The organism is Streptomyces sp. NPDC048270, from assembly GCF_040652335.1.
Classification (GTDB): Bacteria; Actinomycetota; Actinomycetes; order Streptomycetales; family Streptomycetaceae; genus Streptomyces.
The window spans coordinates 1-112140 of the sequence record NZ_JBEZLV010000025.1 but is presented as its reverse complement, the minus strand read 5'-3'; the positions used below and the strand labels follow the sequence as shown (position 1 = coordinate 112140).

Annotated in this window: 102 protein-coding genes and 2 pseudogenes (1 of these 104 only partly in view); 48 read left to right on the top strand and 56 right to left on the bottom strand. The window is 73.8% G+C overall.

Features of this window, described 5'->3' with window-relative positions; all coding sequences use genetic code 11:
• The 3 genes from AB0D66_RS22770 to AB0D66_RS22760 all read right to left on the bottom strand — a co-directional run.
• Positions 1–54, bottom strand: partial view of a putative leader peptide gene (locus AB0D66_RS22770; RefSeq protein ID WP_362306379.1) — the 5' portion only. 18 nt of this gene lie to the left of the window's left edge; only the first 54 of its 72 coding nucleotides appear in the window; the start codon lies at positions 52–54; the stop codon falls past the left edge of the window.
• A 167-nt stretch (positions 55–221) separates the two neighbouring features.
• On the bottom strand, positions 222–680 hold the full coding sequence (locus AB0D66_RS22765) for an Rrf2 family transcriptional regulator (protein WP_362306359.1): 459 nt from the start codon (positions 678–680) through the stop codon (positions 222–224).
• 141 nt (positions 681–821) lie between these two features.
• Entirely contained in the window at positions 822–2024 is a 1203-nt protein-coding gene (locus AB0D66_RS22760; RefSeq protein WP_362306356.1) for an acyl-CoA dehydrogenase, read from the bottom strand.
• Positions 2025–2652: 628 nt separating this feature from the next.
• Here AB0D66_RS22760 and AB0D66_RS22755 point away from each other — a divergent pair.
• Both AB0D66_RS22755 and AB0D66_RS22750 read left to right on the top strand, forming a co-directional pair.
• Positions 2653–2736 (top strand): putative leader peptide, encoded by an 84-nt coding sequence (locus tag AB0D66_RS22755; protein WP_347878459.1) that lies wholly within the window; start codon positions 2653–2655, stop codon positions 2734–2736.
• 225 nt (positions 2737–2961) lie between these two features.
• Positions 2962–3510 carry a winged helix-turn-helix domain-containing protein gene (locus AB0D66_RS22750; RefSeq protein WP_362306353.1) on the top strand — a complete coding sequence of 183 codons (549 nt, stop codon included), beginning with the start codon at positions 2962–2964 and terminating at the stop codon, positions 3508–3510.
• Positions 3511–3535: 25 nt separating this feature from the next.
• Here the strand turns inward: AB0D66_RS22750 and AB0D66_RS22745 are convergent, their stop codons facing one another.
• Positions 3536–4075, bottom strand: coding sequence for a rhodanese-like domain-containing protein (locus tag AB0D66_RS22745; protein WP_362306350.1), 540 nt, complete (start codon positions 4073–4075; stop codon positions 3536–3538).
• 157 nt (positions 4076–4232) lie between these two features.
• Entirely contained in the window at positions 4233–4802 is a 570-nt protein-coding gene (locus AB0D66_RS22740) for an XRE family transcriptional regulator (RefSeq protein ID WP_362306347.1), read from the bottom strand.
• A gap of 143 nt (positions 4803–4945) precedes the next feature.
• Here AB0D66_RS22740 and AB0D66_RS22735 point away from each other — a divergent pair, with 143 nt between their 5' ends.
• Together AB0D66_RS22735 and AB0D66_RS22730 are read left to right on the top strand one after the other, a co-directional pair.
• Positions 4946–5725: an ABC transporter permease subunit gene (locus AB0D66_RS22735; protein ID WP_362306344.1), complete on the top strand. Its 780-nt coding sequence runs from the start codon at positions 4946–4948 to the stop codon at positions 5723–5725.
• Positions 5722–6438: an ABC transporter ATP-binding protein gene (locus AB0D66_RS22730; RefSeq protein WP_362306341.1), complete on the top strand. Its 717-nt coding sequence runs from the start codon at positions 5722–5724 to the stop codon at positions 6436–6438. Before AB0D66_RS22735 ends, AB0D66_RS22730 begins: the two co-directional genes overlap by 4 nt.
• A gap of 479 nt (positions 6439–6917) precedes the next feature.
• Here AB0D66_RS22730 and AB0D66_RS22725 read toward each other — a convergent pair.
• Positions 6918–7667: pseudogene (locus tag AB0D66_RS22725) on the bottom strand (condensation domain-containing protein); the annotation flags it as partial.
• A gap of 224 nt (positions 7668–7891) precedes the next feature.
• On the opposite strand from AB0D66_RS22725, the gene AB0D66_RS22720 reads away from it, so the two are divergent.
• Both AB0D66_RS22720 and AB0D66_RS22715 read left to right on the top strand, forming a co-directional pair.
• Positions 7892–9484 carry an AMP-binding protein gene (locus AB0D66_RS22720; protein WP_362306338.1) on the top strand — a complete coding sequence of 531 codons (1593 nt, stop codon included), beginning with the start codon at positions 7892–7894 and terminating at the stop codon, positions 9482–9484.
• 180 nt (positions 9485–9664) lie between these two features.
• Positions 9665–9907 (top strand): DUF6059 family protein, encoded by a 243-nt coding sequence (locus AB0D66_RS22715; protein ID WP_362306335.1) that lies wholly within the window; start codon positions 9665–9667, stop codon positions 9905–9907.
• Between the two features lie 31 nt (positions 9908–9938).
• Here the strand turns inward: AB0D66_RS22715 and AB0D66_RS22710 are convergent, their stop codons facing one another.
• From AB0D66_RS22710 to AB0D66_RS22700, 3 genes are all read right to left on the bottom strand, one after another.
• The gene (locus AB0D66_RS22710) at positions 9939–10658 is read right to left on the bottom strand and encodes a DinB family protein (protein ID WP_362306332.1); all 720 of its coding nucleotides are present in this window, start codon (positions 10656–10658) and stop codon (positions 9939–9941) included.
• Between the two features lie 222 nt (positions 10659–10880).
• Entirely contained in the window at positions 10881–11087 is a 207-nt protein-coding gene (locus tag AB0D66_RS22705; RefSeq protein ID WP_362306329.1) for a hypothetical protein, read from the bottom strand.
• 67 nt (positions 11088–11154) lie between these two features.
• Positions 11155–12321, bottom strand: coding sequence for a hypothetical protein (locus AB0D66_RS22700; protein WP_362306326.1), 1167 nt, complete (start codon positions 12319–12321; stop codon positions 11155–11157).
• Between the two features lie 358 nt (positions 12322–12679).
• Here AB0D66_RS22700 and AB0D66_RS22695 point away from each other — a divergent pair, with 358 nt between their 5' ends.
• On the top strand, positions 12680–12919 hold the full coding sequence (locus tag AB0D66_RS22695) for a chaplin (RefSeq protein WP_362306323.1): 240 nt from the start codon (positions 12680–12682) through the stop codon (positions 12917–12919).
• Here AB0D66_RS22695 and AB0D66_RS22690 read toward each other — a convergent pair.
• Positions 12909–13328, bottom strand: coding sequence for a hypothetical protein (locus tag AB0D66_RS22690; RefSeq protein ID WP_362306382.1), 420 nt, complete (start codon positions 13326–13328; stop codon positions 12909–12911). The genes AB0D66_RS22695 and AB0D66_RS22690 overlap by 11 nt on opposite strands.
• On the opposite strand from AB0D66_RS22690, the pseudogene AB0D66_RS22685 reads away from it, so the two are divergent.
• Positions 13240–13539: pseudogene (locus AB0D66_RS22685) on the top strand (hypothetical protein); the annotation flags it as partial. The gene AB0D66_RS22690 and the pseudogene AB0D66_RS22685 sit on opposite strands and share 89 nt — an antisense overlap.
• A gap of 196 nt (positions 13540–13735) precedes the next feature.
• On the opposite strand, the gene AB0D66_RS22680 reads toward AB0D66_RS22685, so the two are convergent.
• Complete coding sequence (locus tag AB0D66_RS22680; RefSeq protein ID WP_362306320.1) at positions 13736–14815, bottom strand: right-handed parallel beta-helix repeat-containing protein; 1080 nt, start codon at positions 14813–14815, stop codon at positions 13736–13738.
• On the opposite strand from AB0D66_RS22680, the gene AB0D66_RS22675 reads away from it, so the two are divergent.
• Entirely contained in the window at positions 14814–16466 is a 1653-nt protein-coding gene (locus AB0D66_RS22675; protein WP_362306316.1) for a cellulase family glycosylhydrolase, read from the top strand. The two genes, AB0D66_RS22680 and AB0D66_RS22675, sit on opposite strands and share 2 nt — an antisense overlap.
• Before the next feature lie 146 nt (positions 16467–16612).
• Positions 16613–17125, top strand: a complete 513-nt coding sequence (locus AB0D66_RS22670) for a pyridoxamine 5'-phosphate oxidase family protein (RefSeq protein WP_362306313.1) — start codon at positions 16613–16615, stop codon at positions 17123–17125.
• Here AB0D66_RS22670 and AB0D66_RS22665 read toward each other — a convergent pair.
• Entirely contained in the window at positions 17101–18321 is a 1221-nt protein-coding gene (locus tag AB0D66_RS22665) for an MFS transporter (protein ID WP_362306310.1), read from the bottom strand. The genes AB0D66_RS22670 and AB0D66_RS22665 overlap by 25 nt on opposite strands.
• A 202-nt stretch (positions 18322–18523) precedes the next feature.
• On the opposite strand from AB0D66_RS22665, the gene AB0D66_RS22660 reads away from it, so the two are divergent.
• Positions 18524–18754: a DUF6296 family protein gene (locus AB0D66_RS22660; RefSeq protein WP_362306307.1), complete on the top strand. Its 231-nt coding sequence runs from the start codon at positions 18524–18526 to the stop codon at positions 18752–18754.
• A gap of 25 nt (positions 18755–18779) precedes the next feature.
• Complete coding sequence (locus tag AB0D66_RS22655) at positions 18780–19400, top strand: L-threonylcarbamoyladenylate synthase (protein ID WP_362306304.1); 621 nt, start codon at positions 18780–18782, stop codon at positions 19398–19400.
• A gap of 10 nt (positions 19401–19410) precedes the next feature.
• On the opposite strand, the gene AB0D66_RS22650 is transcribed toward AB0D66_RS22655, so the two are convergent.
• From AB0D66_RS22650 to AB0D66_RS22615, 8 genes are all read right to left on the bottom strand, one after another.
• Positions 19411–20895 (bottom strand): UDP-N-acetylmuramoyl-L-alanyl-D-glutamate--2,6-diaminopimelate ligase, encoded by a 1485-nt coding sequence (locus AB0D66_RS22650; RefSeq protein ID WP_362306301.1) that lies wholly within the window; start codon positions 20893–20895, stop codon positions 19411–19413.
• Positions 20896–21129: 234 nt separating this feature from the next.
• Positions 21130–21294 carry a hypothetical protein gene (locus AB0D66_RS22645; protein WP_362306298.1) on the bottom strand — a complete coding sequence of 55 codons (165 nt, stop codon included), beginning with the start codon at positions 21292–21294 and terminating at the stop codon, positions 21130–21132.
• 89 nt (positions 21295–21383) lie between these two features.
• Complete coding sequence (locus AB0D66_RS22640) at positions 21384–22556, bottom strand: hypothetical protein (protein WP_362306295.1); 1173 nt, start codon at positions 22554–22556, stop codon at positions 21384–21386.
• 90 nt (positions 22557–22646) lie between these two features.
• The gene (locus AB0D66_RS22635; protein WP_362306292.1) at positions 22647–23018 is read right to left on the bottom strand and encodes a hypothetical protein; all 372 of its coding nucleotides are present in this window, start codon (positions 23016–23018) and stop codon (positions 22647–22649) included.
• Between the two features lie 98 nt (positions 23019–23116).
• The gene (locus AB0D66_RS22630; RefSeq protein WP_362306289.1) at positions 23117–25084 is read right to left on the bottom strand and encodes a GAF domain-containing protein; all 1968 of its coding nucleotides are present in this window, start codon (positions 25082–25084) and stop codon (positions 23117–23119) included.
• A gap of 72 nt (positions 25085–25156) precedes the next feature.
• A complete protein-coding gene (locus tag AB0D66_RS22625; protein WP_362306286.1) occupies positions 25157–26581 on the bottom strand; it encodes an MFS transporter in 1425 nt (474 codons plus the stop codon).
• A gap of 66 nt (positions 26582–26647) precedes the next feature.
• Entirely contained in the window at positions 26648–27433 is a 786-nt protein-coding gene (locus tag AB0D66_RS22620; RefSeq protein WP_362306283.1) for a 3-hydroxybutyrate dehydrogenase, read from the bottom strand.
• Between the two features lie 228 nt (positions 27434–27661).
• On the bottom strand, positions 27662–32503 hold the full coding sequence (locus AB0D66_RS22615; protein ID WP_362306280.1) for a hypothetical protein: 4842 nt from the start codon (positions 32501–32503) through the stop codon (positions 27662–27664).
• Positions 32504–32656: 153 nt separating this feature from the next.
• Here AB0D66_RS22615 and AB0D66_RS22610 point away from each other — a divergent pair, with 153 nt between their 5' ends.
• Positions 32657–32836, top strand: a complete 180-nt coding sequence (locus AB0D66_RS22610) for a hypothetical protein (RefSeq protein WP_361758929.1) — start codon at positions 32657–32659, stop codon at positions 32834–32836.
• 15 nt (positions 32837–32851) lie between these two features.
• Here the strand turns inward: AB0D66_RS22610 and AB0D66_RS22605 are convergent, their stop codons facing one another.
• Complete coding sequence (locus AB0D66_RS22605; protein WP_362306272.1) at positions 32852–33280, bottom strand: nuclear transport factor 2 family protein; 429 nt, start codon at positions 33278–33280, stop codon at positions 32852–32854.
• 87 nt (positions 33281–33367) lie between these two features.
• Here AB0D66_RS22605 and AB0D66_RS22600 point away from each other — a divergent pair, with 87 nt between their 5' ends.
• Both AB0D66_RS22600 and AB0D66_RS22595 read left to right on the top strand, forming a co-directional pair.
• Complete coding sequence (locus tag AB0D66_RS22600; protein WP_362306269.1) at positions 33368–33943, top strand: PadR family transcriptional regulator; 576 nt, start codon at positions 33368–33370, stop codon at positions 33941–33943.
• Entirely contained in the window at positions 33940–34713 is a 774-nt protein-coding gene (locus AB0D66_RS22595) for an SGNH/GDSL hydrolase family protein (RefSeq protein ID WP_362306266.1), read from the top strand. Before AB0D66_RS22600 ends, AB0D66_RS22595 begins: the two co-directional genes overlap by 4 nt.
• Here AB0D66_RS22595 and AB0D66_RS22590 read toward each other — a convergent pair.
• On the bottom strand, positions 34710–37994 hold the full coding sequence (locus AB0D66_RS22590) for an amidohydrolase family protein (RefSeq protein WP_362306263.1): 3285 nt from the start codon (positions 37992–37994) through the stop codon (positions 34710–34712). The genes AB0D66_RS22595 and AB0D66_RS22590 overlap by 4 nt on opposite strands.
• Before the next feature lie 566 nt (positions 37995–38560).
• Here AB0D66_RS22590 and AB0D66_RS22585 point away from each other — a divergent pair.
• Together AB0D66_RS22585 and AB0D66_RS22580 are read left to right on the top strand one after the other, a co-directional pair.
• Complete coding sequence (locus AB0D66_RS22585) at positions 38561–40213, top strand: hypothetical protein (RefSeq protein WP_362306276.1); 1653 nt, start codon at positions 38561–38563, stop codon at positions 40211–40213.
• Between the two features lie 62 nt (positions 40214–40275).
• Positions 40276–40455 carry a hypothetical protein gene (locus AB0D66_RS22580; protein ID WP_361758929.1) on the top strand — a complete coding sequence of 60 codons (180 nt, stop codon included), beginning with the start codon at positions 40276–40278 and terminating at the stop codon, positions 40453–40455.
• 15 nt (positions 40456–40470) lie between these two features.
• Here AB0D66_RS22580 and AB0D66_RS22575 read toward each other — a convergent pair whose 3' ends face one another.
• On the bottom strand, positions 40471–40899 hold the full coding sequence (locus AB0D66_RS22575; protein ID WP_362306272.1) for a nuclear transport factor 2 family protein: 429 nt from the start codon (positions 40897–40899) through the stop codon (positions 40471–40473).
• 87 nt (positions 40900–40986) lie between these two features.
• Here AB0D66_RS22575 and AB0D66_RS22570 point away from each other — a divergent pair, with 87 nt between their 5' ends.
• Positions 40987–41562, top strand: coding sequence for a PadR family transcriptional regulator (locus AB0D66_RS22570; protein WP_362306269.1), 576 nt, complete (start codon positions 40987–40989; stop codon positions 41560–41562).
• Entirely contained in the window at positions 41559–42332 is a 774-nt protein-coding gene (locus AB0D66_RS22565) for an SGNH/GDSL hydrolase family protein (protein WP_362306266.1), read from the top strand. The genes AB0D66_RS22570 and AB0D66_RS22565 overlap by 4 nt, the downstream gene beginning before the upstream one ends.
• On the opposite strand, the gene AB0D66_RS22560 is transcribed toward AB0D66_RS22565, so the two are convergent.
• Positions 42329–45613 carry an amidohydrolase family protein gene (locus AB0D66_RS22560; RefSeq protein WP_362306263.1) on the bottom strand — a complete coding sequence of 1095 codons (3285 nt, stop codon included), beginning with the start codon at positions 45611–45613 and terminating at the stop codon, positions 42329–42331. The two genes, AB0D66_RS22565 and AB0D66_RS22560, sit on opposite strands and share 4 nt — an antisense overlap.
• Before the next feature lie 566 nt (positions 45614–46179).
• Between AB0D66_RS22560 and AB0D66_RS22555 the strand changes: the two genes are divergently transcribed.
• From AB0D66_RS22555 to AB0D66_RS22545, 3 genes are all read left to right on the top strand, one after another.
• Entirely contained in the window at positions 46180–48189 is a 2010-nt protein-coding gene (locus AB0D66_RS22555) for an RICIN domain-containing protein (RefSeq protein ID WP_362306260.1), read from the top strand.
• A gap of 134 nt (positions 48190–48323) precedes the next feature.
• Positions 48324–48983: a hypothetical protein gene (locus tag AB0D66_RS22550; protein ID WP_362306257.1), complete on the top strand. Its 660-nt coding sequence runs from the start codon at positions 48324–48326 to the stop codon at positions 48981–48983.
• A 91-nt stretch (positions 48984–49074) separates the two neighbouring features.
• The gene (locus AB0D66_RS22545) at positions 49075–50058 is read left to right on the top strand and encodes an endonuclease/exonuclease/phosphatase family protein (protein ID WP_362306254.1); all 984 of its coding nucleotides are present in this window, start codon (positions 49075–49077) and stop codon (positions 50056–50058) included.
• Between the two features lie 39 nt (positions 50059–50097).
• Here AB0D66_RS22545 and AB0D66_RS22540 read toward each other — a convergent pair whose 3' ends face one another.
• Complete coding sequence (locus AB0D66_RS22540) at positions 50098–52137, bottom strand: prolyl oligopeptidase family serine peptidase (RefSeq protein ID WP_362306251.1); 2040 nt, start codon at positions 52135–52137, stop codon at positions 50098–50100.
• A gap of 30 nt (positions 52138–52167) precedes the next feature.
• On the bottom strand, positions 52168–53223 hold the full coding sequence (locus AB0D66_RS22535) for an AI-2E family transporter (RefSeq protein WP_362306248.1): 1056 nt from the start codon (positions 53221–53223) through the stop codon (positions 52168–52170).
• A 114-nt stretch (positions 53224–53337) separates the two neighbouring features.
• On the opposite strand from AB0D66_RS22535, the gene AB0D66_RS22530 reads away from it, so the two are divergent.
• On the top strand, positions 53338–54642 hold the full coding sequence (locus tag AB0D66_RS22530) for an MFS transporter (protein WP_362306245.1): 1305 nt from the start codon (positions 53338–53340) through the stop codon (positions 54640–54642).
• Between the two features lie 348 nt (positions 54643–54990).
• Positions 54991–56517, top strand: a complete 1527-nt coding sequence (locus tag AB0D66_RS22525; RefSeq protein ID WP_362306242.1) for a nucleobase:cation symporter-2 family protein — start codon at positions 54991–54993, stop codon at positions 56515–56517.
• Between the two features lie 58 nt (positions 56518–56575).
• On the opposite strand, the gene AB0D66_RS22520 is transcribed toward AB0D66_RS22525, so the two are convergent.
• From AB0D66_RS22520 to AB0D66_RS22510, 3 genes are all read right to left on the bottom strand, one after another.
• Entirely contained in the window at positions 56576–57298 is a 723-nt protein-coding gene (locus tag AB0D66_RS22520) for a helix-turn-helix transcriptional regulator (protein ID WP_362306239.1), read from the bottom strand.
• Positions 57299–57466: 168 nt separating this feature from the next.
• Entirely contained in the window at positions 57467–58276 is an 810-nt protein-coding gene (locus AB0D66_RS22515) for an MBL fold metallo-hydrolase (protein WP_362306236.1), read from the bottom strand.
• 97 nt (positions 58277–58373) lie between these two features.
• Positions 58374–59336, bottom strand: coding sequence for an aldo/keto reductase (locus tag AB0D66_RS22510; RefSeq protein ID WP_362306230.1), 963 nt, complete (start codon positions 59334–59336; stop codon positions 58374–58376).
• Between the two features lie 127 nt (positions 59337–59463).
• Between AB0D66_RS22510 and AB0D66_RS22505 the strand changes: the two genes are divergently transcribed.
• The gene (locus AB0D66_RS22505) at positions 59464–60402 is read left to right on the top strand and encodes an endonuclease/exonuclease/phosphatase family protein (protein WP_362306227.1); all 939 of its coding nucleotides are present in this window, start codon (positions 59464–59466) and stop codon (positions 60400–60402) included.
• On the opposite strand, the gene AB0D66_RS22500 is transcribed toward AB0D66_RS22505, so the two are convergent.
• The 4 genes from AB0D66_RS22500 to AB0D66_RS22485 all read right to left on the bottom strand — a co-directional run bounded on the left by AB0D66_RS22500 (position 60389) and on the right by AB0D66_RS22485 (position 68679).
• Positions 60389–61894 (bottom strand): hypothetical protein, encoded by a 1506-nt coding sequence (locus tag AB0D66_RS22500; protein WP_362306224.1) that lies wholly within the window; start codon positions 61892–61894, stop codon positions 60389–60391. The two genes, AB0D66_RS22505 and AB0D66_RS22500, sit on opposite strands and share 14 nt — an antisense overlap.
• A 49-nt stretch (positions 61895–61943) precedes the next feature.
• Positions 61944–63425: a hypothetical protein gene (locus AB0D66_RS22495; protein ID WP_362306221.1), complete on the bottom strand. Its 1482-nt coding sequence runs from the start codon at positions 63423–63425 to the stop codon at positions 61944–61946.
• Complete coding sequence (locus tag AB0D66_RS22490) at positions 63418–67173, bottom strand: bifunctional glycosyltransferase family 2 protein/CDP-glycerol:glycerophosphate glycerophosphotransferase (RefSeq protein ID WP_362306218.1); 3756 nt, start codon at positions 67171–67173, stop codon at positions 63418–63420. Before AB0D66_RS22490 ends, AB0D66_RS22495 begins: the two co-directional genes overlap by 8 nt.
• A gap of 348 nt (positions 67174–67521) precedes the next feature.
• Complete coding sequence (locus AB0D66_RS22485) at positions 67522–68679, bottom strand: hypothetical protein (protein ID WP_362306215.1); 1158 nt, start codon at positions 68677–68679, stop codon at positions 67522–67524.
• Positions 68680–69048: 369 nt separating this feature from the next.
• Here AB0D66_RS22485 and AB0D66_RS22480 point away from each other — a divergent pair, with 369 nt between their 5' ends.
• From AB0D66_RS22480 to AB0D66_RS22470, 3 genes are all read left to right on the top strand, one after another.
• Positions 69049–70254 (top strand): sensor histidine kinase, encoded by a 1206-nt coding sequence (locus AB0D66_RS22480; protein WP_362306212.1) that lies wholly within the window; start codon positions 69049–69051, stop codon positions 70252–70254.
• On the top strand, positions 70251–70916 hold the full coding sequence (locus AB0D66_RS22475; protein WP_362306207.1) for a response regulator transcription factor: 666 nt from the start codon (positions 70251–70253) through the stop codon (positions 70914–70916). Before AB0D66_RS22480 ends, AB0D66_RS22475 begins: the two co-directional genes overlap by 4 nt.
• Before the next feature lie 192 nt (positions 70917–71108).
• Positions 71109–71399: an SHOCT domain-containing protein gene (locus tag AB0D66_RS22470; RefSeq protein WP_362306203.1), complete on the top strand. Its 291-nt coding sequence runs from the start codon at positions 71109–71111 to the stop codon at positions 71397–71399.
• A 6-nt stretch (positions 71400–71405) separates the two neighbouring features.
• Here the strand turns inward: AB0D66_RS22470 and AB0D66_RS22465 are convergent, their stop codons facing one another.
• The 12 genes from AB0D66_RS22465 to AB0D66_RS22410 form a co-directional block, all read right to left on the bottom strand.
• A complete protein-coding gene (locus AB0D66_RS22465; RefSeq protein WP_362306200.1) occupies positions 71406–71981 on the bottom strand; it encodes an SRPBCC family protein in 576 nt (191 codons plus the stop codon).
• 132 nt (positions 71982–72113) lie between these two features.
• Complete coding sequence (locus AB0D66_RS22460; RefSeq protein WP_361758993.1) at positions 72114–72362, bottom strand: hypothetical protein; 249 nt, start codon at positions 72360–72362, stop codon at positions 72114–72116.
• Between the two features lie 50 nt (positions 72363–72412).
• A complete protein-coding gene (locus AB0D66_RS22455) occupies positions 72413–72904 on the bottom strand; it encodes a hypothetical protein (RefSeq protein WP_362306197.1) in 492 nt (163 codons plus the stop codon).
• Between the two features lie 120 nt (positions 72905–73024).
• Positions 73025–73411, bottom strand: coding sequence for a hypothetical protein (locus tag AB0D66_RS22450; protein WP_069918761.1), 387 nt, complete (start codon positions 73409–73411; stop codon positions 73025–73027).
• A 319-nt stretch (positions 73412–73730) separates the two neighbouring features.
• Positions 73731–74648: a MurR/RpiR family transcriptional regulator gene (locus AB0D66_RS22445; protein ID WP_362306194.1), complete on the bottom strand. Its 918-nt coding sequence runs from the start codon at positions 74646–74648 to the stop codon at positions 73731–73733.
• Between the two features lie 142 nt (positions 74649–74790).
• Positions 74791–75132: a TcmI family type II polyketide cyclase gene (locus tag AB0D66_RS22440; RefSeq protein ID WP_362306191.1), complete on the bottom strand. Its 342-nt coding sequence runs from the start codon at positions 75130–75132 to the stop codon at positions 74791–74793.
• A 22-nt stretch (positions 75133–75154) separates the two neighbouring features.
• Complete coding sequence (locus AB0D66_RS22435) at positions 75155–75634, bottom strand: SRPBCC family protein (protein ID WP_362306188.1); 480 nt, start codon at positions 75632–75634, stop codon at positions 75155–75157.
• Between the two features lies 1 nt (position 75635).
• Entirely contained in the window at positions 75636–75890 is a 255-nt protein-coding gene (locus AB0D66_RS22430; protein ID WP_362306185.1) for a phosphopantetheine-binding protein, read from the bottom strand.
• Between the two features lie 73 nt (positions 75891–75963).
• Positions 75964–77199, bottom strand: a complete 1236-nt coding sequence (locus tag AB0D66_RS22425) for a beta-ketoacyl synthase N-terminal-like domain-containing protein (protein ID WP_362306182.1) — start codon at positions 77197–77199, stop codon at positions 75964–75966.
• Positions 77196–78467 (bottom strand): beta-ketoacyl-[acyl-carrier-protein] synthase family protein, encoded by a 1272-nt coding sequence (locus tag AB0D66_RS22420; RefSeq protein ID WP_362306179.1) that lies wholly within the window; start codon positions 78465–78467, stop codon positions 77196–77198. Before AB0D66_RS22420 ends, AB0D66_RS22425 begins: the two co-directional genes overlap by 4 nt.
• Complete coding sequence (locus AB0D66_RS22415; RefSeq protein ID WP_069918768.1) at positions 78464–78907, bottom strand: cupin domain-containing protein; 444 nt, start codon at positions 78905–78907, stop codon at positions 78464–78466. Before AB0D66_RS22415 ends, AB0D66_RS22420 begins: the two co-directional genes overlap by 4 nt.
• Before the next feature lie 61 nt (positions 78908–78968).
• Complete coding sequence (locus AB0D66_RS22410) at positions 78969–80066, bottom strand: SchA/CurD-like domain-containing protein (protein WP_362306175.1); 1098 nt, start codon at positions 80064–80066, stop codon at positions 78969–78971.
• A gap of 274 nt (positions 80067–80340) precedes the next feature.
• Between AB0D66_RS22410 and AB0D66_RS22405 the strand changes: the two genes are divergently transcribed.
• On the top strand, positions 80341–81975 hold the full coding sequence (locus tag AB0D66_RS22405) for an FAD-dependent monooxygenase (protein WP_362306172.1): 1635 nt from the start codon (positions 80341–80343) through the stop codon (positions 81973–81975).
• 50 nt (positions 81976–82025) lie between these two features.
• Here the strand turns inward: AB0D66_RS22405 and AB0D66_RS22400 are convergent, their stop codons facing one another.
• Positions 82026–82253 carry an acyl-CoA carboxylase subunit epsilon gene (locus AB0D66_RS22400; protein ID WP_362306169.1) on the bottom strand — a complete coding sequence of 76 codons (228 nt, stop codon included), beginning with the start codon at positions 82251–82253 and terminating at the stop codon, positions 82026–82028.
• 296 nt (positions 82254–82549) lie between these two features.
• Between AB0D66_RS22400 and AB0D66_RS22395 the strand changes: the two genes are divergently transcribed.
• The 4 genes from AB0D66_RS22395 (at position 82550) to AB0D66_RS22380 (ending at position 87259) form a co-directional block, all read left to right on the top strand.
• Positions 82550–82783 (top strand): hypothetical protein, encoded by a 234-nt coding sequence (locus AB0D66_RS22395; protein ID WP_362306166.1) that lies wholly within the window; start codon positions 82550–82552, stop codon positions 82781–82783.
• 380 nt (positions 82784–83163) lie between these two features.
• Complete coding sequence (locus tag AB0D66_RS22390) at positions 83164–84543, top strand: glycoside hydrolase family 16 protein (RefSeq protein WP_362306163.1); 1380 nt, start codon at positions 83164–83166, stop codon at positions 84541–84543.
• A gap of 25 nt (positions 84544–84568) precedes the next feature.
• A complete protein-coding gene (locus tag AB0D66_RS22385) occupies positions 84569–86101 on the top strand; it encodes a glycoside hydrolase family 64 protein (RefSeq protein WP_362306160.1) in 1533 nt (510 codons plus the stop codon).
• A gap of 99 nt (positions 86102–86200) precedes the next feature.
• Positions 86201–87259 (top strand): LacI family DNA-binding transcriptional regulator, encoded by a 1059-nt coding sequence (locus tag AB0D66_RS22380; RefSeq protein WP_362306157.1) that lies wholly within the window; start codon positions 86201–86203, stop codon positions 87257–87259.
• 74 nt (positions 87260–87333) lie between these two features.
• Here the strand turns inward: AB0D66_RS22380 and AB0D66_RS22375 are convergent, their stop codons facing one another.
• Positions 87334–88002, bottom strand: a complete 669-nt coding sequence (locus AB0D66_RS22375) for a DUF4360 domain-containing protein (RefSeq protein ID WP_362306155.1) — start codon at positions 88000–88002, stop codon at positions 87334–87336.
• A gap of 202 nt (positions 88003–88204) precedes the next feature.
• Here AB0D66_RS22375 and AB0D66_RS22370 point away from each other — a divergent pair, with 202 nt between their 5' ends.
• On the top strand, positions 88205–90055 hold the full coding sequence (locus AB0D66_RS22370; protein ID WP_362306152.1) for a galactose oxidase-like domain-containing protein: 1851 nt from the start codon (positions 88205–88207) through the stop codon (positions 90053–90055).
• A 3-nt stretch (positions 90056–90058) separates the two neighbouring features.
• On the opposite strand, the gene AB0D66_RS22365 is transcribed toward AB0D66_RS22370, so the two are convergent.
• Positions 90059–90565: a MarR family transcriptional regulator gene (locus AB0D66_RS22365; RefSeq protein WP_362306149.1), complete on the bottom strand. Its 507-nt coding sequence runs from the start codon at positions 90563–90565 to the stop codon at positions 90059–90061.
• Between the two features lie 19 nt (positions 90566–90584).
• Here AB0D66_RS22365 and AB0D66_RS22360 point away from each other — a divergent pair, with 19 nt between their 5' ends.
• Positions 90585–91487 carry an EamA family transporter gene (locus AB0D66_RS22360; RefSeq protein ID WP_362306147.1) on the top strand — a complete coding sequence of 301 codons (903 nt, stop codon included), beginning with the start codon at positions 90585–90587 and terminating at the stop codon, positions 91485–91487.
• A gap of 16 nt (positions 91488–91503) precedes the next feature.
• On the opposite strand, the gene AB0D66_RS22355 is transcribed toward AB0D66_RS22360, so the two are convergent.
• Genes AB0D66_RS22355 through AB0D66_RS22345 form a run of 3 tightly spaced genes read right to left on the bottom strand, consistent with a single transcriptional unit; the run spans position 91504 to position 92917 of the window.
• Positions 91504–92082 carry a HutD family protein gene (locus AB0D66_RS22355; protein WP_362306145.1) on the bottom strand — a complete coding sequence of 193 codons (579 nt, stop codon included), beginning with the start codon at positions 92080–92082 and terminating at the stop codon, positions 91504–91506.
• Entirely contained in the window at positions 92079–92450 is a 372-nt protein-coding gene (locus tag AB0D66_RS22350; RefSeq protein ID WP_362306143.1) for a DUF4180 domain-containing protein, read from the bottom strand. Before AB0D66_RS22350 ends, AB0D66_RS22355 begins: the two co-directional genes overlap by 4 nt.
• A 14-nt stretch (positions 92451–92464) precedes the next feature.
• A complete protein-coding gene (locus tag AB0D66_RS22345) occupies positions 92465–92917 on the bottom strand; it encodes a MarR family transcriptional regulator (RefSeq protein ID WP_362306141.1) in 453 nt (150 codons plus the stop codon).
• Between the two features lie 145 nt (positions 92918–93062).
• On the opposite strand from AB0D66_RS22345, the gene AB0D66_RS22340 reads away from it, so the two are divergent.
• The 3 genes from AB0D66_RS22340 to AB0D66_RS22330 all read left to right on the top strand — a co-directional run bounded on the left by AB0D66_RS22340 (position 93063) and on the right by AB0D66_RS22330 (position 95487).
• Positions 93063–94610, top strand: coding sequence for an MFS transporter (locus AB0D66_RS22340; protein ID WP_362306139.1), 1548 nt, complete (start codon positions 93063–93065; stop codon positions 94608–94610).
• A gap of 51 nt (positions 94611–94661) precedes the next feature.
• Positions 94662–95171: a DinB family protein gene (locus tag AB0D66_RS22335; protein WP_362306137.1), complete on the top strand. Its 510-nt coding sequence runs from the start codon at positions 94662–94664 to the stop codon at positions 95169–95171.
• A 109-nt stretch (positions 95172–95280) separates the two neighbouring features.
• Positions 95281–95487 (top strand): cold shock domain-containing protein, encoded by a 207-nt coding sequence (locus tag AB0D66_RS22330; protein ID WP_069918782.1) that lies wholly within the window; start codon positions 95281–95283, stop codon positions 95485–95487.
• Between the two features lie 32 nt (positions 95488–95519).
• Here the strand turns inward: AB0D66_RS22330 and AB0D66_RS22325 are convergent, their stop codons facing one another.
• Both AB0D66_RS22325 and AB0D66_RS22320 read right to left on the bottom strand, forming a co-directional pair.
• The gene (locus tag AB0D66_RS22325; protein ID WP_362306135.1) at positions 95520–96182 is read right to left on the bottom strand and encodes an NAD(P)-binding domain-containing protein; all 663 of its coding nucleotides are present in this window, start codon (positions 96180–96182) and stop codon (positions 95520–95522) included.
• 246 nt (positions 96183–96428) lie between these two features.
• Positions 96429–97790: an FAD-dependent oxidoreductase gene (locus AB0D66_RS22320; protein WP_362306132.1), complete on the bottom strand. Its 1362-nt coding sequence runs from the start codon at positions 97788–97790 to the stop codon at positions 96429–96431.
• A 241-nt stretch (positions 97791–98031) separates the two neighbouring features.
• On the opposite strand from AB0D66_RS22320, the gene AB0D66_RS22315 reads away from it, so the two are divergent.
• The 3 genes from AB0D66_RS22315 (at position 98032) to AB0D66_RS22305 (ending at position 99874) form a co-directional block, all read left to right on the top strand.
• Positions 98032–98223: a DUF5302 domain-containing protein gene (locus tag AB0D66_RS22315; RefSeq protein ID WP_362306128.1), complete on the top strand. Its 192-nt coding sequence runs from the start codon at positions 98032–98034 to the stop codon at positions 98221–98223.
• A 172-nt stretch (positions 98224–98395) separates the two neighbouring features.
• The gene (locus AB0D66_RS22310) at positions 98396–98806 is read left to right on the top strand and encodes a rodlin (RefSeq protein WP_362306125.1); all 411 of its coding nucleotides are present in this window, start codon (positions 98396–98398) and stop codon (positions 98804–98806) included.
• Positions 98807–98983: 177 nt separating this feature from the next.
• Positions 98984–99874 (top strand): glycoside hydrolase family 19 protein, encoded by an 891-nt coding sequence (locus AB0D66_RS22305; protein WP_362306374.1) that lies wholly within the window; start codon positions 98984–98986, stop codon positions 99872–99874.
• A 59-nt stretch (positions 99875–99933) separates the two neighbouring features.
• On the opposite strand, the gene AB0D66_RS22300 is transcribed toward AB0D66_RS22305, so the two are convergent.
• The 3 genes from AB0D66_RS22300 to AB0D66_RS22290 all read right to left on the bottom strand — a co-directional run bounded on the left by AB0D66_RS22300 (position 99934) and on the right by AB0D66_RS22290 (position 105846).
• On the bottom strand, positions 99934–102711 hold the full coding sequence (locus tag AB0D66_RS22300; protein ID WP_362306122.1) for a LuxR family transcriptional regulator: 2778 nt from the start codon (positions 102709–102711) through the stop codon (positions 99934–99936).
• Between the two features lie 224 nt (positions 102712–102935).
• Entirely contained in the window at positions 102936–104690 is a 1755-nt protein-coding gene (locus tag AB0D66_RS22295; protein WP_362306371.1) for a S8 family serine peptidase, read from the bottom strand.
• Positions 104691–105075: 385 nt separating this feature from the next.
• Positions 105076–105846, bottom strand: coding sequence for a DUF1838 family protein (locus tag AB0D66_RS22290; RefSeq protein WP_362306367.1), 771 nt, complete (start codon positions 105844–105846; stop codon positions 105076–105078).
• 146 nt (positions 105847–105992) lie between these two features.
• On the opposite strand from AB0D66_RS22290, the gene AB0D66_RS22285 reads away from it, so the two are divergent.
• From AB0D66_RS22285 to AB0D66_RS22255, 7 genes are all read left to right on the top strand, one after another.
• Positions 105993–106991, top strand: coding sequence for a DUF1996 domain-containing protein (locus AB0D66_RS22285; RefSeq protein WP_362306119.1), 999 nt, complete (start codon positions 105993–105995; stop codon positions 106989–106991).
• Positions 106992–107150: 159 nt separating this feature from the next.
• Positions 107151–107771 (top strand): sigma-70 family RNA polymerase sigma factor, encoded by a 621-nt coding sequence (locus tag AB0D66_RS22280; protein WP_362306116.1) that lies wholly within the window; start codon positions 107151–107153, stop codon positions 107769–107771.
• Positions 107768–108490, top strand: coding sequence for a zf-HC2 domain-containing protein (locus AB0D66_RS22275; protein WP_362306113.1), 723 nt, complete (start codon positions 107768–107770; stop codon positions 108488–108490). The genes AB0D66_RS22280 and AB0D66_RS22275 overlap by 4 nt, the downstream gene beginning before the upstream one ends.
• A 221-nt stretch (positions 108491–108711) precedes the next feature.
• Positions 108712–109617 (top strand): hypothetical protein, encoded by a 906-nt coding sequence (locus AB0D66_RS22270; protein WP_362306110.1) that lies wholly within the window; start codon positions 108712–108714, stop codon positions 109615–109617.
• Positions 109614–110624 carry an alpha-L-glutamate ligase gene (locus tag AB0D66_RS22265; RefSeq protein WP_362306107.1) on the top strand — a complete coding sequence of 337 codons (1011 nt, stop codon included), beginning with the start codon at positions 109614–109616 and terminating at the stop codon, positions 110622–110624. The genes AB0D66_RS22270 and AB0D66_RS22265 overlap by 4 nt, the downstream gene beginning before the upstream one ends.
• Before the next feature lie 29 nt (positions 110625–110653).
• A complete protein-coding gene (locus AB0D66_RS22260) occupies positions 110654–111514 on the top strand; it encodes a DMT family transporter (protein ID WP_362306104.1) in 861 nt (286 codons plus the stop codon).
• A gap of 29 nt (positions 111515–111543) precedes the next feature.
• Positions 111544–112140: alcohol dehydrogenase catalytic domain-containing protein (locus AB0D66_RS22255; protein WP_362306101.1), on the top strand; the 597-nt coding region annotated here is incomplete at its 3' end.

Sequence of the window (112140 nt, the reverse complement as noted above, 5' to 3'; positions counted from 1 at the left end):
GGCGCTGGACGTACGGACCAGGTCGATGTGCCGGCGGGAGGTCAGGGGCAGCATCCGGCCTGTGTGGTGCAGTGTGCGCACGGTCCCGCCCCTCCCCGGATTCCTAGTTTTCCTACCTGGTTGGTAGGCATATTGGCAGAGGCTGAGACTCGCCCCAAGAGGCTTTCCATATAGTGGACGCGATCATCTCGAAATATGAGAAGTCGCAGGTGGAGCAGGGGTCAGGGGTTGGTCCAGGCGCCGGGGGTTTCGGCCAGCGCGGATACGCCGTCGGGCAGGTCGGATGCTGCGACGTCGGCGAGGGACACCCCGTCGAGGATCTCGCGCACATTGGCCCGCAGTGCGATCCACAGGGGGAGCAGCGACTCGGCGGGGCCGGTGTAGGACAGGTCCGGCGGGCGGACCCCGCGCACCGAGACGAGCGGTCCGTCCACGACGCGGATGACGTCCGCGATGCTGATGGACCGGGCCGGCTTGGCCAGCCGGTAGCCGCCGTTGCCGCCGCGCTGGCTGAGGACGAGACCGCCCCGGCGCATGTCGTTGAGGATGCCCTCGAGGAACTTGTGCGGAATGTCCTGCGCGTCGGCGATGGCTTCGGCCTTCACCGGCCCGTCGTCCTGAGACGCGGCAAGCTGCAGCGCGGCACGTACCGCATAGTCCGCCCTGGCTGAGATCCGCATACGGCCATTATCCCGTACGGCTCCGTCCGGCGTCCGCCGCGGGGTGCCCGGTGTGCCGCCGGACAGGTGGCCCTGTCCGGCGGCCGAAGGGCCCGGATCGCGAGGGAGCACGCGTCCCGTGCGGCGCCCCGGGCTCCCGCGTCAGTGGAAGGCCGCCGCCACCGCGCGGTGGGAGCCGTTGAGGTAGTGCTCGCCGATGGAGCGCAGGCGGTGCGCGGCGGGGCGGTGGGCCGTCAGTACGCGGGCGTTGCGCCAGAACCGGTCCAGGCCGGGGGCGTCGGCGAGTTCCAGCACCCGGGCGGTGATGTGCAAGGCGGCCTTCGAGGTCACCGTCTCGGCCGTGGCCACCAGGGCGGCGACGCCCGCGGGCTCCTCGGGATCGAGGTGCGCACCCGTGGCGAGGGCCTGCGCCATCACCTCAGTCGCCCGGTCGACCACGGCGGTGGCCGTCTGCGCGGCGGAGGCGAGTTCCCCGTACGTCAGCAGCAGGTCCGGGTCCCCGCCGGGCGCCCGGTGGGCGCGGCCGCCCCTGCTGAGGTCGCGCGCTTCGGTGAGGGCGCTCTCTGCGATGCCGAGACCGACGTGGCACAGGGCGAGCCGGAGCGCCGGCTCGGCGAGCGCGGTGAAGGGGGCGGTCGCCTCCTCGTCGTGCGGCCGGCGGCCCAGCAGCTGCTCGGGCGCGACCGCCACCCGGTCGAAGACGACCTCGCCCGCGCCGGCGACGCGCTGCCCGAGGCGGTCGAGGGCGGGCTCGATGGCCACGCCCCGCGCGCCGGGCGGGATCCGTACGACCAGGACGTCACCGGTCGCGGCGCACACGGCGTCGACCGCGATCTGGTCGGCCACGGCCGCCGCCGTGTCCACGGACCGGCACCCGTCCAGTACGTAGCCGGTGCTGCGGCGCCTCAGGATGAGGTCGGACCCCTCGGTTTCGTCGTGGGGTGCGGGAGCGCGGACCGCGCCGGTCCACAGCCACTGCTCGCGCACCGACTGCTCTTCGAGGGCGGTCGCCTGGTGGTGCGTCGCGTAGAAGCGTCCGCTCCACGCGTGGACGTAGTGGCGGGCGAGCACGTCGCCGACGGAGCTGTCCGCGGCGGCGACCTCCCGTATGACGGCGCATCCGGTCCGCCAGTCGGTCCCGCGGTCCACCCCGGGCGGGGTGAGGGCGGCCAGCAGGCCGGCCTCGCGCAACCGGGCCGTCTCGTCGGTGGGCGGCCTGCCGGCCTGGTCGCGGGCGATGGCGTCCGCGGCGAGGTCCTCCGCCACGTCGCGCGCCGTACGCAGGAGCGCGCGGCGGCGCACTTCGGCGGACCGCGGGGCGGTCGCGGTCGGTGTCGTCGGCACGGGCGTCACCGACAGGTCCGGGTGCCGCCGCGCGGCGGGCGGGCTGGGCGGACGGCGCTGCCAGGAGGGTGGGCGGTGGTCATGTCGGCTACTCCGGAACGTTGTTGGAGGGCGTCGGCCGGTTGCTGGGAGCGCGCGAGCGGTGGGAGGAGGGGAGGCGGAGCGGGCGCCGGCCGGGGCCGGGGGCGGACCGGTGCGGCGCCGCGCCCTGGTCCCGGTGGGCCGCTCGGGTGCTCGGGGGAGCGGCTCTGCGGGGACGGTTCGCGGCGGTGTCCGTTGCGGAGCCCTGCCGGGGGGAGAGGTTGCCGGTCGTGTCCGCGGACGCGACCACTCGCCGGGCGCCAGGCCCGGCGCGCGCCTAGGGCATCAGCGGTGCGGCAGACCGCAGTTCACGGGATCCCCACCTTTCCCATCGGATTGATAGGGATACTCGCCCCAAGCGACCTTCTCGGCAAGGGTATGACCGCATGGTGGACAGGCCGGTCTTGAAATGAAAGACGATGCCGTCGGAGGCGGGCAGGCGGGACGGTCGGCCCGACCCGGCGGCCGGGCCACTGGTCTCGGCCATTCCCTATGTAATCAGTAGGGAAGTATTGACGCCTGACCGCGGGCACCTCACGATGTGACCATGTCCCCGTCGCAGCCGTTGCTCGTACGCCGCAGGCACGTTGACTTCCGTCGCGTCGCCAGCGCCGTCTGCCGACCCCTCTAGGGCTTTTTCCGACAGGGCATTTCCCCGACGCGCGCCGGCGTTCCGGCCGCCGCTCCTCGCTGTAGGCCGCGCCTACCCGTGAGCCCGGGCCCTCCGCGCCGCCAGGGTCCGCCCGGTGTGCGGCGCGCCGGCCCTCCCGGTCGGAGCCGTCACGGAGACCCCCGCCCAGTCACGGCCGGTATCCCGGCGTCCGTACCTCACTCCGAGCAGCCGAAGGGGCTCATCGTGACCACCGCAGTTCCCGCACCCGCCGCCCGCCGTTCCCCGGCCCCCCGCCTCCAGCTGGTGGGCGACCGCCCGCCGGCCGTCCCCGCCGACGGCGCCAACGGCCGTATCGGCTACCTCGTGTTCCTGCCGGCGAACGTCGACCCGGTCGCCCTGATGGAGGCGCACGGCGTACGCCCGGAGATCCATCCCGTCGCGCCCGGCATCCTTCCGGCTCCCGAACCGGAACCGGGACCCCACCCCGGTCCCGGCCGGCCCGACGACGCCGTACACGTCGACCGCGCGCGTCGGATGGTCGAGGTCGACGGGCGTGAACTGGACCTCACGTACCTGGAGTTCGACTTGCTGGCCCATCTCGTGGCGCACCCGTACACGGTCCACACGCGTGATGCCCTCATCACGGAGATCTGGGGTTACGGACACATCGGCGACGGCCGCACGGTCGACGTGCACGTGGCCCGGCTGCGCCGCAAGCTCGGCCCCGCCCACCGCGGCCGGATCTCCACCGTGCGCCGCGTGGGCTACAAGTACGTGCCCGAGCAGGGGTAGCCGCCGGAGCCGGCCCGCGCCGCCCTCACGCCCCCCGCCGGTTGAACGGCAGCCGGCCGAGGACGACCGCCATGCCGCAGGTGTTGGTGAGGGCCGAGAACGCCAGGCCGGCCGCGATCCCGGCGGACAGCAGCTGGAACGCCGGATGGACGAACAGGCCCAGGGCCAGGCCCAGCAGCACGATGCCGCCCGCGGTGAAGCGGACCTGGCGCTCCATGGCCCAGACGGCCCGCGGCCGGCCGGCCGGGTAGTGGAGCCCGTGGCCCCCGGCGGCCCAGGCCGTGGTGCCGCCGGTCAGACTCGCGGCGGGAATGCCGTGGGTGGCCAGGGTGGCGACGGCGTTGTCCGACCGGGTGCCCGACGCGCACACCAGGAGGAGCTGGCCCCGTCCGGCGGCCCGGCGCAGCTCGGCCAGCTCCCTTCCGATGCGGTCGAGCGGCACGTTGACGGCGTCCGGCAGGTGGCCGGACGCGAACTCGGCGGGCGTACGGACATCGACGACGGTCAGCTCGTGGAGGCGGGAACGCGCCTCGCCCACGCTCAGCGGGGCGACGGAGTCGCTCATGCGGATCAGATCCTTCGCGGTGGGGGAGTGGGTGCACGGGGCGGCACACCCGCCGGACCCGCCGCTGACGGCCGGAGGGGGCGGCCGGGGCGGGGTGGGGAGGCGGGAGACGGCTTCGACGGCAACGGCGGCGACGAAGTCGCCGGGTGCCGGCGGGCTAGGCGTTCGTGATGACCAGCAGGGTGCGGGCCGCGGTCGGGCCCGTCAGGCGACATCGGTGCCGTACCTCGCCCCGGTGGTGTGCGCTCTGGCCGGCGCGCAGGGTCAGCGGTTCCTCCCCCTCGACCTCGAGGACGATCTCGCCCTCCAGTACGTAGAGGAAGTCCTCGCCCGGGTGCTCGAACCAGCCGCGCTCGCCCTGGCCGGGCTCGAAGTGGTGCTCGTAGGCCTCCATCAGCGCGCTGCGCCCGCCCGGGATGAGCACCTGGGCGGTCTGCCCGGTGGCCTCGTTCACGCGGATCACCTGAGGGTCGCTCTCGTGGCTGACCGCGCCCGGTCGCGCGGGCGGTCGCAGGAAGGTGCCCGGGGTGACGTCCAGTGCTTCCGCGATCCGGTAGATCGAGCTGAGGCTGGGGGTGGCGAGGCCGCGTTCGAGCTGGCTGAGGAAGGGCTGGGAGAGGCCGGAGCGGGTGGCGAGGACGGCCATGGAGACGCCGCGCTGTTTGCGGCAGCTCCGGATCACCCGTCCGACCTCGATCGCCTCGGGCGTGGGTTCGGGTCGAGTCACGCAGGCGAACGTACCGCATCACCGATCAAGGGCCGGGGGGCTCCGGCGAGGTTTCGCACTGCCGCAACACTCCCGTCATAAGCGTGGTCAATTATTGACCTCACTTATCGACGACCGAGGACCCCCCCCCGAGGAGCCGCCCCGTGCACGCCACCCACTCACCGCCCGGCCGGGCCCTCAGCCGGCTCGGCCCGGCCCTGGGCGCCGCAGGTGCCGTGTTCGCGCTGTGGTACCTGACCGCCTGGTCCGGGGCGGTGGCCCCCGGGTTGCTGCCCACGCCCGGCGAGACCGCGGCCGCGCTCGCGGACAGCGCCGGCAGCGGCATGCTGGCCGCCGACCTCGGAGCCAGCCTGGCCCGCGCCGGACAGGGCTTCGCGCTGGGCGCCGTCGTCGGCAGCGCGCTGGGATTCGCCACCGGCTACCTGCCGGGGCTGTCCGCCGCCGTTACCCCGGTCGTCTCCTTCCTGCGCCCGATACCGGCCATCGCGCTGGTGCCGCTCGCGACCGCCTGGTTCGGCATCGGGGAGACCGCGAAGCGCCTGCTCATCGCCTACGCCGTGCTGCTCGCCGTCTGGCTGTACGTCCACGACGGCGTCTCCCGGGTGCCGGTGTCCCACCTGCGGGCGGCCCGCTCGCTGGGGGCTCCGCTGCACCGCCGGTTCACCGAGGTGCTGCTGCCCGCCGCCGCACCCGCGCTCCTCGCCGCACTGCGGTACGGGGCCTCGGTCGCGCTGCTCGCCCTGGTGGCGGCGGAACTCGGCGGCGCCGACAGCGGGTTGGCCTACCGGCTCCAGGTCGACGGCCAGTTCCTGCGCGTGGACCGGATGTTCGCCGGGCTGCTCGTGCTCGGACTGCTCGGCGTGGCCGTCGACCTCGTACTCGCCGCGGTCGGACGCCGGTTCGTGCACTGGAGCGCCTCGTGAGCCTGGGCGTACGACTCGAGGGGCTGTCGGTCCGCTACGGGGCCGCCCCGGTGCTGGAGCGCACCGATCTGGAGCTCCCCGCCGGCTCGTTCACGGCGCTGCTGGGGCCCAGCGGCTGCGGCAAGTCCACGGTCCTCAACCTGGTGGCCGGCTTCGTACGGCCCACCGAAGGGCACGTGACGGCAGGTTCCGCTCCGGTGCGCGGGCCCGGCCCGGAGCGCGGCGTGGTCTTCCAGCACTACGCGCTCTTCCCCTGGCGCACCGCCCGCGGCAACGTCGAGTTCGCCCTCAAGCGGCTCGGCCTGTCCCGCCCCGAACGCCGCCGGCGCGCCCTCGCCGCCCTGGCCGAGGTGGGGCTCGCGGACGGCGCCGATAAGTACCCGGCGCAGCTGTCCGGCGGCATGCAGCAACGCGTGGCGCTGGCCCGCGCGCTGGCCGCCGAACCCGAAGTGCTGCTCATGGACGAGCCGTTCGGAGCGCTGGACGCACTGACGCGGACCCGGATGCAGACCCTGCTGCGGCAGCTGTGGCAGCGCCGCGGCACCACCGTCCTGTTCGTCACGCACGACATCGACGAGGCCCTGGCCCTCGCCCAGCGGGTCGTCGTCCTCGGCGGCACCCCCGGGCGGGTGCTGGCCGACCACCCCGTGCCCGCCGGACCGCCCGACCCGGACCTGCGCTCCCTGATCGCACGCCACCTCGGCTCCGACTGAAGCCCACCGACCTCGCGGACGGTGAGCCGGACGGACAGCACGCCGTCGATGTCGTCGGCGCGGGCGTAGCAGCGCGGTCCGATGGTGGTGAACGGGGTCTCCCAGCGCAGGGCGGGGCTCTGGTCGCCCGGCTCGGGCGCGGCGTCGGTGTCCGCGGCACGGGCGCCGTCGGGGAGGGCTACGAAGTTGTAGGCGCAGGTGGGTTCGGGGGCGGCGGCCCGGTCACGGAGCCGGGCCACGGCGGTGACGTCGTGCATGCCGTGCCGGAAGGCCGTGAGGCTGCTCCAGTGGGCGTCGCGGGCGAGGCCGACGAGGCTGGTGGCGGGCGGCAGCGGAAGCAGGGCGGGCGCCCACTGGTTCATGGAGGTGACCAGGCCCTTCCAGCGGGGCGTGAACCGGTTGGCGCTCATCAACTGGACGGTCAGGGACTGCGGTTCGTCCTGGCCGTCGGCGCACAGCCGGGCCACGGAGCGGGCGTAGGCGGCGAGCACCACGCAGGCCACGGAGACCCCGGCGCGGTCGGCGAGTACGCGGGCGGCGGACAGGGCGGGGCCGGAGCGGAGGGTGGCCTGCAGGGCGGTGCCCCGGTCGGCGGGCCGGTGCGGGAGGGCGGTGCGCGGCGTCTCGGTGTGCAGCCGCTCCCAGTGCCGCAGGGCCGCGGCCTGCCGGCCCAGCCCGGCCTCGGAGAACTGCTCGGCGGCGAGCTCGGCCGGGCCGGGCGCCGGGGCCGCGGCGGCGGCAGCGGGGGCGGTGCGGGCGAGGGCCTGGGACAGCTGGACGCGGAGCAGTTCCTGCGCCCAGGCGTCGGCGACGATGTGGTGCTTGACGAAGACCAGGGCGCGGGCGGTGTCACCATGGGTCAACACGCGTGCCCGCCAGCCGTGTTCGGAGCCGAGGTCGAAGGGGAGGGCGGCGAGTTCGGCGGCGACGGCGTCGGCCCGGCCCGGGTCGCCCGGGTCGGCCTCGGCCTGGTCGAGCACGGCGGTGGCGGTCTCGTCGGCCGGCAGCTGGCGCGGCGCGTCGGGGTCGGTCAGGTCGTAGCGGGTGCGCAGCGAGGGGTGCCGGCGGGCCAGCGCGCCGAGGGCGCCGCGCACCTCGCGCACGCCGGCGCCGGCGGGGAGGTCCCACACGGCGGCGTTGTTGGGCTCATGGCGTCTGGCCGGGGGCAGATCCCGGATGTCGTGCCAGACCGACAGCTGGCCCAGCGAAAGCGGAATGGCCTGAAACATTTGGGGACCGACCTCCAGTTCCGGTGTTATTCGAATGGTTTTCCAGCGCTTCTCTAGCCGACCTCCAGCGGAATTCGACCGAAACTCCGGGAATCCTCGAAAGAGCATCGATAATTCTGCATTGCGGAAACTTTTTTCCGCCACTGGAGAGACGATTACACAACCTGTTGAAGCATGTCCAGTGCGGCAATTGACGCACTGTGAGGACGAATGGGAGACCCGACATGGACCACGGCGACCAGCTGTCCCCGCTGTACGGCGCTTCACCTGCGGAATTCCTGCACGAATTCCTTCTCGCGGCCGCCGCGACATTCCCCGACCGGCCGGCCGTCATCGAGCCGGCCGATAGCGGCACACGGGAGACCACCTACCGGGAACTGGCCACGGCGGCGGACGCCCTCGGCGACGGGCTCTCCGCCCTGGGGGTCGGCGTCGGCGACCGCGTCGTCCTGGAGGCGGACTCCTCCGCCGCCGCGCTGGCCGCGCTGCTCGCCTGCTCCGCGCTGGGCGCGGCCTTCATCCCGGTCAGCCCGCAGACCCCCCGGGAGCGGCTGCTGTCGATCGTCGCCGCGACGGATCCGGTGCTGCACCTGCGCGATGCCGGGATCCCCGGCACCGAACTCCCCGCGGGCACGGGCACGGCCACCTTCACCTCGGCCGGAGTGGAGGCCGAGCGGGTGCCCGCGCCCCGGCCCCGGCAGCGCACCGAGCGGTCGGTGACCGACCCGGCGTACATCATCTTCACCTCGGGCACCACGGGTCGGCCCAAGGGCGTGGTGATGAGCCACCGGGCCGTCGTGGCGTTCTACCGCGGCATGCGGGCCGCACGGCTGGTCACCGAGCACGACCGGGTGGCCTCCACCTCGCCCCTGCAGTTCGACTTCTCGCTGCTGAACTTCGGCATGGCCCTGGGCGCCGGCGCCGCCGTGGTACCCCTCAAGCCCGAGGTGGTCCGCTGGCCCCGGCGCTTCCTGTCCGCACTGCGCGGAGCTGGCGTCACCCAGGTCAACGGCGTGCCGTCGCTGTGGACTTCCGTACTGCGCCGCGACGCCGACCGGCTCGCGGCGCTCGGCTCGCTGCGCACGATCCTGTTCTGCGGCGAGAAGTTCCCCCTGCCGCAGCTGCGCCGCCTCCAGGAGCTCCGGCCCGACCTGCGGATCGTCAACTGCTACGGCAGCACCGAGTCCATGGCCGCCTCCTTCGAGGAGGTGCCCCGGCCGCTGCCCGCGGACGAGACGGACCTGTCCATCGGCGTCGCGCACCCCGGCGCGGAGATGCTGCTGGTCGACGCGGACGGCCGGGTCGTCGACGAGCCGTACGTCACCGGGGAGATCCTGCTGCGGACCCCCGCGCTGTTCTCGGGGTACTGGGGCGACCCGGAGGCCACCGGCGCGGCGCTGGCGCCCGATCCGCTGGAGCCGCGCTCCGGGCAGCGGCTCCTGCGCACCGGGGACCTCGCCTACCGCGACCCGGCCGGCGCCTTCCGGCTGAAGGGGCGGACCGACTCGCAGGTGCAGATCCGCGGCAACCGCGTGGAGCTCGGGGAGGTCGAACGCCGGCTGCTGGAGCTGCCCGGGGCGGCCGCGGCGGCGGTGTTCGCCGAGGAGCGGGGCACCGAGGGAGCGGTGCTGTGCGCCTTCGTCGTGCCCGAGCCGGGTACGGCCGCCGCCGACGCCCCGGACGCCGCTCGGGTGCGCGCCTTCTGTGCCGACGCGCTGCCCGCCTACATGGTGCCGCAGGAGGTCAGGTCGGTCCCCGCCCTGCCCGTCACCGCCAACGGCAAGACCGACCGGACGGCGCTGCTGGCCCTGCTGTGAGGACTGCGCGGGCCGTGCGGGCCGGGCGGGCCACAGCGGGCCGGGCGGGCAGCCGAGCCGACAACGGGCGGCTCCGGCCGGACCCGAGCTCGTCCCGAGCCGATGTCGAGCGGGGGCCCAGCGCCGGCCGGAAGCATCTCCCGGAGCATGATCGTTCCGACGGATGAGGTGACAGTGGACATGCGACCCGGCAGGCGGCCTTCCTTCACGCGGCGGTGGGCGGGCGTGGTGTGGGACAGCCTGGTCTCCTTCGGCACCCTCCACCTGAACGGGGAGATCGCCCGCGCCGAGCACCAGCCCGGCCCGGTCCGGCTCGACTGCCCGCCACCGGGCCACCCCGAACGCCTGCGCCCCGACGTCCCCTTCACCCCGGTCGAACGCGCCCTGCTCCGCGACCTCCAGTCCGGCGGCCCCGTCCGCTGACCCCGGGCGCCTTCACGGAGCGTCCGGGGGCCTACCCGACGGAGGCGCGGCGGGCCCGCCACAGGTCGCGGAGCACCCCGATCTCGGCCATGTGGTGGATGAACTCGACGTTGGCCCCCGCCAGCACGGTGATGAACGGGTCGTCGGGGTCGGAGCCGTACGGGTACTGCGAAAGGCCGACCGTGTCGAGCTGCTCCTCGGTGAGTGCGGCGACGCTGCCGCGCCAGCGGTCCATCAGCTCCCAGAACCGCTCGAGGGCCAGGGCCGCCGACGGGGTGAAGTCCACCAGCAGGTTCGGCTCCCGGCGCCGTTCGCCGAAGGTCCACTCCCACTGGCCGGCCAGGCAGGAGTGCAGGTGTCCCAGGCGCCACGCGATGGTGGTGAGGTGCGTGTCGTCGGGCTCCGGCTCACCGGTGTGGGCGAGGACCTCCTCGACCCGCTCGGTGCTCACGCTCCAGTCCTCGGCGATCTTGGCGACGGTCATGCCGCCGGCGGCCTGCCGGGCGACCTCCGCGTACTCGCTCGCCGGGATGTCCGGGGCCCCCTTGTCGATCACCCACGCGCCCGGTCCGTACGCCCTGGGCGTCGACGCCTCCCCACGGGGCCGTATCGACCAGCAGCCGTCCACCGGCTCCCAGAGGTACTCCTCGTCGCCCAGGCCCGCCAGCCGCACCCGGGCCATGTCCCTGGCCATGTCGAACTGGTCGAGCAGCAGGCCCAGCCGGTCGGTCCGCACGCCCTGTGTCTCCATGCCCGGTTCCCCCTCGTCGTCGCGCGGCGTGCCTCGCCACGCTGGACGGAAGGTATCGGCGCAGGTCGCGGGACGCGACCCGGTTTCCCGGCGGGTACCCGCCCCGGACGGGCAGACGCCCGCCCCGCCGGTGCCGCACTCGGCGGGCCCGGGCCCGGCCTGCGGCGCCCGCCGAGTACGCCGCCACGACTGCCACGACTGCCACGACTGCCACGACACTTCCTACGGCCGCTGGGGCCGCAAGGGCGCGCCCGCACCGCCGGCGGAGGCGGAGTCGTGGTCGGGGTGCAGGCCGAGCATGTCGAGGAGGACCTCCAGCTCTTCGGCGTTCGCGGCATGGGCGGCCGCCGTGCGGCGGGCCGCCCGGCGCTCGGCGAGACCGGCCGGTGCCGATACGGCCAGGACGTCAATGGCGTACGGATCGTTCATGCACCGATCCGACCACTTCCGCTCACCCGTGGCAGCTCCATGTGCTCCACCTGCCGAGACGTGCCTGTCAGGAGCAGCCCGGGACCGTTCCGGCGCAGTTCGTGGGAAGGTTCCTGACGATCTCGCTCCGGCTGAGGGTCACGACCGCGCCGGCCCCGTTGTTGATGCCGCCGCCCACCCCGGCCGCACGGTTCCCCGAGACGGTCGTCCGTTCGAGCGTCAGCTGCGCGGTGTCGGCCCCCGCCGCCTGCTCGTTGTTCAGGCCCCCGCCGTCGCGGCCCGACGAGTTGCGCTCGACCCTGCTGTCCCTCAGCCGCGCGGTGCCCTCGTTGTGCACGGCGCCGCCGTCGTTGCCCGCCTTGTTGCCGGTGAAGGACGTGTTCTGCGCCTCCAGCGTCGCGTCCTCGCCGTTGTGGACGCCGGCGCCGTCGAAACCGGCCCAGTTCTCGACGATCCTGCTCTGCTTGACCGTCGCGGTACCGAGGTTGTCGACGCCTCCGCCGTTGCCGTCACGTGCCTCGTTGTTCGCGATGTAGGCGCGGTCGACGGTCAGCGTGCCGAGGTTGCGGATGCCGCCGCCGTCCTCGTCGGCCGTGTTTCCGGCGACGGTGGTCCGCCTGACCGTGAGGGTGCCGGTCGCGTCGTTGTCGATGCCGCCGCCGTAGCCCGGCTCGCCCGCCGACGAGGTGGCCACGTTGGTCAGGACCGTGCTGTCGACCAGTGTGACGTCGCCGCCCGCGTTGGCGATGCCCCCGCCGGTCCCGCCCGCCTGGTTGCCCACGACCTTGCTGTCCTCCAGCCGCAGGGTTCCCGCGTTGGCGATGCCCGCTCCGTCGCCCTCCGTGCGGCCGCCGGTCACGCCGACCCCCTTCAGTGCCAGCCGGCCGCCCTCGCCGACGGTGAGGATGCGGAAGAACGGGAGGCCGTCGCGCACCGAGCGGATCAGGGTCGAGTTGTCTCCGACAATGCCGACCCTCCCGGTGATGGCCGGCAGGGCGGTGCCCGAGTCCTCGAAGTCGTCCTGGAGGCGGTAGGCGCAGTCCTTGGCCAGAGTGATCGTGCCGCCGTCGGGATGTGTGTTCGCCTGCCCGACGGCGGCGACGAGTCCGGCGACGTCACCGCAGCCGACGCTGAGGCTCAGGGGGGCCTGCGCGGCCATGGCGGGCACGGCCGCGGTGCACAGGCCGGCACTTGCCACGACCGCGGCTCCGGCGAGTACGAGTCGATTCCTCATGCGCTTCCCTCTCCTCGGGTCAGAGGCACCAGAGGTATCCCCGGATTCCGGCGGGCCCCCGCACCCGCTTTCGGACCCTCCGCAAATCCACGCGAACGGCCGTCAGCTGCGCGCTCGCTCCGGAAAGGCGAGTGACCCGCCGCACCGGCGTCCGGCCCTCGGATGGCGGGTCGGCCCCGAGCGCACGGGGCGGCGGTTCGCGGTGCCGCCGAATGCAGCCGCCCGGCGCACTCCTTAGGGGGAATCCGACGGGCAGGGACGGGCTCCCGGGGCGATGGCTGCCGAAGCAAGGATGCGGACCCCGTCCGGGGCCCCGCGCAGCCTGGCTGCGCTTGCCGTCTGTACAAGGAGATTTCACATGTCGCGTGTCCTGAAGAGTGCCGGCCTGGCCCTCGCCGTCGGCTTCGCGCTCCTCGGTGGTGCCTCGGCCGCGTCCGCCGACGCCGAAGCCTCGGGTATTGCGGCCGGCTCCCCCGGTGTCCTGTCGGGCAACCTGATCCAGATCCCCGTCCACATCCCGATCAACGTGTGCGGCAACTCCATCAACATCATCGGGGCGCTCAACCCGGCCGCCGGCAACACCTGCGTCAACGTCTGACACGCCTTGACCCCCGGGTGGTGCCGTGTTGGGGCACGGCACCACCCCGCCGGGCGGCTGGCCGGTCGGCGTGCTCGGACCTCCGGGCCAGCCGGCGCCGTGCGGGTCCGCCGTACTTGTCGGCGTAGAGGGAGGCCAGGTTCTCCCCGAAGGCCTTGGACAGGCCGTAGTACGTGTCGGGGAGCGGCGTGACCTCGCTGCCGACGGGGGCGCCGCCGGAGTGGACGACGGCGTCCGTACCGCGCACCGCCGCGCGGACCGCGTCGGCGTCACGCGGGGCGCGTACGCGGGCGGGCAGCCGCTCGGGGTGGGTCTGCCCGGTGGGCGAGCCCGGGGGCTTGCGGACCCGGACGGTGAGCGGCGCCCGGTCGGAGAGGTCGCCGAGGACCTGCGCCAGGAGACCGGCCACACCGTGCCCTTCGCCCGCCGCGACGACGCCTGCGTGCTCTTCCTCGCCGGCCGCGCAGCGCGGCACAACGTCCGCGCCCTCTCCCGGGTGGGACGCCGGCTGCCCGCATCTGACCGCCCTCGGACAGGCGCTGCTCTCCGACCTCACCACCGAGGAGGTGGAGGCCGTCCTCCCGGCGCGGCTGAAGGCGTTCACCCCCAGCACCGTCGCCGACCGGACGGAGCTGCACGCCGAACTGGCCCTGGTCCGAGGCCGGGATCAGCTGCTCGATGCCGGTGGAGGCCGCGGCCGAAGAGGGGACGCAGCGCGTCGCGGGGGCGGTGGTGGTGCACGCCACCGCCCTCGCGTACACGCTGCGCCGTCACGGCATCAGGTGACGCGCCCGCCGCGGACCGCCCGTCGCCCCGTCACGGGGTGACGGGCACGTTGGTCAGGCCGCTCGTCGCCCGTCTGACGGTGTTGGAGGAATGGACCACGTGGGGCCGGCCGGAGCACTTGGACACCGAGGTGATCTTGATGGCGTACGCGCCGGCCCCGCCGAGGTCCGAGGCGTTGTCGCGCCACACCGTGCCGCAGCCGTTGGCGAAGGACGGTGTGGTGGCGGGGTTGTGCGTCTCATAGCCGTTGGCGAAGGTGCCGGGCGGGGCGAAGGTGCCCTTGTTGCCCTCGATCAGGTAGTCGACGCCCTTGACGTCGACCCACGAGTCGGCGGAGTTCTGCCCGGTGATCCCGCGGCCGTCGAAGGTGTTGCCGCGGATGATCCCGCCGAAGGTGCCCTCCTTCACGTCGACGGCCTCGGCGGCCACGTGGGGGCCGATGCGGTTGTTCTCCACCAGCACCCGGTCGGAGCGGTCCGCGCCGCCCGCGTTGCCGTGGCAGCCCCAGTTCGAGCCGGCGGAGCCGAGGTACACGCCCTCCCCGTAGCCGGGCTGGACCAGACCGGTGTGCTCGATGACGGAGTTGCGGATCACGCCGTCGGCGGAGGACCTGCGGAAGTGCACGCCCTCCTCGTCCACGTGGTGGACGTGCAGCCCGTCCGCCTTCACGTGGCGGGAGTCGTCGATGACCACCCCCTTCTTGGAGTCCTTGACGGTGAAGCCCGTCAGGTTCCAGTACGGCGCTCCGTAGAGCCACAGCCCGTAGCCGGAGTCCCAGCCGGCGGTGGGCGCGGGGCAGGACGGGCCGGCGCCGGAGGGGCCGTCGTTGACGAGGACCGCGGTACGCGGCCCGGCCAGGGTGATCGGCTGGGCCGCGGTGCCCGCCCTCCGGGCGACGAAGGCACCCCGGTACTCGCCGGCGGCCATCCGGATGGTCTGGCCGGGGGCGGCCGAGGCCAGTGCGCCGCGGAGCTCGGCCGAGGTGTCCACCTCGATCACCGGGCCGGCCGGGCGGACGGGGGGAGCCGCGGGCGCCGCGGCCGCGGCGGGCAGGGCCGCCAGCCCCGCCGCGACCAGGCCCGCGAGGGCTCCGGGTATCGCTAGGCGCATGTCTCTCCTCCTTCTACCGCCGGACGGCGGTCAGGTCGGTGGGCAGTGCGGACGACGGGGTACCTCCTGGCAGTTCCTCCACATACACGGATTGCGTGCGCGAGGTCTTGTGCCGCCCGGCCGGACGCTGCTATTCCATGCCATTAGGAAAGTTTCCTTACGATCGCCGGATCGTCAACAGGCTGGAGACACCTTGAGACCCCCACGTGTTCGGCTGCGCTCCCTCGCCGGAGCCGGAACTCTCGTCAGCGCCCTGCTCATCGCCCTCACCGCCGCCCCAGGAGCCTCGGGCGCGCCGACCGCCCCCGTCACCCACGAGGCGGAGAGCGCCGCCATGTCCCGGGGCGCGGCGGAGTCCAACCACGCAGGCTTCACCGGCAGCGGGTTCGTCAACTACGACAACATCAGCGGCAGTTATGTCGAGTGGACGGTCAACGCCGCCCAGGCCGGCACCGCCGCGCTGGGCCTGCGCTACGCCAATGGCACCACCTCCAACCGGCCGATGACCATCACGGTCAACGGCACCGCCGTCGCGTCGAACAAGGCGTTCAACGGCACCGGATCCTGGACCTCCTGGTCCACCACCAGCCTGAGCGCCGCCCTCAGGGCCGGCGCCAACACCATCCGGGCCACCGCCACGACCGCGGGCGGCGGCCCCAACGTCGACCACCTCACGGTCGACGCCGGAACCACCCCGCCCGTGCCGGGCACCACCCCGGTCGGCATCAACGGCCGGCTCACCGTCTGCGGCACCAAGCTCTGCAACCAGTACGGCAAGCCCGTCCAGTTGCGCGGCATGAGCACCCATGGCACGCAGTGGTACGCGCAGTGCCTCACCGGCGGTTCGCTCGACGCCCTCGCGAAGGACTGGAACGCCGACGTGCTGCGCGTCTCCACGTACGTCCAGGAGGACGGCTACGAGTCCGACCCGCAGAAGTTCACCGACCTCGCCCACTCGCTGATCGAGCAGGCCACGGCCCGGGGCATGTACGTGATCGTCGACTGGCACATGCTCGACCCGGGCGACCCGAACTACAACCTGGCCCGCGCCAAGACCTTCTTCAGCGCGATCGCGGCGCGCCACAAGGCCAAGGACAACATCTTCTACGAGATCGCCAACGAGCCGAGCGGCGTGAGCTGGGCCCAGGTCAAGAGCTACGCCGAGCAGATCATCCCGGTGATCCGGAACACAGACCCCGACGCTCCGGTTCTCGTCGGCACCCGCGCCTGGTCCTCCTTCGGCGTCTCCGAGGGCGCCGACGAGAGCGAGGTCGTCGACCACCAGGTGAACGCCTCCAACATCATGTACACCTTCCACTTCTACGCGTACTCGCACCGGGAGGAGTACCTCGACACCCTCTCCCGCGCCGCCGACCGGATCCCCGTGTTCGTCACCGAGTTCGGCACGCAGAACTACGCGGGTGAGGGCGCCAACGACTTCGCCATGACGCAGAAGTACCTCGACCTGATGGCCGCCAAGAAGATCAGCTGGACCAACTGGAACTTCTCCGACGACAACCGCAGCGGCGCCGTCTTCAAGCCGGGCACCTGCGCCGGCAACGGCCCGTGGGCCGGCACCGGTTCGCTCAAGCCGGCCGGCGTCTGGATCCGCGACCGCATCCGCACCGCGGACGCCTTCCCCACCGGCTGACGCCCCCGGCAGCCCCCCGCGTCCATGTGGCCCCGCCCGGTGCGTGCTGCCGGGCGGGGCCGGGCCCGATGTGTGAACCTGGGGCCCATGGCGGCGCGGCGCGGGCCGCGCCCGCCCCGCGACCGGCCAGGTCAGGAGGACGTCCCGTGCCAGACGAGGAACCGCGCACCGAGCTGGACGAGCGCTACAGCGACGAGCAGGCGACCGCGGTGCCGTGGCCGCAGGCCGTCACCCGGCTGGCGGAGGCGGAGCTCTACTGGCTGACGACCGTGCGTCCGGACGCGCGGCCGCACGTCACCCCGCTGATCGGCGTCTGGGCGGACGGCGCGCTGCACTTCTGCACCGGCCCGGAGGAACGCAAGGCCAAGAACCTCCGGCGCAACGCCCACGTCGTCCTCACCACCGGGACCAACACCCTCCACGAGGGCTTCGACCTGGTGGTCGAGGGTGAGGCGGCCCGCGTGACCGACCCGGTCCGGCTGCGCGCCCTGGCCGCCGCCTGGGAGGCGAAGTACGGCGCCGAATGGCACTTCGACGTGGGCGACGGCGTGTTCGTCAGTCCGGAGGCGGGCGAGGCCCTGGTCTTCGAGGTGGCCCCGCGCACCGCGTTCGGCTTCGGCAAGGGCGGCTACAGTCAGACGCGCTGGCTCTTCGCCTGACGCGTGCCGGCGCCCGCGGAGGCGAGCGTGACCGCCACCGAGACGGCCGCCACGGCGGTGATCGCGATGCCGGGCCCCAGGTACTGGGCGGCGCCGCCCGCGATCGCGGCGCCGATGCCCTGCCAGGTCATCCGGCCCGCCGCCTCCACGCCCTGGACCTGGCCCCGGACCGGGCCCGGGGTCAGTTCGAGCAGCCGTTCCTGCAGGGGCAGGGTGGCCGCGAACCCGGCGCCGGCGACGAACACCGCGACCACCCCGAGCAGGACCGGCGGCTCCAGCGCGAAGAGCAGGTACGGAACGGCGAGCAGCAGCCGCAGGGCGAAGGCGCAGCGGCGCCGGCGCTCGGCGCCGAGCAGGCGGCCGACGGTCAGGTCGCCAAGGAGCATGCCCGCCGCGCCGGCGGCGAGGAAGGTCCCGGCATGGCCGGGGTCGTAGGAGATGAACAGTGCCTCGCAGCCGACGACCAGGCCGTTGGGGACCCACAGGTTGAGCAGCAGCAGGCGTCGGCCGGGATCGGCGAACAGGGCGGCGTTGGTGGTCCAGGTCTGCCGCATTCCGGGGCGGCGGGTGAGGCGGATCGAGTGCTCCCGCACGGTGGCCGCCACCACGGCCAGCGCGAGCGCGGTCAAGGCGGCGGCCACCACGAAGACCCCCTGCGGGGTCAGGAACCGCAGGAGTACGGCGCCGGACGCGTAGCCGAGGATCGCCGTGCCTCCCGCGGTGATGTTCATCAGGGAGCGGGCCAGTGCGTAGGCGGAGTCGGGTACCACCTCGGCGAGCAGCCCCATCCGGGTGCCGGTGCCCAGGGACTGGAAGAAGCCGAGCACCAGCAGGGCGGCGAACCGGAAGGCGAGCGGCAGGCCGGGCACGGCCTGGACCGCCACACCCGCCAGCGACAGCAGCTGGAGCACGACCAGGGTGCGCCGCGGGCGTTTCCCGTCCGCGACGGACATCAGGGTCAGGGCGCCGAGCACCGTCGCGAAAGTGGCGCCGTACATGCTGACGGCCGTCAGGAACGGCGAACGGGTCTGCTCGTTGACGATGGTGCCGAGCGCGAAGCCCGCGAGGGTGGTCGCGGCGGCCGTCAGGGTGAAGCCGGCGAACAGTCCGGCGAACTCGCCGCTGCGCAGCAGGTCGCGGTATCCGGTGGTGGCACTGGCGCGCGCCACGGCGGGCGCGGAGGTGGGAGTGGGCATGAAAAAAGCCTTCGGACGTATGCGCGGGGCGCGCATTCCGAAGGCCAACGGTGTGCATTCTAGCATGGCTTCGCCCCTCCGGCACCGCCATCACCCTCCGTAGTCCGCGCGGCGATGCGGTTCCGGCGCCCGGACCGCATGATGAGACGGCGGACGGCCTGCCGTCCCAACCTGCCAGAACGGACCGGCCGGAGGGAACGAGATGCATGCGGAGCGGTACGAACTGGTGTTTCCCGACGGCGCGGAGGACGGCGAGGACGTGGTCGTCGTCAGCCGTACGGACCGCACCGGCCCCGGCGGACACCCCGTCTACAGCGATGTCACCGGGATCGTGCAGGCGGAGATCAGCGACCAGGCCGAGGTCCGCATGCTTCCGTCGAGCGGCCAGCAGGCGCCCGCCCACGGGGTCCGGGCCCGGCCGCTGCCCGGGTGACCCGGGTGCCGGGTAGGCTCGGCGGATGGCCAAGTACTTCGATGTGCACCCCGAGAACCCCCAGCCGCGCACGATCGGCAGCGTGGCGGACAGCATCCGCTCCGGCGCGCTCGTCGCGTACCCCACGGACTCGTGCTTCGCACTGGGCTGCCAGCTGGGCAACCGCGAGGGCATGGCCCGGATCCGGTCGATCCGGAACCTGGACGAGCGGCACCACTTCACCCTCGTCTGCCAGAACTTCGCGCAGCTGGGTCAGTTCGTCCACATCGACAACGACGTGTTCCGCGCGATCAAGGCGTCGACTCCGGGCCCGTACACCTTCATCCTCCGGGCGACGAACGAGGTGCCGCGCCAGCTGATGCACCCGAAGAAGAAGACGGTCGGGGTACGGATCCCCGACCACGCCGTCACCCAGGCGCTGCTCGCCGAGCTCGGCGAGCCCCTGCTCTCCAGCACCCTGCTGCTGCCCGACGAGGACGAGCCCATGACGCAGGGGTGGGAGATCAAGGAACGCCTCGAGCACCTGGTGGACGCCGTCCTCGACTCGGGTGACTGCGGGACCAGGCCCACCACCGTCATCGACTACTCCAGCGGCGAGGCCGAGATCGTCCGCGCCGGGGCGGGCGACACCGACCGCTTCGAGTAGCCGCGCGGCCTCACCCGGCGTGGGCCAGTTCGCGCACGGTGGCCATGTCGCTGAAGGGGATCAGCTCCCCGCCGACGATCTGGTGCGGCTCGCTCCCCTTGCCGGCGACCAGCACCGTGTCGCCGGGGCCCGCCGCGGACAGGGCGAACGCGATCGCCTCCCGGCGGTCGGCGAACCGCTCGAACGGCGTGCCGGTCGCCGCGAGGCCCGGGGTGATCTGGTCCAAGATGGCCTCGGGGTCCTCGTGGCGGGGGTTGTCCGAGGTGAGGACGCACAGGTCGGAGTGGGTGCCGGCGATGCTCCCCATCTCGGCGCGCTTGGTCGTGTCCCGGTCCCCGCCGCAGCCGAAGACGGTGATGACCCGACCGCGCGCGAACCCCCGGATCGTGGTGAGGACCTTGTCCAGGGAGTCCGGCGAGTGCGCGTAGTCGACGACCACCGAGGTGCCGTGCGGGGTCCGGAAGCGCTCGAACCGGCCGGGGACGGGCGGCATCCGGTCCAGGGCGGCGACCAGGGGGCCCATGTCGTGGCCCAGCAGGTGGCAGGCCGCGAGGGTGCCCAGGGCGTTGGACACCGAGAACCGGCCGGGGACGGGGATCGAGGCCGGGTAGGCGCGCCCGTCGTGGTGCAGGGTGAACCGGGTGCCGGAGTCGCTCACGACGAGGTCGGTGGCCCGGTAGTCCGCGGGGGCGTCCAGGGCGTACGTGGTCACGGCGCCCGGCATCATCGCCGGGATCCGGGCGCCGACGGGGTCGTCCACGTTCACCACCGCGCGCCGGCACAGCCCCTGGAACAGGCGCAGCTTGGCATCGCGGTAGTTCGCCATCGTTCCGTGATCGTCCAGATGGTCCTGCGTCAGGTTGGTGAAGACGCCGACGTCGATGAAGGTCCGGTCCACGCGGTGGGTCTGCAGGGCCATCGAGGTGGCCTCGAGCACGACGCTCCCCGTCCCGCGGTCGCGCATGTATCCGAGGAGGTACTGGAGGTCCGGTGATTCCGGCGTGGTCAGCACGGACCGCGGCATCGGGATGAGCTCGTCGCCGATCCGGCTGCCGGCCGTCCCGATCACCCCGACCTTCGCGCCCTCCGCGATGCGCAGGACGGATTCGACCATGTACGACATCGAGGTCTTGCCGTTGGTGCCGGTGATCGCCACCATGTCCATCTGCCGTCCCGGTTCGCCGAAGTAGCGGGAGGCCACGACGGCGGCGGCCTTCCGGGTGTCCGGCACCCGTACGGCGCAGGCGCCCGGGGGCCACGTCGGTTCGGGGTGGTCGACCGCCCCGCCGTCGACGAGCACCGCGGCGGCGCCCCTCGCGAGGGCGGCCGGCACCGAGACGGGGCCGCCCTCCTCGTGGCCGGGTACCGCGACGAAGACCGACCCCGGCAGCACCCGCTCCACGTCGAAGGTGATTCCGGCGGTGACGCGCGTCTTGTCCGGGTCACCCCGGAGGACGTGGTGCTCCTGCCCGGCCAGCAAATCGCTCAGCTTCACAAAGATCCCTTCGAGGCGGCTCGGCCCCGGTCGTGCGGGCCGCTGCCGGGCGACGGTCTGCGACGGCACGCCGGAGACCGCGGTGGTGGCTTCGTCCGTCCGTCCTCCCGGTACCGGAGCCGGCGGGGCCGACGGACGTGGCAGTCGTCCCGGCGGGGGAAGGGAAGGCGCGGCGGACGTACGCGAAGAGCGGCGCACCGGCCACGGGGGCCGGCGCGGGGCCGCGGAAGATCGCTAGCCGTGGCCGTGCAGAGCGGTACGGCGCGTCTCGGGCACCTCGACCACGGCATCGGCCGCGGTGTCCGGGCCGACGGCGGCGGCCGACTGCGCGGCGGCCGGGCACAACGCGGAGGCGGCCCGCGGCGGCGGGCACTCCCTCGTCAAACGTGTGCGACCCATGGGCCGAGTGTACGGCCGGCCGGGCGGTCCGCGATCCACCGTGCGCCCGTGCGGGGGCGGCGCGGGGCTCGAAGGGGCGGCGCCGGTCCTCAGCCCTCGTAGTTGGTCAGGACGCAGCCCTCGACCTGGGACTTCTCCAGCCGGTAGCCCGCCGGGGCGCTGAATCCCGGCGCGCAGTTCAAGGTCAGGAACTGGAGCTGGTAGAGGCCGTGCCGGATCGAGGCGCTGTTGGTCTCCACGGCGATGTTCTCGCCGACCAGCAGCCGGCTGGCGGTGGCCTTCAGGCGGCCGTCGTCCTTCAGGTCGGCCTGCTGGGCGGCCTTCGCCTTGGTCTGCAGCAGTTTCATGTCGCGCACGAGGTCGAGCCAGTTCAGGTCGTGGGCCCGCCGGTCCCCCGCCAGGTCCCCGCAGATCGCGCGTTCCTTGATCCCCCACGCCAGCTGGTCCCCCGCCACGACCGGCGTGTAGTCGATGGACTCGACGGCGACCGCGTCGGGAGCGGTGGACATGTTCGTGCAGTCGACGGTGTGCGGGTGCACGAGCTTCTTCAGCTCGCCGAGGTTCTCGGCCCGGGGCAGGCCGAGGCTGCCCTGCGCCGGCTGCCCCGGCTTGGCCGGCGCCCCGCCCGCGGCCGGATCCTCCTGCGGGGTCTCGAAGTTCGGGCTGCCGCTGCCGTCCGTGCTCCCGACGAAGTCGCTGAGCACGCAGCCCTCGACCAGCGCCTTCTCCTTCTTGTACCCCTCGGGCACGGCGAAGGTCGGGTTGCAGGTGAGGATGCGCAGGTCCGACGTGGCCAGGGCCAGGGCCGTCTTGGTCTCGGTCGGCGTGACGGCGAAGTGCCGGCCCACGAACACCCGGCTGTTCAGGCCGTACGTCCCGTTGCCCCCGGCGATCTTGTCCATGACGCGCTGCTTGTAGCCCGCCTGGAACTCCTTCATGTCCGAGGCCGTGTAGAAGACGATCTCGCCGCGCTCGGTGCGGTCGGTGCACACCCCGCGCTCGGTCACCGACCACGTGCCGACCGTCGCGAGGTCGGTCAGCGGCAGCCTGCTGTCGCCGGTCTCGGTGCCCATCTCCTCGCACGACGCGTACCGCTGGACGTACTTCTGCGCCTCGGCCAGCGAGGAGGGCGCCGGCGCCGACGGGCCTGCGACGCCCGGCGGCACCGTCGCCGACCGGCCGGGCTGGGCGTCCTCGCAGGCCGCGAGGGTGGTGAGGGAGGCGAGGAGAACGGCTGCGGTGAGGGTCCGCTTGATGCGCATGGGGTGCTTTCGTCGGGCTGGGCACGCGAGATTCGTGTGGCGTGCACATGCTAGGCAGCAACACCGCTGTCGATCAAAGCCGTTCCCCGCTCAGCGGCGCAGCGCCGCGGCCGCTCCCACGATGACGGTACCGACCGAGCAGGTGAGCATGACGGCCCGCAGCCTGCTCGCGTTCCCGCTGGTGATGGCGGTCTGGAGCCGGTCCAGCAGCCGCCCTTCCTCGCCGTCCTGGCCGCCACCCCCGCCACCCCCGTCGTCGCCGTCGCCCCCGTCGTCGCCGTCGCCCCCGTCGTCGCCGTCCCGGCCGGACGCCTCGTCGTGCCCCGGCTCCTCCGGGGCAGCGGGCGCGGGGCTCCGGCGCAGGAGCGCGCAGTGGACGCAGGCGGCGCGGTCACCGTCGGTGGCGTCGAGCCAGTACGCGCCGTCGAGCACCGCGTACGTCTCTGGGGTGGTGGCTTCCATGTCTCTGCAACTGCCGCACGAGCGGGTCGGGTACGAGCCGGATGGCGGTCGCAACCGAATCGGTATCAGCGGGTTCGCGCACGTCCGCGGGCCGCGGCCTACGGCGGGGCCTGCCCCGGGAGCCGGGGCGGCGGTCCCGCCGGGATGCCGTCCGGCGCTCCGCCGGGCGCCGACACCTGGTGGATGCGCAGGGCCAGTTGGAGTTCCAGTGCCCGCTCCGGAAGGTGCCAGTCACGGCCCAGGAGCCGACCGATGCGGTCCAGGCGCTGCACCACCGTGTTGACGTGGACGTGGAGCGCCGCCCGGGTCTTGGCCTGGCTCATGCCGAGCGCGAAGTAGGTCCGCAGGGTGTGGGTGAGGTCGGTGCCGCGCTTCTCGTCGTAGTCCAGCAGCGGGCCCAGGGTCTGCCGTACGTAGCCGCCCAGGTCCGTCTGCTCGCCCAGCAGGAGGCCGACGAAGCCCAGGTCCGCGAGGGCGGCCCCGGTCCCCCGGCGGCCCAGGGCGTGCAGGGCCGCCAGGCAGCGGCGCGCCTGCGCGTACGCCTCGGCGAATTCCGGCGGGCCGGTCACCGGACGTCCCGCCGCCCCGACGGTGACCGGGGCGGCCGCCGCCTGGCCCAGTTCGGCCGCGAGGGCGGCGGCGCGGGCACTGGGGTCGTCGGAGGGGCAGATGAGGACCACGTCGTCGTGGTGCTGACCGGCCAGCCCCTTGCGCGCCCGCGCGGTGCGTGCCGCCGCGGCCAGCAGCCGCGGGCGGGGAACGGTGTCGGCGTGCAGGACGAACACCGCGTGCGGCTGGCCCAGGTTCACGCCGAGGCGGCGGGCCCGGGCCGACAGGCCGGCCGGGTCGGCGGCCCGGGTGAGCAGGTCGCCCAGCAGTTCGCCCCGTACGCGGTCCTCGGTCTCGGCGACCGAGCGGCGCAGGAGCAGCAGCAGGGCGGTGACGACGCTGGCCCGTTCGAAGAGCCTGCGGTCGGCGTCGTCGAGGTCGGGGCGGCCGGTCAGGGCGATGCTGCCGAGGAGTTCGTGTCCGGCCAGGACCGCGCACACCCAGGTGCCCTGGACCGGGACCGCGCGGCCGCCCGCCCGGGAGGCGGCCACGGCCTGCGGCGGCGGGGGCTGCGGGTCCGCGCCCGCCCGGGCGAGTTCGGTTCCGTCGGCGTCGTGGATGAGCGTGCCGCCCTGCAGGACGGTGCCGATGGCGGTGGCCACCTCCGTGATGCCCGCCCCGCGCAGCACCAGGTCGGTCAGCCGGTCGTGGGCGTCCTCGGCGCGCCGCATGGCCCGGCTGTGGGCCTCGATCGTCTGGGAGGCCGCGTTGAGGTCGACCAGTGCGGTACGGGTCTCCTCGAGGAGCCGGGCGCTGTCGATGGCGATGGCGGCGTGGTCGGCGAGCGAGGCCAGCAGGGCGACCTCGTCCGGTGTGAAGGCCCGGGCGGTGCGGTCGGCGGCGTACAGGACCCCGATCACGCGGGTGCCCAGGCGCAGCGGCACCCCGAGGATGGCCCGCAGGCCCTCTTCCGCGACGGCGCTGTCGATGGTGGCGGTGTGCTTGAACCGCGGGTCGTCGCGGTAGTCGCCGGTGGTGTAGGGGCGGGCCGTCTCGGCGACCAGGCCGCCCAGGCCCTCCCCCATGCCCAGGCGCACCTGCTGGAAGGCGGCGGAGACGGAGCCGTCGGTCACCCGCATGTAGGTGTCGCCGGCCTCGTCGTCGTTGAGGGACAGGTAGGTGACGTCCGTACCGAGGAGGAGTTTGGCCCGGTGGACGATGGCCCGCAGGACGGCGTCGGGGTCGCGCAGCGCCGCGAGGTCTCCGGCGGTGTCGAAGAGGGCGGCCAGTTCGGCCTCGCGGCGGCGGTGCTGGCTGAGCGTGCGGCGGATGGCGAGTGCGACCTGGGTGGCCTCGGCCATCTCCTGTGCCCGCGCCGGGGAGAGGCCCGTCTGCCGGGCGGCCTCGGCCGGCTCCGCGAAGCGTTCGGCGGGCGCGCCCTCGGCGAGCAGGTCCAGCAGCCGGCGCAGGACGGTCCACGCCTGGCCGTCGCCGGGGCTCTTCGCGGTGGTGGGCATGTGGGCTCTCCGTGGTACGGGGCCGGCCGCCGCCGCTGACGACGGGGCGGCGGCCGGCGGTGCGGTGCCTTGCTAGGTGCCGGGGGACGTCAGCTCGGCGTCGGCCCCGGCCCGGCGGCCGCCGGGGACCGGGGCCGGGGCCCCGCCGTACGGCCCGGCCAGGTTACGCCCGCGCGTCTCCCGGGCGGCGAGGACGGTCGCGCTCGTGATGAGCGCGGCCGCCGCGAGGTAGATCGAGATCGGGAGCGAGGAGCCGTAGTCGTCGAGCAGGGCCACCGCGATGATCGGGGCGAGGGCGCCGCCGATGATGGAGGCGAGCTGGGATCCCATCGAGGCGCCGGAGTAGCGGACCTTGGTGTCGAACATCTCGGAGATGAAGGCCGCCTGGGGTCCGTACATCGCGCCGTGGAAGAGCAGCCCGATCGTGACGGCGGCGGCGATGGCCGGGAAGGACTTGGAGTCGAGCATCGCGAAGAAGGCGAAGGCCCAGCCAGTCATGCCGAGCGAGCCGATGAGCGTGACCGGGCGGCGGCCGATGCGGTCGGACAGCGCGCCCCACAGCGGGATGGTGACGAAGTGGACGGCCGAGCCGATCAGCACGGCGTTCAGGCCGTCGCTCTTGGACAGGCCCAGGTGGGTGGTCACGTAGACGAGCAGGAAGGCCGTGATGACGTAGTACGAGATGTTCTCGCCGAGGCGGGTGCCGATCGCGGTGAGGACACCCCGCCAGTTCGTGCGGAACACCTCCACGACGGGCGGCTTCTGCGCGCCCGCGGTGCCCGCGGCGGCCTGTGCGGCGGCCTTGGCCTGCGCTTCGAGGAAGAGCGGGGTCTCGGAGACCGACACCCTGATCCACAGGCCGATCACCACGAGCACGCCGGAGAGCAGGAAGGGTATCCGCCAGCCCCAGGCGAGGAAGGCCTCGTCGGACTGGACGGCGGCCAGCAGGGCGAGGACGCCGGTGGCGAGCAGGTTGCCGCCGGGGGCGCCGGCCTGGGGCCAGGAGGCCCAGAAGCCGCGGTTCTTGTCGTCGCCGTGCTCGGAGACCAGCAGGACCGCGCCGCCCCACTCGCCGCCGAGGGCGAAGCCCTGGATCAGGCGCAGTACGGTCAGCAGGATCGGTGCGCCGACGCCGATGCTCGCGTGGGTGGGCAGCAGGCCCATGGCGAAGGTGGCGCCGCCCATCATGAGGAGGCTGAGCACGAGGAGCTTCTTGCGGCCGATCTTGTCCCCGTAGTGGCCGAAGACCAGGCCGCCGAGCGGGCGGGCCGCGAACCCGATCGCGTAGGTGAGGAACGCCAGGAGGGTGCCGACGAGCGGTTCGCTGCTGGGGAAGAACAGCTTGTTGAAGACGAGCGCGGCGGCGGAGCCGTAGAGGAAGAAGTCGTACCACTCGATGGTGGTGCCGATGAGGCTGGCGCTGATGACGCGGCCGATGCCGCCGGCCGGCCGGGACGTCGGGGATGCCGGTGATGTCGGAGATGTCTGGGATGGCATGGCGGGGATACCCACTTCTCGGCTGGGGACGGGAGGGGAACGGGAGGGCAGGGGTGCGGGGCGGGTTCAGGCGGCGGTCCAGCCGCCGTCCAGGGGGATCGAGGCGCCGGTGACGTAGCCGGTGTGGGGTCCGCAGAGCCATACGGCGACGGCGGCGACCTCCTCCGGCTCGATCAGCCGCTTGACGGCGGAGCGGGCGAGCATCACCTCGCCGACGACCTGGTCGGCGTCGATGCCGTGAGCGGCGGCCTGGGCCGCGATCTGCCGCTCCACCAGGGGCGTGCGCACATAGCCAGGGTTGACGCAGTTGCTGGTGATGCCGTGCGGGGCGCCTTCGAGGGCGGCGACCTTGCTCAGCCCCTCCAGGGCGTGCTTCGCCGTCACGTACCCGGCCTTGAACGCGCTGGCCCGCAGGCCGTGGACGCTGGAGATGTTGACGACCCGGCCCCAGCCCCGCTCCCGCATGTGCGGCAGGGTCTGGCGGAGCAGCAGGAACGGGGCGTGGACCATCACCTTCTGGATGAGTTCGAAGCGGTCCGGGGGGAACTCGGTCAGCGGCGCCACGTGCTGGAGGCCCGCGTTGTTGACCAGGATGTCGATGTCGGCCGGCAGCCCCTGCACGAGCTCGCCGCGGGCCAGGTCCACGACGTGCGGGGTGCCTCCGGTCTGCCGGGCGACGGAAGTGGCCGCCTCGGCGTCGATGTCCACGACGTGGACGTGGGCCCCGGCGGCGGCGAGGGCCGTGGCGCAGGCGCGCCCGATACCGCTGCCGGCCCCGGTCACCATGGCGGTGCGGCCCGCGAGGGCGGCCCCGGCTGTCCCGTCGAACGCGGGAGTGATTCCGCTTGTCATGGCCGGAATCATCCGCGACGGCCCCGGGCCGCTCCCATGTGTGGGCCCGCCACACTCCGGCCGGGGGATGTGTGGCACACCGCCAGTGGCCAAGCGGGCGGCCCGGCTGCGGGTGGCCGGATCCGCTGCGCGTGCATCTGCCGCGTGTGCCGTGGGCGCCGGCCCCGGCCGGAGGACGGCACCTGACGGCGCACGTGCTGCGCGTACGCCGCCGGGCCCGGCCCCGGGTCAGCCTCCGCCGGCCCGCGCCCAGGCCGACGCGAACAGTTCGTGCGCCGGGACCGGCGGCAGGAGGCGGATGAACGGGCCCTGGAACTCCGAGGTGTCGGCGGACACCCCGTGGGCGGGGAGCTTGGCGGCCTCCAGGGGCGGGTGGGGGGCCTTGAACTCCGCCCACGGGCCCGGCGCGAAGGCCGTCCGCCCCGCGCGGGCCCGCTTGCCGGTGTGGACCGCGCCCGCCGCCGCCAGTTCCGCCTGGGCCGCCTTGTGGCGGGCTGGGGTCCAGCCGTTCCACCGGCGGACGCCCCGGTCCGTGGGCCGGGCCAGGGCCAGGAGCTGGAGGTGGAGGGCGGCGGCGTCCGCGCCGACCCCGAGGGTGCGCGCGACCTCGGCGACCAGCTCCGGGACGCTCGAGGCCGGGTTCAGCTCGTAGCCGCCCGGCGGCACGGGCGTCGAGGCGGCGCGGGCGACCATCCGGGCCAGTCCCCCGCCGCACACGGCCTCGATCCGCCGGACGGCCTCCAGCACCCCGGGCAGGCCCAGTTCGCCGCAGAGCCGCACGGCGCGCTCCACCCGCTGCGGATCGGCCAGGGCGGCCGGGCGCAGGTACACCTCACGGCCCGGCGACGCGACCACGAACAGCCCGTCGTCATAGGCCGCGGACGGCTCGGTGCCCTCCCGGTAGGGCGGCTCCGGGCAGGGCAGCACGCTGCCCGCGTACGGGAGGAAGGCCGGGTCGTGGACCGCGGCGCGCCCCAGCGCGGCGTTCCAGCACAGCGGGATCAGCGTCCGCGGGTCGTCCAGCCGCGCCCGCAGGGTGCCGTACAGGGCGGCGGCGGCCCGCGTCGCCGGATCGCCGACCGGACGCTCCGTCAGCGCCCAGGCCACGACGGACGCGGGCTCGGCGGGGAAGGGCCCGGCGGGGCCCACCCGCCGGCCGGCGCTGCCGTCCGGCCCGGCGTGGTGCAGGTCGAGTCCGCCGCTCCGGTTGCCCACCAGGACGTACCCGGCGCCGTCGGGGGTCCCGGCGGCCGCGGCTCCTTCCCGGTCCTCGGCGCCCCCGGCCGCGGCGCCCCCGTCCTCGGCGACCCCGGCCTCGGCGCCCCCGGCCGCGAGCACGCGGGCCCAGCCGTCCCCCAGGCCCAGATCGGCCTCCAGCGCGCTCGCGAGCTCCTCGTCCACGTACGGGGTGGTGCCGAGCCGCTCCGCCCAGGCCGCGGCCATCCGTTCGGCCGCCGCGCTCACCGCGCCCTCCTCCCACAGCCCGGCCGGGTCCTCGGGCATGCCCGCCGCGAGCACCGCGCGCCGCCCGGCGTCGCCCAGGCGGTGGCAGAAGTCGTCGTACTGGCGGGCCATGGCCTGGTCGGCCCGGTACGGGGCCGCGCGCAGCAGCTTCAGGTGCTCGTCGTGGTCCGCCCGCCGGGGCAGCCCGCCGAGCACCAGGGCGGCGATGGCGCGCCGGACCCCCGTACGCCGCGAGAACAGGTCCAGCGCCTCGGCGGGCGGCGCGAGCGGTCCCCGCTCGGCCACCAGCCGCAGCAGCCGCGGCAGCCGCGCCGCGTCGTCCCGCGCGATGACGACGACCTCGAAGCCGGCCTCCCCGGCCCCGGCTGACGGGGCGGCACCAGCCGCCAAGGCGGTCCCCGGCGGCGCATCGGAACCGGACACCGGCCCGGCTCCGGACCCCGGCCCGGCCCCCCTCGTCCGGCCAGGCCGGGGCGACGGCCCGGCGCCAGGCGCCCGGCCGGCTCCGGACGCCGGCTCGGCCTGCGGCGACGCGCCGGCCGCGGGCTGTACGAAGCGGGCCAGGCCGCCGCGTTCGGGGCCGGAGGCCACCGGGCTCCCCGCCGCCCGGCAGCGCGCCAGCGCGGCCTCGGGCGACCGGCCGGTGCGCCACCGGCTGTCGGGCTCCGCGTACGGCTGGCCGCTCCAGGTCTCCAGCAGCGCGGCCAGGGCCGCACGGTCCGCCTCGGCGGTGGTGGCGACGGCGGCCCGCCAGGCCACCGCGTCGATCCCGCCCAGGAGCGCGGCCCATTCGGCCGGGGCGGCGGGCGGTGCCAGCCGGCGCGTCTCGTCGTCGATCTCGCCCCGCAGGTGGCGGCCGTCCGCGGCGAGCGCCGTCAGGGTGGCGGGATGCGGCCCGGGCACGTACGCGGAGTACGGCCGGACCTCGGGCAGCAGGCCGCCGAGCGCGGGGGCCAAGGCGGTGTCCGCGACGGCGGCGGCGAGCCGCACCACCGGTCCGGACCGCATGATGCCGACGCGGCGGGACAGTTCCTCGCGCCGCCGCCGCACATCGGCGGCGAGCAGCGCGGCGCGGACGACGCCGGCGACCACCCGCGGCTCGGTCACCTCGGGCAGCGCCCGGGCGATCACGGCGCGCACGCCCGCTTCGCCCCCCGCGTCGAGGAGGGCCCGCACGGCCCCGTCGCCGATCGCGCGCAGCGCCTTGGAGGACGGCTCGTCGCGGGTGGCGAGGAAGTGCCAGTAGGCGGGCGGCGGGACCGGGCCCGCGCTGTGGGAGGAGGGCCGGTCGCGGGAGGAGCGGTCGGGGCCGTGGAGGCCGTGCACCTCCCACAGCAGGGAGCCGTCCTCGGCGGCGTGGCAGCGGATGGCCGCCTCGCCCGCGAGCACGGCGTCCTCGCCGCCCTGGGGCATCCGCACGATGCCCCAGGGGCGGCGGCCCGGGCGTCTGCTGCGGTAGCGGGCGCGGCGGCCGTCGATCCCCTCCAGCAGGAAATCGGTCGGCGAGGGCCCCGCGTACGGCGTGCGGTACAGCACCCGGCAGCCCGTCAGCCGCCCGTCCTGGCCCAGCGGCGAGGCGGGTGCGCCCTCCGGCAGGGCCGCCAGGGTCAACTGGTCCCGGAACAGCGCCGTTCCGGGCGGCACCTCGGCCGTGCGGTGCCACTCGGGCAGCGTGGGCCCCGCCGCGCGGACTCCGGTGACGGGGTCGACGCGGGCCCAGTCGTCCCCCGAGGCGAAGACCTCGGAGCTCCAGATGCCGGCGCCGTCGCCCATCTGCTGGTCGTGGTGCCGGATGCCTTCGCGGCCGCCGGGCCGCAGGACCCCCTCGCCGTCGTGCCTGCCCCGGCCGTCCGCACTCTCGAACTGGTAACCCAGCCCGCCCTGGATGCTGTTGAGGTACGGACGCAGCCCCCGCGCGTGCTCCGGCCGGAACACCTCGTCGGGGCTGCCGGTCCAGTGGGCGTGGGTGGCGAAGGGGCTCTCGGGGTCCGTGGTCCAGCCCACCAGAAACTGGCCGCCCGCGAAGTGGACCGTGTGGTGCGCGGACTCCTCGGGCAGCCGCAACCCGTGGGCCGCGCGCACGCCCGAGGGGTCGACGGCTACGGCGTGCCCCCGGCCGTAGAGGGTCAGGACGGGCCAGGTGCAGGTGACGCCCGCGAGCTCGCCGGGCGCGAAGCCGGCCAGAGCCGCGTCCAGGGCCGGCCAGCCCAGCTCCTCGGGCAGTCCGGCGCGCAGGGTGCGCGCGAGCGGGCCCGTCAGGTCGAGGGCGGCCAGCACCTCCTCGATGCCGTCCAGGGCCGTGGCCGTCGGCCGGTCCAGCAGGTCGCGCAGTTCGCCGACGGCCTCGTCCGCCGCGGCCAGTCCGCCGCCCGCGAGCGCGCCGGCCAGGCTCTCGATCCTGGTGTGCACCTCGGCGGCGATGCCCGGGTTCGCCGGGAGCCGGGTGATCGCCGTGCCCGCGCCGCGCAGTCCGGCGTGCACGGTGCCCTCCAGGCGCGGCCCGAACACCGGGTCCGCCGCGAGGGCCTTGAGGTCGCGCCGCGACCGCGCGCCCCAGAAATGGAGCCGGACCGTCTCGCCCGGGTCCTCCACCGCGATCCGTTCGGCGAGGCAGAGGTCCAGCAGGTCCGCGTCCAGGCCGGGCCGGTGGTAGCGGTCCTCGTGCAGCCGGACCGGCTGTCCGGCCGCGCGCAGCAGGGGCGCGAACCGGGCCGCGAGGTCGAGCAGTTCGGGGGGCGTCGGCTGCCGGGACACGCCCCCGTACGGCTCCTTGCGGTGGGAGTAGGCGCGGGTGTAGCGCCCCAGCCAGGCGGCGGGGCCGCCCTCCGGAGTGATCCGCCCGGCGGCCGCCGCGTCGGCCGCGCCCGAGCGCAGCAGGAGGCGCAGCCAGGCAGCCGCGTCGTTCCGCGACTCCGGGAACACCTCCAGCAGCCGGGCGTTCGCCCCGTCGTCCTGCGGGTGGTCGGCCAGCAGCGCGGCGGCCGCGTCGAGCAGGGTGTCCGGTACGGCCTTCCCGCGCGCCGCGCCGATCAGGGCGGCCAGCACCCGCGCCTCCTCGGCCGGGCCGAGCCCGGCGGCGCGCGCCGAAGCGCGCACCCTGCGGGCCAGGTCGGCGGGCGGCTCCCCGGGCGAGGCCGCCCAGGCGGTGAGGACCCGTACGTACTCCGCGTGCGCGTCGGCGGGGTCCAGCTCCGCGGCCAGCCATGCCTGATGGCCGCGGAGCTCCTTGGCGGGCAGGGCGCCGGAGCGGGCGAGCAGCAGCACGTTCCCCCGGCGCCAGGCGGGGTCCACGGGCAGGGTGTGCTCCCGCTCGGCGGCGCGGGCCAGGGTGTACGCGCGGCCGGCGGCCTTCGGGGCCCAGGAGGCGAGCCGGTGGGCCATCGTGTCCCAGAACCAGGGCAGATGGGCCGGCGGCAGCCCTCGGGAGAGGTGCGCCATCCCGTCCAGGGCGCGGCCCGCCTTCGGGTACGCGCGCGACACGCGCTCGCGCACGTCGGCGAGCAGGCCGGCCGCGGCGGCTCCCGCGCCCGGGTCGTGGGCGCGCACCCAGTCGGCGTACGCCTCCGACCTGTGGGGTTCCGACGGAAGGGGGACGGGAAGGTTCACGCCTCCGATCCTGCCAGGCGGCGCCGACAGCGCCGCCACGGATTCCCACGAGAACGGTTTGTGCGTACTCGTGGGTATCGCGACCCGATAGCGCCGGGATTTGATACTTCTGGACCAGTCCGTGCGCACACTGCCCGCGGGAAGGACGTGACCATGCTCGATTTTCTGCGCCCCAAGACCGTTGTCTGCCCGTACTGCCGGGCCACCGACAAGGAAGGGGTCGCACGGACCCTGAGCGCCGTGGCGGGCTCGCTGTCGGTGACCTGGCACACGGCGGCCTGCCCGCACTACGCCGCCGACCTCATCCTCGCCGACGGCGAGAAGAGGCCTTAGGGGCCGGCCCGGGGGTCAGGCGGCGGGGTCGGGGACCAGCCCGTCGGCCACCAGGCCGGCCAGGACCGCCTGCCCCAGGGCCTGCACGGCGGACTGCGGGCGGACCATCACGGTGAACTCCTTGACCCGGCCCGACTCGTCGAATTGGAGCAGGTCGATCCCGTGGATCTGCCTGCCGTCGACCACGGCCCGGAAGGGCAGGATCGCCGAGGGGGCCTCCGTGCCGTCGGCGCCGGTCTCGGCCGTGCCCTCCAGGGAGCCGACGTAGCGGAGGTCCTCGAACACGCGCAGCAGGACGCCGAAGAGTCCCAGCACCATCGGCTTCCCCTCGAACGGGGTGAACTTCACCGGGCTGTACAACCGGATGTCCTCGGTGAACAGGTCGTCCAGCGCGGTGAGATCGCGCTTCTCCACGGCTGCGCGGAAGCGTTCGGCAGTCTCCATGCCCACTCCTCATACTCAAGAATGTGACTAGTCACTTTCTTGAGTATGATGCACCGGACGGACGAGGCGAGGGAAGGGGCTGCCGCGATGGCCTTGCGACATGCCGTGCTGGCGGCGCTGCTCGAAGGCGAGTTCAGCGGCTACCAGCTGGCCAAGGTGTTCGACGTCAGCGTCGCGAACTTCTGGCACGCGCTCCCCCAGCAGCTGTACGCGGAGCTGGCCAAGCTGGAGAAGGAGGGCCTGGTGGCGGGCCGGCAGGTGGTCCAGGAGACCCGGCCCAACAAGCGCCTCTTCCACGTCACCGACGCCGGACGCGCCGTGCTGGAGGAGTTCGCGGCGGCCGCGGCCAAGCCCTCGGTCATCCGCGACGACCTGCTCGTCAAGGTGCAGACCGCCGACCTGATCGGCACCCGGCCGGTGATCGAACAGCTCGAAGCCCGGGCACTCGCCGCCGAGGCCAAGATCGAGCTGCTCGACTCCCTGCTGCGGCGGATGCGCGGCGACGCGGACGAGGCGGAGTTCCTGCGGAGCGGCGAGCGGATCGGCGGCTACCTGACGTGCCTGCGCGGGGTGGCGTTCGAACAGGGGCACCGCGACTGGTGCCTGCGGACCGCGGCCGTCCTGAGGGCACGGCTGACCGGAGGAAAGGACGGCGACTCATGACGAACGGCGCGTACCTGCGCTACGTCGCCCTGGGCGACAGCCAGACCGAGGGCATAGGCGACGGCGACGACACCACCGGACTGCGGGGCTTCGCCGACCGGTTCGCCGAACACCTCGCGGCCGCCGGCCCCGGGCTCACCTACGCGAACCTCGCCGTGCGCGGGCGCCTGGCCGGCCAGGTCCGCGCCGAGCAGCTGGCGCCCGCCCTGGCCCTCGGCCCCGACCTGGCGACCGTCGTCGCCGGGGTCAACGACCTGCTCCGGCCCCGGTTCGACGCCGACGAGGTGGCCGGGCACCTCGAGGAGATGTTCGCCGCGCTCACGGCGGCCGGGGCCCACGTGGTGACCGTGACCGTCCCCGACCTGGGGGAGATCGCGCCGCTGGCCCGGCCGCTCGCCCCGCGCGTGGCCGCCCTCAACGACCGGGTCCGCGCCGCGGCCGCCCGGCAGGGGGTCACGGTCGCCGAGATAGCCGCGCAGCCCGTCGCCACCGACCCGCGGCTGTGGACCGCCGACCGCCTCCACGTCAGCGCCCTCGGCCACGCGCGGATCGCCGCGGCCCTCGCCGAGGCCGTCCGCCTCCCCGGCAGCGACGACTCCTGGACCCTCCCCCTGCCGCCCCGGGCCATGCCCGGCCGCCTGCGGGCCGCCGGCGCCGAACTGCGCTGGGTGGCCGGGTTCCTCGGCCCGTGGATCGGCCGCCGCCTGAGCGGCCGCTCCTCCGGCGACGGCCGCACCGCCAAGCGCCCCGTACTCCTGCCGCTCGGCTAGCCGGCGTCCGTACAGCAGCCGTCGCGGAGCATCTGGCGCAGGACGGTGCTCCAGTCCGTCGGGGGCCGCGCGGGGGCGCGCAGCGCACCGGGGGCGTCGGGCCCGGTGAAGGCCCGTTCCAGCACACCGCGTTCGCCCACGATCCCGCCGCGCACGGTCGCCCGTACCCGGACCAGGTCGGCGAAATCGGTGAAGGGGTCGCCGTCCACGACGGTGAGGTCGGCGATCCGGCCGGCCTCGACCGTGCCGAGGTGGTCGGCCACGCCGAAGACGCGGGCCGGGGTGCGGGTGACGGTGGTCAGCGCCTGCGCCGGGGACAGGCCGTACCGGTGCAGGGCGCGCAGGGCCAGGTGGAGGTGCAGGCCGACCGGGGTGAGCGGGGCGTCGGTGCCGAGCGCCAGGCGGCCGCCGCCCGCCAGGAGCCGCCGGTAGGTGGCGACTTCCCGTTCCAGGGCCTCGCTCTGCTCCGCGGTCGGCGGCTGGGCGGCGGCGGCCCGGACGGCCTCCACGTCCCAGGGCGGCATCAGCGCGGTGACCCGGGGGTCGGCGGCGAGCGCCGGATCGGCGCCGATCAGGGGCAGGGCGGTGAAGGGCGTGGCGATGAGGTCGAAGCCGCCGCGGGTGTAGACCTCCAGGGTGTCCTGGTGGGTGTGGCCCGCCGGGGTGGCGCCGTGGCCGTACTCGGCGCGCTCGGTCGCCACCAGGTGCGTGGTCAGGTCCTGCCCGGCCTGCACGCCGGGGGCGCACAGGTGCGAACCGGCGAGTACCCCGAGCCGTTCGTGGGCGAACCGGGCCGCCTCCTCCATCAGCGCGTACGGGGCCCGGACATAGGTCTTGACGAAGTCCCAGTCCAGCGCCTCCCCCCGGGCCAGCGAGCGGGCGAACCCCGCACGGGTGCGGTGGGCGCGGCCCATGCTGTAGGCGACCCGGGAGCCGTCGAGGAGCTCGCCGCCGGCCAGCAGCCGGGGCCCGGTGAGCCGGCCGGCCCGGATGTCCTCGCGCAGCCGGGCCTGTTCGTGGGCGGAGCCGCCGAGGGAGACAGCGGTGGTGACCCCGTACGCGAGGTGCAGCAGGCCCTGGCGGGCTCCGTAGGTGTAGGGGTACGGGTGGACGTGCGCGTCCCACAGGCCCGGCAGGACCGTGCCGGTGGAGGCGTCGACGCGGCGCGCGGCGCGCCGGCCCGGCCGGTGGGGCTCAACGGCGGTGATCCGGCCGCCGCTGATCAGGATGTCGGCGTCGGCGCGGGGCGGTGAGCCGGTGGCGTCCCACAGCAGTCCGGCGTGCACGACGGTGTCGACGGGGGTGGGTCGGCGGTGGTCCAGGGAGAGCGGCACGGTCCGGGGGCCGGCGGCGGGTGCGCCGGCGCCGTCCAGGGTGAGCAGGCGCAGCCGCGCGCCGCACTGGTAGAGGAGGGTGCGGGAGTCGGCGGACCACGAGGGGTGGTCGGCGGGCTCCTCGGTGAGCGGGCGGGCCGGGCCGGCGGGGCTGCCGTCGGGGGCGACGGGCAGCAGCCACAGGGCCGACTCGCTGACGCAGGCCAGGAACCGGCCGTCGGGCGACCAGACGGGGCCGGAGGCATAGCGGTCCGAGAGCGAGGCGTGCGGGGCGAGCGCGTGGAGGCGGGCGGAACCGGTGGCGGTGTCGACGATCCGGATGAGGTTGTAGCCCTCGCGGAAGCGGCGGCTGAGGCGGTTGCGGTCGCACAGGGCGAGGTACCGCCCGTCCGGCGACCAGCTGGGCGGGCCGGGCAGGCCGCCGCCCCCGAGGGCGGCGGCCAGCGGGGTCTCCGTGCCGGTCGCGAGTTCGCGGACGAGGAGCCGCCCGGCGAGGTCCAGGCACGCGAGCCGCCGGCCGTCCGGCGAGAGGGCCCCGTAGACGCGGCCGCCCGCGGCGAGGACGCTCTCGCGGCCGTCGTCGAGTTCCCTGCGGCGTACGGTGTTCAGCCCCTCGCGGTCGTCCGTGTAGACCAGGGCGCGGCCGTCCGGGGTCCACACCGGCCCCTGGACGTACGCCGTGGCGGGGGCCTGGACGATCCTGCGCGGCGCGCCGCCGGCGACGGGCGCGACCCACAGCGCGTTGAGCGCGGCGAAGGCCACGCTGCGGCCGTCGGGGGACAGGCACGGCAGGTGGATGCCGCGTACCGGGCGGCTGCGCTCGGCCTCCAGGACGTACTCCTTGAACCGGCGCCGGGGGCGGGGCACTTCGAGGGTGGCGTCGAGGGGGACCACCCGGCCGGCGGTGTCCCGGTCGGGGTCGATCACCCGGAACCGGCCGTCGAGGGTGAGCAGCAGGCGGTCGTCGCCGATCCAGCGCGGGGGTGCGGGGGCGAGGTCGCCGTCGAGGGCGACCCGGCGGCCGTCCACGTACAGGCTGAGGTGCTCGGCCCGGCGGGGGCCCGGGGCGGCGGACAGCCAGGCGGTGCGCCCGGCCGGGGAGAGCGCCGGAGTGCGCAGGCTGCCTTCGCCGGCGGTGTGCTCGGTCCGTACGGGGCCGCGGCCGTCGGCGGCTACGGAGGCGAGGGTGCGGGCGGTCAGGGTTTCGCCGGTGAGCGTGCCCCGGACGAACAGCACGCGCGATCCGTCCGGCGACCAGGCGGGGTCGAAGTCCTCCCATTCGCCCTCCCGGCCCTCCCCGCCCTCCCGGCCCTCCCCGCCGTCCCGGCCCTCCCCGCCGTCCTGCCCGGGTCCGGACTGACCCGGCAGGCCCGTCAGGCGGCGCAGTCGGCCGTCGGCGACCTCGACGGTCCAGATCCGGTACGGAGCGCCCGCCACCGGATCGCCGCCGCGTTCGGAGCAGAAGGCGAGGATGCGGCCGTCGGGGGACCAGGCGGGGGCGCGGTGGTCGAACGGGCCGTCGGTGAGCGGGCGCAGGCCCGAGCCGTCGGCGCGCATCACCCAGATGTGGAAGGTGCCGCCGCGGTAGGCGCTCATCGCCACCTGGCGGCCGTCCGGGGAGAAGACGGGCCGGCCGGGCTCCAGGTCGGGCGGGGTGAGCGGGGTCGCCGGGGATCCGTCCGCGGGGAGGGACCACAGGATGTTCTGCACTTCGGCGATGACCCGGTCCCCGGTGGCGGTCGCGGTCGCCGCGCCGTTGGTGGCGCGGGTGAAGCGCAGCCGGACCAGCTCGCCGGCCGGGGATCCGGGGGCGGCGGCGCGTTGTGCCGCCGCGGCCGAGGGGGCGGCGGGGCCCTGTTCCGCCGCGGCCGCCGGGGGGCGGCCCGCCAGCGCCGCCAGGGCGCCGGCCGAAGCCGCCTGCAGAACCGTCCTGCGCGCAATCCGCATGCCGCCCACTCGCCTCACGTATCGGTCGATGGCCGCCCGCCACCCGTCAGCCCCTCAAACGATCACGGCCCCGCCGCGGCAACGGGCCGCCGCCGTCCGCCATCGGCTGGCCAGGGCGGCCATGCCCCGTGATGACGACGCCGCAGACATCACGGCCTGGGCCGCGTCCCCGAACTCCTCCCCGGTCTTGAGCACCAGGGGGTTGCGGGCGGTTCCTCACGGGTCGTAACGGAGGCAATTCGACAGGTAGTTATTGGGTGAATACCTGACTGAATTCCCGTCAACAAGACTCCGGTTTATATCTCGATTTGATAACGACTCCCCCTCGAAGGCCTGGACCAATCATCTGCAACGCGCGTAACTGCCCTTGTTTTATTGATTATTGATGGTTCGTCAAATTCAACCGACAGGTAACGGAACGATTTCTCGGACCGCACCCCTCTTTGTCCGAATTCTCCGGCGTATTCGTCTGGCAGGCTTCCGCGCACCCAGTGTTCCGATCTCGATTTGAGGTGCCCATGCCAGGACGACGCAGACGGCCCGAACACCGCCGCAAACCGCGGCGGTTGATACTCCTCACCGCCGCCATGGCCACGGCGGCGGTGATCGCCGGAGGCATCGCGTACTCCGGCAGCGGCGACGGGGCCCAGGCCGCGGCCCCCGCCGAGGCCGCCGCGGCGGAAGCCGCGGCGCCGGCGGCCGCACCCGCCCGCGACCAGGATCCGGAGCCCATCGCGAGCGCGCCCGCCAACGAGAGCGCCCGCGGCATGGTCTACGACGGCCTCGAGGCCGCGCCGAAGGGCGACAAGTGCGTCGGCGTCTACCGCACCGGCGCCGGCCACTGCACCCACGGCCCCGACGCCCCGCCCAAGGGCGTCGACATCACCAAGGACATCGCGCCCGCCGTCAAGGCCTCGGCCCCCGCGGCCGATCCCGCCAAGCCCGCGACCGACGACCCGGCGAGCACGGAAGGCGGCGGGCGTCCTCAGGACGCGCCCGCCGCCGACGCCGCCGCGGCCTCCGCGAAGGCGCCCGCCCCCGCCGCGCCGGCCGCCGGCGGCCAGGCCGTCGCCGCCGGCCCCGCGGGCCAGACCGTCCAGTGCGACGGCGACGGCAGCACCGGCAACCGCGTCCAGGTGGTCTACGTCCACGCTCCCGGCCGCGACCGCTACTCCGAGTACGTCGCCTCGTTCCGCAAATGGGCGGCCGACGCCGACCTCATCTACGCGGCGAGCGCCAAGGAGACCGGCGGAGTCCGGCACATCCGCTACGTGACGGCCGCCGACTGCACCCCCACGGTGCTCAACATCGAGCTCCCGGCCTCGGCGCTGTCCGAGTTCAGCGCGACCAACGCCGCGCTCGCCGCCAAGGGGCTCGACCGCCGCGACCGCAAGTACATGATCTTCGCCGACAGCCAGGTCTACTGCGGCATCGGCACCTTCAACGGCGACGAGCGTCCCGGCCAGGCCAACCTGAGCAACTTCGGCCCCTCCTACGGCCGTACGGACTCCGGCTGCTGGGGCGGGCACACCGCCGCGCACGAACTCGGCCACAACCTGGGCGCGGTCAACAACAGCGCCCCGAACACCAGCCGCGGCGCGCACTGCACCGACGAGTTCGACGTCATGTGCTACTCGGACACGCCGTACTACCCGCAGATGCGCAACATCTGCACCAACCAGGCCTCCGAGAACATCCTGGACTGCAACCACGACGACTACTTCCACACCAGCCCGAAGGCGGGCAGCTACCTCGCCACGCACTGGAACATCGCCGACAACCAGTTCCTGATGCGCGCCAAGGGGGGGTCCACGGGCAGGGTGTGCTCCCGCTCGGCGGCGCGGGCCAGGGTGTACGCGCGGCCGGCGGCCTTCGGGGCCCAGGAGGCGAGCCGGTGGGCCATCGTGTCCCAGAACCAGGGCAGATGGGCCGGCGGCAGCCCTCGGGAGAGGTGCGCCATCCCGTCCAGGGCGCGGCCCGCCTTCGGGTACGCGCGCGACACGCGCTCGCGCACGTCGGCGAGCAGGCCGGCCGCGGCGGCTCCCGCGCCCGGGTCGTGGGCGCGCACCCAGTCGGCGTACGCCTCCGACCTGTGGGGTTCCGACGGAAGGGGGACGGGAAGGTTCACGCCACCGATCCTGCCAGGCGGCCCCGACAGCGCCGCCACGGATTCCCACGAGAACGGTTTGTGCGTACTCGTGGGTATCGCGACCCGATAGCGCCGGGATTTGATACTTCTGGACCAGTCCGTGCGCACACTGCCCGCGGGAAGGACGTGACCATGCTCGATTTTCTGCGCCCCAAGACCGTTGTCTGCCCGTACTGCCGGGCCACCGACAAGGAAGGGGTCGCACGGACCCTGAGCGCCGTGGCGGGCTCGCTGTCGGTGACCTGGCACACGGCGGCCTGCCCGCACTACGCCGCCGACCTCATCCTCGCCGACGGCGAGAAGAGGCCTTAGGGGCCGGCCCGGGGGTCAGGCGGCGGGGTCGGGGACCAGCCCGTCGGCCACCAGGCCGGCCAGGACCGCCTGCCCCAGGGCCTGCACGGCGGACTGCGGGCGGACCATCACGGTGAACTCCTTGACCCGGCCCGACTCGTCGAATTGGAGCAGGTCGATCCCGTGGATCTGCCTGCCGTCGACCACGGCCCGGAAGGGCAGGATCGCCGAGGGGGCCTCCGTGCCGTCGGCGCCGGTCTCGGCCGTGCCCTCCAGGGAGCCGACGTAGCGGAGGTCCTCGAACACGCGCAGCAGGACGCCGAAGAGTCCCAGCACCATCGGCTTCCCCTCGAACGGGGTGAACTTCACCGGGCTGTACAACCGGATGTCCTCGGTGAACAGGTCGTCCAGCGCGGTGAGATCGCGCTTCTCCACGGCTGCGCGGAAGCGTTCGGCAGTCTCCATGCCCACTCCTCATACTCAAGAATGTGACTAGTCACTTTCTTGAGTATGATGCACCGGACGGACGAGGCGAGGGAAGGGGCTGCCGCGATGGCCTTGCGACATGCCGTGCTGGCGGCGCTGCTCGAAGGCGAGTTCAGCGGCTACCAGCTGGCCAAGGTGTTCGACGTCAGCGTCGCGAACTTCTGGCACGCGCTCCCCCAGCAGCTGTACGCGGAGCTGGCCAAGCTGGAGAAGGAGGGCCTGGTGGCGGGCCGGCAGGTGGTCCAGGAGACCCGGCCCAACAAGCGCCTCTTCCACGTCACCGACGCCGGACGCGCCGTGCTGGAGGAGTTCGCGGCGGCCGCGGCCAAGCCCTCGGTCATCCGCGACGACCTGCTCGTCAAGGTGCAGACCGCCGACCTGATCGGCACCCGGCCGGTGATCGAACAGCTCGAAGCCCGGGCACTCGCCGCCGAGGCCAAGATCGAGCTGCTCGACTCCCTGCTGCGGCGGATGCGCGGCGACGCGGACGAGGCGGAGTTCCTGCGGAGCGGCGAGCGGATCGGCGGCTACCTGACGTGCCTGCGCGGGGTGGCGTTCGAACAGGGGCACCGCGACTGGTGCCTGCGGACCGCGGCCGTCCTGAGGGCACGGCTGACCGGAGGAAAGGACGGCGACTCATGACGAACGGCGCGTACCTGCGCTACGTCGCCCTGGGCGACAGCCAGACCGAGGGCATAGGCGACGGCGACGACACCACCGGACTGCGGGGCTTCGCCGACCGGTTCGCCGAACACCTCGCGGCCGCCGGCCCCGGGCTCACCTACGCGAACCTCGCCGTGCGCGGGCGCCTGGCCGGCCAGGTCCGCGCCGAGCAGCTGGCGCCCGCCCTGGCCCTCGGCCCCGACCTGGCGACCGTCGTCGCCGGGGTCAACGACCTGCTCCGGCCCCGGTTCGACGCCGACGAGGTGGCCGGGCACCTCGAGGAGATGTTCGCCGCGCTCACGGCGGCCGGGGCCCACGTGGTGACCGTGACCGTCCCCGACCTGGGGGAGATCGCGCCGCTGGCCCGGCCGCTCGCCCCGCGCGTGGCCGCCCTCAACGACCGGGTCCGCGCCGCGGCCGCCCGGCAGGGGGTCACGGTCGCCGAGATAGCCGCGCAGCCCGTCGCCACCGACCCGCGGCTGTGGACCGCCGACCGCCTCCACGTCAGCGCCCTCGGCCACGCGCGGATCGCCGCGGCCCTCGCCGAGGCCGTCCGCCTCCCCGGCAGCGACGACTCCTGGACCCTCCCCCTGCCGCCCCGGGCCATGCCCGGCCGCCTGCGGGCCGCCGGCGCCGAACTGCGCTGGGTGGCCGGGTTCCTCGGCCCGTGGATCGGCCGCCGCCTGAGCGGCCGCTCCTCCGGCGACGGCCGCACCGCCAAGCGCCCCGTACTCCTGCCGCTCGGCTAGCCGGCGTCCGTACAGCAGCCGTCGCGGAGCATCTGGCGCAGGACGGTGCTCCAGTCCGTCGGGGGCCGCGCGGGGGCGCGCAGCGCACCGGGGGCGTCGGGCCCGGTGAAGGCCCGTTCCAGCACACCGCGTTCGCCCACGATCCCGCCGCGCACGGTCGCCCGTACCCGGACCAGGTCGGCGAAATCGGTGAAGGGGTCGCCGTCCACGACGGTGAGGTCGGCGATCCGGCCGGCCTCGACCGTGCCGAGGTGGTCGGCCACGCCGAAGACGCGGGCCGGGGTGCGGGTGACGGTGGTCAGCGCCTGCGCCGGGGACAGGCCGTACCGGTGCAGGGCGCGCAGGGCCAGGTGGAGGTGCAGGCCGACCGGGGTGAGCGGGGCGTCGGTGCCGAGCGCCAGGCGGCCGCCGCCCGCCAGGAGCCGCCGGTAGGTGGCGACTTCCCGTTCCAGGGCCTCGCTCTGCTCCGCGGTCGGCGGCTGGGCGGCGGCGGCCCGGACGGCCTCCACGTCCCAGGGCGGCATCAGCGCGGTGACCCGGGGGTCGGCGGCGAGCGCCGGATCGGCGCCGATCAGGGGCAGGGCGGTGAAGGGCGTGGCGATGAGGTCGAAGCCGCCGCGGGTGTAGACCTCCAGGGTGTCCTGGTGGGTGTGGCCCGCCGGGGTGGCGCCGTGGCCGTACTCGGCGCGCTCGGTCGCCACCAGGTGCGTGGTCAGGTCCTGCCCGGCCTGCACGCCGGGGGCGCACAGGTGCGAACCGGCGAGTACCCCGAGCCGTTCGTGGGCGAACCGGGCCGCCTCCTCCATCAGCGCGTACGGGGCCCGGACATAGGTCTTGACGAAGTCCCAGTCCAGCGCCTCCCCCCGGGCCAGCGAGCGGGCGAACCCCGCACGGGTGCGGTGGGCGCGGCCCATGCTGTAGGCGACCCGGGAGCCGTCGAGGAGCTCGCCGCCGGCCAGCAGCCGGGGCCCGGTGAGCCGGCCGGCCCGGATGTCCTCGCGCAGCCGGGCCTGTTCGTGGGCGGAGCCGCCGAGGGAGACAGCGGTGGTGACCCCGTACGCGAGGTGCAGCAGGCCCTGGCGGGCTCCGTAGGTGTAGGGGTACGGGTGGACGTGCGCGTCCCACAGGCCCGGCAGGACCGTGCCGGTGGAGGCGTCGACGCGGCGCGCGGCGCGCCGGCCCGGCCGGTGGGGCTCAACGGCGGTGATCCGGCCGCCGCTGATCAGGATGTCGGCGTCGGCGCGGGGCGGTGAGCCGGTGGCGTCCCACAGCAGTCCGGCGTGCACGACGGTGTCGACGGGGGTGGGTCGGCGGTGGTCCAGGGAGAGCGGCACGGTCCGGGGGCCGGCGGCGGGTGCGCCGGCGCCGTCCAGGGTGAGCAGGCGCAGCCGCGCGCCGCACTGGTAGAGGAGGGTGCGGGAGTCGGCGGACCACGAGGGGTGGTCGGCGGGCTCCTCGGTGAGCGGGCGGGCCGGGCCGGCGGGGCTGCCGTCGGGGGCGACGGGCAGCAGCCACAGGGCCGACTCGCTGACGCAGGCCAGGAACCGGCCGTCGGGCGACCAGACGGGGCCGGAGGCATAGCGGTCCGAGAGCGAGGCGTGCGGGGCGAGCGCGTGGAGGCGGGCGGAACCGGTGGCGGTGTCGACGATCCGGATGAGGTTGTAGCCCTCGCGGAAGCGGCGGCTGAGGCGGTTGCGGTCGCACAGGGCGAGGTACCGCCCGTCCGGCGACCAGCTGGGCGGGCCGGGCAGGCCGCCGCCCCCGAGGGCGGCGGCCAGCGGGGTCTCCGTGCCGGTCGCGAGTTCGCGGACGAGGAGCCGCCCGGCGAGGTCCAGGCACGCGAGCCGCCGGCCGTCCGGCGAGAGGGCCCCGTAGACGCGGCCGCCCGCGGCGAGGACGCTCTCGCGGCCGTCGTCGAGTTCCCTGCGGCGTACGGTGTTCAGCCCCTCGCGGTCGTCCGTGTAGACCAGGGCGCGGCCGTCCGGGGTCCACACCGGCCCCTGGACGTACGCCGTGGCGGGGGCCTGGACGATCCTGCGCGGCGCGCCGCCGGCGACGGGCGCGACCCACAGCGCGTTGAGCGCGGCGAAGGCCACGCTGCGGCCGTCGGGGGACAGGCACGGCAGGTGGATGCCGCGTACCGGGCGGCTGCGCTCGGCCTCCAGGACGTACTCCTTGAACCGGCGCCGGGGGCGGGGCACTTCGAGGGTGGCGTCGAGGGGGACCACCCGGCCGGCGGTGTCCCGGTCGGGGTCGATCACCCGGAACCGGCCGTCGAGGGTGAGCAGCAGGCGGTCGTCGCCGATCCAGCGCGGGGGTGCGGGGGCGAGGTCGCCGTCGAGGGCGACCCGGCGGCCGTCCACGTACAGGCTGAGGTGCTCGGCCCGGCGGGGGCCCGGGGCGGCGGACAGCCAGGCGGTGCGCCCGGCCGGGGAGAGCGCCGGAGTGCGCAGGCTGCCTTCGCCGGCGGTGTGCTCGGTCCGTACGGGGCCGCGGCCGTCGGCGGCTACGGAGGCGAGGGTGCGGGCGGTCAGGGTTTCGCCGGTGAGCGTGCCCCGGACGAACAGCACGCGCGATCCGTCCGGCGACCAGGCGGGGTCGAAGTCCTCCCATTCGCCCTCCCGGCCCTCCCCGCCCTCCCGGCCCTCCCCGCCGTCCCGGCCCTCCCCGCCGTCCTGCCCGGGTCCGGACTGACCCGGCAGGCCCGTCAGGCGGCGCAGTCGGCCGTCGGCGACCTCGACGGTCCAGATCCGGTACGGAGCGCCCGCCACCGGATCGCCGCCGCGTTCGGAGCAGAAGGCGAGGATGCGGCCGTCGGGGGACCAGGCGGGGGCGCGGTGGTCGAACGGGCCGTCGGTGAGCGGGCGCAGGCCCGAGCCGTCGGCGCGCATCACCCAGATGTGGAAGGTGCCGCCGCGGTAGGCGCTCATCGCCACCTGGCGGCCGTCCGGGGAGAAGACGGGCCGGCCGGGCTCCAGGTCGGGCGGGGTGAGCGGGGTCGCCGGGGATCCGTCCGCGGGGAGGGACCACAGGATGTTCTGCACTTCGGCGATGACCCGGTCCCCGGTGGCGGTCGCGGTCGCCGCGCCGTTGGTGGCGCGGGTGAAGCGCAGCCGGACCAGCTCGCCGGCCGGGGATCCGGGGGCGGCGGCGCGTTGTGCCGCCGCGGCCGAGGGGGCGGCGGGGCCCTGTTCCGCCGCGGCCGCCGGGGGGCGGCCCGCCAGCGCCGCCAGGGCGCCGGCCGAAGCCGCCTGCAGAACCGTCCTGCGCGCAATCCGCATGCCGCCCACTCGCCTCACGTATCGGTCGATGGCCGCCCGCCACCCGTCAGCCCCTCAAACGATCACGGCCCCGCCGCGGCAACGGGCCGCCGCCGTCCGCCATCGGCTGGCCAGGGCGGCCATGCCCCGTGATGACGACGCCGCAGACATCACGGCCTGGGCCGCGTCCCCGAACTCCTCCCCGGTCTTGAGCACCAGGGGGTTGCGGGCGGTTCCTCACGGGTCGTAACGGAGGCAATTCGACAGGTAGTTATTGGGTGAATACCTGACTGAATTCCCGTCAACAAGACTCCGGTTTATATCTCGATTTGATAACGACTCCCCCTCGAAGGCCTGGACCAATCATCTGCAACGCGCGTAACTGCCCTTGTTTTATTGATTATTGATGGTTCGTCAAATTCAACCGACAGGTAACGGAACGATTTCTCGGACCGCACCCCTCTTTGTCCGAATTCTCCGGCGTATTCGTCTGGCAGGCTTCCGCGCACCCAGTGTTCCGATCTCGATTTGAGGTGCCCATGCCAGGACGACGCAGACGGCCCGAACACCGCCGCAAACCGCGGCGGTTGATACTCCTCACCGCCGCCATGGCCACGGCGGCGGTGATCGCCGGAGGCATCGCGTACTCCGGCAGCGGCGACGGGGCCCAGGCCGCGGCCCCCGCCGAGGCCGCCGCGGCGGAAGCCGCGGCGCCGGCGGCCGCACCCGCCCGCGACCAGGATCCGGAGCCCATCGCGAGCGCGCCCGCCAACGAGAGCGCCCGCGGCATGGTCTACGACGGCCTCGAGGCCGCGCCGAAGGGCGACAAGTGCGTCGGCGTCTACCGCACCGGCGCCGGCCACTGCACCCACGGCCCCGACGCCCCGCCCAAGGGCGTCGACATCACCAAGGACATCGCGCCCGCCGTCAAGGCCTCGGCCCCCGCGGCCGATCCCGCCAAGCCCGCGACCGACGACCCGGCGAGCACGGAAGGCGGCGGGCGTCCTCAGGACGCGCCCGCCGCCGACGCCGCCGCGGCCTCCGCGAAGGCGCCCGCCCCCGCCGCGCCGGCCGCCGGCGGCCAGGCCGTCGCCGCCGGCCCCGCGGGCCAGACCGTCCAGTGCGACGGCGACGGCAGCACCGGCAACCGCGTCCAGGTGGTCTACGTCCACGCTCCCGGCCGCGACCGCTACTCCGAGTACGTCGCCTCGTTCCGCAAATGGGCGGCCGACGCCGACCTCATCTACGCGGCGAGCGCCAAGGAGACCGGCGGAGTCCGGCACATCCGCTACGTGACGGCCGCCGACTGCACCCCCACGGTGCTCAACATCGAGCTCCCGGCCTCGGCGCTGTCCGAGTTCAGCGCGACCAACGCCGCGCTCGCCGCCAAGGGGCTCGACCGCCGCGACCGCAAGTACATGATCTTCGCCGACAGCCAGGTCTACTGCGGCATCGGCACCTTCAACGGCGACGAGCGTCCCGGCCAGGCCAACCTGAGCAACTTCGGCCCCTCCTACGGCCGTACGGACTCCGGCTGCTGGGGCGGGCACACCGCCGCGCACGAACTCGGCCACAACCTGGGCGCGGTCAACAACAGCGCCCCGAACACCAGCCGCGGCGCGCACTGCACCGACGAGTTCGACGTCATGTGCTACTCGGACACGCCGTACTACCCGCAGATGCGCAACATCTGCACCAACCAGGCCTCCGAGAACATCCTGGACTGCAACCACGACGACTACTTCCACACCAGCCCGAAGGCGGGCAGCTACCTCGCCACGCACTGGAACATCGCCGACAACCAGTTCCTGATGCGCGCCAAGGGGGGCGGCGGCACCGACCCCGGTCCGAACCCGAACCCCACCCCGACCAAGAAGCCCACGCCGACGCCGACCAAGAAGCCCACCGGCGGGCCGGCCGTGACGGCGGCCCAGATCCAGTCCGACTCGGTCGTGGTGAGCTGGCCCAAGGTCGAGGGAGCGGCCTGGTACCAGGTCATGCTCGGCGGCAAGCACCTGGCCTGGGCGCAGTCCCAGGCGCTGCGCATCTACAACCTCCAGCCGAACACCGCGTACACGGTCACCGTGTCGGTCCGCGACGCCGCCGGCCGTGACAGCGGACCGGGCAAGGCCGCGTCCTTCCGTACGACGGGCGCGGGCGGCGGGGCGACCACCCCGAACACCAAGTACCTGCTCGGCAACGGCAGCACCGGCATGAACGCCGAGGTGTGGGGCGGCCGCGGCGCGGACGGCACCGTGCTCGTCGGCGCGCGGGCCAACGGATACGCCCAGCAGCAGTGGTACTTCGACGACGCGGGCGGCGGGCAGGTCCGCATCCGGTCCGCGGTCTCCGGCAAGTGCCTGCAGCCGGGCGGCGCCCCCGCCGCGGGCATGTGGGTGGCGCAGCAGACCTGCGGCGCGAACGGCGCGCAGGCCTGGAAGCTGACCTCCCGCGGTGGCGCGGTCACCGTGACGGACCCGAGCGGCGGCTTCGCCCTGACCGTGAGCAACCGCCCCTACTACGGGAACTGGCTGCTCGACCTCCAGCGTACGGACGGCCGCGCCACGCAGGCGTGGACCGTCCAGAAGGCCGGCTGACCGACCCGTCGCCCGGCCCGCTGACCGGCGACGGGCGGTCACCGACCGCCCCGGCCGGCCCACCCCCGGCGGACGGCCGCACCTCGCGGCCGTCCGCCGGTCCCCTCACCCCAGCCACCCGGAGCACCGCCACGATGCGCACAAGAATCGCTTTTCCGGCCCTGCTGGCCGCAGTCGGCCTGATGTTCCTGACCCCCACCGTGACCCATGCCCACGGCGACACCGTGAAGGTGACGGTGACCGGGCAGCGCGACGGCCGCGTCACCGCCGACATCACCTGGGAGAACGACGGGGACCCGGTGGACGAGGCCGTCGCCGCCACCGTGAACGCCGTCAGCGCCGACGGCTCCCGCACCGCGGGGCCCTGGCGGCTGATCCGCGACGTCACGGCCGCACCCGCGGGCTGGACCACCGCCGAGATCCTGCCGCCCGGCGCCTGGAAGGTCACCGTCGACGTGGGGTTCCCGGCCCTCGGCCACGGCGAACTCGCGGTCTCCGTACCCGTGGTGGACCCGGCGCCCACCACCGGAGCCTCGGCGCCGGCGCCGACCGCACCGGCGTCGGCGGGCCCGTCCGCACCGGCACCGGCGTCCTCGTCCACCTCGGATGCCGCCGCGGGCCCCTCGGATCCCACCTCCCCGCCCGCCGGGAACGCGGACCACACCGTCTGGTGGACCACGGCGGGCGTGGCCGCCGCGGCGCTGGCCGGCGCGGCCGGCGGCCTCCTGCTGCGGCGGCGACGGGTGCGGCGGATGCACGCCGCGGGCCAGGGCGCCGACCGGGCCTCGGGGTAGCCCGCCCAGCCGCGTCGGCCGCGGGCGCGAAGGCGGGTAGCCCACGGGCAGAACCCCGAACCCCCTCGCCGGCGTCCCCAAGGTCATGAACGTGCACGCAGACACGCCGGCGGCCCCACGGCGCCGCCGGTTCCTCCCCCGCTTCGACCGCGTCCCGCGCGTCGGCCGGGGCCGGCTGATCGCCGCCCTCGCCGTCCTGGTGACGCTGCTGATGCTGCTGCACGGCCGGATCCCGGACCGGGGCCCGCACCTCGGCAGCCTCGTCGAGACCTTCCTGCCCTGGACCGCCGCGGCGGTCGTGGCGCTGCTCGCCGCCGCGCTGCTGCGCCGCTCCCGGGTGGCGCTCGCCGCCGCCCTGCTGCCCGCGGTCACCTGGGCCGGTGTGCACGGCGGCACGTTCCTCGACCGGGGCACCGGCGGCCCCGCGGACCTCACCGTCGTCACCCACAACGTCGACGACGTGAACCCGGATCCGGCGGGCACCGCCCGAGCCCTCGCCGCCTCCGGCGCCCAGCTGATCGCCCTGGAGGAGCTCACCCGGCCCGCGCTGGAGGAGTACGAGCGCACGCTCGCCGCGACCCATCCGTACCACGCGGTGCAGGGCACGGTCGGGTTGTGGAGCACCTACCCCCTGCGCGACACGGCCGGGGTGCCGCTCGTGCCGTGGCGCAGCGCCCTGCGGGCCACCGCCGAGACCCCCGGTGGCCCGCTCACCGTCTACGTGGCGCACCTCCCCTCCGTACGGATCCGCCCCGGCTCGGGGTTCACCACCGGCCACCGCAACGAGGCCGCGGGCCGGCTGGCCGCGGAGCTGGCCTCCGCCCCGGCCGGGCGCACCCTCCTGCTCGGCGACTTCAACGGCACCACCGACGACCGGGCGCTGGCGCCGGTGACGGGCCGCTTCCGTTCGGCGCAGGAGGCGGCGGGCGCGGGGTTCGGCTTCAGCTGGCCCGCGCGGTTTCCCGTCGCCCGCATCGACCAGATCCTGGTCCGGGAGCTGACCCCGGTCTCCGCCTGGACCCTGCCGCCCACCGCGAGCGACCACCTGCCGGTGGCGGCGTCGCTGCGGTGGTGAGGAGGGCCGGGACGCTCCGCGACGCGGGGGGCGTGCCGGTCAGGCGCCCGGGGTCAGCCGCTCCCACAGGAAGGTGTGCACGAGGGCCTCGTTGAACGCCGTCTGCTCGTGGTCGGTGGCCCCGGAGTGGCCGCCGCCCAGGTGCTCGTGGAACAGGACGGGGTGCCCGGCCTCGCGCAGCCGGGCGGCCATCTTGCGGGCGTGTCCCGGGTGGACCCGGTCGTCGCGGGTCGAGGTGAGCAGCAGCAGGGGCGGGTAGGCGGGGCCTCCGCTGCGGATCCGGTGGTAGGGGGAGATCTCCTCCAGGTGGGGCCGGTCGGCGGGGTCGTCCGGGTCCCCGTACTCGGCGGTCCAGCTGGCGCCCGCGAGCAGCCGGTGGAAGCGGAGCATGTCCATCAGCGGCACGTGCGAGACGACGGCGGCGAACAGCTCCGGGTAGCGGGTGAGCATCGCGCCCATCAGGAGGCCGCCGTTGCTGCCTCCTTCGATCCCGAGCTGGGCGGGGGTGGTGATGCCGCGGGCGGTGAGGTCCCGGGCGACGGCGGCGAAGTCCTCGAAGGCCCTGACCCGGTTCGCCCCGAGGGCCGCCTTGTGCCAGTCCGGCCCGTACTCGTGCCCGCCGCGGATGCCCGCGACGACGTACGTGCCGCCGCGGGCGAGCCAGGCCCGGCCGGTGACCGCGCTGTACTGCGGGACCATGGAGATCTCGAAGCCTCCGTACCCGTACATCAGGGTGGGCCCGGGGCCGGGCCGGTCCTCGGGCCCGACGACGAAGTAGGGGACCCTCGTGCCGTCCGCGGAGAGGGCGAAGTGCCGGCGCACGGCGAGGCCTTCGGTGTCGAACAGCGCCGGCCCCCGCTTCACGCTCTCCCCCGCGCCCGCGCCCTCGCCCGCCGTGCCCCGGTAGAGGGTGGAGGGCTGGAGGTAGCCGGAGACGTTCAGGAAGTACTCGTCGCCGACGTCCGGGTCGGTGCACGTGACCGAGGCCGTGGACAGCGGCGGCACCCCGGCCAGCGGCGCGCGGCGCCAGCCGTCGGGGCCCGGCCCCGGGGTCAGGATCTCCATCCGGGAGGAGACGTCGGCGCGGGTGGTGAGGATCAGGTGGTTGCGGGTCCAGCTCCAGCCGGCGAGCGCGGTGTGCTCGTCCGGGGTGAACAGCACCGCCGCCTCGCGCTCCCCCGCCCGGAAGGCGTCGAGGTCGAAGGCCAGCAGCGTGCCGGCGTCGTGGCCGAGCCACGGGGACTTCGGGGCGACGATCAGCCACTCCCGGTGGACGGAGGCGCCGGCGTCGTCCGGCACCTCGATCTTCTCGGGCTCCGCGGCCGCCGCGCCCGCCGGGAGCAGGAACAGCTCCTGGTGCCAGAAGTCGATCTGCCGGTGGAGGAAGTCCCGTTCGAAGCCCGGGGTGTCGTCGCGCCAGCCGGTGGCCGAGATGTCGGAGGGGCGGCCCTCGTAGACGAGTTCGGCGGCGGCCAGGGGCGTTCCGCGCCGCCAGCGGCGTACCTGGAGCGGGTAGCCGGACCCGGACATCGAGCCGGGGCCGAAGTCGGTCCCGATCCACACCTCCTCGCGGTCGATCCACCCGATGGTGGTCCGGCCCTCCTCGACCTCGAACCCGCCCTCGGTGAACTCCAGGGTCCGCAGGTCGAACTCGCGCACGACGCACGCGTCCGCGCCGTCCCGCGACAGCAGCACGAGGGCGTGCTGGTGCTCGGGGCCCAGGACCCTGCTGCCCGCCCAGGCCCACTTCTCCCCCTCGGCCTCGGCCAGGGCGTCCAGGTCGAGGACCGGCTCCCAGACGGGCCGGTCCTTGACGTACTCCTCCAGCGTGGTGCGCCGCCACAGGCCGCGCACGTGGTCGGCGTCCTGCCAGAAGTTGTAGAGGTGGGCGCCGCGGCGGACGACGTAGGGGATCCGGCCGTCGTCGTCGAGGACCTCGCGGATCGCGCTCTCCAGCGCCTTGAAGGCGGGGGTACCGGTCAGCGCGGACACGGTCTCGTCGTTGCGCTCGCGGACCCAGCCGAGGGCGGCCTCGCCGGTGATCTCTTCCAGCCAGAGGTACGGGTCTTCATCGCTCATCCGCCGATTGTGCACGACGCGCCGCACGGGTCAGGGCGAGATCCCGGAGCCGTGGCGGGCATCGCGCAGGGCCGTGCGGACCGACCAGACGACGGAGACCAGCGGCACCGCGACGACCGCGCCCACCACTCCGGCGGCGATGGCGCCCGCGATCACCGAGATCGCCACCACCAGCGGGTGCAGCCGCACCGCCCAGCTCATCACCAGCGGATGCAGCAGGTGCCCCTCGATCTGGCCGATGACCACGATCAGCGCGACCACCAGGCCCGCGACCAGCGGCCCCTGCGCGGCCAGGGCGACCACCGCGGCGACCGCGAGCGCGACCGGGGAGCCGATCAGCGGGATGAAGGCCGCGAAGAACTCCAGCAGGGCCAGCGGGACGGCCAGCGGGACCCCGAGGAAGTACAGGGCGACCCCGACCAGGACCGCGTTCGTCGCCGCGACCAGCACGATCCCGTGGGTGTAGCCGGTGAAGGTGCGCCAGGCCGCGCGCCCGGCCACCGCCACCCGGCCGCGGACCGACACGGGCAGCTGTGTGCAGAACCAGGCCCACTGCCGCTCGCCGCCGTGCAGGAAGAACACGGAGGAGAACACGGCGAGGGCGATCACGGTGAGCACCTGTACCAGGTGGCCGGCCCCGCTGAGCGCCGTGCTGAGCACGGTCGAGCGGTGGCTCGACAGGTACTGCCCGACGCGGGACTGCACGTCCGACAGCGCCCCGGGGCTGAGCCGGAAGGGCGGCTGCTCCAGCCACCGCTCGATGCTCCCCAGGCCCTCGCGGAACTCCCGCACCAGTGTGGTGCTCTCCCCCGCCACCGCCTCGCCCACCAGCGCCAGCACGCCGAGCAGCAGCACCGCGCTGCCCAGCAGGCAGGCGGCGACCGCAAGGGACCGGGGCAGTACCCGGGCCAGCCGGCGGGTGGGGCCGCCGAGCAGGGCGGTGACGACGAGGCCGAGGAAGAGCGCCACGCCGATCTCGTGGAAGCGGCCGAGGACGGCGAAGACCGCGTAGACGGCGGCGCCCACGACCAGCAGACGCCAGGCGTACGAGGCGGCCGTACGAAGGAACGCTGACACCGGCGGCATGAGCGATGGGTGCCACCGCGGAGCCCCGATGGCACGCGCGCGGCGTCGGATTCGGCCGTCCGGGGCGGATAATTCCGTTGCCGGACCGGAGCCGAGCACGGACGATGGCCCCTCGTGAGTACTTCCCGCTGGGCCGCCGTGCTGCCCGACTTCACCCCCTGGCGTTCCGGCCGCGATTTCCGGCTGCTCTTCTACCAGGGCACGGTGACGTTCTTCGGCTCGTTCATGGCGATGATCGCGCTGCCGCTCCAGATCAAACACCTGACCGACTCGCCGCTGGCCGTCGGCGCGATGGGCGCGGTGGAGCTGGTTCCGCTCGTGGTCTGCGGCCTGTACGGGGGTGCGCTCGCCGACGCCGTCGACCGGCGCCGGCTGATCCTGCTCACCGAGGCCGGGCTCGGGGTGCTCGCGCTGGTCCTGCTGGTGAACGCGCTGCTGCCGGACCCGCTGCTGTGGCCGCTGTACGTGGTGGCGGCCGGTGTATCGGCGCTGACCGGGCTGCAGCGGCCGGCCCTTGACTCGCTGATGGCGCGGATCGTGCCGCACGACCAGCTGACGGCCGCCGCCGCGCTCAACGGGCTGCGCTACCAGTTCGGTGCGATCGCCGGTCCGGCACTGGCCGGCCTGGTCGTCGCGTACGCCGGGTACGCCGCGGCCTACTCGGTCACCGTCGCCGGGTTCCTGGTCTCCGTGCTGCTGTGCCTGCGGCTCGCGCCCGCACCGCCCGTGGGGGACGCCGAGCGGCCCTCGCTGCGCGGGATCGCCGAGGGCGCGCGCTACGCGTGGAGCCGCCCGGTGCTGCTCGGCACGTACGCCGTCGATCTCGCCGCGATGTTCTTCGCGTTCCCGAACGCCATCTTCCCCTTCCTCGCGGACGAGCTCGACGCGGAGTGGGCCCTGGGCCTGATGTACGCGGCGGGCGCGGTGGGCTCCCTGGTGCTGGGGCTCACCAGCGGCTGGACCTCCCGGGTACGCCGGCACGGGCTGCTGGTGGTGTGCGGGGCCGGGGTGTGGGGGCTGGCCATCGCTGCCGCGGGCTGGCTGGCGAACATCTGGCTGGTGCTGCTGTGCCTCGCGGTGGCGGGCGCCGGCGACATGCTCAGCGGGCTGGGGCGCGCGACGATCTGGAACCAGACGATCCCCGAGGGGCTGCGGGGCCGGCTCGCCGGGATCGAGGTGCTCTCCTACAGCGTCGGCCCGCAGCTCGGCCAGGTCCGGGCGGGCACCATGGCCGGCTGGACCGGCACCCGGACGGCGTTCTGGAGCGGCGGTCTGGCCTGTGTGGCCTCGGTGGCGGTGCTGGCGGCGCTGCTGCCGAAGCTGATCTCGTACGACGCGGACACCGACGAGGACGCGGTGCGCCGCCGGGCGTCCCGGGAGGCCGACGCGCAGGCGGGCGCCGCGCCCGTGGCTCCGTAGGGCCGCGGGGGACGGGACCAGCCGCCGGGCGGACGGGGCTGCGCGGGGTCCGTGCGCCGCCGGGCGGCCCTCGGCCGGAGGTTACTCGCGAGGAAACACCGCCGTTGGCTATGGTGAGCGCCCTCCGGTCGAGTCCCCCTTCGGATCCAATGATCACAGACGGATCCGCTGCGCCGATCGAAGGACGTCCTGCCAATCCAGGGCATATTTGCGCAGTGTCCGTGCGACGCGCTGTCGGCAACACCGCCCGGCGTCGGCTCGGTACGAGCCGGCCTGCCCTCGTCCTGCCACCCAGGACCCGATGGCGGCGGCCCTCTCATTCACCTACCTCGCGAAGGCAAGGCAGAGATGGCAAGAATCTCCCCCCAGTCCCCCCGGCAGTCGTCCCGCCAGTCGTCCCGGCATTCCTCCCGGCAAGCGGCCCATCCCGTCGACGAGCTGCTCCCGGTCCCCCAGCTCGCCCTCTACGGATTCCAGCACGTCCTCGCGTTCTACGCGGCGGCCGTGATCGTCCCGGTGCTGCTGGGCAACGCGCTGGGCCTCTCCCGCGAGGAGCTCGTCCACCTCATCAACGCGGACCTGCTGACCTGCGGCGTGGCCTCGATCGTCCAGGCCCTCGGCGTCTGGAAGGTCGGCGCGCGGCTGCCGCTGGTCCAGGGCGTCACCTTCACCGCGGTCTCGCCCATGATCGCCATCGGTACGGGCGCCGGCGGCGGCACCGCCGGCCTGCTCGTCGTCTACGGGGCGGTCATCACGGCGGGCATCGCCACGTTCGCCTTCGCACCGCTCTTCGGCAAGCTGGTGAAGTACTTCCCGCCGGTCGTCATCGGCACGATCCTCACCATCATCGGCATCACCCTGATACCCGTGGCCCTCCAGGACGCCGCGGGCGGCGCGCACCTCGTCGGCACTCCCGCCTACGGGGACCCGAAGAACCTCGCGTACGCGCTGGGCACCCTGCTCTTCATCCTGGCCGTGGTCCGGACCGGGAAGCCCTTCCTCAGCAGCCTCGCCGTCCTGTTCGGGCTGGTCGCCGGCACCGCCGCGGCCTGGCTGTTCGGGGACGCCGACTTCGCCGCGGTGGAGCAGACGGCCTGGTTCGGGGTCACCACCCCGTTCCACTTCGGCACGCCGCGGTTCGAACTGCTGCCGATCGTCGCCATGCTCGTCGTCATGCTGGTCACCATGGTGGAGACCACCGGGGACGTCTACGCCATCGGGGAGATCACCGGCAAGCGGGTCGACGCGGACACCGTGGCCCGGGCGCTGCGCGCCGACGGGGCGGCGACCGTACTGGGCGGCGTCCTCAACTCCTTCCCGTACGTGGCGTTCGCCGAGAACATCGGGCTGGTGCGCATGTCGAGGGTGATGAGCCGGTACGTGGTCGTCGCGGCCGGGGTGTTCATGATCGTGCTGGGGCTGCTGCCGAAGGCGGGCAGCCTGGTCGCCTCGGTCCCGCATCCGGTGCTGGGCGGCGCCGCGCTCTCCATGTTCGGCATCGTGGCCGCGGTCGGCATCCAGATCCTGGGGAAGGCCGATCTGCGCGAGGAGCGCAACACGCTGATCCTGGCGGTGAGTCTGGGCGCCGCCCTGCTGCCGACGACGGTCGCGCCGTTCTTCGACCGGATGCCGGACGACGTGCGGGCCGTGCTCGACAGCGGGATCACGCTGGGCGCCCTGACGGCGATCACGCTGAACCTGCTCTTCAACGTGTTCACGCGCCGCGCCACGACGGAGATCGACTGGGAGGACCACGGGGGCGGGCACGGGGACTGGCCCGCGGACGGCCACGGAGACGGCCACGCGCCGGACTACGGCGAGGACTTCAGGCGGGGCGGCGCCGCCGGCCCGCACCTGGGAACGGCCGCCCGCTGAGCCGGCCGCGGGCCGGAGGGGGCCCTCGAGGCTTCCCGGTCCGCGTTCCCGCGCCGCCTCACCGGCCGCCCGCGGGGAAGGGCGCGGCGTCGCCCTCCTCGCCGATCAACTCCCAGAAGTGGTCGACGAGTCGACGCAGGTAGGCGGCGCGCTCCGCCGCGATCTCCTTCAGCCTGGCGTCCGCGTTGCGGGCGACCAGGTGCCCCATGTACCGCTCCGAGAACTCGGCGAACTCCGCGTGCATGGTGCGCAGGGCGTCGCCGACGCTGGTCGCGTCCACCACCACGATCTCCGCGACCGGTTCCACGTGCGCCTTCCAGCGCCCGTCCACGGCCGACCGCAGGTGCTCCGCCAGCTCGTCCACCCGGCCCATGATCCCGATGAGCCCCCGCAGCGACAGCCCGAGGGCCTCCACCAGCGCCCGGGTCTGCCAGGCGTCCCCGTCCCAGCGCCGCTCCGCCTCGGCCGTGCGGTACTGGGTGGGGTCCATGCCTATGCGGTAGGCGAGCCGCTCCACGGTGATCCGGCGGGCCAGCCGGTGTTCGGCGAGGGTGCGCGGCGGGGCGCCCATCAGCGTCTCGGCCCCGCACCACAACACGTCGGCCAGGGCGAAGAGCTGCCGGTCGGACGGGACGTGGGAGCCCTGCTCCCAGGCCAGGACCAGGTCGGGGTGGACCGGGGTCCCGCAGGTCCCCATCGAGTGGGCGACCTGGGCCGCGGTCAGGCCCATGCGGGCCCGCGCGGACCGCGCCGCCGCGGGGGAGAACGGAATGCTGTGCACGTACGCGACACCTCGCAACACCCTCCGGCGCTCGGCGCCGGAGGGGAGACGGATGGATGGATGAACACCAAGCGCGGGCACAGTAACAGATGGTCAGCGGGTCCCAACCGCCCCGAGCCCTTCAATTCCAAGGCCTGAGACCCCGTGTACCGGGCAATCAAAAAGCCTCTAGGCCGGGCCTCCGGGCTCGAACCCCGCGAGCATCCGCTCCAGCGCGGCCTGGTCCGGCCCCACGAAGGGGCTGAGCCCCGGCGCCGCCGCGATGGTCTCGAGGAACCGGGGGGCCAGGCCGAAGGCCGGTGGCAGGTGCGTGCACAGGATGGTCTCCGGGGCCATGGCACGCAGCGGCTCGACCGTGGCGAGGAACCGGTCCCGGTCCGCCACCTGGGCCCAGGGGCTGTCCACGCTCGCCCACAGCAGCTGGGCGGCCTTGAGGTCCTCGGCGTGCACGGCCCCGACGTCGCTGCCCGTGGCCACCTCGGCGGTGGGCATGGGGCCGCCGAAGCAGTCGGAGCTGAAGCAGGTGCGGGAGCGGTCGTCGTAGAAGCCGACGGTGGCCGGATTGTCGAACAGCGGCGGCCGGAAGGCGTGGAGCGTGCGGTCGCCCACGTCCAGGCTCTCGCCCGGGTTGAGGAAGTACACGCGGTCCATCGGCAGCGGGCGCTCGGTGGACATGATCCCGGCTCCCAGGAACGTGGTCACCACCCGCGCCGCGGGTGCGGCTTCGAGCAGCCGGAAGAGGCCGCCCGTGTGGTCGCGGTCGGGGTGGGTCAGCCAGATCCACCGCACGTCGGCGGGATCGATCACGGAGCCCAGCGCGTCGAGCAGGTCCCGGTCGGGCAGGCTGACGCCGGTGTCGACGACGACCGGCTGGGCGCAGTGCAGTACGAAGACGTTGACCGGGAGGAAGCCGAGCCCCGGCACCTCCAGGCAATCGGCGAGAACGGTGCTGTCGGGTCCGGCCTTGTGTGTGCTCATGGCGGTCTCCCTGGCCACGGCCCCGCGTCGGGCGGGCTCTCCTCCCATCCTGGCGCGGCCGGGTCGCGGCCGCGCGCGGGGGCCCGGATCCGCCGGCTCAGGGCAGCGGGACGCCCCTGGCCGTGACCCACAGCTCGTACCACTCCTCGTGCGTGAGGTCGGGCTCGCGGACCGCCGCGTCCCGGCAGGCGCGGATCCGCTCGGGCCGGGCGGTGCCGATGACCGGGGCGATCCCGGCCGGGTGCCGGCGCACCCACCACAGCAGCACCGACTCCGGAGTCGTGCCCTTGCGCCGGGCGAGTTCGGCCAGGAGGTCGGCGGTGGCCCGTTCGGCGTCCGTCTGCTGGCGGCCGGTGAACCGGCCCTGGGCCAGCGCTCCCCAGGCCTGGAGCCGGATCCCGTGGTCGCGGCAGTGCTCCAGCGTCCCGAAGGGGAACCCGTTGCGGGCGGAGTCCGGGGTGTTGAGCAGTACGCCGGCCTCGACCCAGTCCCGGCTGTGCAGGCTCATCTCGAGCTGGTTCGCCACCAGCGGCACGTCGAGCCGGGCCTGGAGCGAGGCGATCTGCGCGGCCCCCATGTTGGACACCCCGAAGTGCCGTACGAGGCCCTGCCGGTGCAGGGACATCAGCGCCGAGGCGATCTCGTCGGGGTCCGCCAGGGGGTCGGGGCGGTGCAGGAGGAGGACGTCGAGCACATCGGTCCGCAGCCGTGCCAGGCTCTCCTCCACCCGCCCGACGATGGCCGGGCCGCGCAGGTCGTACAGGCCCGGCCGGTCCTTGCCGCCCGGCCGGATCCCGCACTTGGTCTGGAGGGTGATGCGCTCGCGCAGCCCCGGTGTCCGCGCGAGCACCTCCCCGAAGACGGCCTCGGACTTGCCGCCGCGGTAGATGTCGGCGTGGTCGAAGGCGGTGATCCCGCTGTCGAGGGCGGCCTCGATCGCCGCTTCGGCGGCATCGATGTCCGCCGGCCCGTACGGACCGGGCTCCCAGCTCCCGCCCAGCCCCATGCACCCGTACAGCACCCGGTCACCGCTCATGCCCGCCCCCTCGTCCGTCACCACGCCCCCACTCTATGGGGTGCCCCCTCCCGGCGGCCGGGCCCCGGGCGAGCGCGGCCCGGCCCTGGACGGCGCGGTTCCGGTCCACCCCGATGCACGGCCTGACCGGCCCGTACTCAATGATGGCGGGATGCACAGACACACCGGGACCGGGGTCCGCCGCCGCTCGCGCCGCTTCGGCCGCGCGGCGGCGGTCCTCGGTCTGTTGACCACCGCGGCCTGCACGTCCTCGCCCGGCACCACGACGCCTTCGGCGCTCACTCCCGAGGCCACGCACGACACGGTGTCCGTGGCCACCTGGAACATGTGCGGCGTGGAGCAGTGGGGCTGCGAGGACAAGGGCGGCCCGGACGACAAGTTCACGCAGCTGCGCGCCCTCGCCGAATGGCGCGGGGTGCGCGTCATGCTGCTCCAGGAGGTCTGCTCCGAGGACCTGCTGTCGGCCGCCCGGCGCCTGGGCAAGGACTGGCACAGCGAGTTCGACCCCTACGTCAGCGTGGACGAGGCGGGGCGCAGTGAGCCCGTCAGCTGCACGGGAGCGGGCCGGGGGCAGGCCGGTTCCGGTCTGCTCGCGGCGTCCCCGCTCACCGAGGTGCGGGCCGTGCCGACCCAGCAGCCGACCGCAGGCCTGCACCGGCGGTTCCTCTGCGCCCAGGTTCCGGCCCAGGGGGTCCGGGTGTGCAACGGGCACGTCGCACTGCGCGGCGCCGACACGGCCCACCCCGACCGGGACTTCCGGGCGGACCAGCTCCGCGCGCTGTTCGGGGCCGCGTCCGAGCACGACTCCGACCGGACGATCGTGGGCGGTGACTTCAACTCGCCGCCGCCGGTCGGCGGGAGCTCCACCACCGCGATCTGGCCGGCGGAGGCCTACACCACGTACCAGGAATGCGACCAGAAGGGCGGGTCCCGGGCGGGCCGCCGCACCCACGAGGACGGGGCGAAGATCGACTACCTGTTCACGGCGCTGCCGCGCACCGGATGCCAGGTCGTGGACACCAAGGCCTCCGACCACCGGGCCCTGGTGATACGGGTGAGCCGTCCCGCCCCCGAGGTCAGTACCTCGTAGCGGTGTAACCGCCCTGCGTCGGCACGATGTAGGCGTTCATCAGCACGAAGGGGACGGAGGCCCAGGCGGAGGCGTTACCCGCCGCGTCCACGGCCACGGCCTCGACCACGTGGTCGCCCTCGATCCAGGCCCAGCCCGGATCCCAGGCCCAGGCGCCGTCGGCCGTCACCTCGCACGTCCCCAGGACCGCGCCGCGCTCCTGGAAGTCCACCCGCACCGCCCCCGGGGCGAGGCCCGTGAAGCGCACCGCCGGGCCCTGGACCTGCTGGCCGGCCACCGGAGAGGTCACGGTCAGGACGGGCGGCCGCCCCTGCGCCTGCGCGCCCGGGCCGGCCGGGGCGGTGGGCTGCGACGGCGCGAAGGGCTCGTCGGTGGCGGTGAACACCACTTCGGTGCGCCCGGAGTGGAAGTTGCTCGCGTCCACCCCGAAGAGGCGCACCACGTGCCGCCCCTTGGCCCAGGGCTTCTCCCGCTCCCAGCTCCAGCTTCCGTCGGGGGCGACCGGCGGGGAGCCCTGGAACTTGCCGTCCTCCCAGATGCTGACGCGCACCGCGCCCGGGGCGGTGCCCGCGAACCGGACGGCCCGGGCCGGCAGCCGCTCCTCCGCCGCGGGGGTGAGCACCGACGGCGCGGGGAAGTCGTCCCCCCGCACCTGGGAGGTCGCCGACAGGTAGGCGTCGATCGCCGCCGTGTCGCGCTTGGGCTCCTCGTGGCCGTTGCGGACGGCGCCGAACCGCGGAACGATCCCGTGCGAGACGAGGTTCAACAGTCCCACCAGGGACGGGATGTTCCGCGTCGTCACCTTGTCGTGGCCGGAGATCAGGGGCGAGTCGTTGAAGATGAAGTTGAAGTTCTCGTAGCCCTGGAAGAGGCCGAGGAACGGCTCGATGTGGATCGGGTACTGCCGGTCCTGGGGCGAGGAGACCAGGTAGATGTTGGCGGAGCGGTTGGCGCTGCCGCGCACCACCTCGGGAAGGACCGAGTCGAGGAAGCGCACCTTGTCGTCCGTCACCTCCCCCATCATCGCGCGGGCCGCGTCCGCCATGGCACTGACCGTGAACGTGCCGATCCGGAACTGCGGGGCGCTGGCGATGATGTTGCGGTAGCCGTACTTCAGCCCGAAGTGGAGTGCCGCGCTGCCGCCCTTGGAGCTGCCGAACATCGTGCACTGCTCCGGTGTCAGCGACAGCGCGTGCATCACGCGCGCGATGAGTCCGGCGACCGACTGCTCGATGCCGAAATCCATCCCCTTGCACAGGTAGTAGCTGTTCGCCCCGTCGAAGGAGTCGCGGATCCACAGGATGTTCGACCGGACGTTGTCGAGGATCCCGCCCCCCATCCCGTACTCACCGGGCGCGTTGAGGTTGGCGAACACCACCACCAGGTGGCGGCTGCCGTTCTTGGCGTGGGAGAACCGGTACTCGACGGGAACCGGCCCGGAGGGGTCCACGCCCGTGATGACGCGGCGCTCGTTCTTCGCTGTGTTAGACATGCTCGGAATCCATTCTTGTCACCGGCCCGGCAGGGACCCGCGGGGCGGGTCAGTGCCTCGCGCCGGAGTAGCCGCCGGGCCCGGGCACGGTGTAGGAGCCGCCCACCGCGAAGGGGACGGAGATCCAGGCGGAGGCGTTGCCCCCGGCGCCCACCGCGACGGCCTCCACGAAGTGCGGCCCCTCGTTCCAGGCCCAGTTCGACTCCCAGGTCCAGGTGCCGTCGGCCGCCACGGGGCAGGCTCCCAGGCTCATCCCGGCCTCCTGGAACTCCACCCGGACCGCGCCGGGGGCGAAGCCCGCGAACCGGGGGACGGGACCCGGTACCTGCTGATGGGCACCGGGCGAGGTCACGGTCAGCGCCAGGGGCTGGGCCGGCGCGGCCACGGGATCCGGGGTGTCCACCGGGTCCACGACCGTGAAGACCACCTCGCTGCGCCCGGAGTGGAAGTTGTTCGCGTCCACCCCGAAGAGCCGCACGGCATGGCGTCCCTTGCCCCACGGCTTGTCCCGCAGCCAGCTCCAGCTGCCGTCGGGGGCGACGGCCGGGGATCCCTGGAACGTGCCGTTCTCCCAGATGCTGACGCGCACCGCGCGCGGCGCGGACCCCACGAAGCGGACCGCGTGCGCCGGAAGCCGCTGGTCCGCCGCCGGCATGAGCACCACCGGCGCGGGGAAGTCCTCGCCCCGCACCTGGGAGGTCGCCGACAGGTAGGCCTCGATCCCGGACGTGTCGCGCTCCGGCTCCTCGTAGCCGTAGCGGACGCCGCCGATCACGGGGCTGATCCCGTCGACGAGGAGGTTCAGCAGCCCCATGATGACGGGGACGTTGTGCGGCACCACCTGCGACGAGCCGGCGACCAGGGTGGAGTCGTTGAAGACGAAGTTGAAGCGCTCGTATCCCCGGAACAGTCCGAGGAAGGGCTCCACCTGGCGCGTGTACTCCTCGCTCTGGGGCGAGGAGAGGAGGTAGATGCCGGCCGCGGGATTCGGCCGGGCGCGCACCAGGTCGGGGAGGACCGAGTCGAGGAAGCGCACCTTCTCCTCCGTGACCTCCCCCATCATCGGCCGCGCGACCTCCGGCAGGCTCTCCCGGACGTGCGTCCCGATCAGGAACTGGGGCACGCTGGCCACGATGTTGCGGTAGCCGTACTTCAGCCCGAAGTAGAGGGCCGCGCTGCCGCCCTTGGCGCTGCCGATCATCGTGCACTGGTCCGGTGTCAGCGACAGCGCGCCCGCCACGCGCGCGATGAGCCCGGCGACCGACTGCTCGACGCCGAAGTCCATCCCCTTGCACAGGTAGTAGCCGTTCGCCCCGTCGAAGGAGTCGCGGATCCACAGGATGTTCGCCCGCACCTTGTCGAGGACCCCGCCCGCCATCCCGTAGTCGTCGGGCGCCGCGTGGTTCGCGAAGACGACGACCAGGTGCCGGTTGCCGTTCCTGGCGTGGGAGAACCGGTACTCGACGGGAACCGGCCCGGAAGCGTCCACGCCCGTGACGATGCGGCGCGTGTTCTGGGCTGCCTTAGACATGCTCCGAATCCATCCTTCTCACCTGCCGCGGCATCTGGCCGAGGGTGCCCGCGTTCCAGGGGCCCGGCTGGCCGGGGATGCGGGCGGGGGCCGATCCGACGGCCGGCGCCTGGGCCAGGGCGGGGTCGAGGTCCCCGCCGGCGATCAGGATGCGGTCGGCCAGCCGGGCCGCCGCATAGCCGTCGTCGAGGTCGCAGAACTCCTGCTGGAACCAGCGGTAGCGGGCCGCGTAGCCCTGCTGGATCCGGTCGATGTTGCGGATCGCCCCGACCAGTTCCGGGGAGCTGTACAGCAGCGGACCGGGTGCGGACTGCTCGAAGTCGAAGTAGAACCCGCGCAGCGTGTCCCGGTAGTGGTCGAGGTCGTACGTGAAGAAGAGGATCGGCCGCCCGGTGTTGACGAAGTCGAACATCAGGGAGGAGTAGTCCGTGATCATCACGTCGGCGATGAGGGAGAGGTCCGCCATGTCCGGGTAGTCGGACACGTCGAAGACGAACCCGTCGCCGGCGCCGGGCACCGGGTCCACCACGTTGGGGTGGCGGCGCACCAGCAGGACGTGGTCGTGGCCCAGCTGCGCCCGGGCGTCTTCCAGGTCGATGCGGAAGTCGAGCTTGTACTTGCCGGGCGCGTAGAACTGGTCGTCGCGCCAGGTCGGTGCGTACATGACGACCCGCTTGCCGGGCGGCAGGCCGATGCGGCGGCGCACTTCCGCCGCCCGCTGTCCCGAGTCCGCACGGCGCAGGACGTCGTTGCGGGGGTAGCCGCTCTCGACCATCTCGCCGGGGAACTGGAAGGCGCGCTTGAGGATGGGGGTGCTGAAGCTGTTGGGGGACACCAGCATGTCCCAGTTCTGCACCTCCTTCTCCACGCGCTCCAGGTACCGCTTGTCCGCGAAGTGCACGGCTTCGATGTCGTGCCCGATCTTCTTGAGCGGCGTGCCGTGCCAGGTCTGTACGACGACCTGCCCGTCGCGCTTCTCGAACCAGTCGGGCAGGTGGTTGTTGGCCACGACGTACCGGGACCGGGCCATGGCCTCGTACCAGTCGGGGGACCACATGCGGACGGGGCGGGCGGTCGGGGGGACGGCGACCTGGTCGTCGCGCACGACCCACAGGTGCTCGAGGCCGGTGCCCCGGCGGACCATCTCCTCGTGCAGGGCGCGCGGGCTGTCGGAGTACTGGGTGCCCTTGAAGGCGTCGAACAGGACCGCCTGCTTCAGCGGCTTGCGCCGGGCGTCGGGGTAGGCCTTGGTGCGCAGCAGCTTCTGGCGGTAGGGGCCGCGCGCCTCGTCGGGCATCGCCGAGTGGACGAGGAGGGAGAGCCGGTCGTACGCCTCCGCCTGCATCTCGTAGCGCCGGTCGTCGGCGGTCATCTCGCTCGGGAACGTGGGGATCAGTTCCTGCGCCATCTTGACCATGAGGTCGCCGGAACGGTTCTCCGGGGTGACCGCGGAGGGGTCCTGGCGGCGCAGGAAGAAGTCCCAGCGGCCGGAGGCCAGCGGGATCTCGCCGGCCAGGGTGCGCATGGCGGCGGGGGTGAGGACGAAGTGGAACTCCTGGCCCTGCCAGGTGATGGGCACGACGCGCTCGGCGCCGTGGGCGCGGGAGCGGACCACGATGTGCGCCGCGGCGTACTCGGACGCGCTGAGCATGTCCTCGGCCGCGTAGCCGACGACGATCTCCGCGGAGCCGTCCTGGCGCCAGGTGACGGACTTGGCGAGCGGCAGGGTGTCCCGCTCGAACAGCACCACGTAGCCGGAGCCGTTGCGGTGCACGACGACCTCGCGGTCCTCGTTCGGCGTCTGGAGTCCGGCGGGCAGGCGGTAGTGGCCATCGGTGGTCTCCTCCGCCATCACCGGGTAGATGGCCGCCTTGCGGCCCTCGACGTGGAGGGTGGTCTTCCAGCCGTTGGCTCCGGTGTTCCAGGTCTGCGGGACCCCGTCGCCGGAGTTCGTGCGGTGGCCGGGGACGAGCGCCTTGACGGGGATGCGGGTCGCGAAGGTGTACCAGCCCTCGCCGCCCGGCTTGAAGTGGACCCAGGCGTCGTGGCGGCCGGCGCCGCCCATGCTGGTCACCCGGAACTTGCCCCAGTCGGGCAGTTTGGGCCCGAGGTAGACGCCGCCGAGTTCGATGCTGTCGCCGACGATCCGGTGCCGGGTGATCCGGCAACGGACGATCTCCACACGGAGCTTGAGCTTGCCCTGGAGGAAGAGCGGTACGACGCGGGTGTTCTTCTCGACGTACTGGTAGGGCGGGTTGGCGGCGGTGCCCGCGCCGCCCCGCGCGATGCCCTTGTAGCGGAACAGCCCGCGGCTCAGCACGCCGGCGGCCACGTCCCATGTCCCCTCGACCCACTTGCCCTTGCGCTTGAGGCGGGTGGCGTCGAAGCTGACCTGGAATCCGGACCAGTCGTAGCAGTAGCGGTTCTGGTTGGAGTGCTCGGTGGCCGTGGGGTAGTACGTGGTCTTCGCCTTCGCGACGACGACGCGGCCCTGCTTCTTGTTGCGCAGCGCGATCGCCTTCATCGACATGTGCCGCTTGTGCACGTTGATGAAGCGGACGTAGGCGGACCCTTCGAGGGCCAGGTGCCCGGAGTCGTCCCAGCGCGCGCCGGTCAGCGAGCCGTGCAGCGACAGTTCCTTGTCGAGCCGGTAGGCGCTCTTGTCGAGGCCGATCGAACGGTCGCCGAGGTAGGGGTAGTTGAGGTACCGGTGCAGGCGCCGCTGGACGGGCAGCGGACCGCCCTTGCGCTCGAACTCGACGACGTCGAGCAGTTCCTTCAGCCGGCCTTCCCGCACCAGCAGCCATTTGACGCGGGCGTCGGCGGGAAGTTCGCCGATGATGTCCTCGTCGGCCTCGTCCAGGAATTCGTTCGCCCAGTGCATGAAGGCGTCGCGGTATTCCTCGTCGGCGTCCGGCAGCACCTTCAGATGCAGCATCAGGTCCGACTTCAGACAGGCGAGGTCGTACTTCCGCTTGTGCTCGCTGTAGGAGCGGGCGCGGTGTCCGGCGAGGAAGCGGCTGACCGACTGCACGGCGGCGACCCGGTCCTGGAGATTGCTGAATTCGGTGTGCCGCTGCGTGATGGAGGGCGCGGCACCTCCCTCACGCCGGCGCCAGAAATAGACGATATCCGTGAGGATGTCCACTTTGGTGGCGCGGAAATGGGCGAACATGTTGACCCAGGAGTCCTCGTACATGACCCCCTCGGGGAAGGCGATGTAGTGGTAGTCCCAGAAGGAGCGCCGGAACAGCTTGTTCCAGACGGTCCGGTCGTAGATGAGCTCCGGCACCTTGGTGATGTGCGTGCCGCGCTTGCTGCGCTGCATGGGCGCCTTGTGCAGCGGCGACTGCCACTTCTTGGTGGAGTTCATCATCTGCACGTTGCCCGAAACGAAGTCGGAGCCCGACGCGTCGAGGGTGCGGACGAGCAGCTCGTAGGCGTACTCGGGTATGACGTCATCGCCGTCGACGAACGCCAGGAATTCCGCCTCGGGATGGGCGGCGCGAATGCCGACGTTGCGGGCGTGCCCCGGCCCCATCGACTCCTGGCGCAGCAGCCTGAACCTGGGGTCCCGGCGGGCGAAGTCGGCGGCTATCGCGGTCGAGGAGTCGGTCGAGCCGTCGTCGACCATGACGACCTCGAGGTCGGGGAACGTCTGCCGGGCTATCGACTCCAGGCACTCCTCGAGATAGATCTCGACGTCCTGAAAGGGAACGACAACACTCAGGCGGGGCGTACCGGCCACTCAGAAAACTCCTCGATTGCCACTCTTCTTGAGGCGTGCGGCTCCTTGCCGTGATGTGAAGCCGGATCCGCCCCCGACTCCGACCACCGCCGCCCCACCCCTCGCCTCGCCCGTCCGGTCCCGGTACCGGGCCGCACACTTATGCGACCCTCACAGGGCGTGTGCAGCCTAGGCCAATCGTTTGACGCCGAGCAAGTATTCGGAAACGCCCCGGCCGCGCAATGTTTCGCATGTGTTAATGAGCAACTACTTCCCAGGCCCAGCAGGCTCGTCAACTGCGCAGTTGGGCGGGAGAAAGACCGGAATGGGCAATTCACCCCACGGGGCAAGATGACTCGGTGATGAAGGTCACCCGACGCAGCGCCATGGGCCGAACGCCAGCCCCTCGGCCGCGAGATCCTGCCGGGCGATCCGCAGCCCGCCCTCTGTGTCGATCATCGCGATCGTGACCGAGCCGCGGGCATCGAGGGCCATGGCCGGAAGCCCCGCGCACCGGTCCCCCACCGGGGCCCACCAGGCGCCGTACCGCTCACCCTCCGTGGGATAGGCGGCGATCTCCGGGTATCCCTCGGCGCCGCGCTGGAGCAGGACCGTGCAGTCGTATCCGTTGATGGGCGTACGCAGGACACCGACCGGGCCGACTCCGCCCGCGCCGCCCAGCGACATGAACCCGCCCGTCGTCACCACGCCGGTCGCCGGCGGCCGGCAGGCGATGACGGTTCCGTCCGCCGGGGCGCGCCAGAAGTGGGTGGCGACACCGGGGCTCGTCTCGAAGGAGCTGTACGTGCCCTCGGCCGCGTCCGCCTCCATCCGGCCCAGCCAGGCGAAGGCCCCCTCCCCCGGCTTCTCCTGGCCCAGTTGCACGGCGCCGCCCCGGAAGGGCGCGAGGAAGCCGACCCGTCCCCGGCCGTGCGCCGTGGGCACCACCGCACCGCGGACCCACCTGAGCTCGTGGTCGGCCCACGCGGTCCACGCCCCGTCGGAGCGCTGGGTCCGGCCGCGGACGCCCACGCCGAAGCGGGTGACGAAGTAGTGGAGGGATCCCGCGCCGTCGGCGAGGACGACGGGGACGCCCGGCTCGGGTGCCGACGCGTCGCCCGGCGGGAACGGGTTGCCCACGGCCCGCCAGTCGCTCAGCGGCCGGCTTGTCTGGTATTGGGCGGCTATGACGAATTCGCGGCCTTCCGGCGCCCCGTCGCGGTGGCGGGTGGCCGCGAACCAGACGAATCCGCCGGCGTCCTGGGTGAGCGTGAACCGGCCGGTCCAGCCCTCCACGGGGAACAGGTCGGGTCCGTGCCAGAGGTCGGAGCCGGGCGCCGACTCGGTCCAGCGCACCAGGCCCTCGGCGCAGCTCGCGTAGGCGGTCAGCCGCCCGTCGCGCCCCAGGCGCAGCCAGCCCGGGGAGGCGTGTCCGCCGTCAGCCGCCGCGGCGATCTCGGAGCCCGGGACCGCGGGCTCGCCGGCGGCGGCTCCCGGGTCGGTTTCCGCACGTCCGCGTCGCGCCATGTCCTGCCCACTCCTGCCCGAAATCGACTGTCTTGTCCGGCCTGGCCCGGCGGGCCGTGGGACAATTTACGGCAGCGCGGCAACCTGTGGATGCCGGGGGCGGGTCCTCCCGACGCCCCGGCATCCGTGCAACCTAGCCTGATCGGGCCCCCGCCACCACCGGCCGCCGGATGCGGTCCGGGCGGGCGGAGGCAGATAGTCCGGATAGCCCCCGATCGCCGGGAATGGCCCTGGTCCGGGCGGGCGTCCGCGCCCCGGGCCGGCCGCACGGCGCGTGCTGCGCGTACGCCGCGTACCACCCGGGGAGTACGCGGCGAACGCTACGCCGGGGTGACGCGGGTGACGGGGGGTGCGCACTAGCGTGGTCGTATGGACGAGCAGCGTGAGCGCCCGGGTCCTCCGTGGCGACGATGGATGGAGCGGACCGGGCGGGGCCCGGCCTGGCGTGCGGTGCTGCTCCTCGCCGTCTTCGCACAGGTCGCCTCGGGCTGGGCCGCGCGGGAGCAGACCGGGCGGGTGGGGCTGGACGCCTTCGCGCGGCTCCTGCTGCTGCTCGGTCCGGCACTGCTGCTGGCCCGGCGCCGCCACCCGGTGGCCGTGGCGTACGGGGTCAGCGCCGTCACCCTGGTGTACATCGGCGCCGGCTATCCGTACGGGCCGGTGTTCGCCAGTCTGGCGCTGGCCTGCTTCGCCGCCGTGGTCTCCGGGCACCGCCAAGCCGCCTGGGGCGCCGTGGGGCTGCTGTGGGCCGGCCACCTGCTCATCGCCCACTGGCTCTACCGGTGGCTGCCGCCCGCCGGGGACGGTCCGGCGCCCTGGGGGCAGGAGCTGGTCATCACCGCATGGGTCCTCGCCATGCTGGCCCTCGCCGAGCTGGTGCGCCTGCGGCGCGAGCAGTGGGCCCGCGAGCGGGCCGATCGGGCCGCCGCCGAACGCCGCCGGGTGAACGAGGAGCGGCTGCGCATCGCCCGGGAGCTGCACGACGTCCTGGCCCACAGCATCTCGGTGATCAACGTGCAGGCGGGCGTCGGGCTGGCCCTGCTCGACACCGACCCCGAGCAGGCGCGCACGGCCCTGACCACCATCAAGGCCGCCAGCAAGGAGGCCCTGGGCGAGGTCCGGCAGGTCCTGGACACCCTGCGGGCCCCCGGCGAGGCGCCCCGGGCCCCGGCTCCCGGCCTCGACCGCCTCCCCGAGCTCGTCGAGCAGGCCGCGGCGGCCGGACTGGCCGTGGACGTGTCGGCCGCGGGGACGGCCCGGGCGCTGCCGCCCGGCGCGGACCTGGCCGCCTTCCGGATCCTGCAGGAGGCGCTGACCAACGTCGTACGGCATTCGAGGGCGCGCACCGCGCGCGTCGGCCTCATATGGCAGCCCCGCACCCTGGAGCTGTGCGTGGACGACGAGGGCCCGGCCACCGGGGGCGGCGCGGGCGGCACCGGGAACGGCCTCGTGGGCATGCGCGAGCGGGCGGCCGCCCTGGGCGGCTCGATCGAGGCCGGCCCACGGCCCGAGGGGGGATTCCGGGTGGTCGCGAGGCTGCCGCTGAAGGCCGTCACGCCCCGGGAGGACCCGTGATCCGCGTACTGCTCGCCGACGACCAGCTCCTCGTCCGGGCAGGGTTCCGGGCGCTCCTCACGGCGCAGCCCGACATCGAGGTGGCCGGGGAGGCGGCCGACGGGGACGAGGCGGTGCGCCGGGTGCGGGAGCTGCGCCCCGACGTGGTGCTCATGGACATCCGGATGCCGGTGCTGGACGGGCTCGCCGCCACCCGTCGGATCAGCGGGGACCCGGCGCTGGCCGCCGTGAGGGTGGTCATGCTCACCACCTTCGAGCTCGACGAGTACGTCTTCGAGGCGATCCGCTCGGGTGCCTCGGGCTTCCTCGTCAAGGACGCCGAACCGGAGGAACTGCTGCGCGCGGTCCGGGCGGTGGTGGCGGGCGACGCCCTGCTGTCCCCGGGCGTGACCCGCCGTCTGATCGCGGAGTTCGCCGCCCGCTCGAAGCGGCCCGCGGCGCCGGCGGAGCTGGACCGGCTGACGGACCGGGAGCGGGAGGTGATGGCGCTGGTGGGCCTGGGCCTGTCGAACGAGGAGATCGCCCGCCGCCTGGTCGTCAGCCCGCTCACCGCGAAGACGCACGTCAGCCGGACCATGGTGAAGCTCGGCGCCCGCGACCGCGCCCAGCTGGTGGTCCTGGCCTACGAGTCGGGCCTGGTGCGGCCGGGCTGGCTCGGCTGACACCGGGCGGCACCGGGCGGCACGGGGCGACACCGGGTACCTCCCGCGCGCGCCTCCGGCCGCGGCAGGCGCCCGCCCCTACTCCCCCGGTGGTACGCACGGTGCCGCCGGCCGTACGACGACCCGGGCCCCCTCCCGGAGCGAGTCTCGGAGCAAGACGAAACGTCCGAACCTCCCAGGAGACGAACCGAGATGGACACCCTCACCACCCTCGCGTACGACGGGCCGGGCCCGTGGATCGTGTTCCTCCCGCTGATCTGGGCGGGAGTCGTGGTCGGCGCCGTGACCCTGCTGCGGCGCACCGTGGGGCGCGGCCGCCGCGGTCCCTGGCAGGCGCGCGGCGCGGCCCACGGCGAGCAGTCGCCGATCGGGATCCTGGGGCGGCGCTTCGCGTCCGGCGAGATCGACGAGGAAGAGTACTGGCGGCGGCTGTCCGTCCTGGACGAGCAGTTCGGCCCCGCCTCCAAGGGCGGCGCTGCCTGAGCGCCGTCACCCCCGCCGGGGCTCGCCGGCCTCGCCCGCCCTGCCGGCCTCGCCCGTCTCGCCGACCCCATCCGCCCTGCCCGCCCCGCGGCCGCAGGCGTCGGCCAGCCGGGCGAGCGTGGTGCGCATCCCGGCCCGGTTGACCGCGACGCGGCGCTCCGGGCTCGTCCCGGCGAAGACCGCGCCCAGGGCGTCGGCCAGGCGGCCGCCGGGGCCGCCGCGCAGGTCCTGCCAGCTCTCGGTGACCCGGGTGCCGGCGCCCTCCGGCTCGAAGCGGTAGCCCCAACGGGCGAGGGGCAGGCCGAAGACGCCGACGTCGAAGGCGAACTCACCCTCCCCGCGCGCTACTTCCGGCGCGCGCAGAGCGGTGACGCGGCCGGTCGTGAACCAGACGAACGGCCCCCGCCGGTTGAATCCGACGAACCGCGTGCCGTGGCGGGCCGGCTGCCGCGGTACCCAGACCCGGCGGCACTCCGGGCTCCACCGGCCCATGTTCCTCAGGTCGGACACCAGCCGGTGGACGTCCGCCGGGGCGGCGTCGACCACGACGTGCTCCTCCAGGCGCCGTTGGCGCTCCCCCACGAAGGGCTCCCTTCCGCTGCGGGCCCGCCGCGCCGACGGGACGGGCGGGCTGCAGGGGAGTGTAGGCACATCCGCGCACCTCCGTACCCGGTGGTCAGGAAAGCGGTTTCGGCGGAGCGGCCGCGTGCCGGTTCACGGCAGGTCCCCGGTCGGCGGATCGGCGGCGTACACGTGGGGGTCGTCGGAATCCCACTCCAGCAGCTCCGAGCCGCCGAGGACCACGTCGTCGGGATCGGGCATCCCGGCGCGCCGCAGGAACTCGATGACGTCCTCGTCCGAGCGGGCCACGCCGAGGGACTCCTCGCCGCCCGCGGTCCGCAGCGTGACCTGCCGGCCTCCCGAGGGGAAGATCCGGTGGACGACGACCGGTGCGTGGTGCATGCCTCCACCCTCTCCCCCTCGGCCGGACACGGCACCCCGGGGGGATCCGCTCAGGGGGTGCGGGCCGCGGCGGCGCGCGGGACGCGCAGGGCCGAGGGCGCGGGGTAGGTCGCCGCCTCGGCCCGCAGCACCTCCTCCACCTCCGCCTTGAAGGCGGGCGCGAAGAGGTCGGTTTCCAACAGCAGCCGCAGCCCCTTCAGGGTCGGCTCCAGCAGGGGCCGGGCCATCCGGGATCCGCCGCCGCCGACGCCCGGGAAGCCCGCGCGCAGCGTGTGCGCCCGTCCGGCCAGGCGCTCTTCCAGACCCGCCGTCGTGAAACCGGCGAACACGGCGAGTTCGGTCAGGAACCTGCGGGCCCCCAGGGCCATCTCCTCGGCTCCCTGGAGCGTCTGGACGGATCCGCCCGCCACCGTGAAGTCGTCACCGGTCCGCTTGGGGCCCCGCGCCTCGTACACGGCGAGCGACTCCTCGAAGAGCCGGCCCGCCTCGTCGACCGCCTTCATCGCCGCCACCAGCTGGTCGATGCCGATCTCGCGCTCCACGCTGCCTCCTGGTCCGGAACTGTGCTGCACCGACCGTAGGAGTCGAAGCCCGCGCTGCGGAACACCTGTGCGGGAGGGAAACGGGGAAGTCACCGGACCGTCACCCGCCCGACGGCGGCTTCAGCGCCTGCGCTGCGCGGGGGTGCCCACGAGGAGGGCGTCGGAGACGAGGCGGGCACCGCGGGCCAGCCGCCCCAGCTGTTCGAGCTCCACGGCGTACATCCGGATCGTGTTCTCGATGGCCGCCTCGCCGAGACCCAGTACGGGCAGCTCGGCCCGGCTGGTCTGCAGGGCCACACGCACCGCGCGCATCTCGTGCTGGAGCTGGAGCTGGACGTGCCGGGCCAGCAGGGCGTGGTGCCGGGTCAGGGTCAGATAGCTGCCGTAGCGGGCCGGCAGGAGGTCCCGCAGCCAGCGCGTGGCCGAGCGTTCCCAGTCGTGGGTACCGGGCGCCTTGACCTGGAGGGGCCAGTCCGGGCTGCGCGTGATGGTGGCCGTCAGGGGCATTCTCGTCACTTCCGAGGGGTGTCGAACTCTGATCGAGACGGTGCTTGGGGCGGCCTCGGCCCAGGGGTTGACCGAGGCCGCCAGGGGCGCCCTGCGGGATCCGAAGGCCTGGACTCGACGCGCGCCACGACGTGAGGAGGTCGTCGTGCCGCGCGTGCGTTCAGGAGGGGGTCCTCCTCCTTGGCATCTGGTGGATCCGGAGCGCCGCCGTCAGTAAACATATATACCGTCGAGTAGGCAAGGGTATGAAAAATTTCATGCATCTCGAAGGTTGAATATCCCCTGGTCAAAATCCGCTCAAATCGACCCTGCCCAGCTCTTAGAGGAAGAAACCGTGCTGGTCGGCCACGTGCTCGTAGTCCTCCAGGCGCGCCTGGGTCCGCTCGGGGTCCGCGTCCGCCATCGCCTGGAGCAGGGCCGCGGACAGCATGCCGGGGGCCGCGTACGAGTCGAAGACCAGCCGCGAGCCGGTCCCGGCCTTCAGGGTCACGTCCGCCTCGTCCACCAGCGGCCCGAGGGTCGGATCCGTGATCAGGACGACGCGCAGCCCCGTGCTGCGGGCGGCCCGGACGGCGGCCAGGGTCTCCCTGGCGTGCCGGGGCATGGCGAAGGCCAGCACCCAGGTCCCGCCGGCCGCCTTGGACTGCAGCAGCGCGTCGTAGGCCACGCTGCCGCCGCGGGTCACCAGGCGCACGTCGGGGTGGATGCGCCGGGCCGCGTAGGCGAAGTACTCGGCCAGGGACACCGAGATCCGCAGCCCGAGCACGGTGAGCGGCACCGAACCGGCCAGCTCGCGGCCGATGTCCAGCACCTGGTTGGTGTCCGCGAGCAGCCGGCGCACGTTCTCCAGGTTCTCGATCTCGGCGTCCACGGCGGCCTGCAGCTCGTTGCGGCGGATCTCCTCGCGGGTGTCCGGGGAACCGGCGACGGCGCTCAGGGCGATGGGCTGGAGCACGTCCCGCAGGGCGGGGTAGCCGCTGAACCCGAGCGAGGAGGCGAAACGGGTCACGGAGGGCTGGCTGACGCCGACCCGCTCGGCGAGTTCGGTGATCGACAGGAAGGCCGCCTCGGTGAGGTGGTCGATCAGGTACTGGGCGATCCGGCGCTGGCCCGGGGAGAGCCGGCGGCCGTCGAACAGCGCGAGGAGCCGGTCGGCCGGGGGGCGGAACTCCTCCGATGACTGCCCGCTCGGCTTGATCGCCGCCGCCTGAGCGCGTGCCTGCTGCCCCGATGACACCGGAAGGGCCTCCTTGACTCTGTCACTCTCGCTCAAACATAGCTCACGCCCCGTGGCCGACGAAGATCGGTCCAAGGCGCGGGCACCGCACGCGGCGGGACCCGCACACACCGGTGTGCGGGTCCCGTCCGGGCCGCTCGGATCACTTCGCGGCGGGCCTTTCCCAGCGGTAGAACTCGTGGGCCATCGCGTCCTTCGGACTGCGCCACGTGTCGGGGTCGTGCGGGCTGATGTAGGCGGTGAGGCTGTCGCTGAGCTGCCTGAACTCCGGGTGGTCGGTGACCCGGGCGATGGCGGGACCCGGTGGCCGGTCCGCCTCGATCAGGTGCATGTACACATCACCGAACTGGAAGAGGCTGCGGCGCGTGACGCCGACCAGGTGCGGGAGTTCGCCCGCGTCCGAGCCGGCGAACAGGTCGGCGATGTCGGGAGCCGATCCCGGCGCCATGCGGGCGACGATGAGAGCGCGGTGCGTCTGGTTCATCCGGGGGTACTCGCCCTTCGTTTCAGAGGCGGCTTACGGCGGGAGTACGGCTGTCGCGTTCGCGCTGCTCGATCTTGTCCCGGATGAGCGCCATCTGGATCGGGGAGTTGCGGTTGATGTTGTCGGTCATCCACGCGTCGTCGACCGGCGCGTCCGGCTTCATCGCGAAGTCCTGGGTCCACTTCATCCGGGTGCCGCCCGGCACCGCGAAGTACTGCCAGTGGATGTCCATGTGCGCGAACGGACCGGTCTCGACGCGCCGGGCGCGGACCGTGAGGCCGTCGCGGTCCACGGTCCGCTCCGAGACCCAGCTCCACACCTTGCCGTTCTCGTCGGGGTGCATGGTCAGGCGGAAGCGGGTGGTGGCCCCCTTCTGCTCCAGGATCTCCAGCGAGGCGTACTCGCTGAACAGCTGCGGCCAGTTGGGGAGGTCGTTGGTCATCTCCCACACGACGTCCACGGGCGCGTTGACGGTGATCTCGTTCTCGGTGTGTCCTGGCATGTCAGGCTCCTGTCATCAGGCTGTTGTTGACGAGGTCGAGGAACTCGCCGGGGGTCTTGCAGCGGTCGGCGTCGGTGGGCAGCGCCCGGCCGCGCCGGTTCTCCAGCTCGCCGACGATGCCGAGCAGGCCCAGCGAGTCCAGGCCGTAATCGTCGAAGGCCGAGTCCGGACGGCTCGCCAGCTCGGCGGGGTCGACGGTGATGCCGGCGGTCTTCATCAAGGCCGCCAGCTCCTCCAGGGTCAGTCGGTCGGACATGGTGGCTTCTCTCTTCCTACGGGGGGCCGCGCGGCGCGTGGCGGACGCCGGCCCCGGGTGGACTGCGCCTGCGTCACGGGGCCTTCGCACCCTTGCGCAGGACGAGCGCGGAGTTCGAGCCCATCCGGCCGCGGCTCAGCACGAGGGCGGTGCGCAGGTCCGCGGAGCGGGCACTGCCCGTGACCACGTCCAGGTCGTGGCACACGTCGAAGACGTTCGGGGTCGGCGGGACGATCCCGTGCTCCAGGGCCAGGACCGCGGCCGCGGTGTCGAGGACGGGCGCCGCGCAGTACGCCCGGCCCGTACCGGTCTTCGGCGCCGTGACCGGCACCGCGCGCCCGTGGCCGCCGAGGGCGGCCGCGATCGCCGCCGCCTCGGCCGCGTCGGCCTCCGGCGTCCCGAGCGCGTCGGCGAAGACCACGTCGACCTCCTCCGGGGCGCAGCCGGCTTCCCGGAGCGCGCCCCGGATCGCGTGGGCGAGGCCTTCGCCCTCCTCGTCCGGCCGCCGGGTGCCGCTGAAGGTGGCGGCGTGGCCGGCCAGCACGGCGCGGACCGTGGCGCCCCGGCCGAGGGCCGTGGCCTCGTCCTCGACGAGGAACATCGCGCCGCCCTCCGCGGGGACGTACCCGCAGGCCTTGGCGGTGAAGGGCCGGTAGGCGCGCTCGGGGTCCTCGCTGGTGCTCAGCCCCTCGTACTCCAGCTGGCAGACGATGGAGTACGGCGCGAGGGGCGCCTCGGTCGCCCCGACGAGCATCGCCCGGCTTCCCTGGCGGATGGCCCGCACGGCGTGCGCGAAGGCGTCCAGCCCGCCCGCCTCGTCGCTGGCGACGACCCCGCACGGGCCCTTGAGGCCGCGCCGGATGGAGATCTGGCCGGTGCTCGCGGCGTAGAACCAGGCGATCGACTGGTACGGGCCGACGTAGCGGGGGCCCTGGTCCCAGAGCCGCTGCAGCTCGCGCTGGCCGAACTCGCCGCCGCCGGACCCGGCGGCCGTGACCACCCCGACCGAGAAGGGGTCGGCCTCGTAGTCGGCCCGGCCGAGCCGGCCGTCCGCCAGGGCCAGGTCGGCCGCGGCGAGGGCGTGGTGGGTGAACCGGTCGGTCTGGACGAGGAAGCGCTCCTCGACCATCGTGCCGGGGTCGAAGCCCCGCACCTCGCCGGCCACGCGCAGCGGGAGGTGCTCGCAGCCCGCCCGGGTGACGCGGTCCAGCACGCAGAGGCCGGAGTGGGTGGCCTTCCAGAAGTCGTCGGCGCCGATGCCGTTCGGCGCGACGACCCCGATGCCCGTGATGACCGTACGGCGGGTCACGAGACCTCCTCCTTGGGCCGGGTCATGACCACGGCGGACTGGAATCCGCCGAAACCGCTGCCGACCGAGAGCACGCTGCGCAGGGTGCTCTCGCGGGCGGTGCGGGGTACGTAGTCCAGGTCGCACTCGGGGTCCGGCGTCTCGTAGTTCGCCGTGGGCGGTACCACCTGGTGGGTCATGGCGAGCACACAGGCCGCCAGTTCGATCGCCCCGATGGCGCCGAGGGAGTGACCGACCATGGACTTGATGGAGGTCATCGGCGTCTTGTAGGCGTGCTCGCCCAGGACCCGCTTGACCGCCGCCGTCTCGTGGCGGTCGTTCTGCTTGGTGCCGGATCCGTGCGCGTTGACGTAGTCGATGTCCCTCGCGTCGATCCCGGCCTGGTCCAGGGCGGTCTGGATGGCCCGCGCCATCTCCAGGCCCTCGGCGGTCAGCCCGGTCATGTGGTGGGCGTTGCCGAAGGTGGCGTAGCCGCCGATCTCGCAGTAGACGTGCGCACCGCGGGCGCGGGCGTGTTCCAGCTCTTCGAGGACGAGGACGGCGCCGCCCTCGCCGAGGACGAACCCGTCCCGGTCGGCGTCGAATGGCCGGGAGGCGTGGGCCGGGTCGTCGTTGTTCGGCGAGGTCGCCTTGATGGCGTCGAAGCAGGCCACCGTGATCGGCGATATGGGCGAGTCCGAGGCCCCGGCGATGCACACGTCCATCCGGCCCTCGGTGATGGAGTGCACGGCGTACCCGATGGCGTCGAGTCCGGAGGTGCAGCCGGTGGACACGGTCTGCACCGGGCCGCGCGCACCCGTCTGCTCCGCGACGGCGGAGGCGAGGGTGGCGGGGGTGAAGGCCCGGTGCAGATGGGGTCCGGCGAACTTGTGGTCCACGTCCCACCAGGCGCCCGACTGGCTCACGGCGACGTAGTCGTGCTCCAGACGGGTGGTTCCGCCGACGGCGGTGCCCAGGGAGACGCCGGTGCGCCAGGCCTCGTCGGTGGTGAGGTCGAGGCCCGAGTCGAGCAGGGCTTCGCGGGCTGCGACGAGGGCGAACTGGATGTACCGGTCCGCCCGGGCGGCCTCCCCCTCGCCGAGGCCGTGCGCGGCGGGGTCGAAGTCGACCTCGGCGGCTATCCGGGAGCGGAAGCCGGCCGGGTCGAACAGGGTGATGCCGCGGGTCGCCGTACGGCCGTTGGCGAGCAGGTCCCAGAAGGCCGAGACGCCGATCCCGCCGGGCGCGACGACGCCGACCCCGGTGACCGCCACCCGGCGGCCGGTCACGAGACCGCTCCCGTGCGGTCCGGGGGCTGCTCCCAGGCGGTGCCCTCCGGGTTCGGGGCCGCCTCGGTGTCCACGTGGCCCAGTTCGGGGCGCGGGGCGAGCGGCCCCAGGTGGAAGACCATGCGGGCCTCGGTGTCCCCGACGTTGCGGAACCGGTGGCGCACGTTGAGCGGCACGAGCAGGCCCTGGTCGGTGCGCAGCGGGTGGGCCTCGCCGTCGAGGTCGACCTCCAGCCGGCCGGCGACCACGTACACGAACTCCTCGGAGTACGGGTGGTAGTGCTCGGCGATGGACTCTCCGGGGGCCATGACAGCCAGGCCCATGAAGCCGCTGGTGGAACCCACCGAGGTCGGGGTGAGCACGGCCCTCAGGTCGCCGCCGCGCCGGCGGTTGGGCGGCGTCTCGCTGAGGTCGACGATGCGTGGACGCTGTCTGGTCATAGCGGGTTCCTCCTGGCGTGTGGGAAGCCTGGACGGGCTGGGGGGTGGGGGGTCCGGGGGATCAGGACTGCGCGGGGGCCCGGCGGTCGGTGATCAGGTTCATCGTGTGGCGGGCGGCGCGGGTCCGCTCGGCGGGCGCGGCCGTCAGCCGGTCCAGTACGGCCGCCTTGCGCGGGCCGCGCACCCCCAGGATGCTGTCGGGCTCGGCATCGAGCGGGCCGCGGACGTCAACCAGGCGGACCACGATGTCGTCACGCTGGAAGATGCTGCTGCTCCGAACGGGGCTGTCGGGGCGGTGTGCGGCGGCCTCGTCCTGGCGGGAGAGGAAGCGGGCCAGCGCCTCGCCGCAGCCGGGCTTGGCCGGGTAGAAGAGCGCGTGGCGCGTGACGTCCTCGGAGCCCGGTTCCCCGGCGGCGACGTGGTGCACGGCGGGGAGCGCGGCCCTCATGAAGAACATGCGGGCGGACTCCGGGTCGTTCAGGTTCCGGTCCTTCTCCAGGTACGGGTTGATGGCCTCTTCGACGGCCCGCACCTCCGGCTGCTCGGACACGTGCCGCAGGGCGGCCATCAGGTCGCCCTGGACCTCCACGGTCCGCACCACCCGGTTGCCGTGCATGAAGAGCGAGGTCCGGCACAGCCGGGTGTGCTCGTCGACCCGGGCGGCCGGGGAGGCGTAACTCGAGAGGATGGCCGCGACCTCCTTCTCACTGCCGGGTTTGACGGTGAAGGTCAGGGCGTGGCGGACGATGCCGGAGCCGAGCCGGGGCACGGGCTGCAGCCGGACGCGGGCGGGCCGGGCCGCCTGGTCGTAGCTGCGTCCGGTCTCGCGCAGGACGGTGAACTTGAGCGGCCGCATGACGCGGGCACAGGCACCGAGCGGTTTGACCTGTTCGGCGTGGTGCTCGCTGTTGACCCATGCGAGGTACTGCGGCGCGCTCTCCCACTCGCTGGTGATGAGCCACTGGGCGGGGTTCTCGAAGGACTGGCACAGCTGATCGCTGATGTGGCCCGGGACCGACGCGATGTCGTGGCGGAGCTGTTCGTATGCCTCGAAGAACCGCTGTTGGGCCCCCTCGTGGAGGTCCATCAGCAGGACGACCCGGAGCATGGAGCCGTCGAAGGCTGACTGCGACACCCGTTCGGACAGGGTGGTTGTCATCTACTCACTCCTTCATGAGGGGGTGGAGATCCATCGCGTACGGACCCCTCGTCCGTCACCGGTGGCGTCCGCCCGGGCGGCGGCCGTCTCGGTCGGGAACGGCGGGCCGGCGCATCTCAGGGGGAGCCGCTGTCGCTCATCGTCATCCGGGTGGGGACGTACCGCTACATGTCCGGATCAAGCGGGTGACAACCGGCGAATCAACCGGGCCTAATCGACGATCGGGGGCATAAAGAGTCCACTCCCCCACACAGAAAACAGGAGCCCGCAGCTGATGGAAGACAACGCCGATGTTCGCGTACCGGTTCTCGTCGTGGGCGGCTCCCTCGTGGGCCTGTCCACCTCGCTTTTCCTGAGCCGCCACGGAGTGAGGCACCTTCTGGTCGAGAAGCACTCCGGCACCTCCCCGCACCCGCGCGGCCGTGGCATCAACGCCCGGACGATGGAGCTCTTCCGCACCGCAGGGGCGGAGCGCGCGATCCGCCGGGCGGCGTCCGCACTGGAGGGGATTCAGGGCATTCTGCAGGCCCGTTCGCTGACCGGCGGCGACCACAACTGGCTGATCAAATCGGTCGACCCGTCGGGGGCGCTGCGCAAGTTCAGCCCGACCGGCTGGTGTCTGTGCAGCCAGAACAACATCGAACCGGTGCTGGCGGCGCAGAGCCGCGCACAGGGGGCCGACATCCGCTTCTCCACCGAGCTGATGAGCTTCGACCAGGACGAGACGGGGGTGACCGCCCTGGTGAAGAACCGCGAGACGGGCGAGCACACCACCGTCCGGGCCGATTTCGTGATCGCCGCCGACGGCCCGCGCAGCCCCGTACGGGAACAGCTGGCCATCCCCCAGACGGGTAACGGCGAGCTGTTCCACAACGTCAGCGTCACCTTCCGCTCGGAGCGGCTCATCGAGGTGCTGGGCGACCTGCGCTTCATCGTCTGCTACCTGATGCGGCCGGGAGCGGACGGGGCGCTGCTGCCGGTGGACAACGCCACGCAGTGGGTCTTCCACGCGCCCTGGCACCCGGACCGGGGCGAGACCCTCGAGGACTTCACCGACCAGCGGTGCGTGGAGCAGATCCGCAACGCCATCGGCGTGCCCGACCTGGACGTGGAGATCGGCGGCAAGGCGCCCTGGCACGCCGCCGAACGGGTGGCGACGCGGTACTCGGTCGGCAGGGTGTTCCTGGCCGGGGACGCGGCCCACGAGATGTCCCCGACCGGGGCCTTCGGCTCCAACACCGGCATCCAGGACGCGCACAACCTGGCCTGGAAGATCGCCGCGGTGCTCGACGGCTCGGCGGGCATCGGCCTGCTGGACAGCTACGAGGCCGAGCGGCTGCCGGTGGCCAGGGCCACCAGCGAGCGCGCGTCGGCCCGTTCGGCGGAGCACAGCCACCCGGGGTACGCGCCCCCGCCCACCATGGGCGGCGGGCCGGGCAGCGGGATCCTGCCCACGGCGATGGGCTACTGCTACCCGGACGGCGCGGTCGTGGGCGGTGATCCGCGGCGGCCGGTCATCCCCGAGGCGTTGCGCCTGATGGGTGACACCGGTACCCGGGCCCCGCACATGTGGCTGCTCAGGGCCGGCGAGCGGATCTCCTCCCTGGACCTGTACGAGCGCTCGTTCGTCCTGCTCAGCGGCGCGGGGACGCCGTGGCGGGATGCGGCCGAACGGGTGGCCGGGGAGCTTTCGGCCGTCCGGCTGGACGCCTACACGATCGGTTCGGGGCCGGATGCCGACCTGCTCCAGGAGACCGGCGCCGACTGGGCCGAGGTGCACGGGATGAGCCCCGACGGCGCGGTGCTCGTACGCCCGGACGGGTTCGTGGCATGGCGCTCGGAGGGGGCCGTCGCGGATCCCGCTTCGGCGCTGCTCGAGGTCCTCACGACGGTGCTGCGGCGGAGGTGACCACTTCGCTTCCCTGTCCGCCGGCCCTGCGCCCGGCCGGCGGACGGGGTTCAGCGGCAGGCCCAGCAGCCTGCCCAGCAGCCGGCGTCCGAGCGGGCGGCGCGCCGCCGGCCGGATCGGTGACCGCTCTCCTGTCCGGCGCACTGCGCCGCGGCGCGGGCCAGGGCGGTGCGGCCCGCGTAGCAGGCGACCACGACGGCGATCGCCGCCAGTTCCTCGGGGCCGGCCTGGCCCCTCTCGACACGCAGCAGGCTCGATATCGGAACGTCGTTCGGCATCGGCACGGCCTCTCGTACGGGTGCTGTGCGCACGCCCCGCGACGGCCTGTCGGACGGGCCGTCCCGGTACCGGCGCGGGATGCGCTCGGGCGGCTCGGCGCGCCTCTCGGGCGTGATCCGTATCGTCTGCGCACTGCGCGTCTCGCGCGGTGGCGCACCGGCCGGCGGACTCCTGTCGGGTCACCAGGACTCCTGACGCGACCGACGCTACAAGCGCTCGGCGGACCCGGCACGTTGGGCGGCCGGGCCCGCCGAGCGGACGGGCCCGCGGCCGCCGCGGCGCCGGCGGGCGGGCCGTGACCGGCCACGACGCCCTGCTCTGCCGGGGCTGCGCCGGACGGCTGTACGCCGTGTGCACCACCGATGCCGGCGGCGGCCGCAAGAGCCGCGCCGCGGCCGTCGGCGAGTGGGAGGTCGACCACGAGATGCCCGTGCAGTGCCCGCTTTCCGGGCTGTTGCCGCTGACCGGGACGGCCGCGGCCGTCCACGACCTGCCCGGTGCGCGCGAGGTCCTCGGCCCGCCCGGCTGAGCCGCGGCGGATTGGGCCGTACGGGTGGGACCCGTCGGCGCGGCCGCCGGCCGCGCCGACCGCGTTCAACGTCTGAACTCCGCCGGGCCCGGGGCCCTTTCCCGGTTCGATGTCTTGACGCCCCAACCGGCGGGGGAGCACAGTGTCGAGCGGCGTCGCTTGAGAGCGCTCTCAAAACCGCTCTCGAAACGGCGCTCCCGGCCCGGCACTTCTCCCGGCTTCCCCCGTCACCGCGCCCCGCGGCGCTCCAGAGAGGGGCACCCATGCGTCCCGTTCATCCCATACGTCTCGCACGTCGCGTACATCTCCTGCCTCCTGCGCATCCCCCGCGTCAGGCTTCCGACCGGAAGCGGCCGGCCGTCCGGCGGGCCGTCTTAGCCGTGCTCAGCACGATCGCGGTGGCCGCTTCCGCCTCGGTGGCCGTCGTCCTGCCCGCCGGCGCCACCGCGCCCCCCGCCCCGGCCGGCTGGTCACAGGTGTTCCTGGACGACTTCGACGGCCCGGCCGGCTCCGGCCTGAACACGGCCGACTGGCAGTACACCACCGGCACGAGCTACCCCGGCGGGCCCGCGCAGTTCGGCACCGGCGAGATCGAGACGATGACCGCGGACCCCGCCAACGTCTCCCTCGACGGGGCCGGCAACCTGCGCATCACCCCACGGCGGGACGCGGCCGGCAACTGGACCTCCGGACGGGTGGAGACCCGGCGTTCGGACTTCCAGCCCCCGGCGGGCGGCATCCTGCGCGCCGAGGCCCGCATCCAGATGCCGAACGTCACGGGCCCCGCGGCCAAGGGCTACTGGCCGGCGTTCTGGATGCTCGGCGCCCCGTACCGCGGCAACTGGTGGAACTGGCCCGCCGTCGGCGAGATCGACATCCTGGAGAACGTGCAGGGCATCAACCAGGTCTGGGCGACCATGCACTGCGGCACCAGCCCGGGCGGCCCCTGCAACGAGAAGTCCGGCATCGGCGGGCAGCGCGTCTGCCCCGGTACCAGCTGTCAGGGCGGCTTCCACACCTACGCCGCCGAGTGGGACCGCTCGACCGCGGTCGAGCAGGTGCGCTTCTCCGTCGACGGGATCGGCTTCCACACGGTGCGGGCCGACCAGGTGGACGCCGCCACCTGGACCAACGCCACGAACCACGGCTACTTCATCATCCTGAACGTCGCGATGGGCGGCGAGTTCCCGGCGGCTTTCGGCGGCGGTCCCGACGCCGCGACCGAGCCCGGCCACCCCATGGTCGTGGACTACGTGTCCGTCCTCCGCTCGACCGGCGCCACCACCCCGCCCACCACACCGCCCACCACACCGCCCACGACTCCCCCGACCACCCCGCCGGCCGGCAACCGCGACGCGTACGCCACGGTTCAGGCCGAGTCCTACGACTCCCAGGCGGGCGTCGCGAAGGAGACCACCGCGGACACCGGCGGCGGCCAGGACCTCACCACCCTGGCCAACGGCGACTGGGCCGTCTACAAGGGCGTCGACTTCGGCCCGGCGGCCGCGCGGCAGTTCCGCGGACGCGTCGCCTCCGGAGCCGCGGGAGGCGTCAGCGGCCTCGTCGAGGTACGGCTCGACAGCCGCACCGCGGCGCCGGTGGGCAGCTTCTCGGTGGCGAACACCGGCGGCTGGCAGAGCTGGCGGACGGTGCCGGCGAACATCAGCGCGGTCACGGGCACCCACGACGTGTACCTGACCTTCACCAGCGGCCAGAGCGCCGACTTCGTGAACCTCAACTGGTTCGACTTCGGCCACTGACCGGCCCGGACCGAGGAGAGCGCTCATGAACACCCCCATGGCGCGGCGGATCCCGCTGCTCCTGCTGGCACTCCTGCTCGCCCTGGCGGGTTCCCCCGCCCTGACCCCGGCAGCCGCCGGAGCCGCCTCCGCCGCGGCGGCGGACTACACGCAGGGCGTCACGGCCCTGGGCCCGAGCGCGGTCCGGATCTGGTTGCGGCCCGCCGTCCCGGCCGCCCTGGTGGACGTCCACTACCTGCCGGGCGGGGACATCGGCCGGCAGAACCTCCGGATGACGGACAACGCCGGCACCTGGGAGCGGACCGTCACCGGCCTCGCCCCCGGCTCCGCCCTGCCGTACTGGTTCACGTACGAGAAGGGCGGCCCGCTCCACGACACCCCCCGCTTCACCCACACCGTCGCCGGGACCGGGGACGGCGGAGGCGGCGGTGGAGGCGGCGGTGGCGGCGGCGGCACGGGCAGCTTCCCCATCACCTTCCAGAACAACACCCGTGGCGCGTACGCCGATTCACAGGTCCACGTCACGCTCCTCGGCCAGGTGACGCCGGGCCAGTGGTCGTACATGAAGCCCGACGGCACCATGGCCCGCATCAGCCACCTGGACGCCGACGCCCCCGGCCACCTCGTCAAACGGGGCGTCAACTACCCCGACATGTCCTTCACCCTGGCCGAGGTGGGCGGCACCGTGCCCGCACCGCCCGCGATCCGCGGCGGCCGGATCTACCTCTCGCTCGGCTCCCCGGTGTTCATCCCGGTCTCACCCGACGACCAGGGCTGGGGCGGCCCCGATCCGCGCAACCCCGACGACCCCAACAGCGACGTGTACTACGACTGGTACGAGTACACCTACGTGCACGGACAGGTGCCCTTCGGCGGGAACACCACCCAGGTCGACCAGTTCGGCTTCCCGATCACCTCGCGGCTGCGCCAGGCCTCCAGCGGCTACGACGACACCCAGGGCATCACGGCCGGCCGCGCCGAGGTGATGCGGCGGTACGCGGCCTCCGTCGGCCCCGCGTTCAGGCCGCTGCAGGGCGACCACCGGATCGTGGCGCCCCGTTCCTCCGGCCTGTTCCAGCCCGGCGGAGCCCGCCAGGACCACCTGGCCGCCGCCATCGACGAGGCCTGGGCGCACTACACCGCCCACCCGTTCACCCTGAACCGCCTCGGCGAGACCTTCTCCGGGCGGGTCGCCGGCTCCACCCTCACCTTCAGCAAGAACGGCTCGGGCACCTTCACCCTGCACAAGCCGACCTCGCCCGACGTCATGGCCTGCTCCGGCGCGATGGCCTCGGGCAACGACACCGAGAAGCAGCTCGGAGCGGAGTTCTGCGCCGCGTTCAACCGGGGCGTCGCCCTCGACACCACCGCCTGGTACCACCCGGCGGCGTACTACTCCGGGACGGCGAAGAACGACTACGCCGGCTTCTTCCACACCGTCGGCCTCGGCGGGCGGGCCTACGGCTTCCCCTACGACGACATCAACGACCAGTCCTCCGTACAGATCCTCGGCAACTCGGCCCCGCCGACCGGGCTGACGCTCGGCATCGGCTGGTAATGATCCGTACCGCCGGGCGGGCCGCGGGCCTACCGGCGGTACGGGTTACCCTGCTGCACGGGCGACGCCAGCGCCCGAGGACACCCAGGAGGAGCGCCCGTGCCGGAACAGCGACCCGTGGACCGCCCCACCCTGGAGGCGGTCGCGGCGCGTGCCGGGGTGTCCCGGGCCACCGCGTCCCGCGTCGTCAACGGCGGCGACGGGGTTCGCGCGCACCTGGTGGAGAAGGTCCAGGTGGCCATCCGCGACCTGGGCTACGTGCCCAATCCCGCGGCCCGGGCCCTGGTCACCCGGCGGACCGGCGCGGTGGCGGTCATCATCCCGGAGCCGGAGATCCGGATATTCTCCGACCCCTTCTTCTCCCGGCAGGTGCGCGGCATCAGCAGGGAACTGACGGCGAACGACACGCAGTTGGTGCTCCTCCTGGTGGAGGACCGCGGCGACTACGACCGGATCGAGCGCTACCTGGCGGGCGGCCACGTCGACGGCGCGCTCGCCTTCTCGCTGCACACCGACGATCCGCTGCCCGCGATCGTCCGGCGCCTCGGCATGCCCACGGTGTACGGCGGCCGGCCCGGCTGGACCGCCGGCCCCGGGGAATCCGGCGAGCCCGACGGCGAGGTGGCGTACGTGGACGCGGACAACCGGGCGGGAGGGCGCGAGGCCGTACGGTACCTGCTCACCGGGGGCCGGCAGCGGATCGCGCACATCGCCGGCCCGCTCGACCAGACATCGGCGGCCGACCGGCTGAGCGGCTACCGCGACGTACTGCCGCAGGCCGATCCCGAGCTCGTCGCCGAGGGGGACTTCACGGTGGCGGGCGGCGCCCGGGCGATGGCCGAACTGCTGGACCGTCGGCCCGGGATCGACGCCGTGTTCGCGGCGAACGACCTGATGGCGACGGGTGCGCTGAAGGTGCTGCGCGAGCGCGGCCGCACGGTGCCCGGGGACGTGGCGGTGGTCGGCTTCGACGACGCCGAGCTGGTGGCGGAGACCGCCGATCCGCCGCTGACCACTGTGCGCCAGGACATCGAGGGGATGGGGCACATGATGGCGGGGCTGCTCCTGGAGACGCTGGGGAGCGGGGGCCGGGGAGGACGGCCCGCGCCCGGCCCGGTGATCACCTCCACCGAGCTGGTCCGCCGCGCGTCGGCCTGAGGCCGCGTCCGTGACGCGCGACGCCGGATGCCGGGGCCGCCGTGCGGCGGCCCCGGCATCCGGCTCACTGCCCGTCAGCGTCCCGGGCACTGCTTCCAGGAGAAGTGGTACACGCTGTTGATGCTGCCGTCCGTCGAGTCGAGGGCCATGAAACTGGTCCGTGACGGGTCGGAGGTTCCGACCTCGGCGCGCAGCTCGGTGTTGATGTTGAAGTTGCGCTGTTCGCCGCAGGGTGCGAAGACCAGCGCCTCGACGCCCGTGGTGTCGGTGGCCTGCCAGTTGTCCTCGAGCGCGCCGTTGAACTTGTGGGTGCGCTGGGCGGTCTGGCTCATGCCCTGGAAGTAGTAGCTCGCCTTCTGCGTGCCGACCGCCCCCGGCTGGAGGCTGCCGAAGCCCCGGTAGTCCACCTGGGCCACGGCGTACGTGAAGCCCTGCGGGACGTGGACCACGAGGGACAGGAGGCAGTTCTTGCGGCCCTCGACGGCGGGGGCTCCGCCGCCGGCCTGGGCCAGGTACTCGCTGTAGGTGACGGTGAAGGCCGAGTTGTCCGGCGCCACGGCGACGGCGGCGCTGCCTGGACGGCAGCCCGATCCGTTGACGCTGGCGACGTCCACGGTCACCTGGTCGGAGGGTGCCGAGGGGGAGGCCCCGGCCGAGGGGGAGGCGCCGGCCGAAGGGCTGAGCGTGACGAGAGCTGCGGTCACGGCGGCTGCGGTGAATCCGGTACGAAGCGACTTGATCACGTCGACATGGATAGCCGCGCACGGCGGTAGCCGATGGCCTACGGGTACGCGGTCTCACCTCCATGGCCGCAGCGGTTCACCGAGGAAACGATTCTTCAGGCGGCATCGATGGGCCGAACGGCTCCGCCTCGCGTCGTATCGACATGATTCATCTGGTTCCTCCTAATATCTGGCGAATCAACCGGAGATCCCGAGGAGCCCCATGTCCCGCGCGTCCCGCTCCGCCGCCGTGTCCGCCTGGGTGATCGCCTCCGCCCTGGCGCTCACGGCGATGTCCCCGGCCCCGCGGCCCGGGCCCGTCGAGCGGGGCGGGGCGGCCGCGGCCTCGGAGGCGGCGGAGTCGGCAGCGGGTGCGGAGGCGGCGGAGGCCTCCGTGATCGGCGGGGACCACGCCCGGGTCCACGCCCGCCTGCGCGAGGCGGCCAGGGGCACCCAGGGCTACCCGCAGACGAAGCGCACGGCGAGCCTGACCGCGCTCGGGGACTCCCAGGGCAAGGCCAACGCGCGCTTCGACGCGGCCCGGTTCGGCCGGTTCACCGAGTTCTTCCCCTCCCCCGACTTCGGCGTGCACGTGGCCCAGCTGCCGACCGGCAAGGTGCTGCTGTTCTCCTTCGAGCGCACGGAGGAGGACCCCACCAAGGAGACGGGGCCCACCAACACGGTCGGCCGGACCAACGCGGGCCGCGCCTACCTCTGGGATCCGGCCGGGGGGACCGGCCCGCGGGCCTTCAAGAAGGTGGCGCCGCCCGTGGTGCTGATGCCCGACGGCAGCTACGCCCCGCGCCCCGCGCCGTTCTTCTGCGCCGGGCACGCCTACCTCCCCAACGGCATGGTCGGCGTCTTCGGCGGCAACGTCGGCGGCAAGGGCGGCAGCGGCGCCAAGCTCTCCTTCGTGTTCGACCCCTGGACCGAGCACTGGTACCGCAACCGGGACATGTCCGCGGGCCGCTGGTACCCCTCGGTCGTCACCGGCGCGGACGGCCGGCAGATCATCATGTCCGGCCAGTCCGAGCGCGGCACCGGCACCCCCACCCCGGTGGCCGAGCGCTTCCCCTCGCTGCGCCACCCGGTGCCCTGGCGGAGCTTCGACATCCCGGTGGACTTCGCCTCGCAGCGGCTGCGGTCGGACGCGCCCTTCCGCAACGACTACCCGCACCTGTTCTCGCTGCGGGACGGGATGATCTACGGGCTGGGCCGGGACGCCGACCAGCAATGGCTGTTCGACCCGGTCAAGGAGGTGCGCACCGACCTGCCCCGGCGGCCGGCCGACTTCCGCGGCTACGGCTCCGCCGTGCCGCTCCCGGCGGGGTTCCGGGGGCCGGACTCCGTCCTGGTGCTCGGCGGCGATCCGCGCGACCCGCACACCTACCGGCTGTCCGCAGGCCGGTGGACCGTCGAGGAGCCGCGCGCCTTCGGGCGCACGCAGGACGACACGCTGATCCTGCCGGACGGCTCGCTGCTGACGGTCAACGGAGCGCTCGACACCCGGGATTACGGCCACGGGCCGTTCAATCCGAAGGCCGACCTGAAGTACCGGCAGATCGAGCTGCGCGACGCGCGCGGCCGCTGGCGGCTCGGTCCGGCCCAGCGACTGCCCCGCGGCTACCACTCCAACGCCCTGATCCTGCCGGACGGGCGGATGATGGTCACCGGGGACGAGCTCCAGCAGATCGCCAACGACCCCGACATGAAGGACGGGATGGACGGCAGCATCGAGCTGTACGAGCCCGCCTACCTGCACCGCGGGCCGCGGCCGGCCCTCGACCGGGTCCCGGCGGGCGAGCTCGGCCACGACAGGGCCTTCGAGGTGTCGAGCTCCACCGCGAAGGACGTGGCGCGGGCCGTGCTGCTGGCGCCCTCCACCGTCACCCACTCGGTGAACACCAGCCAGCGCCACCTGGAGCTCCGGATCACCGGCGTACGGGGCACCGCGATCGGGCTGCGGACCCCGCCGACGGCCGCCGACGCGCCGCCCGGGTACTACATGCTGTTCCTGCTCGACGCGAAGGGCGTCCCCAGCACGGCGAAGTGGGTGAAGCTGGGCCTGCGTTGAGCCTCACGGACCGGCCGGCGGCTCGATCTGTGCCAGCCAGGCGGCCAGGAGCCCCTCCAGTTGGGCGGCCTCCCGGGCGGTGAGGCCCTCCAGGAGGCTCCGCTCGTTGCGCATGTGCTCGGTGAACGCCCGGTCGATCAGGTCCCGGCCCGCCGGGGTCAGCGCGACCACGCGGCCGCGGCCGTCGGCGGCCGAGCGCCGCCTGGTGACCAGCCCGGCCCGTTCCAGCCGGTCGACCCGCTTGGTCATGGCGCCGGTCGTCACCATCGTGTGCACGGCGAGCTCGCCGGGGGCCCGTTCGAAGGGCTCGCCCGCCCGCCGCAGCGCGGCCAGGACGTCGAACTCCCCCTCGCTGAGCCCGTACCGGGCGTAGACGAGGCAGAGGCGCTCCGTCAGGAGCAGGCCGAGGCGGTGCAGGCGGCCGATCACCCCCTGGGGGGCGACGTCGACATCGGGGCGTTCGCGGGCCCATTCGGCCTGGATGCGGGCGACGTGGTCCATGGCTTCCATGGAAGATATAATACCTTCCATGGAAGCCAACCTGCGCTGGTCCCTCGTCACGGCCATCGCGCCGGTGGCCTGGGGGACGACCTACTTCGTCACACGGGAGTTCCTGCCCGCCGGGCACCCCCTGTACGGCGGGGTGATCCGCGCGCTGCCCGCGGGACTGCTGCTCCTGGCCGTCTGCCGGAAGATGCCGAGCGGGTCCTGGTGGTGGAAGTCCCTGCTGCTCGGCGTCCTCAACATGGGCGGGTTCTTCGCGCTGGTGTACCTCGCCGCGCAGCGGCTCCCGACCAGCGTGGCCTCGACGGTCATGGCGACCGCTCCACTGGCCATGATGCTCATCGCCTGGGCGGTGCTCGCCGAGCGGCCGGGGCCCGGGCACCTGGCGGGCGCGACCGCCGGGGTCGCGGGCGTGTCCCTCATGCTGTTCACCGGGGGCGCGGCGCCCGACGCCCTCGGGGTGCTCGCCTCGGTCGCCGCCATGGCCATGTCCTCGCTGGGCTACGTCCTCGCGAAGCGGTGGAGCGCGGGGTCGGACGTCCTCGCCTCCACCTGCTGGCAGCTGCTGGGCGGCGGCCTGGTCCTGCTGCCCCTCGCGGCGGCCGTGGAGGGGGCTCCGCCCGCGCTCGACGGACCGGCCCTGCTGGGGTTCGGCTACGTCACCCTGGTGGCGACCGCCCTCGCCTTCGCCGCCTGGTTCGCGGGCCTGCGGCACCTGCCCGCCGGCACGGTCGGCCTGCTGGGCCTGCTCAATCCGGTGACGGGCGTCCTGCTGGGCACGGCCCTCGCGGACGAGACCCTCACCCTCCAGCAGCTGTGCGGCCTGGCCCTGACCCTGACGGGCATCCTCCTCGGCCGCCCCGCCACCCCCCGACCCGGCCGCCACCCGACCCCGGACCCGCACGAGGCACAGCGCGCCGGCCCCTGAAGACAGGGGGGCGGGGTCAGTGGAAGCGGACCAGGGCCGTGGGGCCGGGGGTTCGCACGAGGGTGGTGCAGGGGCCCTCCACCAGGGCCGCGTCGTACCGGGACAGGGTGACGGCCGGGCCCTCGGGCGGTTCGAGGGCCACCGGGCCCGACAGGGCGACGACCAGGAGGGTCTGCCCCGCCGGGGCGTCGAGGGTGAGGCGGCCCCGTACGACCGCGGTGTCCACCCGTGCGGCGCCCCGCCGGTACATCACGTTGAAGTTGACCACCGGGCCGTCGAGGAGGCGGCAGTCCGTCGGCTCGTCCCCGGCGAAGTCCTGCGGCGCGAACCGCTCGTCCACGAGGCGGTGCGCGCCCGCCACGCTGAGCTCCATGCCCGCGCCCTCGGCGAGGGTGAGGGTGCGCTCGACGCCGGGAAAGGCGGAGAACGGTCCGTCGGCGGCGACCTCGGCGAGGCTCACCCGCCAGGCGAAGTCACCCGTACCGGCCCCCTCGGGCCGTGCGGCGATCTCGCGGGTGACTCCCCCGCCGTTCTTCCAGGCGGTGGCGGCACGGTCGGCCGCACGCAGGACGCGCAGCCCGCCGGCCGCGCTCACGCCGCCGACCCGGCCAGCCGCTCGTGCAGCTCCGCGGCGTCGGCGAGGAACCACGTCTGCGTGCCGCGGTTGCACTCGCGGACGAAGTCGCGCAGCGGCGGACTGGCCTGCGTGTGGCGGGAGATGTCGCCGAGGACGACGATCCCGACGCGGTACTGGACGAACTTCTGGATGATCGCGCCGGCGACGCGCGTGCTCAGCTGGAAGAAGGACTCGTCGAACCGCTCTACGGGGATGACGGCCCACCGGGCACCCTGGTAGCCGGCATCCCCGATGCAGTCGAGGGCCTCGCGTTCGCCGGCGATGACCTCGCCCTCGGCCTCGTACACCAGCACGGACACGTCGTTGATCGTCTGAAGGGTGCTCACGGGTCGAGGTTACTTCAGGCGTCCTGCTCCATGGTGGGGCACAGGCGCTCCAACAGCGCATAGAGCGTGGCGCTTTCGGCCTCGTCGAGGGTGTCGAGCGCCCCGTGGGTCGCCTGCATCTCCTCCCGGACGCGACGGATGACCTCCCGCCCCGCGTCCGTGGCCACGACGTTCTTGACGCGGCGGTCGGCGGGGTCCGGCTCGCGCCGCACCAGCTCGCGGGCCTCCAGGCGGTCGACGATGCCGGTCACGTTCGACGCGTCGCAGACCAGCAGCTTGGCGAGGCCCCGCATCGGCACCGGGCCGTCGAGCTGCGCGAGGACCCTGGCCTGCGTGGACGTGAGGCCGTGATGGGCGGCGGCCGCCGCGAAGTCGCGCCACTGGGCCGTGCCGATGGCGGCGAGCAGCTCCAGCAGCTGGAGCTTGGCGGGGGCTGCGTGCGGGGCGGTGCCGCTCTTACCAGACATGGCTCGAGCCTACCCAGAATGGTTGACATTATCAATTGTTTACTTGACCCCCTTAACTATCCGCGTCTACCGTCGACCGAGTTACTTGATGACATCAAACATCTGCGTCCTAAAGCTCTAACGCCCGAAGAAGGTCCTGTCAGCCATGAGCACCCCCTCCCCCGCCGCCGCGACGGCCACCGGGCGACGGAACGAGACGGTCATCGTCTTCGCCCTGAGCCTCGCCGCCATGGTCGTGTCGATGATGCAGACCCTGCCGGTCCCGATCCTCGGCCTGATCCGCACCGACCTCGGCACCTCGACCGCCAACGTGAGCTGGGTGACCACCGCCACCCTGCTGTCCGCGGCCGTCTTCACCCCGCTGCTGGGCCGCTTCGGCGACCAGCACGGCAAGAAGCCGACCCTGGTGGCCGTGCTCGGCGTGATGGTCGCCGGCTCCGTGATCGCCGCGCTGGCGACCTCGCTGCCGCTGCTGATCCTGGGCCGGGTGCTCCAGGGCGCCGCCACCGCGATCTTCCCGCTGGCCCTCTCCGTCCTGCGCGAGGAGGTCCGCCCGCAGAAGCTGCCCGGTGCGATGGCGCTGGTCAGCGGCACGCTCGCGTTCGGCAGCGGGCTGGCGCTCGTCGCCACCGGGCTGCTCACCTCCGGCGTCGACGCGGACTACCGCAACGCGTTCTGGATGGCGACCGGCTTCGCGGTCATCGCGCTGCTCGCCGTGGTCCTCCTGGTCCCCGCGACCCGCCACAAGACCGGCGGCCGCACCGACTTCCTGGGCGCCCTGACCCTCGGCATCGCGCTGCTGCTGCTCCTGCTCCCGATCTCCCAGGGGCACGAGTGGGGCTGGGCCTCCGCCCGCACACTGGGCAGCTTCGCGGGCGCGGCCGTCATGGCCGCCGTATGGGTCCTGGTGGAGCGCAAGGTCGACGAGCCGCTCGTCGACATGCGGATGTTCGTCCACCGCCCGGTACTCATGGCCAACCTGGCCGGCATCCTCGTCGGCTTCGGCATGTTCGCGAACTTCCTCGGCGTCTCCTACCTCGTCCAGATGCCCGAGGCCCTCACCGGCTACGGCTTCGACGCGTCGATCCTGCGCGCCTCCGTGCAGTTCCTGCTGCCCGGTGCCATCGTCTCGCTGCTCGCCTCACCCATCGGCGGCCAGCTCGTCCGGCACCGCGGGCCGCGCGTGGCCCTGGGCCTCGCCGCCGTGCTCGGCGCCGTCGGCTTCACCTGGCTCGCCCTGGACCACCAGCACACCGCCTCGGTGATCGGCGCCGGCCTGGTCGTCGGTGCGGCCGTCAGCTTCGGCTACGCGGCCATGCCGGCCGTCATCATGTCCAGCGTCCCGCACCACCAGAGCGGCATCGCCAACGGCATCAACTCGATCTCCCGCTCCACGGGCAGCGCGATCGGCAGTGCCATCGTGACCACGATCCTGGCCTCCCGCACCATCGAGCACCTGCCGCCGGGCGTCCCCCCGCTGCCCGCCGAGTCGGGCTTCACCCTCACCTTCGGGATCGGCGCCGCCGCCTTCGCGCTGGTCGCCGTGATCAGCCGGTTCGGCCTGCGCGGCGCAGGCGCCACCGTGGCCGGGGCCGCACCGGTCCGGCCGGCGGAGGCGGACCGTACCGGGAGCGGCGCGGCGGAGCCCACCGGCAGGGCCGAGCGCACCGACAAGGCCGACGCCGCCGTCTGAGGCGCGTGTCGCTGGCCCCGAGCGGGCCGGGGTGCCTTGCATGGTGGGTGCATGAAGGCTACGGACGTCATCGCGGACGGGTTCGAACGCATCCGGGAGATCGTGCACGAGGTCGTCGAGGGCCTCCCGGCGCAGCAGCTCAACGCCCGCGTCGACCCGGCGGCGAACTCGATCACCTGGCTCGTCTGGCACCTCACCCGGATCCAGGACGACCACGTGGCGCAGGCCGCGGGCCTCGAGCAGGTCTGGCAGGGCGGGGGCTGGGTGGCCCGGTTCGCCCTGTCCCTGCCCACCGGGTCGACCGGGTACGGGCACACCGCCCGGCAGGCCGGTGCGGTCGAGGCCGACTCCGGCGAGCTGCTGCTGGGCTACTTCGACGCGGTCCACGAGCAGAGCGTGCGCTTCGTCCGGGGACTGGCCGCCGCCGACCTCGACCGGGTGGTGGACGAGCGCTTCGACCCGCCCGTCACCCTGGGCGTGCGCCTGGTCAGCGTGCTGGCGGACGATCTTCAGCACGCCGGCCAGGCCGCCTTCGTACGGGGCCTGCTGGAGCGGCGCTAGCCGGGGCCGGGCCAGCGGCCGGCGGCCGGGAAGGGCCTCACCCGAACGGAATCGCCCGGAAGGCGGCACCCCGGGCGGTGCGGCAGCCTCGTGGCACGGGAGGTGCACGATGGAACCGCGCGTCAAAGGGTTCGTCCAGTCGTACAACCGCGACCGCGGGTACGGCTTCATCCTCCCCCTCGGCGAGACGGAACCCGTCTTCGTCGAGCGGGAGGACATAGAGCACGATCCGCAGGTCCTCTCCGAAGAGCAGCAGGTCACCTTCACCATCGAGCTGGGGCAGGGCCGCATGTCGGCCCGGCACGTCCGGCCCTGACGGGGCGCTTGCGGCGGACCCCCGTCAGCCCGTCACCCCCGGAAGCCCGCCGTGCGCTCCGGGGAAGCCTCGGCCAGCGCCTTGGCGACCCCGTCGACCCCCTCGCGGAGCCCGTAGACGGGGGTGTCGGGCTGCTGGCGCCACGAGTCGTCGATACCGCCGGCGTCCACGGTGTCGAAGCCGAGCTGGTCGATGAGGGCGCGGACGGCCTTCTTCGCCGCCTCGTCGTCGCCCGCCACGGGCAGTGCCATCCGCTCCGGGTCGCCCGCCGGGCGGTGCCGGTCGAGGATGTCCTGCGCGTACGTGCCGTTGAAGGCCTTGATCACGGGGTGGCCGAGGTGCCGCTCGGTCCAGCGGCTCTCGGTCAGGCCCTCGTCCTCGACACCGGCGATCCGGCCGTCGCGCTGCTGGGGGTAGTAGTTGCCGGTGTCGATGACGGCGAAGCCCTCGGCGGCCGCGTCGAAGAGGCCGGAGGGCAGGTCCGGCACCTTCCCGAAGGGGATGGTGACCACGACGATCTCGGCGCCGCGGGCCGCTTCGGCGACGGTGACGGGGGTGGCGCCGGTCTCCTCGGCGAGGGCCGTCAGGGTTTCGGGGCCGCGCGAGTTGGCCACGGACACGTCGTGTCCGAGAGCCGTCAGGCGGCGGGTGAGGTTGCCGCCGATGTTTCCCGCGCCGATGATGCCGATCTTCATGAGCTCTCCAGTGCGTGTGGGATCAGGTCTCGCGCTGGTACGAACTCACCCCGGCGGCGCGGCATTCCGCCCCCGGGCCGACTTCCTCCGGACGGGTGGGCGCACCGTCGCATCCCGGCCATCTCCCGCATCACCGGCCACCGTCCGCGCACGGAGGGCCGGGACCCGGACGGGTCCCGGCCCCCTCGCGCCGCTCGCGGCGGCGCGGGCGGAAGGCCTCACCGGGCCGCGGCGCCCGGAGCGGTCCTAGGCTCCGCTGGCCTCGAGCATCTCGTCGCGCTCGACGATCTTCACGCGCTCGCGGCCCTGGGGCTCGCCGAGCGCCTTCTCGGCGGCGTCCAGCCGGTGCCAGCCCTCCCACGTGGTGTAGCGGACGGCGCGCTCGGCGAGGAAGGCCTCGACGGCCGCCGGCTCGGGCGCGGCGGGGGCGGGCAGGCGGCCTTCGGCGTGGTCGGCCAGCAGGTTCGCGACGGTCTCGTTGGCGTCGCCCTTGGTGTGGCCGATCAGGCCGACCGGACCGCGCCGGATCCACCCGGTCACGTACGTGGACGGCAGGGGGCTGCCCGCCTCCATCACGCGGCCGCCCTCGTCCGGGACGGTGCCCGACTCGACGTCCCAGGGGAGCTTGGGCAGCTCGTCGGAGAGGTAGCCGACGGCCCGGTAGACGGACTGGACGTCCCAGTCCGTGAACCGGCCGGTGCCCTTGACGTTGCCGGTGCCGTCGAGCTCGGTGCGCTCGGTGCGCAGGCCGACCACCTTGCCGTCCTCGCCGAGCACCTCGGCGGGCGACTCGAAGAAGTGGAGGAAGAGCTTGTGCGGCCGGTCGCCGATGTCGCGGATGGCCCAGTTCTCCAGGGTCTTGGCGACCATGTCGGCCTGCTTGTTGGCGCGGCGGGTCGTGATCGAGCCCTCGTCGTAGTCGATGTCCTCGGGGTTGACGACGACCTCGATGTTGGGCGAGTGGTCCAGCTCGCGCAGCTCCATGGGGCTGAACTTGGCCTGGGCCGGACCGCGGCGGCCGAAGACGTGCACCTCGAGGGCCTTGTTGGCCTTGAGGCCTTCGTAGACGTTCGGGGGGATCTCGGTCGGCAGCAGTTCGTCGGCCGTCTTGGCGAGGACCCGCGCGACGTCGAGGGCGACGTTGCCGACGCCCAGCACGGCGACCTTCTCGGCCTCCAGCGGCCAGGTGCGCGGGACGTCGGGGTGGCCGTCGTACCAGGAGACGAAGTCGGCGGCGCCGTAGGAACCGTCCAGGTCGACGCCCGGGATGGTGAGGGCGCGGTCGGCCGTGGCGCCGGTGGAGAAGATCACGGCGTCGTAGAACGAGTGCAGCTCGTCCAGGCTGATGTCGTTCGGGTAGTCGACGTTCCCGAAGAGGCGGACCTGCGGCTTGTCGAGCACCTGGTGCAGGGCGGTGATGATGCCCTTGATCCGCGGGTGGTCGGGGGCCACGCCGTAGCGGATCAGGCCGAAGGGCGCGGGCATCCGCTCGAAGAGGTCTATGGACACACCGGGCTCCGCCGCCGCCTCGGACTTCAGCAGCGCGTCGGCGGCGTAGATCCCGGCGGGGCCGGCACCGACGATTGCTATCCGCAGAGGTCGAGGCATGACAGGGGTTCCCTTCGAACGACGGCACGGTGGATCACACGTGATCAAAGGAACCCTAAACTAAGGCAATCCTAACCCAGCACCCGGTATCGCCTTATGACCCCATCAGCAGTGCTTATGACCCCTCCAAGCGATCCTTGGGGTGCAGGCCGTGCACCTGCCCTCTGTTCCGGCGGAACTCGCTGGTCAGCAGGCAGGCGAGCTGACAGACTGAAACGGCTTGATCACCCCAGGAGGACACATGGCAGACGAAACAGAGACCCCGCAGGACGAATCCCCGGCCGAGGAGGCCAAGCGCAAGTTCCGGGAGGCTCTGGAGCGCAACGCCGCGAATGCCCAGTCCCAGCAGTCGCACCAGTCCCGCGCGAAGGTACAGGGCGCCAGCAGCGGCCCCGGCGGCAAGAACAAGAAGGTCCGCCGCAAGACCGGCTGACCCTCGGACACGGGGAGCTCTGTCTCGCCGCCGCGGCGGCGGGACCGGGCCACCTCTCCGCATTGGGCCACCCGGGTGAGTGGGGATAACCACCGGCGCCGAAAGCAGTTGATCAGCTCGTCCCGCCGAGGGCAGCTATCTCATGCGACAGTGCGACAGAAGGATCCCCCACATGCTCAAGAAGTTCATGGCCACCGCCGCGGTCACCGCCTCCGTACTGGGAGCGGGCGCCGCCGTGGCCACCCCGGCGATGGCGATCGGCAATGACAACGGCGTCAACACCGTCAACGGCAACGGCGCCACGCAGGTCTACGGCAACCAGGAGACCCGGGGCGCGATGAGCCCGCAGGCGAGCCTGGTCCAGGGCACCGCCAACAAGCTGTGCATCGGCCTGCCGGCCAAGGTCAACGCCCAGTCGATCCTCGCCCTGGTCAACGTCGGCGTCCAGGACATCAACGTCCTGTCCAACCCGATGAACCAGCAGTGCGCCGAGAACTCCACCCAGGCCAAGGGCGACGAGTCCCTCTCGCACATCCTGGACAACATCCCGGTCCTCTCCGGCAACCTCTCCGCCGGCAGCTGACCCTCCCGGTCCTCCGGTCGCGCGCCGGCGTGGCATGCCACGCCGGCGCGTTTCCTTTGGTCTAGACCTTGACAGGTTCAGACCATTTCGCTTCAGTGGGCTGTTGTCTCCCCCCACGACAACTCCCCCCACTGAAGGAGCAGTTACGTGATACGTGCGCTTCGCCGCCGTGCCCTCCTGCTGGCCGCCGCCGCGACCGCCACCGCGGGCCTCGGCCTCGCCCTCCTCCTCCCCTCCTCCCCCGCCGCCGCGGCGGCCCCGTGCGCCGGCGCCTGGGCCTCGTCCGCCGTCTACACGGGCGGCATGAGCGCCTCCCACAACGGGCGCAACTGGCAGGCGAAATGGTGGACCCAGGGCGAGACGCCCGGGACCACCGGGGAGTGGGGCGTGTGGGCCGACCAGGGCACCTGCGGCGGCGGGGGCCAGGACCCGGATCCCGGCAACCCGGCCGGATTCGTGGTCTCCGAGGCCCAGTTCAACCAGATGTTCCCGAACCGGAACCCCTTCTACACCTACAACGGCCTGGTCGCGGCCCTCTCCGCCTACCCCGGTTTCGCCCAGACCGGCGACGACACCGTCAAGCGGCGCGAGGCGGCCGCTTTCCTCGCGAACGTCTCGCACGAGACCGGCGGACTGGTCCACATCGTCGAGCAGAACCAGGCCAACTACCCGCACTACTGCGACGCGAGCCAGCCCTACGGCTGTCCGGCCGGCCAGGCCGCCTACTACGGGCGCGGCCCCATCCAGCTGAGCTGGAACTTCAACTACAAGGCGGCCGGCGACGCGCTCGGCATCAACCTCCTCGCCAATCCGTACCTCGTCGAGCGGGACCCGGCGATCGCCATGAAGACGGCGCTCTGGTACTGGAACACCCAGAACGGCCCCGGCACGATGACCGCCCACGCGGCCATGGTGAACGGCGCGGGCTTCGGCGAGACCATCCGCTCCATCAACGGCTCCCTGGAGTGCAACGGCGGCAACCCCGCGCAGGTCCAGAGCCGGATCTCGAAGTACCAGAGCTTCACCCAGCTGCTCGGCGTGACCCCGGGCGGCAACCTGGGCTGCTGACCGGCTCCCGCCCCGGCCCCGCCCCGCGCTGAACCGCACTGCGCGCCCCGCGCCGCGGTTCAGCGCGAGGCGCGCAGTGCGTGGGCCAGGGCGGTGGCGAGCTGGGCCCTCGAGCGGACGTCGAGCTTCTGGTAGATACGGGTCAGCCGGGCCTCCACCGTCTTGACGCTGAGGAACAGCTTCGCCGCGGCCTCCTGGTTGCTGGCCCCCTGGCTGACCAGCAGCGCGAGCCGGGTCTCCGCCTCGGTCAGGGCGGCGGCCGCCGCCTCCGTCCGGCCGCCCTCCGCCGCGGGCTCCCGCGCGAGCTCGGACCACGGCGTGGCCCCGGCCCGCTCGAACACCTCGGCCGCGGCCAGGAGCGCGACGCGGGCGGGTGCGCGCCTGCGCCGACGGCGTTCCACCCGGGCGAGCGCGAGGAGCGTGCGGCCCCGCTCCAGCGGCAGCCGGAGCGTGTCGAACCGCTGCGCCGTGGCCTCCAGCAGTTGTACGGCGGCGTCCGCCTCGCCCTGCGCGGACAGGCACAGGCCGCGGGCCCGGTCGAGGGCGGCGACGACCCCGGTGCGGCCGAGGCCGCGGGCGACGGGGCGTACGGAGTCGAGCAGCCGGGCGGCCTCGTCGGTCGCGTCGGCGGCGACCAGGGCTTCGGCCAGCTCCCCGTGCCAGCGCAGGATCGAGGGGTCCACCACCTTCTGGGCGGCCTCGAGCGCGGCGACCCGGCGCAGGGTGGCGACGGCCTTCGCCGCCTCTCCGGTGGCCAGTTCGACCAGGCCGAGCGCGTGCAGGCTGCGGGAGAGGAAGACCTGGTCGTGCTCCTCGCGCGAGGCCTGGATGCCCCGCCGGGCGTATCCGGCGGCGCGGGCGAAGCTGCCGCCGGCGGCCTCGGCCATCGCGGCGACGTACCAGGCGGGACCGGGCGAGAGGCCCGCCTCGATCGTCAGCTCCAGGGCCTGGCGGGCACGGGCGGAGGCGGCCGTGCACCGGCCGCTGCGCAGTTCGACCTCCGTGAGGCTGCGCAGGACCTCGAAGACGTCCTCGGCCGAGCCGGTGCGCTGGACGGCGGGCAGCAGGACCATCAGCTGCTTGCGGGCGTCGTCCAGCCGGTCGTCGAACAGGGCGTGCCGTACGGCGAGGTACTGGGGCGCGTTGCGCATGCCGAGCGGCACCTCGGGGGCGGGCAGGGCGAGGGCCTCGGCCAGGATCGCCTCGGCCCCGGGGTCCCCGAGGATGCGGCCCATCCGGGCCCGTACGGTCAGGGCCATGGCCTCGGCGACCTGGTCGCCGCCGAGTGCGGCGAGGGCTCCGGCCCGGGCCGCGGCGTCGCGGGAGCGGACGGGGTCGCCGTCACTGAGGTTGTGCTTCCAGGCGATCCGCAGCTGGACGGCGGCCTCGAGGGAGGGATCCCCGGCGGCGTCGGCCATGGCATACGCGAAGGTCTCGTCGAGGGCGCCCAGGGCCTGCCCGGCGGCGTCGATGACCGCCAGCCGGGCCCGGACCCGGCTGGCGGGCGAGGCGTCGCGGGCCAGCACCGCGGGGGTGGCGCCGCGCGCGAGGTCGGCACGGCCGGCCCAGCCGGCGTCCTCGGCGGCGTGGACGAGGCGGGCGAGCTCCTCCCCGGCCAGGTGGGAGGGGGTTCGCTCGGCGGCGAGCAGGCCGAGTTCGGCGGCGAGGGCCCGCTGGCCGCGGCGGCGGCAGACCGCGGCGGCCTCGGTGATCTCGGCGGCGAGCCGCTGGTCGGGGGTGTCCACGGCCAGCGCGCGGTGGCGTACGGCCTGGACGGGGTCGTCGACGGCCTCGGCGAGCGCGGCGTGCCCGGCGGAGCGCTCGGGCCAGCCCGCGTCGGCGGCGAGCGCGGTGGGCAGGGCGCCGGCCGTGAACTCCACGCTGCCGTCCTCCCCCACCCGGACCAGCGCAGCCCGTTCCGCTTCGGCCAGCTCCGCCTCGGCGTCGGGGCGTCCGGCGCGGCGCAGCAGGGCGGTGGTGGGGCGGGCGGCCAGCGCGGCGAGCAGCAGGGTGCGGCGTGCCTGGGCCGGGGCTTCGGCGAGCAGTCTGCGGGCCACCTCCCGGGCCTGCCCGGAGACGGGCAGGGTGTCGGCGTGGTGGGCGCTGCCGTCGCGGGCCACGGCGGCTTCGGCGAGGGAGTGGCCGAGGGCGAGGGCGAGGCGGGGGTTGCCGCCGCTGGCCTGGTGGATGCGGCCGGCGAGGCGGGCGGGCAGGCCGTGGCGGACCAGGAGTTCGGCGATCTCGTCGGCGCCGAGCGGGGGGATCCGGATCGCGGGGGTGCCGGCGCCGCAGAGGGATTCGCCGACCGGTGCGCCGCCCTGGACGCATTCGGCGACCAGGACGCGGACCCGGGGCGGGGTCAGCCGCAGGGCGAAGCGCAGCAGGTCGGTGCTCTCGGCGTCGAGCCACTGCGCGTTGTCCAGGACGAGCAGGACGGGGTGGCGGGCGGCGAGCGTGCGCAGGACCTCGAGGACGGCCAGCCGCAGTGCGACGTGGTCGCGGCCGGCGCGGGGGGCGTCCGCCTCCCGGCACAGGAGGGCAATGGCGGTGCGCTGGGGTCCGGAGAGCCGTTCGAGCGCGGCACCCGGCACGGTGGCCAGCAGGGCCGCGGCCGAGGCCTCGGGTATCCATTGGTCGGCGGCCTCGGGAGCGAGGCGCAGCACCGTCTCGCGGCGGGTCTCGGCGGCGGCCGCGACGGCGCGGACCACCTCGGTCTTGCCCGCGCCCGCGGGGCCGGTGAGCAGGGCCCGGCCGTGCGCGGTCAGCGCGCGGCCGACCGCTTCGACCAGTTCGTCCTGTCCGACGCTTGTGTCAGCGTTCCCCGTCGCCGCCACCACGCACAGCCACCAGCCTCTCGGTCCCCAGCTCCTGTGCCATTCCTGTGAGACGCGACAATACGAGGTCCGATGCCGGGTGGACACGGATTGTGACGCAGAAATCAGCCAGGTGACGGGAAAAGCCGTCGGACCCGCCGGTACGTGTGTACCGGCGGGTCCGCGGAGTGGGCTTGGTCCGTACTATCGGCCCGTCAGGCCGAGTTGGCGGCCGAACCGGAGGCTGATCAGAAGGTCAGGCTCCAGAAGTCGATCTTGCCGGTGTCGCCGCCGGCGTTGTCGTTGACACGGAGCTTCCAGGTGCCGTTCGCGACCTCGGAGGAGGCGTTGACGGTGTAGGTCTGGTTGATGTTGTCCGTGCCGGCGCCGGTCCGGTTGTGCAGGTTGTACGCGGTGCCGTCGGGGGCGATCAGGTCGACCTTGAGGTCGCCGATGTAGGTGTGCGCGATGGTCACGGCCACCTTCAGGGCGGCCGGGGCGTTGCCGGTCTTGCCGGTGACGGTGATCGGGCTCTCCACGGTGGTGTTGTCACCGATGGTGTAGTCCGCGCCGTTCTCCAGGCCGGGGGGCGTGGTGGTGGTCACGGCGTTGATCGTCGCGGCCGCGTCGGCGAGGCCGGTGCCGCAGCCGCCGGTGCAGACGCCGGCGAGCGGGCGGGTGTTGTTCTTGATCGCCGCCTCGATCTGGGCCGGGGTCAGCGAGGGCTTGGCGGCCTTGGCGAGCGCGGCGAGGCCGGCGACGTGCGGGGCGGCCATGCTGGTGCCCTGGTAGGGCTTGTAGTTCTCGGCGCCGGGGGTGGTGGTGCTGGCGTTCAGCGTCGAGAGGATGCCGTTCTCGGGGGTGGTGACGGTGCCGGGGGTGTCGGTGCCGCGGCGGGTCTCACCGCCCGGGGCGGCGACGTCGATGCTCGCGCCGTAGTTGGAGTAGAAGGAGCGGTCGCCGGTGCGGTTGCTGGCGGCGACGTTGATCACGTTGTTGCAGCTCGCGGGCGAGAAGCCGGCCGCGTCGGAGTTGCTGTTGCCGGCGGCCACGACGACGGTGGTGCCGCGGCTGACGGCGCCGTTGATGGCGTTCTGGTAGGTGGCGCTGCAGGCGCCCGAGCCGCCGAGGCTCATGTTGATGACCTTGGCGGGGGTGGCGTTCGCCGGGATGCCCGAGACGGTGCCGCCGGAGGCCCAGGTGATCGCGTCGGCGATGTCGGAGGTCGTGCCGCCGCACTTGCCGAGCACGCGCACCGGCTGGATCTTCGCGTTGTACGCGATGCCCGCGACGCCCTTGCCGTTGTTCGTGGCGGCGGCGATCGTGCCGGCCACGTGGGTGCCGTGCCAGGAGGAGCCGCCGGCCTTGGAGCCCAGGCCGCACTCGTTGTCGGTGGCGTTCCAGTCGCCCTCGTCGGCGGGGTTGCCGTCACGGCCGCCGCCGTCGCGGGCGTAGGTGGCGTTGCTGATGAAGTCGTAGCCGGCGACCACGTTCGGGGCGAGGTCGGAGTGGGCGACGTAGCCGGTGTCGATCACGGCGACGGTGACGCCGGAGCCGGTGGTCTTGTCCCAGGCCGCGGGAACGTTCATGCCGGCGGTGGGCTCGAAGAGGTCCCACTGCTTGGTGTACTCGGTGTCGTTCGGGGTGGCCATCGCGTAGGCGCGGGCGTCGACCTCGACGTAGGCGACGTCCGGGTCGGCGCGGAACTGGGCCATCACCTTGGCGGCGTCGGCGGGGGCGGTGGCCGAGCCGAGGCTGACCAGGGCCGCTCCGGTGCCGAGGCGGCGGTCGAACTTCGCCTTCTTGCCGGCCTTCTTGCCCTTGGCCGTGGCGTCGTCGGCGGCGGCGGTGTTGGAACTGGCCTCGGAGGCGGAGGTCTTGTATCCGACGATGAGGTTCTCGACCGGGGCGGTGGCGGCGACCGCGGCGGCCGACGAGGCCGGGACGTCGGCGGCGACGGCCACGGAGGCGGTGGCGGAGCCGGCGAGCAGGGTGACGGACATCGCCACCACGGATATGAGCCTGCGTCTCGATGCGTGCACGAAGGTCCCTTTCGCGGGCCGATTCCGGGCAGGCCGGAGCGGCCGGTCGGTGCAGTGTGGGAGGTGACCGGCGGCCGCGGGGCCGGGAGCGAGCTGGTCGAACTCGCCCCCGGCCGCCGCCGCACGCCACGTTGCCCCCGCCTCGACGGTGGGGCAGGGCAACGTCGGTACCGAAGATTCCCCCTGATGGGACGGCATCATGCCATGTGGGGTTGGCGTGTCGGCCGTCGGGTCAGGGGAAGATCGCCGATGGGCAGACAGTAGGCAACGCGGGGATGAACGCGATACGGGGAAAACCCTTGTCCGCCCCCTGCCGGTCCCCGCGCACGGGCAGGGGAGCGGGTCCTCAGGAAGCGGGCGCGCCGGTGTCGTCCGCCTCCCCGCGCGGCGGGAAGAGCTTGCGGAAGTACGTCCAGCTGGTCTCGTTCGGCTCGGTCCATTTGTCCGGGGACCGGGCGAATTCGGGGTGTTGGGCGGAGATGTAGGCGCGGGTGCGCTCGGGGACCTCCGCGTAGGAGCCGAGCTTGCGCCCGCGGCAGTGGAAGGCGAGGCCGCCGGGGCGCTGCCCCTGTTCCATCCAGGGCAGCCACGGGGACATCCGGGTCCAGGACATCGTGGCGGGGACGCTGGGGGCGTCGGTGGACAGCGCGGCAACGGGCGCGAAGAACTGGAAGAGCTCCAGCGCCCGGTAGGTGTCGTCCGCCGAATGCACCGGGTACTGCGCCACGGGCAGCGGCGAGGGGTAGGCCAGCGGGATCTCCAGGCTGAAGCAGACCTGGTCCCCGAGCTCGGTCACGGGGACCGGAAGCGGCCGCAGCCTCTGGTTGGCCGGATCGTTCCAGACGTGCACCACGGGCCGGTCCTGCCAGGTGTCCAGGATCTCCCGGGTCATCGGGTCCAGGTAGAAGGCGGCTTCCCTGGACAGCAGGCGGTAGCCGCCGGTCTCCTCGTCGGCGGTGAGCCGGGCGACGTTCAGCCCTTCGAAGCCGAAGAGGCGCTGGTACGGCTCGCCGGGCCCCCACGCGTGGACGTCGCCCGACCACCAGTAGGCCACCTCGGCGCCGTCGAGCGAGGCGCGGGTGCGGGCGAAGGCGTGCAGCAGCTCGGCGGGCGTCATCTCGGGTGTCATACGGCGTACTCTGCGCGGTCGGCGCCCGGCCCGGCAAGCAGGCCCCGCGGCCGCGCAGCGGGCGGGCGGGCGGCTCCGTTCGCCATCCGGATGCCAGGTTGACTCGGGTGGCGCCACCGGCGACCGTGACCGCCATGGGGAAAGAACGCCGACTGCTCACTCTCGTCATCTGCCTGGTCCTGGGCGGCGGCCTGCTCGCCGCCGTCCTCGGGGCCTCGCGAGCGGCCGGCCCGCACCCGGGGGCGGCGGGCTCCCGCCCGGCACCCTCCGACTACGTGGACATACGCGACGTTCCGCGCGAAACCCAGCCCATCCCCGCCCCGGGGGCCGACAGTTCGGCCGGCTCGGTGGCGGTGGAATGCGGGCGCAACGAAGAGGGCCACTACAACGAGGACAACCTGGTGGTCTCCCCCGGCCTGCCGTCGGGCGCCCACCACACGCACGCGTACGTCGGGAACCTGTCCACGGACGCGATGTCGACCGACGCCTCCCTCGACGCGGCCGCGACCAGCTGCCGCGGCGGCGACCGGTCGACGTACTACTGGCCCGTGCTGCGGCGGCCGGACCTGCCGGGCACCCGCCCGCACGAGGGCTCGGCCGGGCACGGCAACACCGGGCGGATCCTGCCGGAGGCCTCGGTACGGGTGGAGTTCCGCGGCAGCCCGGTGAGCAAGGTCGTGGCGATGCCCCGCTTCCTGCGCGGCATGACCGGGGACGCCGTCGCGTACACCGCGGCCGGCGACGCCGACGTCCGGGCCCGCTGGGGCTGTTCGAGCACCCCGGACCGGCCCACCACCCGCTATCCGCGCTGCCCCGCCGGCGACCTCGTCACGCGCACGCTGGTCTTCCCCAGCTGCTGGAACGGCCTGGACACCATCGGCGAGGGGCACCGCTCCCACCTGAAGTTCCCCGCGGCGGGCGGCGTCTGCCCCCGGGGCACCTTCCCCGTGCCCGAGCTGCGCGTCTCGCTCTCCTACGAGGTCCCCGCGGGCGCCGCCCTCGCACTGGACTCCTTCCCCGAGCAGCGGCACAGCCCGAAGACGGACCACGGCATGTTCGTGAACGCGATGACCGACCGGCAGATGGCCGCGGTCGTGGACTGCCTCAACGAGGGCCGCGACTGCCGGATGTGAGCGCCGCCCGCCGGATCCGCGGCGTGCGGGGCGGCCCCGCAGCGGCACCCGGGCGCCGCCGGTGCGCGATCCGGACGTGACGCACGTCACGTGAACCGGGCCGGTGCGGGCGGCGTGTTCGGACGGCACCACGCAAGCGAGGAAGACGGAGAGGGTGAGATGGCCGGACCACTGTGGCCCCGCACTCGGCGGGGCTCGACCGATGAGGCGTTGATCAGGTCGGTCTACGAGGAGCACGGCCACGCCCTGCTCGCGTACGCCACCCGGCTGACCGGAGACCGGGCCGCCGCGGAGGACATCGTCCAGGAGACGCTGATCCGGGCCTGGAGGCATTCCGAGGTCCTGGTGAACGGGAAGGGCTCGGTGCGCGGCTGGCTGCTCACGGTGGCCCGCAACATCATCACGGACCGGTACCGGGCCAAGGCCGCACGGCCGCCGGAGGTGTCCGGGGTCGCGGCCACTCCCCCGGTGGAGGGGGACCACGCCGATTCCGTGGTGGACGCGATGACGGTGCTGGGGGCGCTCGACCAGTTGTCGCCGGAACACCGGGACGTGCTGAGGGAGCTGTACTACCGGCAGCTGAGCGTCGCGGAGGCGGCCGACAGCCTCGGCATCCCGGCCGGTACGGTCAAATCGCGCTCGCACTACGCGCTCAAGGCCCTGCGCGACGTCTTCCGGGACAACAGCGCGGGGGACGGCGCTTCAGGCGCTTCCAGACAAGGCAAACGATCGGGCAGGCCGCCCCAGCAGCCCGCCGGACTGCGTGAGGTGGTGGCATGAACCGGCAGCGGCACGAGGAGGAAGAACAGCTCGGCCCGTACGTGCTCGGCGTCCTGGACGAGACGGAGGTCCGCCGGATCGAGGAACACGTGAGCGGGTGCGTGCAGTGCCGGGAGGAGGTGGCCGCGTTGCGCGAGATGGAGGCGGCGCTGGGCGAGGTGCCCGACGAGGCGTTCCTCGACGGGCCCCCGCAGGGCGGGGACCTGATGCTCCAGCGGACCCTGCGGCAGATGCGCGGGGAACGGGCCGGTGAGCGGCGCCGGCGGGCCGGGCTCGCGGGACTGGCCGCGGCGGCTTCCCTGGCCGCCGTGTTCTGGGCCGGTGCGCAGCTGGGCGGCTCCGATTCGGGGGCGGTCGCCCTGCCCCGGCCCTCCCCGACGGCGTCGACGGCTCCCTCGCCGCCCGCGCCCGGGACCAAGCTGGCCTCCGCGACGGATCCGGGCACGGGTGCGCGGATGACCGTGCAGATGACGCCCGCCACCCAGTGGGTCCGGGTGCACGCGGCGGTCACCGGGGTGCCGCCCGGCGAGCGGTGCCGGCTGGTCGTGGTCGCCAAGGACGGTACGCGTACCACCGCGGGCGGCTGGGTGGTCGGCCGGCAGAACGGCGAGGGCAAGGGCGCGTCCCTGGACGGCTCGGCCGCGGTGGATCCGGCCGACGTGAAGGCGATCCTGGTCGAGAACGAGGCGGGCAGGACCTTCGTGTCCGTACCGGTGTAGCCGGCCGCTCGAGCAGCCGGGGCGGGAACCGGCGGAGCCCGGGAGCGCGTCCTGCTCCCGGGCTCTCGCCTGCCCGCTCCGGGCCTCCGCGACGGCGGGCTCCCGGAGCCCGGCATCACCCGCACACCGGACTGATCATCACATTGCGGTCCATGACATCCTGTGACGTCACAACTCGCCGGACGGGATCGGCGGACGTCCGGGGAATATGGGGAAGGTCCATGAGGCTCTGCTTCCTGGTGGAGGAGCACTACCGCCACGACGGCATGCCGAACGAGGTGATCCGCCAGTTGACCGCGTGGGGGCACCAGGTCGACGTGGTGCGGCCGGGAGGCTCGCTGCTGTCCATGACCGAGGCGGTGCGGGCGGGTTCGCACGACGCCTGGGTGCTCAAGACCGTCTCCGGCGGCCCCGGGCTGACCCTTCTCGAGGCCGCCGCCGCGGTCGGCCTGACCACGGTCAACGACGCCCGGTCGATCCGCGGCGTACGGGACAAGGCGCTGGCCGCCGCCATCGGCCGGGCCCGGGGGCTGCCGCTGCCGCCGACCTACGCGGCGGCCCGTCCCGAACTGCTGCGGGAGATACCGGCGCAGGAGTACCCCCTCGTCGTCAAGCCGGCCGACGGGAGCTCCGGCCGGGCCGTGCACCTGGTGTCCTCACCGGAGCGCCTGGAGGCGGTGCTCCCGGTCCTGGCGGGCGAGGGCCTGCTCATCGCCCAGCCGTACGTGCCCAACTCGGGCACCGACATCAAGGTGTACGCGGTCGGAGGCGAGCTGTTCGCGACCGAGCGGTGCTCCCCGCTGCATCCCGACCCCGCGGTGCGGGAGCGCCGGGTGCCGCTGTCGGCCGAGGTCGCGGCGATCGCCGCGCAGGTGGGGGCGGTGTACGGGCTCGACCTGTACGGAGTGGACGTCCTGTTGGGCCCGGAGGGGCCGGTGGTCGTGGACGTGAACGACTTCCCGAGCTTCCGTCAGGTGCCGGACGCGGCCGCGCGGGTGGCCCGGGCGGTGCTGGAGCTGGCGCGCGGGGGCGGCTCCGCCTTCCCGCCGGCGTCGCCGGCGCGGTCCTACACCCTGCCGCTGCCGATTCCGGCGCAGGTGCCGGCGGGGGCGGTGGACGGCGCGTGAGGATCGGACTGATCACCCCGGAGCCCGGCCATCCGCTGCTGGCGGCCGCGGCCGCCCTGCTGGCGCCCGGGCACACCGTCGAGGCGCTCGACCCGGCCGCGGCAGCGGAGGTCCCCGGACCGGTGGCCGACGTCTACCTGCTGAAGTCGAGGACCCCCCGGGCCCTGGAGCTCGCCCGGCATCTGGAGGGGCGGGGCGCCCCGGTCGTCAACACCGCGGCGGCGACCGCCCTGTGCCAGGACCGTACGGCGATGGCGGAGCTGGCCCTGCGGGCCGGGCTGCCGTTCGCCGGGACCCGGACCGTCGGCTCCCTCTCCGCCTGGGCGGCGGCCGGCGCTCCGCTGCGCTGCCCCGTGGTGGTCAAGAGCCGCCGCAGCCGCCGGGGCGACCTGGTGGCCCGCGTGGACGACGCCGCCGGGCTGCGGGAGTTGGCGGCGCGGTGGCCGGAGGAACCGGTGGTGGTGCAGGATTTCGCGCCCAACAGCGGCTGGGACCACAAGCTGTGGGCGATCGGGGACCAGGTCTTCGCGGCCGTGCGCCGGTCCGAACTGTCGCCGGGCGGGCGCGGGCCGAACCTGCCGTCGGCGCCGTCGGAACTGCCCGCCGGGTGGGCCGACCTGGTGCGGGCCGCGGGCGAGGCCTTCGCGCTGGACGTGTTCGGCGTGGACATCATCGACGCCGGGGGCGGGGAACCGCTGATCGTGGACGTGAACGCCTTCCCCGGGCTCCGCGGCCAGCCGGGCGCCCCCGAGGCCCTGGCGGCGCTGGCCCTGCGCCGGGCCGCCGGCATGGGCCGTGCCGGCACCGGGAGTGTCGGGTCCGGGAGCGCCGGGTCCGGGAGCGCCAGCACCGGGAGCGCCAGCACCGGGAGTGGCGGGTCCGGGAGCGCCGGGCCCGGGAGCGCCGGGCCCGGGAGCGCCGGCACCGGGAGCGCCGGCACCGGGAGTGTCGGGCCCGGGAGCGCCGGGCCCGGGAGGGTCGGGTCCGGGAGTGTCGCGGCGCCCTGAAGGCTCCGGGATCGGTGAGGATCGGGGGCATGGGCTTCGTCCTGCCGGTCCTCTTCGCCCTGTTCGCGGCGTTCAGCAACGCGCTGGCGACCGTGCTCCAGCGGCGGGCCGCGCTCACCGTGCCGCAGAGCAAGGGCTTCCGGTTCGGGCTCGTCCTCGACCTGCTGCGGCGGCCGCTGTGGATCGCCGGAATCCTGGCCGTGATCGCGGCCGGGGTCGGGCAGGCCGTCGCCCTCGCCACGGGCGCGCTGGCCCTCGTACAGCCGCTGTTCGTCCTGGAGCTGCCGCTCGCGCTGCTGATCGCCTCCCTGGTCACGCGGACCCGGCTGCCGGGGGCGCTGTGGCTCGCCGTGACGGGCGTGGTCGCCGGACTCGGGATCGTGCTGGTGGCCGCCTCGCCGCGGGGGAACCGCACGGACGTACCGCTCGACCGGTGGGTGCTGGCCCTCACCGCCTGCGCGGCGGCGGTGGCCCTGCTGGCCGCCGCCGGCCTGCGCCGGCCGCCCGGACGGATGCGGGCCGGGTGCCTGGGCGCGGCCACCGCCGTCTGCTACGCCCTCACCGCCGCCCTGATGAAGTCCGCGATGCACGTCCTCGACGGGGGCGGGATCGTCGCGTTCCTGACCGCCTGGGAGACCTACGCGTTCGCCGCGAGCGGCGTCTGCGCGCTGCTCCTGCTCGAACACGCCATGCAGGGCGGGCCGCTGGTCGCCTCGCAGCCCGCGCTGACCCTCGGGGACGCGAGCGTGAGCGTGGCGCTGGGCGTGCTGCTGTACGAGGAGCACCTGCGGGCCCACTGGTGGCTGCTGCCCCAGCTGCTGGGCCTGGCCCTGATCTGCGCCGGGGTGCTCGCCCTGGCGCGGGCCGCCCTCCCGGACGAGGCCGGGTAGCCTGCGGTCGGTCGAGGAAGGGGGGTTCCATGCGCGCGGTGGTGTTCGACCGGTACGGGGAGCCGGCCGAGGTCAGGGAGGTCGCGGACCCGCGTCCCGCCCCGGCCGGGGTGGTGGTGCGGGTGGAGGCCACCGGACTGTGCCGCAGCGACTGGCACGGCTGGATGGGGCACGACCCGGACATCGTGCTGCCCCACGTGCCGGGCCACGAACTGGCGGGTGTGGTGGAGGCCGTGGGGTCCGGCGTCGCCAACTGGCGGGTCGGCGACCGGGTCACGGCGCCGTTCGTGTGCGCGTGCGGAAGCTGCGCCGAGTGCGCGGCGGGCCAGCACCAGGTGTGCGCGCGGCAGACGCAGCCCGGGTTCACGCACTGGGGCTCCTTCGCCGAGTACGTGGCCCTCGACCACGCCGACGTGAACCTGGTGGCCGTGCCCGGGGAGTTGTCGTACGCGACCGCGGCCGGCCTCGGCTGCCGCTTCGCGACGGCCTTCCGGGCGGTGGTCGCGCGGGGGCGGGTGGCCGCGGGCGAGTGGGTCGCCGTGCACGGCTGCGGCGGGGTCGGGCTGTCCGCCGTGATGATCGCGGCGGCGGCCGGGGCGCGGGTGGTCGCCGTGGACACGGCGCCC

What these genes read in the sequence shown, in the direction of transcription:
- AB0D66_RS22765 (WP_362306359.1), bottom strand. Translation starts at nt 680, where the DNA reads ATGCGGATCTCAGCCAGGGCGGACTATGCGGTACGTGCCGCGCTGCAG.
- AB0D66_RS22755 (WP_347878459.1), top strand. Translation starts at nt 2,653, where the DNA reads ATGTCCCCGTCGCAGCCGTTGCTCGTACGCCGCAGGCACGTTGACTTC.
- AB0D66_RS22745 (WP_362306350.1), bottom strand. Translation starts at nt 4,075, where the DNA reads ATGAGCGACTCCGTCGCCCCGCTGAGCGTGGGCGAGGCGCGTTCCCGC.
- AB0D66_RS22720 (WP_362306338.1), top strand. Translation starts at nt 7,892, where the DNA reads ATGGACCACGGCGACCAGCTGTCCCCGCTGTACGGCGCTTCACCTGCG.
- AB0D66_RS22715 (WP_362306335.1), top strand. Translation starts at nt 9,665, where the DNA reads ATGCGACCCGGCAGGCGGCCTTCCTTCACGCGGCGGTGGGCGGGCGTG.
- AB0D66_RS22710 (WP_362306332.1), bottom strand. Translation starts at nt 10,658, where the DNA reads ATGGAGACACAGGGCGTGCGGACCGACCGGCTGGGCCTGCTGCTCGAC.
- AB0D66_RS22705 (WP_362306329.1), bottom strand. Translation starts at nt 11,087, where the DNA reads ATGAACGATCCGTACGCCATTGACGTCCTGGCCGTATCGGCACCGGCC.
- AB0D66_RS22700 (WP_362306326.1), bottom strand. Translation starts at nt 12,321, where the DNA reads ATGAGGAATCGACTCGTACTCGCCGGAGCCGCGGTCGTGGCAAGTGCC.
- AB0D66_RS22695 (WP_362306323.1), top strand. Translation starts at nt 12,680, where the DNA reads ATGTCGCGTGTCCTGAAGAGTGCCGGCCTGGCCCTCGCCGTCGGCTTC.
- AB0D66_RS22675 (WP_362306316.1), top strand. Translation starts at nt 14,814, where the DNA reads ATGTCTCTCCTCCTTCTACCGCCGGACGGCGGTCAGGTCGGTGGGCAG.
- AB0D66_RS22680 (WP_362306320.1), bottom strand. Translation starts at nt 14,815, where the DNA reads ATGCGCCTAGCGATACCCGGAGCCCTCGCGGGCCTGGTCGCGGCGGGG.
- AB0D66_RS22665 (WP_362306310.1), bottom strand. Translation starts at nt 18,321, where the DNA reads ATGCCCACTCCCACCTCCGCGCCCGCCGTGGCGCGCGCCAGTGCCACC.
- AB0D66_RS22660 (WP_362306307.1), top strand. Translation starts at nt 18,524, where the DNA reads ATGCATGCGGAGCGGTACGAACTGGTGTTTCCCGACGGCGCGGAGGAC.
- AB0D66_RS22655 (WP_362306304.1), top strand. Translation starts at nt 18,780, where the DNA reads ATGGCCAAGTACTTCGATGTGCACCCCGAGAACCCCCAGCCGCGCACG.
- AB0D66_RS22645 (WP_362306298.1), bottom strand. Translation starts at nt 21,294, where the DNA reads ATGGGTCGCACACGTTTGACGAGGGAGTGCCCGCCGCCGCGGGCCGCC.
- AB0D66_RS22640 (WP_362306295.1), bottom strand. Translation starts at nt 22,556, where the DNA reads ATGCGCATCAAGCGGACCCTCACCGCAGCCGTTCTCCTCGCCTCCCTC.
- AB0D66_RS22635 (WP_362306292.1), bottom strand. Translation starts at nt 23,018, where the DNA reads ATGGAAGCCACCACCCCAGAGACGTACGCGGTGCTCGACGGCGCGTAC.
- AB0D66_RS22630 (WP_362306289.1), bottom strand. Translation starts at nt 25,084, where the DNA reads ATGCCCACCACCGCGAAGAGCCCCGGCGACGGCCAGGCGTGGACCGTC.
- AB0D66_RS22625 (WP_362306286.1), bottom strand. Translation starts at nt 26,581, where the DNA reads ATGCCATCCCAGACATCTCCGACATCACCGGCATCCCCGACGTCCCGG.
- AB0D66_RS22620 (WP_362306283.1), bottom strand. Translation starts at nt 27,433, where the DNA reads ATGACAAGCGGAATCACTCCCGCGTTCGACGGGACAGCCGGGGCCGCC.
- AB0D66_RS22610 (WP_361758929.1), top strand. Translation starts at nt 32,657, where the DNA reads ATGCTCGATTTTCTGCGCCCCAAGACCGTTGTCTGCCCGTACTGCCGG.
- AB0D66_RS22605 (WP_362306272.1), bottom strand. Translation starts at nt 33,280, where the DNA reads ATGGAGACTGCCGAACGCTTCCGCGCAGCCGTGGAGAAGCGCGATCTC.
- AB0D66_RS22600 (WP_362306269.1), top strand. Translation starts at nt 33,368, where the DNA reads ATGGCCTTGCGACATGCCGTGCTGGCGGCGCTGCTCGAAGGCGAGTTC.
- AB0D66_RS22595 (WP_362306266.1), top strand. Translation starts at nt 33,940, where the DNA reads ATGACGAACGGCGCGTACCTGCGCTACGTCGCCCTGGGCGACAGCCAG.
- AB0D66_RS22590 (WP_362306263.1), bottom strand. Translation starts at nt 37,994, where the DNA reads ATGCGGATTGCGCGCAGGACGGTTCTGCAGGCGGCTTCGGCCGGCGCC.
- AB0D66_RS22580 (WP_361758929.1), top strand. Translation starts at nt 40,276, where the DNA reads ATGCTCGATTTTCTGCGCCCCAAGACCGTTGTCTGCCCGTACTGCCGG.
- AB0D66_RS22575 (WP_362306272.1), bottom strand. Translation starts at nt 40,899, where the DNA reads ATGGAGACTGCCGAACGCTTCCGCGCAGCCGTGGAGAAGCGCGATCTC.
- AB0D66_RS22570 (WP_362306269.1), top strand. Translation starts at nt 40,987, where the DNA reads ATGGCCTTGCGACATGCCGTGCTGGCGGCGCTGCTCGAAGGCGAGTTC.
- AB0D66_RS22565 (WP_362306266.1), top strand. Translation starts at nt 41,559, where the DNA reads ATGACGAACGGCGCGTACCTGCGCTACGTCGCCCTGGGCGACAGCCAG.
- AB0D66_RS22560 (WP_362306263.1), bottom strand. Translation starts at nt 45,613, where the DNA reads ATGCGGATTGCGCGCAGGACGGTTCTGCAGGCGGCTTCGGCCGGCGCC.
- AB0D66_RS22550 (WP_362306257.1), top strand. Translation starts at nt 48,324, where the DNA reads ATGCGCACAAGAATCGCTTTTCCGGCCCTGCTGGCCGCAGTCGGCCTG.
- AB0D66_RS22540 (WP_362306251.1), bottom strand. Translation starts at nt 52,137, where the DNA reads ATGAGCGATGAAGACCCGTACCTCTGGCTGGAAGAGATCACCGGCGAG.
- AB0D66_RS22535 (WP_362306248.1), bottom strand. Translation starts at nt 53,223, where the DNA reads ATGCCGCCGGTGTCAGCGTTCCTTCGTACGGCCGCCTCGTACGCCTGG.
- AB0D66_RS22525 (WP_362306242.1), top strand. Translation starts at nt 54,991, where the DNA reads ATGGCAAGAATCTCCCCCCAGTCCCCCCGGCAGTCGTCCCGCCAGTCG.
- AB0D66_RS22515 (WP_362306236.1), bottom strand. Translation starts at nt 58,276, where the DNA reads ATGAGCACACACAAGGCCGGACCCGACAGCACCGTTCTCGCCGATTGC.
- AB0D66_RS22505 (WP_362306227.1), top strand. Translation starts at nt 59,464, where the DNA reads ATGCACAGACACACCGGGACCGGGGTCCGCCGCCGCTCGCGCCGCTTC.
- AB0D66_RS22500 (WP_362306224.1), bottom strand. Translation starts at nt 61,894, where the DNA reads ATGTCTAACACAGCGAAGAACGAGCGCCGCGTCATCACGGGCGTGGAC.
- AB0D66_RS22495 (WP_362306221.1), bottom strand. Translation starts at nt 63,425, where the DNA reads ATGTCTAAGGCAGCCCAGAACACGCGCCGCATCGTCACGGGCGTGGAC.
- AB0D66_RS22485 (WP_362306215.1), bottom strand. Translation starts at nt 68,679, where the DNA reads ATGGCGCGACGCGGACGTGCGGAAACCGACCCGGGAGCCGCCGCCGGC.
- AB0D66_RS22480 (WP_362306212.1), top strand. Translation starts at nt 69,049, where the DNA reads ATGGACGAGCAGCGTGAGCGCCCGGGTCCTCCGTGGCGACGATGGATG.
- AB0D66_RS22470 (WP_362306203.1), top strand. Translation starts at nt 71,109, where the DNA reads ATGGACACCCTCACCACCCTCGCGTACGACGGGCCGGGCCCGTGGATC.
- AB0D66_RS22460 (WP_361758993.1), bottom strand. Translation starts at nt 72,362, where the DNA reads ATGCACCACGCACCGGTCGTCGTCCACCGGATCTTCCCCTCGGGAGGC.
- AB0D66_RS22450 (WP_069918761.1), bottom strand. Translation starts at nt 73,411, where the DNA reads ATGCCCCTGACGGCCACCATCACGCGCAGCCCGGACTGGCCCCTCCAG.
- AB0D66_RS22440 (WP_362306191.1), bottom strand. Translation starts at nt 75,132, where the DNA reads ATGAACCAGACGCACCGCGCTCTCATCGTCGCCCGCATGGCGCCGGGA.
- AB0D66_RS22435 (WP_362306188.1), bottom strand. Translation starts at nt 75,634, where the DNA reads ATGCCAGGACACACCGAGAACGAGATCACCGTCAACGCGCCCGTGGAC.
- AB0D66_RS22430 (WP_362306185.1), bottom strand. Translation starts at nt 75,890, where the DNA reads ATGTCCGACCGACTGACCCTGGAGGAGCTGGCGGCCTTGATGAAGACC.
- AB0D66_RS22415 (WP_069918768.1), bottom strand. Translation starts at nt 78,907, where the DNA reads ATGACCAGACAGCGTCCACGCATCGTCGACCTCAGCGAGACGCCGCCC.
- AB0D66_RS22410 (WP_362306175.1), bottom strand. Translation starts at nt 80,066, where the DNA reads ATGACAACCACCCTGTCCGAACGGGTGTCGCAGTCAGCCTTCGACGGC.
- AB0D66_RS22405 (WP_362306172.1), top strand. Translation starts at nt 80,341, where the DNA reads ATGGAAGACAACGCCGATGTTCGCGTACCGGTTCTCGTCGTGGGCGGC.
- AB0D66_RS22400 (WP_362306169.1), bottom strand. Translation starts at nt 82,253, where the DNA reads ATGCCGAACGACGTTCCGATATCGAGCCTGCTGCGTGTCGAGAGGGGC.
- AB0D66_RS22385 (WP_362306160.1), top strand. Translation starts at nt 84,569, where the DNA reads ATGAACACCCCCATGGCGCGGCGGATCCCGCTGCTCCTGCTGGCACTC.
- AB0D66_RS22370 (WP_362306152.1), top strand. Translation starts at nt 88,205, where the DNA reads ATGTCCCGCGCGTCCCGCTCCGCCGCCGTGTCCGCCTGGGTGATCGCC.
- AB0D66_RS22365 (WP_362306149.1), bottom strand. Translation starts at nt 90,565, where the DNA reads ATGGAAGCCATGGACCACGTCGCCCGCATCCAGGCCGAATGGGCCCGC.
- AB0D66_RS22360 (WP_362306147.1), top strand. Translation starts at nt 90,585, where the DNA reads ATGGAAGCCAACCTGCGCTGGTCCCTCGTCACGGCCATCGCGCCGGTG.
- AB0D66_RS22345 (WP_362306141.1), bottom strand. Translation starts at nt 92,917, where the DNA reads ATGTCTGGTAAGAGCGGCACCGCCCCGCACGCAGCCCCCGCCAAGCTC.
- AB0D66_RS22340 (WP_362306139.1), top strand. Translation starts at nt 93,063, where the DNA reads ATGAGCACCCCCTCCCCCGCCGCCGCGACGGCCACCGGGCGACGGAAC.
- AB0D66_RS22335 (WP_362306137.1), top strand. Translation starts at nt 94,662, where the DNA reads ATGAAGGCTACGGACGTCATCGCGGACGGGTTCGAACGCATCCGGGAG.
- AB0D66_RS22330 (WP_069918782.1), top strand. Translation starts at nt 95,281, where the DNA reads ATGGAACCGCGCGTCAAAGGGTTCGTCCAGTCGTACAACCGCGACCGC.
- AB0D66_RS22325 (WP_362306135.1), bottom strand. Translation starts at nt 96,182, where the DNA reads ATGAAGATCGGCATCATCGGCGCGGGAAACATCGGCGGCAACCTCACC.
- AB0D66_RS22320 (WP_362306132.1), bottom strand. Translation starts at nt 97,790, where the DNA reads ATGCCTCGACCTCTGCGGATAGCAATCGTCGGTGCCGGCCCCGCCGGG.
- AB0D66_RS22315 (WP_362306128.1), top strand. Translation starts at nt 98,032, where the DNA reads ATGGCAGACGAAACAGAGACCCCGCAGGACGAATCCCCGGCCGAGGAG.
- AB0D66_RS22310 (WP_362306125.1), top strand. Translation starts at nt 98,396, where the DNA reads ATGCTCAAGAAGTTCATGGCCACCGCCGCGGTCACCGCCTCCGTACTG.
- AB0D66_RS22295 (WP_362306371.1), bottom strand. Translation starts at nt 104,690, where the DNA reads ATGTCCGTCACCCTGCTCGCCGGCTCCGCCACCGCCTCCGTGGCCGTC.
- AB0D66_RS22290 (WP_362306367.1), bottom strand. Translation starts at nt 105,846, where the DNA reads ATGACGCCCGCCGAGCTGCTGCACGCCTTCGCCCGCACCCGCGCCTCG.
- AB0D66_RS22285 (WP_362306119.1), top strand. Translation starts at nt 105,993, where the DNA reads ATGGGGAAAGAACGCCGACTGCTCACTCTCGTCATCTGCCTGGTCCTG.
- AB0D66_RS22280 (WP_362306116.1), top strand. Translation starts at nt 107,151, where the DNA reads ATGGCCGGACCACTGTGGCCCCGCACTCGGCGGGGCTCGACCGATGAG.
- AB0D66_RS22275 (WP_362306113.1), top strand. Translation starts at nt 107,768, where the DNA reads ATGAACCGGCAGCGGCACGAGGAGGAAGAACAGCTCGGCCCGTACGTG.
- AB0D66_RS22270 (WP_362306110.1), top strand. Translation starts at nt 108,712, where the DNA reads ATGAGGCTCTGCTTCCTGGTGGAGGAGCACTACCGCCACGACGGCATG.
- AB0D66_RS22260 (WP_362306104.1), top strand. Translation starts at nt 110,654, where the DNA reads ATGGGCTTCGTCCTGCCGGTCCTCTTCGCCCTGTTCGCGGCGTTCAGC.